General features: G+C 61.9%; 81 protein-coding genes, 2 pseudogenes and 1 riboswitch (2 of these 84 running past the window's edge). Of the genes and pseudogenes, 44 read left to right on the top strand and 39 right to left on the bottom strand.

Annotation, left to right across the window (positions count from 1 at the left end; all coding sequences use genetic code 11):
• Nucleotides 1–15 carry the 3' end of an SRPBCC family protein gene (locus tag GEV01_RS03140; protein ID WP_152801603.1) on the top strand. Its footprint begins 399 nt before the window's first position, so 15 of the gene's 414 nt are visible here — the last part of the coding sequence; its start codon lies beyond the left edge, outside the window; its stop codon occupies nucleotides 13–15.
• Nucleotides 16–67: 52 nt separating this feature from the next.
• Here the strand turns inward: GEV01_RS03140 and GEV01_RS03135 are convergent, their stop codons facing one another.
• Both GEV01_RS03135 and GEV01_RS03130 read right to left on the bottom strand, forming a co-directional pair.
• The gene (locus GEV01_RS03135) at nucleotides 68–559 is read right to left on the bottom strand and encodes a hypothetical protein (RefSeq protein WP_152801601.1); all 492 of its coding nucleotides are present in this window, start codon (nucleotides 557–559) and stop codon (nucleotides 68–70) included.
• Between the two features lie 33 nt (nucleotides 560–592).
• Complete coding sequence (locus GEV01_RS03130) at nucleotides 593–1,510, bottom strand: hypothetical protein (RefSeq protein WP_152801599.1); 918 nt, start codon at nucleotides 1,508–1,510, stop codon at nucleotides 593–595.
• A 329-nt stretch (nucleotides 1,511–1,839) separates the two neighbouring features.
• Between GEV01_RS03130 and GEV01_RS03125 the strand changes: the two genes are divergently transcribed.
• The 14 genes from GEV01_RS03125 to GEV01_RS03060 all read left to right on the top strand — a co-directional run bounded on the left by GEV01_RS03125 (nucleotide 1,840) and on the right by GEV01_RS03060 (nucleotide 26,261).
• Nucleotides 1,840–2,823, top strand: a complete 984-nt coding sequence (locus GEV01_RS03125; protein ID WP_152801597.1) for a porin — start codon at nucleotides 1,840–1,842, stop codon at nucleotides 2,821–2,823.
• Between the two features lie 15 nt (nucleotides 2,824–2,838).
• Nucleotides 2,839–3,612, top strand: coding sequence for a substrate-binding periplasmic protein (locus tag GEV01_RS03120; protein WP_235914174.1), 774 nt, complete (start codon nucleotides 2,839–2,841; stop codon nucleotides 3,610–3,612).
• Between the two features lie 84 nt (nucleotides 3,613–3,696).
• On the top strand, nucleotides 3,697–5,892 hold the full coding sequence (locus GEV01_RS03115; protein ID WP_152801595.1) for an OsmC domain/YcaO domain-containing protein: 2,196 nt from the start codon (nucleotides 3,697–3,699) through the stop codon (nucleotides 5,890–5,892).
• Nucleotides 5,893–6,100: 208 nt separating this feature from the next.
• Nucleotides 6,101–7,318, top strand: a complete 1,218-nt coding sequence (locus GEV01_RS03110; RefSeq protein WP_152801593.1) for a XylR family transcriptional regulator — start codon at nucleotides 6,101–6,103, stop codon at nucleotides 7,316–7,318.
• A complete protein-coding gene (locus GEV01_RS03105) occupies nucleotides 7,318–8,364 on the top strand; it encodes an aldose epimerase family protein (protein ID WP_152801591.1) in 1,047 nt (348 codons plus the stop codon). Before GEV01_RS03110 ends, GEV01_RS03105 begins: the two co-directional genes overlap by 1 nt.
• Before the next feature lie 120 nt (nucleotides 8,365–8,484).
• A complete protein-coding gene (locus GEV01_RS03100; RefSeq protein WP_152802308.1) occupies nucleotides 8,485–9,627 on the top strand; it encodes a fumarylacetoacetate hydrolase family protein in 1,143 nt (380 codons plus the stop codon).
• Nucleotides 9,624–10,412 carry an SDR family NAD(P)-dependent oxidoreductase gene (locus GEV01_RS03095; RefSeq protein WP_152801589.1) on the top strand — a complete coding sequence of 263 codons (789 nt, stop codon included), beginning with the start codon at nucleotides 9,624–9,626 and terminating at the stop codon, nucleotides 10,410–10,412. The genes GEV01_RS03100 and GEV01_RS03095 overlap by 4 nt, the downstream gene beginning before the upstream one ends.
• Nucleotides 10,409–12,193 carry an IlvD/Edd family dehydratase gene (locus GEV01_RS03090; RefSeq protein WP_152801588.1) on the top strand — a complete coding sequence of 595 codons (1,785 nt, stop codon included), beginning with the start codon at nucleotides 10,409–10,411 and terminating at the stop codon, nucleotides 12,191–12,193. Before GEV01_RS03095 ends, GEV01_RS03090 begins: the two co-directional genes overlap by 4 nt.
• A gap of 20 nt (nucleotides 12,194–12,213) precedes the next feature.
• Nucleotides 12,214–13,857 (top strand): alpha-L-fucosidase, encoded by a 1,644-nt coding sequence (locus tag GEV01_RS03085; RefSeq protein ID WP_152801585.1) that lies wholly within the window; start codon nucleotides 12,214–12,216, stop codon nucleotides 13,855–13,857.
• Nucleotides 13,858–13,871: 14 nt separating this feature from the next.
• Nucleotides 13,872–16,634 (top strand): GDSL-type esterase/lipase family protein, encoded by a 2,763-nt coding sequence (locus GEV01_RS03080; protein WP_152801583.1) that lies wholly within the window; start codon nucleotides 13,872–13,874, stop codon nucleotides 16,632–16,634.
• A complete protein-coding gene (locus GEV01_RS03075) occupies nucleotides 16,631–18,916 on the top strand; it encodes a WD40/YVTN/BNR-like repeat-containing protein (RefSeq protein WP_217428335.1) in 2,286 nt (761 codons plus the stop codon). The genes GEV01_RS03080 and GEV01_RS03075 overlap by 4 nt, the downstream gene beginning before the upstream one ends.
• A 217-nt stretch (nucleotides 18,917–19,133) precedes the next feature.
• Nucleotides 19,134–21,386, top strand: coding sequence for a glycoside hydrolase family 3 C-terminal domain-containing protein (locus GEV01_RS03070; RefSeq protein ID WP_152801579.1), 2,253 nt, complete (start codon nucleotides 19,134–19,136; stop codon nucleotides 21,384–21,386).
• A gap of 178 nt (nucleotides 21,387–21,564) precedes the next feature.
• The gene (locus GEV01_RS03065; RefSeq protein ID WP_152801577.1) at nucleotides 21,565–24,573 is read left to right on the top strand and encodes a TonB-dependent receptor; all 3,009 of its coding nucleotides are present in this window, start codon (nucleotides 21,565–21,567) and stop codon (nucleotides 24,571–24,573) included.
• Nucleotides 24,574–24,602: 29 nt separating this feature from the next.
• Nucleotides 24,603–26,261, top strand: a complete 1,659-nt coding sequence (locus GEV01_RS03060) for a GH35 family beta-galactosidase (protein WP_328595422.1) — start codon at nucleotides 24,603–24,605, stop codon at nucleotides 26,259–26,261.
• A gap of 12 nt (nucleotides 26,262–26,273) precedes the next feature.
• On the opposite strand, the gene GEV01_RS03055 is transcribed toward GEV01_RS03060, so the two are convergent.
• Both GEV01_RS03055 and GEV01_RS03050 read right to left on the bottom strand, forming a co-directional pair.
• Nucleotides 26,274–27,839 carry a family 43 glycosylhydrolase gene (locus GEV01_RS03055; RefSeq protein WP_328595421.1) on the bottom strand — a complete coding sequence of 522 codons (1,566 nt, stop codon included), beginning with the start codon at nucleotides 27,837–27,839 and terminating at the stop codon, nucleotides 26,274–26,276.
• Nucleotides 27,836–30,181, bottom strand: a complete 2,346-nt coding sequence (locus GEV01_RS03050; protein ID WP_152801571.1) for a glycoside hydrolase family 31 protein — start codon at nucleotides 30,179–30,181, stop codon at nucleotides 27,836–27,838. The genes GEV01_RS03055 and GEV01_RS03050 overlap by 4 nt, the downstream gene beginning before the upstream one ends.
• Nucleotides 30,182–30,361: 180 nt before the next feature.
• On the opposite strand from GEV01_RS03050, the gene GEV01_RS03045 reads away from it, so the two are divergent.
• The 3 genes from GEV01_RS03045 (at nucleotide 30,362) to GEV01_RS03035 (ending at nucleotide 34,649) form a co-directional block, all read left to right on the top strand.
• Nucleotides 30,362–31,933 carry a GH39 family glycosyl hydrolase gene (locus GEV01_RS03045; RefSeq protein WP_152801569.1) on the top strand — a complete coding sequence of 524 codons (1,572 nt, stop codon included), beginning with the start codon at nucleotides 30,362–30,364 and terminating at the stop codon, nucleotides 31,931–31,933.
• Nucleotides 31,934–32,003: 70 nt separating this feature from the next.
• On the top strand, nucleotides 32,004–33,239 hold the full coding sequence (locus GEV01_RS03040) for an AraC family transcriptional regulator (RefSeq protein ID WP_152801567.1): 1,236 nt from the start codon (nucleotides 32,004–32,006) through the stop codon (nucleotides 33,237–33,239).
• Between the two features lie 207 nt (nucleotides 33,240–33,446).
• Nucleotides 33,447–34,649, top strand: a complete 1,203-nt coding sequence (locus tag GEV01_RS03035) for a XylR family transcriptional regulator (RefSeq protein ID WP_152801565.1) — start codon at nucleotides 33,447–33,449, stop codon at nucleotides 34,647–34,649.
• Here GEV01_RS03035 and GEV01_RS30900 read toward each other — a convergent pair.
• The 3 genes from GEV01_RS30900 to GEV01_RS03025 are packed head-to-tail and all read right to left on the bottom strand — an operon-like array spanning nucleotide 34,646 to nucleotide 37,657.
• On the bottom strand, nucleotides 34,646–35,143 hold the full coding sequence (locus tag GEV01_RS30900) for a carboxylesterase family protein (protein WP_217428334.1): 498 nt from the start codon (nucleotides 35,141–35,143) through the stop codon (nucleotides 34,646–34,648). The genes GEV01_RS03035 and GEV01_RS30900 overlap by 4 nt on opposite strands.
• Nucleotides 35,140–35,967: a carboxylesterase family protein gene (locus tag GEV01_RS30895; RefSeq protein ID WP_217428333.1), complete on the bottom strand. Its 828-nt coding sequence runs from the start codon at nucleotides 35,965–35,967 to the stop codon at nucleotides 35,140–35,142. Before GEV01_RS30895 ends, GEV01_RS30900 begins: the two co-directional genes overlap by 4 nt.
• A 13-nt stretch (nucleotides 35,968–35,980) precedes the next feature.
• Nucleotides 35,981–37,657 (bottom strand): sodium:solute symporter family transporter, encoded by a 1,677-nt coding sequence (locus GEV01_RS03025; RefSeq protein WP_152801563.1) that lies wholly within the window; start codon nucleotides 37,655–37,657, stop codon nucleotides 35,981–35,983.
• Nucleotides 37,658–37,899: 242 nt separating this feature from the next.
• Between GEV01_RS03025 and GEV01_RS03020 the strand changes: the two genes are divergently transcribed.
• On the top strand, nucleotides 37,900–39,822 hold the full coding sequence (locus tag GEV01_RS03020; protein ID WP_217428332.1) for a glycoside hydrolase family 97 protein: 1,923 nt from the start codon (nucleotides 37,900–37,902) through the stop codon (nucleotides 39,820–39,822).
• Nucleotides 39,823–39,847: 25 nt separating this feature from the next.
• Here the strand turns inward: GEV01_RS03020 and GEV01_RS03015 are convergent, their stop codons facing one another.
• Nucleotides 39,848–40,747: an alpha/beta hydrolase gene (locus tag GEV01_RS03015; protein WP_152801561.1), complete on the bottom strand. Its 900-nt coding sequence runs from the start codon at nucleotides 40,745–40,747 to the stop codon at nucleotides 39,848–39,850.
• Nucleotides 40,748–40,952: 205 nt separating this feature from the next.
• Between GEV01_RS03015 and GEV01_RS03010 the strand changes: the two genes are divergently transcribed.
• The 5 genes from GEV01_RS03010 to GEV01_RS02990 all read left to right on the top strand — a co-directional run bounded on the left by GEV01_RS03010 (nucleotide 40,953) and on the right by GEV01_RS02990 (nucleotide 50,209).
• Nucleotides 40,953–42,341 (top strand): alpha-L-fucosidase, encoded by a 1,389-nt coding sequence (locus GEV01_RS03010; RefSeq protein ID WP_175022896.1) that lies wholly within the window; start codon nucleotides 40,953–40,955, stop codon nucleotides 42,339–42,341.
• Nucleotides 42,342–42,540: 199 nt separating this feature from the next.
• Nucleotides 42,541–43,809, top strand: a complete 1,269-nt coding sequence (locus tag GEV01_RS03005; protein ID WP_152801556.1) for a hypothetical protein — start codon at nucleotides 42,541–42,543, stop codon at nucleotides 43,807–43,809.
• A gap of 83 nt (nucleotides 43,810–43,892) precedes the next feature.
• Nucleotides 43,893–47,030, top strand: coding sequence for a TonB-dependent receptor (locus GEV01_RS03000; RefSeq protein WP_217428331.1), 3,138 nt, complete (start codon nucleotides 43,893–43,895; stop codon nucleotides 47,028–47,030).
• A gap of 54 nt (nucleotides 47,031–47,084) precedes the next feature.
• Nucleotides 47,085–49,595, top strand: coding sequence for a cellulose binding domain-containing protein (locus GEV01_RS02995; RefSeq protein WP_175022895.1), 2,511 nt, complete (start codon nucleotides 47,085–47,087; stop codon nucleotides 49,593–49,595).
• A 26-nt stretch (nucleotides 49,596–49,621) separates the two neighbouring features.
• Nucleotides 49,622–50,209 (top strand): hypothetical protein, encoded by a 588-nt coding sequence (locus GEV01_RS02990; protein WP_152801550.1) that lies wholly within the window; start codon nucleotides 49,622–49,624, stop codon nucleotides 50,207–50,209.
• Between the two features lie 60 nt (nucleotides 50,210–50,269).
• On the opposite strand, the gene GEV01_RS02985 is transcribed toward GEV01_RS02990, so the two are convergent.
• Nucleotides 50,270–52,390, bottom strand: a complete 2,121-nt coding sequence (locus GEV01_RS02985; RefSeq protein ID WP_152801548.1) for a beta-galactosidase — start codon at nucleotides 52,388–52,390, stop codon at nucleotides 50,270–50,272.
• Nucleotides 52,391–52,498: 108 nt separating this feature from the next.
• Nucleotides 52,499–53,689, bottom strand: coding sequence for a serine hydrolase domain-containing protein (locus GEV01_RS02980; protein WP_152801546.1), 1,191 nt, complete (start codon nucleotides 53,687–53,689; stop codon nucleotides 52,499–52,501).
• 71 nt (nucleotides 53,690–53,760) lie between these two features.
• Here GEV01_RS02980 and GEV01_RS02975 point away from each other — a divergent pair, with 71 nt between their 5' ends.
• Nucleotides 53,761–54,243 (top strand): MarR family winged helix-turn-helix transcriptional regulator, encoded by a 483-nt coding sequence (locus GEV01_RS02975; RefSeq protein ID WP_152801544.1) that lies wholly within the window; start codon nucleotides 53,761–53,763, stop codon nucleotides 54,241–54,243.
• 22 nt (nucleotides 54,244–54,265) lie between these two features.
• Here GEV01_RS02975 and GEV01_RS02970 read toward each other — a convergent pair whose 3' ends face one another.
• From GEV01_RS02970 to GEV01_RS02945, 6 genes are all read right to left on the bottom strand, one after another.
• A complete protein-coding gene (locus tag GEV01_RS02970) occupies nucleotides 54,266–55,744 on the bottom strand; it encodes a PepSY domain-containing protein (protein ID WP_175022893.1) in 1,479 nt (492 codons plus the stop codon).
• Nucleotides 55,744–57,846: a TonB-dependent receptor gene (locus GEV01_RS02965; protein WP_152801540.1), complete on the bottom strand. Its 2,103-nt coding sequence runs from the start codon at nucleotides 57,844–57,846 to the stop codon at nucleotides 55,744–55,746. Before GEV01_RS02965 ends, GEV01_RS02970 begins: the two co-directional genes overlap by 1 nt.
• Before the next feature lie 165 nt (nucleotides 57,847–58,011).
• Nucleotides 58,012–58,229: riboswitch (cobalamin riboswitch) on the bottom strand.
• A gap of 195 nt (nucleotides 58,230–58,424) precedes the next feature.
• Complete coding sequence (locus tag GEV01_RS02960; RefSeq protein WP_152801538.1) at nucleotides 58,425–62,681, bottom strand: metallophosphoesterase; 4,257 nt, start codon at nucleotides 62,679–62,681, stop codon at nucleotides 58,425–58,427.
• Nucleotides 62,682–62,683: 2 nt separating this feature from the next.
• Nucleotides 62,684–63,679, bottom strand: a complete 996-nt coding sequence (locus GEV01_RS02955; RefSeq protein ID WP_152801536.1) for an AAA family ATPase — start codon at nucleotides 63,677–63,679, stop codon at nucleotides 62,684–62,686.
• Nucleotides 63,676–65,634, bottom strand: a complete 1,959-nt coding sequence (locus tag GEV01_RS02950; RefSeq protein ID WP_175022891.1) for a VMAP-C domain-containing protein — start codon at nucleotides 65,632–65,634, stop codon at nucleotides 63,676–63,678. The genes GEV01_RS02955 and GEV01_RS02950 overlap by 4 nt, the downstream gene beginning before the upstream one ends.
• A 25-nt stretch (nucleotides 65,635–65,659) precedes the next feature.
• Entirely contained in the window at nucleotides 65,660–66,847 is a 1,188-nt protein-coding gene (locus GEV01_RS02945; RefSeq protein WP_152801532.1) for a lipase family protein, read from the bottom strand.
• Nucleotides 66,848–67,758: 911 nt separating this feature from the next.
• Here GEV01_RS02945 and GEV01_RS30690 point away from each other — a divergent pair.
• The 4 genes from GEV01_RS30690 to GEV01_RS02930 all read left to right on the top strand — a co-directional run bounded on the left by GEV01_RS30690 (nucleotide 67,759) and on the right by GEV01_RS02930 (nucleotide 72,224).
• A complete protein-coding gene (locus GEV01_RS30690; RefSeq protein WP_175022889.1) occupies nucleotides 67,759–67,917 on the top strand; it encodes a hypothetical protein in 159 nt (52 codons plus the stop codon).
• 114 nt (nucleotides 67,918–68,031) lie between these two features.
• Complete coding sequence (locus GEV01_RS02940) at nucleotides 68,032–69,936, top strand: ATP-dependent nuclease (protein ID WP_152801530.1); 1,905 nt, start codon at nucleotides 68,032–68,034, stop codon at nucleotides 69,934–69,936.
• A complete protein-coding gene (locus GEV01_RS02935; protein WP_152801528.1) occupies nucleotides 69,933–71,600 on the top strand; it encodes a UvrD-helicase domain-containing protein in 1,668 nt (555 codons plus the stop codon). Before GEV01_RS02940 ends, GEV01_RS02935 begins: the two co-directional genes overlap by 4 nt.
• A gap of 141 nt (nucleotides 71,601–71,741) precedes the next feature.
• Nucleotides 71,742–72,224: a DUF488 domain-containing protein gene (locus GEV01_RS02930; protein WP_152802304.1), complete on the top strand. Its 483-nt coding sequence runs from the start codon at nucleotides 71,742–71,744 to the stop codon at nucleotides 72,222–72,224.
• On the opposite strand, the gene GEV01_RS02925 is transcribed toward GEV01_RS02930, so the two are convergent.
• Complete coding sequence (locus tag GEV01_RS02925) at nucleotides 72,181–73,008, bottom strand: hypothetical protein (RefSeq protein ID WP_152801526.1); 828 nt, start codon at nucleotides 73,006–73,008, stop codon at nucleotides 72,181–72,183. The two genes, GEV01_RS02930 and GEV01_RS02925, sit on opposite strands and share 44 nt — an antisense overlap.
• Before the next feature lie 321 nt (nucleotides 73,009–73,329).
• Nucleotides 73,330–74,370 (bottom strand): DNA-binding protein, encoded by a 1,041-nt coding sequence (locus GEV01_RS02920; protein WP_152801524.1) that lies wholly within the window; start codon nucleotides 74,368–74,370, stop codon nucleotides 73,330–73,332.
• A gap of 214 nt (nucleotides 74,371–74,584) precedes the next feature.
• On the opposite strand from GEV01_RS02920, the gene GEV01_RS31390 reads away from it, so the two are divergent.
• The 3 genes and pseudogenes from GEV01_RS31390 to GEV01_RS02905 all read left to right on the top strand — a co-directional run.
• Nucleotides 74,585–75,352 (top strand): abortive infection family protein, encoded by a 768-nt coding sequence (locus tag GEV01_RS31390; RefSeq protein ID WP_152801523.1) that lies wholly within the window; start codon nucleotides 74,585–74,587, stop codon nucleotides 75,350–75,352.
• A gap of 5 nt (nucleotides 75,353–75,357) precedes the next feature.
• Nucleotides 75,358–76,311, top strand: a complete 954-nt coding sequence (locus GEV01_RS02910; protein ID WP_152801521.1) for a site-specific integrase — start codon at nucleotides 75,358–75,360, stop codon at nucleotides 76,309–76,311.
• A gap of 20 nt (nucleotides 76,312–76,331) precedes the next feature.
• A pseudogene (locus GEV01_RS02905) lies at nucleotides 76,332–76,583 on the top strand (transposase domain-containing protein); the annotation flags it as partial.
• Nucleotides 76,584–76,678: 95 nt separating this feature from the next.
• Here GEV01_RS02905 and GEV01_RS02900 read toward each other — a convergent pair.
• Both GEV01_RS02900 and GEV01_RS02895 read right to left on the bottom strand, forming a co-directional pair.
• On the bottom strand, nucleotides 76,679–77,047 hold the full coding sequence (locus GEV01_RS02900) for a YybH family protein (protein ID WP_328595420.1): 369 nt from the start codon (nucleotides 77,045–77,047) through the stop codon (nucleotides 76,679–76,681).
• Between the two features lie 20 nt (nucleotides 77,048–77,067).
• Nucleotides 77,068–77,964, bottom strand: a complete 897-nt coding sequence (locus GEV01_RS02895; RefSeq protein ID WP_175022887.1) for an AraC family transcriptional regulator — start codon at nucleotides 77,962–77,964, stop codon at nucleotides 77,068–77,070.
• A 135-nt stretch (nucleotides 77,965–78,099) separates the two neighbouring features.
• Between GEV01_RS02895 and GEV01_RS02890 the strand changes: the two genes are divergently transcribed.
• Nucleotides 78,100–78,843 (top strand): SDR family NAD(P)-dependent oxidoreductase, encoded by a 744-nt coding sequence (locus GEV01_RS02890; protein ID WP_152801519.1) that lies wholly within the window; start codon nucleotides 78,100–78,102, stop codon nucleotides 78,841–78,843.
• A gap of 28 nt (nucleotides 78,844–78,871) precedes the next feature.
• Nucleotides 78,872–79,225 (top strand): annotated as a pseudogene (locus GEV01_RS31480) (IS66 family transposase); the annotation flags it as partial.
• On the opposite strand, the gene GEV01_RS02880 reads toward GEV01_RS31480, so the two are convergent.
• From GEV01_RS02880 to GEV01_RS02870, 3 genes are all read right to left on the bottom strand, one after another.
• Entirely contained in the window at nucleotides 79,188–80,459 is a 1,272-nt protein-coding gene (locus GEV01_RS02880) for a hypothetical protein (RefSeq protein WP_152801514.1), read from the bottom strand. The pseudogene GEV01_RS31480 and the gene GEV01_RS02880 sit on opposite strands and share 38 nt — an antisense overlap.
• Nucleotides 80,460–80,530: 71 nt before the next feature.
• On the bottom strand, nucleotides 80,531–80,866 hold the full coding sequence (locus tag GEV01_RS02875; RefSeq protein WP_152801512.1) for a hypothetical protein: 336 nt from the start codon (nucleotides 80,864–80,866) through the stop codon (nucleotides 80,531–80,533).
• Nucleotides 80,866–81,063 carry a hypothetical protein gene (locus GEV01_RS02870; RefSeq protein ID WP_152801510.1) on the bottom strand — a complete coding sequence of 66 codons (198 nt, stop codon included), beginning with the start codon at nucleotides 81,061–81,063 and terminating at the stop codon, nucleotides 80,866–80,868. Before GEV01_RS02870 ends, GEV01_RS02875 begins: the two co-directional genes overlap by 1 nt.
• Before the next feature lie 579 nt (nucleotides 81,064–81,642).
• On the opposite strand from GEV01_RS02870, the gene GEV01_RS02865 reads away from it, so the two are divergent.
• The gene (locus tag GEV01_RS02865) at nucleotides 81,643–81,927 is read left to right on the top strand and encodes a hypothetical protein (protein WP_152801509.1); all 285 of its coding nucleotides are present in this window, start codon (nucleotides 81,643–81,645) and stop codon (nucleotides 81,925–81,927) included.
• Nucleotides 81,928–82,185: 258 nt separating this feature from the next.
• Here the strand turns inward: GEV01_RS02865 and GEV01_RS02860 are convergent, their stop codons facing one another.
• The 9 genes from GEV01_RS02860 to GEV01_RS02820 form a co-directional block, all read right to left on the bottom strand.
• On the bottom strand, nucleotides 82,186–82,371 hold the full coding sequence (locus tag GEV01_RS02860; protein ID WP_152801507.1) for a hypothetical protein: 186 nt from the start codon (nucleotides 82,369–82,371) through the stop codon (nucleotides 82,186–82,188).
• 137 nt (nucleotides 82,372–82,508) lie between these two features.
• The gene (locus GEV01_RS02855; RefSeq protein ID WP_152801505.1) at nucleotides 82,509–82,868 is read right to left on the bottom strand and encodes a hypothetical protein; all 360 of its coding nucleotides are present in this window, start codon (nucleotides 82,866–82,868) and stop codon (nucleotides 82,509–82,511) included.
• Nucleotides 82,865–86,026: an efflux RND transporter permease subunit gene (locus tag GEV01_RS02850; RefSeq protein ID WP_152801504.1), complete on the bottom strand. Its 3,162-nt coding sequence runs from the start codon at nucleotides 86,024–86,026 to the stop codon at nucleotides 82,865–82,867. The genes GEV01_RS02855 and GEV01_RS02850 overlap by 4 nt, the downstream gene beginning before the upstream one ends.
• Nucleotides 86,023–87,591 (bottom strand): efflux RND transporter periplasmic adaptor subunit, encoded by a 1,569-nt coding sequence (locus GEV01_RS02845; protein WP_152801501.1) that lies wholly within the window; start codon nucleotides 87,589–87,591, stop codon nucleotides 86,023–86,025. Before GEV01_RS02845 ends, GEV01_RS02850 begins: the two co-directional genes overlap by 4 nt.
• Nucleotides 87,588–88,919: a TolC family protein gene (locus GEV01_RS02840; RefSeq protein ID WP_152801499.1), complete on the bottom strand. Its 1,332-nt coding sequence runs from the start codon at nucleotides 88,917–88,919 to the stop codon at nucleotides 87,588–87,590. The genes GEV01_RS02845 and GEV01_RS02840 overlap by 4 nt, the downstream gene beginning before the upstream one ends.
• Before the next feature lie 75 nt (nucleotides 88,920–88,994).
• Nucleotides 88,995–89,390, bottom strand: coding sequence for a hypothetical protein (locus GEV01_RS02835; RefSeq protein WP_152801497.1), 396 nt, complete (start codon nucleotides 89,388–89,390; stop codon nucleotides 88,995–88,997).
• 100 nt (nucleotides 89,391–89,490) lie between these two features.
• On the bottom strand, nucleotides 89,491–89,904 hold the full coding sequence (locus GEV01_RS02830; RefSeq protein ID WP_152801495.1) for a hypothetical protein: 414 nt from the start codon (nucleotides 89,902–89,904) through the stop codon (nucleotides 89,491–89,493).
• Nucleotides 89,905–89,923: 19 nt separating this feature from the next.
• Nucleotides 89,924–90,775 carry a cation transporter gene (locus GEV01_RS02825; RefSeq protein ID WP_152801493.1) on the bottom strand — a complete coding sequence of 284 codons (852 nt, stop codon included), beginning with the start codon at nucleotides 90,773–90,775 and terminating at the stop codon, nucleotides 89,924–89,926.
• Between the two features lie 56 nt (nucleotides 90,776–90,831).
• Nucleotides 90,832–91,236 (bottom strand): MerR family transcriptional regulator, encoded by a 405-nt coding sequence (locus tag GEV01_RS02820; RefSeq protein WP_152801491.1) that lies wholly within the window; start codon nucleotides 91,234–91,236, stop codon nucleotides 90,832–90,834.
• Between GEV01_RS02820 and GEV01_RS02815 the strand changes: the two genes are divergently transcribed.
• From GEV01_RS02815 to GEV01_RS02795, 5 genes are all read left to right on the top strand, one after another.
• A complete protein-coding gene (locus tag GEV01_RS02815; protein ID WP_152801489.1) occupies nucleotides 91,235–91,720 on the top strand; it encodes a hypothetical protein in 486 nt (161 codons plus the stop codon). The two genes, GEV01_RS02820 and GEV01_RS02815, sit on opposite strands and share 2 nt — an antisense overlap.
• Nucleotides 91,721–91,791: 71 nt before the next feature.
• A complete protein-coding gene (locus tag GEV01_RS02810) occupies nucleotides 91,792–93,150 on the top strand; it encodes a TolC family protein (protein ID WP_152801486.1) in 1,359 nt (452 codons plus the stop codon).
• Nucleotides 93,147–94,382, top strand: a complete 1,236-nt coding sequence (locus GEV01_RS02805) for an efflux RND transporter periplasmic adaptor subunit (RefSeq protein ID WP_328595419.1) — start codon at nucleotides 93,147–93,149, stop codon at nucleotides 94,380–94,382. The genes GEV01_RS02810 and GEV01_RS02805 overlap by 4 nt, the downstream gene beginning before the upstream one ends.
• A 9-nt stretch (nucleotides 94,383–94,391) precedes the next feature.
• Nucleotides 94,392–97,589: an efflux RND transporter permease subunit gene (locus GEV01_RS02800; RefSeq protein WP_152801484.1), complete on the top strand. Its 3,198-nt coding sequence runs from the start codon at nucleotides 94,392–94,394 to the stop codon at nucleotides 97,587–97,589.
• Between the two features lie 28 nt (nucleotides 97,590–97,617).
• A complete protein-coding gene (locus GEV01_RS02795; RefSeq protein ID WP_152801482.1) occupies nucleotides 97,618–98,826 on the top strand; it encodes an MFS transporter in 1,209 nt (402 codons plus the stop codon).
• A gap of 926 nt (nucleotides 98,827–99,752) precedes the next feature.
• Here GEV01_RS02795 and GEV01_RS02790 read toward each other — a convergent pair.
• From GEV01_RS02790 to GEV01_RS02765, 6 genes are all read right to left on the bottom strand, one after another.
• Nucleotides 99,753–101,939: a hypothetical protein gene (locus GEV01_RS02790; protein WP_152801480.1), complete on the bottom strand. Its 2,187-nt coding sequence runs from the start codon at nucleotides 101,937–101,939 to the stop codon at nucleotides 99,753–99,755.
• Nucleotides 101,940–102,523: 584 nt separating this feature from the next.
• Nucleotides 102,524–103,540 (bottom strand): ATP-binding protein, encoded by a 1,017-nt coding sequence (locus GEV01_RS02785; protein WP_152801478.1) that lies wholly within the window; start codon nucleotides 103,538–103,540, stop codon nucleotides 102,524–102,526.
• A 12-nt stretch (nucleotides 103,541–103,552) separates the two neighbouring features.
• Entirely contained in the window at nucleotides 103,553–105,553 is a 2,001-nt protein-coding gene (locus tag GEV01_RS02780; RefSeq protein ID WP_152801475.1) for a hypothetical protein, read from the bottom strand.
• Nucleotides 105,554–105,560: 7 nt separating this feature from the next.
• Entirely contained in the window at nucleotides 105,561–106,268 is a 708-nt protein-coding gene (locus tag GEV01_RS02775; RefSeq protein WP_152801473.1) for a hypothetical protein, read from the bottom strand.
• Nucleotides 106,269–106,697: 429 nt separating this feature from the next.
• Nucleotides 106,698–107,045 (bottom strand): hypothetical protein, encoded by a 348-nt coding sequence (locus tag GEV01_RS02770; protein WP_152801471.1) that lies wholly within the window; start codon nucleotides 107,043–107,045, stop codon nucleotides 106,698–106,700.
• Nucleotides 107,046–107,057: 12 nt separating this feature from the next.
• On the bottom strand, nucleotides 107,058–107,804 hold the full coding sequence (locus tag GEV01_RS02765) for a fibronectin type III domain-containing protein (RefSeq protein WP_152801469.1): 747 nt from the start codon (nucleotides 107,802–107,804) through the stop codon (nucleotides 107,058–107,060).
• Nucleotides 107,805–108,169: 365 nt separating this feature from the next.
• Here GEV01_RS02765 and GEV01_RS02760 point away from each other — a divergent pair, with 365 nt between their 5' ends.
• Nucleotides 108,170–109,567, top strand: a complete 1,398-nt coding sequence (locus GEV01_RS02760) for a hypothetical protein (protein ID WP_152801467.1) — start codon at nucleotides 108,170–108,172, stop codon at nucleotides 109,565–109,567.
• Nucleotides 109,568–109,650: 83 nt separating this feature from the next.
• Nucleotides 109,651–111,030: a hypothetical protein gene (locus GEV01_RS02755; protein WP_152801465.1), complete on the top strand. Its 1,380-nt coding sequence runs from the start codon at nucleotides 109,651–109,653 to the stop codon at nucleotides 111,028–111,030.
• A gap of 28 nt (nucleotides 111,031–111,058) precedes the next feature.
• Here GEV01_RS02755 and GEV01_RS02750 read toward each other — a convergent pair whose 3' ends face one another.
• Nucleotides 111,059–111,988 carry a hypothetical protein gene (locus tag GEV01_RS02750; protein WP_152801464.1) on the bottom strand — a complete coding sequence of 310 codons (930 nt, stop codon included), beginning with the start codon at nucleotides 111,986–111,988 and terminating at the stop codon, nucleotides 111,059–111,061.
• Between the two features lie 334 nt (nucleotides 111,989–112,322).
• Between GEV01_RS02750 and GEV01_RS02745 the strand changes: the two genes are divergently transcribed.
• On the top strand, nucleotides 112,323–114,653 hold the full coding sequence (locus GEV01_RS02745; RefSeq protein WP_152801462.1) for a sigma-54-dependent transcriptional regulator: 2,331 nt from the start codon (nucleotides 112,323–112,325) through the stop codon (nucleotides 114,651–114,653).
• Nucleotides 114,643–115,343, top strand: the 5' portion of a protein-coding gene (locus GEV01_RS02740) for a DUF917 domain-containing protein (protein ID WP_152801460.1). 505 nt of this gene lie beyond the right edge of the window; only the first 701 of its 1,206 coding nucleotides appear in the window; the start codon lies at nucleotides 114,643–114,645; the stop codon falls past the right edge of the window. Before GEV01_RS02745 ends, GEV01_RS02740 begins: the two co-directional genes overlap by 11 nt.

Raw genomic sequence — 115,343 nt, 5'->3', positions numbered from 1 at the left:
AAAGAAGCCGCCTGATCTGGCGGCAGATGGAGCGCCGGCTGCGGCGCTCCATCGGACTTACGAGGGATTACTTGGAGTTTTCAATAAACTCCAGCAGCTTGTCATCGACCGCACCGATTTTCTGGCCATGCGCGAGCAGCTTGTTTTCCAGCGCGCTGTCCGCATCGACGGCGGCAGCTTGCACGACGGCAGACTTGCCGGCTTCCTTGGCGCCCGTCACCAGCGCCAGATGCACATTCGAACCATGCACCGCGAACGATTTGATGTCGGACGAGACGTCCGAATTGTTGGTGACGATAAAGCCCTGGTAGCCGAGTTTGGGTTCAGGCTGGTCGCTGTCGCTTGCGCTGACGCCTTTTTTCTTCGGCAGGTTTTTCGCCAGCGCCAGGATCTCCTTGATCTGGGCCGGATCGGTCACGACGAAAGTCGGGTTGGGGCGGCCGGAGAAGACCAGCAGTTCAACTTTCAGCGACTTCACGATTTCCCCCGCCTGCGCGCTCGTCAGAGCGCAAAATGTGCCGACCACCAGTAGCGCGTGCTTGATAAAAGATTGCTTCATATGGATATGTCCTGTCTGTGTGGAGAGATCGGATTAGCGGATGTCCGCTTTGCCTTGTCCTTGGACTGCGTCCGACGGCGTGAAGAAGTAGCCGACGAACTGGGTGTAGGCGCCGCGATTGGCCGTTTCGGGATTGGAAATCGTTACGCCGCTGTTGTCGACGTCGGTAGCGCGGGTCTGTCCCGGCTTGTGGGTCCAACGGCCATCGCTGTCTTGACGATACCAATGGTAGTCGTATCCAGGGGCGACCACCAGCGCGATTTTGGTCTTGCCATCCGGCGAAGTGCCGGTGGCGGTGGTTGGCACCAGGCCATCGGCAACGGCCGCGTTGTACACCGCCGATCCCGTCATCGGATAGCCGCTCACGCCGTGCGCGCGGCCTGGCTGGGCGAAGGTGTCGGTGCGTTTGTTGTTCGCGTAGTTGTAGCAGTTGTTATTGCGCTGGGCGGTGCCGTTGTCGTTCCAGTAGGTCGGCTGGTACGAAGGCGTGGAGTAGGTAGGAACAGGCTGGACCGAGGTATTGCTGGCCCACAGCACGGTGTTGTTGGCCGACTTGACCACCAGGTTGCCGCTGGAGAGCAAGTGCAGGTAGGAGCCGGGATTGTTCCAGGTGTTGGTGTGGAACAGGACCTCATTATTCGGACCGTAGACGACCAGATTGCCATCGCCCTGCATTACCGTGGTGGCGCCCGGATGGCCCCAGCTGTTGGCGTGCCACAGAGGCACGTTGTCCGATCGGCGATACAACACCAGATTGCCGTCTCCCTGCATGACCAGATAGACCAGGTTGTTATCGATAGGTTTGATGGATTCGTTGGCTTGCAGAGTCTCGCCGGCGACCAGCTTGTCGGTGTAGCTGTGTGCCGCCGAGGCTTGCAGCGCAACCGAGCACGCCAGGAGAGCCGCTGCAACGCGTAGCGGTTTGAAGCTTTGAGAAAGTGTTGATGCCATTATTTTTCCTATTTTTTTGTGGATTAATTTGCGAGATGTAAATCAGCATTTCACCAAAAATACGGCCATGGTCATTACGTTTCTGAATGCCGCCATCGCTGGCTTCCGGCTGCGATCGTCGGCACCGGAAAAGTATAGGGATTAAGTATTTTTTTGTAAACATTATGTTTGATGCAATATTACAACGAAAAATGACGGTTTATTGCGCTGTGGTGAACGTGTAACGCGGTATTGCAATAGTTGTTGATCGGCGTCATGGCAAAGAGTAAAACTGTGAGGTAGAAAAGCGAGCGCGTTGGCGGGCAAGTGTTCTTCACCGGGAGACTTTTATGAGATCAACGTTCATCGCCGCGGCGCTACTTCTATCGCTCTCGCAACAGGCTCAGGCCCAGGAGGCCATCAATGTGTACGGGGTGGTGGACCTGGCCGTCACGTCCGACAGCAATTCCGGCAAGACGATGGCGGCGGTCGACAGCGGGCAGCAGACCGCCTCGCGCTTTGGCATCAAAGGCAGTGAAAACCTGGGGGATGGCCTGGTCGCCAGATTCGTGCTCGAATCCCAGATCGAGGCGGACAGGGGCGTGCCGTCTTTTGCGGGAACGCTGTTCGGCAGCCAGGCCTGGGTCAGCCTGGCTGGTCCTCTGGGCAGCGTCACGATAGGCCGCATTTTCACGCCTTACTTCGGCGCGATAGCGACCAACGATCCCTTCGATGCCAAGGGGCCGGGCGAATCCACCCGCGTGTTTTACGACAGCGGCGTGCGCATGAATAACACGGTCAAGTATTCCTTGCCGCCGACCTTGCGTGGCTTTTATGGCGATGTGGCGTATGGCGCCGGCGAGGTCGCCGGCAATGCCCGCGCAAACCGGCAGCTGAGCATGGACCTCGGCTACGCGCGCGGGCCATTGAATGTCCAGCTGGCTTACCACAGCACCTACGATGCCTTCGGCAGCAATCCCGCGCGCAGCTATCTGGTCGGCGGCAACTATAATTTCGGGCCGGTGCGCGGCTGGGCCGTGGTCGCGCGCAGCCGCAACGACACCACGCTCGATACCGAGGACACCTTGTTCGGCATCAGCATGCCGCTGGGCCTGGATACCGTCGCAGCCGACTACGTCCACAAGAAAGACAAATTCTATTCCGACGCCGATGCCACCCAGCTGGCACTGGCTTATTACCATACCCTTTCCAAGCGCACCAATCTCTACCTGATCGGCTCGCGGCTGGCCAACGATGCCAACGCCGGCTACCAGGCGGCGCTGCCGGGCGGGACAAGGCGGATAGTCGCCGCCGGGATACGTCATCAATTTTAAGCAGTGGAGTTTACGATGCGCAGTAAGAATCTTGCGGTACGCATGATCAAGACCATGTTGGTGCTGTCATGCGCCTGGTGCAGCTGGGCCAGTGCGGGTGTGGTGATCATGGCGTTCGGCGAAAAGATTCCGCCGTTTTGTTTTCCTGAGAGTGACTCAGGCATCGAGCTGGAAGTGATGCGCGCGGCACTGGCATATCGTGGACACACATTGAAGCCGCGCTACTACTCGTTTGCCCGGATTCCGGTCGAGTTCAAGGCAGGGGAGGTGGACGCCGCCATGACGGACCTCGGCGAGGACATGACGGCCTGGGGCGGATACTACGGCGACCCCGCAGTGTTCTACGATAACGTGTTCATCAGTCTCAAGGAGCGCAACCTGGTCATCAAGAAACCGGAGGATTTGCGCGGGCTGAAGATCATCTCGTTCGTGGGCGCGGCCAAGCGCTATCCCGAATGGCTGGACGAGGTCAAGCGCCAAGGCCATTATTTCGAGCAGAACAATCAGGAATTGCAGGTGCTGACGCTGAATATCGGGCGCTACGACGTGGTGCTCAGCGACCGCAACATCTTCAAGTATTTCACCCTGCAACTCAAGCTCAACAAGGCTTTCCGTCCCAAGCCCATCGTCGAGCAGAGCTTCGTCAAATTCAATCCGATGGACTATCGGCCGGTGTTTCGCGACCCCAAGATCCGCGACGATTTCAACGCGGGCCTGAAGCAGTTGAAGGACAACGGCAAGTTCAACGCGATCTACCAAAAATACCTGGGCGAGAAGGACAAGAACTGACGGCGGTCATCAGCCTATGCTGCACAGCTAAAAGAACGGATAATAGCGGCTACGTCAATTTTGAGCGCTATTTGGGATTCTTTCATGGAAATTAAGGTCAACTTTCTCGACAAGCTTCGTCTCGAAGCCAAGTTCGATGACTTCACGGTGGTCGCCGACCAGCCGATCCGCTATAAAGGCGATGGCTCGGCGCCTGGCCCGTTCGATTACTTTCTCGCGTCATCGGCCTTGTGCGCAGCGTATTTCGTGAAGTTGTATTGCAATACCCGCAATATTCCAACCGAAAATATCCGCCTGTCGCAGAATAATATCGTTGATCCGGAAAACCGCTACAAGCAGATCTTCAAGATCCAGGTTGAACTGCCGGCGGATATCTCCGACAAGGATCGCCAGGGCATCTTGCGCTCCATCGACCGCTGCACCGTCAAAAAGGTGGTGCAAGAAGGCCCCGACTTCGTCATCGAAGAGGTGGAAAACCTGGATGCCGACGCCCAGGGCCTGCTGGTGCTGAATCCCGATTCGGCAGCGCGCACCTATATCCCGGGCAAGGATCTGCCGCTGGAACAAACCATCGCCAATATGTCGGGCTTGTTGGCAGGTTTAGGCATCAAGATTGAAATCGCGTCATGGCGCAACATCGTTCCCAACGTGTGGTCGCTGCATATCCGCGATGCGCACTCGCCGATGTGCTTCACTAACGGCAAGGGTTCGACCAAGGAAAGCGCGCTGGCCTCGGCGCTGGGCGAGTATATCGAGCGGTTGAACAACAACCATTTCTACGCCGGTGCGTTCTGGGGCGAAGACCTCGCCAACGCCGAATTTGTCCATTACCCGAACGAGCGCTGGTTCAAGCCTGGCCGCAAGGATGCGCTGCCCGCTGAAATTCTCGACGAGTACTGCCTCGAAATCTACAACCCGGATGGCGAGCTGCGCGGCTCTCATCTGTACGACACCAATTCGGGCAACGTGGAGCGTGGCATCTGCTCGCTGCCGTTCGTGCGGCAATCGGACGGCGAGGTCGTGTACTTCCCATCCAACCTGGTCGAAAACCTCTACGTCAGCAATGGCATGAGTGCGGGTAACACGCTGGTCGAAGCGCAGGTGCAGTGCCTGTCGGAGATTTTCGAAAGGGCGGTCAAGCGCGAAATCCTGGAAGGCGAGATCGCCTTGCCGGATGTGCCGCAAGAAGTGCTGGCGAAGTACCCGGGCATCCTGGCTGGGATTCAAGGCCTGGAAGAGCAGGGCTTCCCGGTGCTGGTGAAAGATGCGTCGCTGGGCGGGCAGTACCCGCTGATGTGCGTCACCTTGATGAACCCGCGTACCGGCGGCGTGTTTGCCTCGTTCGGCGCGCATCCAAGCTTTGAGGTCGCGCTGGAGCGCAGCCTGACCGAATTGCTGCAAGGCCGCAGCTTCGAAGGCCTGAACGATTTGCCGCGTCCTACCTTTGTCAGCAATGCCGTGACCGAGCCAAACAACTTCGTCGAACACTTTATCGATTCCAGCGGCGTGGTGTCGTGGCGCTTCTTCAGCGCCAAGGCCGACTACGAATTTGTCGAGTGGGATTTCTCCGGCCAGGGTGAAAACTCCAACGCCGAGGAAGCCGCGACCTTGTTCGGCATTCTTGAAACCATGGGCAAAGAGTCGTACATGGCGGTGTATGAGCATCTTGGCGCCGCAGCCTGCCGTATCCTGGTGCCGGGCTATTCGGAAGTCTATCCGGTGGAAGACCTGATCTGGGATAACACCAACAAAGCGCTGCTGTTCCGCGCCGATATCCTGAACTTGCATCACCTGGACGACAAGCAGCTGGAAGCGCTGCTCGACCGCCTGGAGAACAGCGAGCTGGATGAGTACGGCGATATCGCCACCCTGATCGGCATCGAGTTCGACGAGAACACGGTCTGGGGCCAGCTGACGGTGCTGGAGCTGAAGCTGTTGATTCAACTGGCCTTGCAGCAGTTCGAAGAGGCGCAAGAGCTGGTGGAAGCCTTCCTGCAGTACAACGACAACTCGGTTGAGCGCGGACTGTTCTACCAGGCCTTGAATGCGGTGCTGGAAGTGGAGCTGGATGACGACATGGAACTGGACGAGTACGAGTTCAATTTCCGCCGCATGTTCGGCAACGACCGGATGGACGCGGTCATCGGCTCGGTGGACGGCAGCGTGCGCTTCTACGGCCTGACGCCGACCAGCATGAAGCTGGAAGGACTCGACCGGCACGCGCGCCTGATCGACAGCTACAAAAAGCTGCACAAGGCACGCGCCTCGTTCTCGAAGTAAACGCACTGCCCGGTGAATCGCGCTCCCCGCGCGATGATCTTCACCATACGCCCGCCCCGAGCGGCGGGCGTTTCTCCTTACCCCGTCCTGGGGATAGCAAATAATCGGTATGCCATTTGATGATTTTCATAATTGAGTCGGCGGGCGCTCGCTTGCAGAATGGCTGGGCTAGACAAAAATAAGCCAAAAGGCAAAGGAGACCGCCACAATGTCGACGCCCAAGACGCATCGCGTCGCCCTGTTGTTCAACGCGAACAAGATATTTGACCGGGAAGTGATCACTGGCATCGCCGACTATCTGTCGAGTACCCGCAGCTCCTGGGATCTATTCCTGGAGGAAGACTTTCGCCTGCGCCTGTCGGGCATCGAGCGCTGGCAGGGAGACGGCATCATCGCCGATTTTGACGATCCGGCGGTGGCCGCCGCATTGGCGGACAGCCGCCTGCCGGTGGTCGCCGTGGGCGGTTCCTACGCCAACGAGGCGGACTACCCGGTCGGCCTGTCGTACGTGGCCACCGACAACTTCAAGCTCATCAAGCTTGCCTACGACCACCTGATCGAGGCCGGCCTGCGCCATTTTGCGCTGTTCTCCCTGCCCGAGGCCGAGGGCAACCGCTGGGCACAGGAGCGCGAAAAAGCGTTCAGCGCGCTGATGCGGCGCGAGCGCTTCGACGTGGAAATCTTCCGTGGCCTCGCCACCAGCGCCCAATCCTGGGACGAGGCGATGGAGCAGCAGATCCAATGGCTGCACAGCCTGCCCAAGCCGGTGGGCATCGTTGCCGTGACGGATGCGCGCGCCCGCCAGCTGATGCAAGCCTGCATCATCGCCGGGATCGCCGTGCCGGAACAGGTGGCGCTGATCGGCATCGACAACGATCCGCTGGCGCGCATGCTGACGCGTATTCCTCTCAGCTCGGTGATCCAGGGCGCGCAGGAGATGGGGCGCACGGCGGCCCATTTGCTGGACCAGCGCTTGCACGGCGTGCGCCTGCCCGGCACCTGCATCCTGGTGCCGCCGGCCGGGATCAACGTCATGGCCTCCAGCAAGCACGAAGCGACCAAGCATCCCTATGTGATGCGGGCGCGGCACTTCATCCGCCAGTACGCCTGCCAGGGCATCAAGACCGACCAGGTGGCCGACTATGTCGGTATCTCGCGCTCCTCGCTCGAAGCTTATTTCCGCCGCGAGCTAGGCTACAGCGTCCACGACGAAATCCTGCGCCTGCGGCTGGAGGCCGCCACCTCCATCCTTGCCGGCGGCGACTGCAACCTGATCGACGTCGCGATGAAATGCGGCTTCACTTCCAGCCAGTATATGCATCTGGTATTCAAGCGCGAGCTGGGCTGTACGCCACGGGCCTACCAGCATCGCGCCACGCAGGACCGGCACGCGCCGCCTGTACCACTCGAAGGAATCCAGCTGTGATGATAGCCCCATCTGCAGATGCCGGGAGTCCGATCTACCCGGAAGACCAACTGTTCACGCTGCGTAACGCCGACGGCATGCGGGTGACGATCAGCGAGCGCGGCGCCGCCCTGGTGTCGTGGTGGACGCCGGACCGCTACGGCCGCTATGCCGACGTCGTGCTCGGCTATGCCGACCCGGCCGACTATCGCGACAACCAGGTTTATCTGGGCGCGGTGGTCGGCCGCTGGGCCAACCGGATCGCCCGCGGCCGTTTCCTGCTGGATGGCGAGCCGGTGCAAACGGTGGTCAACGACCGTGGCAATCACCTGCACGGCGGCCCGCAAGGCTTCCATGCGCTGCGCTGGCGCGGCGAGGCGTGCGAGGATGAGGTGCTGCTGCGCCTGGTGTCGCCTGCGGGAGCGGCGGGATTTCCGGGCAAGGTCGAAGTGCAGGTGCGCTACCGCCTGGGCGACGACGGCACGCTGTCCATCGACTACGAAGCGGTGACGGATGCGCCGACGCCGATGAACCTGACGGCCCATCCGTATTTCAATCTGAACGGCGGCGGCGCCGACGTGGGCGACCACATGCTGCAGATCGAAGCCGATCACTATCTGGAAACCGACGCCACCGGCATTCCGCTGGGCGTGGCTTCGGTGAGCGGCACGCCGTTCGATTTCCGGCGGCCCGCCGCCATCGGTGCGCGGCTGTGCTGGCCCGACGAGCAGCTGCGCCAGGCCAATGGATTCGACCATTGCTACTGCATCCGCGGACGCGCCGCCGGCCGTGGCGGCGCGCTGAGCGCGGTGGCGCGCGTGGTCGATCCCGGTTCGGGGCGCTGCCTGCAGGTCTCCACCACCGAGGCCGGGCTGCAGTTTTACAGCGGTAACTACCTGGGTGGCGTGCGCGGACGCTCGGTCCGTCCCTATGCGCGCCACGACGGCTTTTGCCTGGAGGCAGGCGCCTTCCCCGATCAGCTCAACAGCGAGCACGCGGCAGCGGTCATCCTGCGCCCGGGCCAGGTGTACCGGCAGACCACGATCTATCGCATCACGCTAGCGTAGTGTGCGTAATCATGAGTCTTATTGGTGAGTTTCGTAATTGCGGATTCACAGTGCAACGGGCAACATTTCAATCGTCGTACATCCAACGTACATAGGGAGACTTTACAAGTGACGAATGCGATGCTGCCCGCCGACATAGAGCGGGCATTGCTGGTAGGCCGGGTCTGGCGCGATGGCGCAGGGCCGGCGGTGGTGGTGGTGCGACGGGGCGAGGTGTTCGACATCACGTCCCACGCATCCACCGTGTCCGCGCTGCTGGAGCGCGCCGACCTGCAACTGGTGGTCGCGCAAGCGCCCGGCGAGTCGCTCGGAAATGTGCGCGATTTGGTCAAAAACACAATCGGCGGCCTGCGCCTGCTGGCGCCGTGCGATCTGCAGGCGATCAAGGCTTGCGGCGTCACCTTCGCCGTCAGCCTGCTCGAACGCGTGATTGAAGAACGCGCCAAAGGCGATCCGGCACGTGCCGATCACTTGCGGGGCGAGATCCAGTCGCACATCGGCGCCGACCTGTCGACGATACGTCCCGGTTCCGAAGAGGCGATGCGGCTGAAGGATGACCTGATAGCGCGCGGCCTGTGGTCGCAGTACATGGAAGTGGGCATCGGGCCGGACGCGGAAGTGTTCACCAAGTCGCAGCCTATGTCGGCGGTCGGCCACGGCGACGCGGTAGGCCTGCATCCGGATTCGAAGTGGAACAATCCCGAGCCGGAGATCGTGCTGGCCGTGAACAGCACCGGCGTGGTGCTGGGCGCGACGCTGGGCAACGACGTCAACCTGCGCGACATCGAAGGCCGCAGCGCGCTCTTGCTGGGCAAGGCCAAGGACAACAACGCTTCGTGCGCCATCGGTCCTTTCATCCGCCTGTTCGACGAGCACTTCACCATCGACACCATCCGCAACGCGGAAGTCAGCCTGCTGATAGAAGGCGTCGACGACGGCTTCGAACTGGCCGGCACCAGCCGTATGCGCGAGATCAGCCGCGATCCGCTCGACCTGGCGACGCAGGCCTGCGGCCCGCACCACCAGTATCCGGATGGCTTCATGCTCTTCCTCGGCACCATGTTCTCGCCCACCAAGGACCGCGACGCTCCCGGCGCCGGCTTCACCCATCACCTGGGCGACCGCGTCAGCATCTCGACTCCCGCGTTGGGCACCCTGGTCAACGAGGTGCAGCGTAGCGACCAGATCGCGCCGTGGACCTTCGGCCTGCGCGCCTTGTTCGAAAACCTGGCCGCGCGCGGCCTGTGGAAAGGCGTGCGATGAACCAACCAGCAACCATGGCGCCTTACGCCAGCTATCGGGATCTGGCCGGCCGTTGTGTGGTCGTTACCGGCGGCGGCAGCGGCATCGGTGCGGAAATCGTCTCCGCCTTTGCCGGGCAGGGCGCGCGCGTGTACTTCCTCGATATCGCCGACACGGAATCGAAGCAGCTGGCGCAAACGCTGCGCGGCGCGGATCACGCACCGGTCTACATTCCCTGCAATATGGCGGACCTGGACGCGGTCGGCCGCGCATTTGCCCGCATCGAGCAGGAAGCCGGCGCGGTGGACATCCTGGTCAACAACTGCGCCAACGACGACCGCCATACCGTCGCCGATGTGACGCCGGTGTATTGGGAGCAGCGGATGGCTGTGAACCTGCGCCACCAGTTCTTCTGCGCCCAGGCGGCGGCACGCGGCATGCGTGCTTCGGGTGGCGGAGCTATCCTGAATCTCGGTTCGATTTCGTGGCATCTCGCGCTGCCCAATCTGAGCCTGTACATGACCGCCAAAGCCGCCATCGAGGGCATGACGCGCGGCCTGGCGCGCGATCTCGGCCCCGACGGCATCCGCGTCAACTGCATCATCCCCGGTGCGGTGCGCACGGCACGCCAGATCGCGCTGTGGCATACGCCGGAAGAGGAAGAGCGCATCCTGGCCGGGCAATGCCTGCCGCAGCGGGTCGAAGTGCAGGACGTGGCGGCGATGGCGTTGTTCCTGGCGTCGGACAGCGCGGCCCGCTGCACGGGACGTAACTACTTTGTCGACGCCGGATGGTACGGAGCATGAGCGCGACCAAGACCACCATGCGCCGCTTCCGGTCCCAGGACTGGTTCGACAACCCCGAGCGGGTCGACATGACGGCGCTGTACCTCGAACGCTTCATGAACTACGGTATCACCGCCGATGAGTTGCGTTCGGGCAGGCCCATCATCGGCATCGCGCAAAGCGGCAGCGACATCAATCCCTGCAACCGCATCCACCTGGAGCTGGCCAAGCGCGTACGCGAAGGCATACGCGACGCAGGCGGCATCCCGATGGAATTTCCGCTGCATCCGACCTTCGAGAATTGTCGCCGTCCGACCGCCGCCATCGACCGCAACCTGGCCTATCTGGGTCTGGTCGAGATCCTGCATGGCTATCCGCTCGATGCGGTGGTGCTGACGACCGGCTGCGACAAGAGCACTCCGGCCCAGTTGATGGCGGCCGCCACGCTGGACCTGCCGGCCATCGTGCTGTCGGGCGGTCCGATGCTGGACGGCTGGTTCGAAGGTGAACTGGTGGGCTCGGGCGCGGCCATCTGGAAGGGCCGCCGCATGCTGGCGGCGGGCCAGATCGATGAAGAGAAGTTCTTGCAGATCGCCTCCGCTTCCGCGCCTTCGGCCGGCCACTGCAACACCATGGGCACGGCATCGACCATGAATGCGATCGCAGAGGCGCTCGGCATGTCGCTGACCGGTTGCTCGGCGATTCCCGCTCCCTACCGCGAGCGCGGCCAGATTGCCTATGAAACCGGGCGGCGCATCGTGGCCATGGCGATCGAAGACCTGCGGCCATCGCAGATCATGACGCGCGACGCCTTCCTCGACGCCATTACGGTCAATGCCGCCATCGGCGGTTCGACCAACGCCCAGCCGCACATCATGGCGATGGCGCGTCACGCGGGCGTCGAGATCACGCCGGAAGACTGGATGCGCTACGGTTACGACGTGCCGCTGCTGCTCAACATGCAGCCGGCCGGGAAGTATCTCGGCGAGCGCTTCCACCGCGCGGGCGGCGTGCCGGCCGTGATGTGGGAGCTGCTGCAGGCGACCCGCCTGCGCGCCGACCGTCCTACGGTGACGGGCCGCAGCATGGCCGCCAACCTGGAGGGCCGCGCCACCGCCGACCGCGAGATGATATTCGCGTTCGAACAACCGCTGAAGCAGCAGGCGGGCTTCCTGGTCCTCAAGGGCAACCTGTTCGACTTCGCGATCATGAAGACCAGCGTGATTTCGGCGGACTTCCGCCAGCGCTACCTGTCCACGCCCGGCCGGGAAGGCGTGTTCGAATGCCGTGTCGTGGTGTTCGAGGGATCGGATGACTACCATGCGCGCATCAACGATCCGGGACTGGAGATCGATGTCCGCACCATGCTGGTGATACGCGGCACGGGTCCGATAGGCTGGCCAGGTTCGGCCGAAGTGGTCAACATGCAGCCGCCGGACGCCCTGATCAAGCAAGGCATCACGGCCTTGCCGACGCTGGGCGACGGCCGCCAGTCCGGCACTTCGGACAGCCCTTCGATCCTGAACGCTTCACCGGAAAGCGCGGCGGGCGGCAACCTGGCCTGGCTGCGTACCGGCGACACGGTACGGGTCGATCTGAACACCGGCAGCTGCAATGTGCTGATCAGCGATGAAGAGCTGGCCGAGCGCAAAAAAATAGCGCCGCCGCCAGTCCCGCCAAGCCAGACGCCGTGGCAGGAAATCTACCGCGCCACCGTCGGCCAGTTGCAGTCGGGCGCCTGCATGGAACTGGCGCTGGCCTACCGAGGCGTAGGCCAGGATCTGCCGAGACATAACCACTAACCGGCCCACTAAGGACGATAATGAGACGACGAGAGTTACTGAAGCACCTGGCTGCCGCCATTCCCGCGCTGGCTGCATCCCCCTATATTTTCGCGGCCGATGGGCAGAGCGAGTCCATGGCCCAGGGACCGTTCACGCCGAACTGGAAATCCCTGTCCAACTACCGCACGCCGGACTGGTTCCGCAACGCGAAGTTCGGCATCTGGGCGCATTGGGGCCCGCAGTGCGAGCCTGAATTCGGCGACTGGTACGCGCGCGCCATGTACGAGGAGGGCAGCGACGCCTACCGCCACCACCTGGAAAAATACGGCCATCCGTCCGAGTTCGGCTTCAAGGATGTGATCCAGGAATGGAAGGCGGACCAGTGGGATCCGGATGCGCTGGTGTCCTTGTACCAGAAAGCCGGCGCCAAGTACTTCGTCGCGCTGGCCAACCACCACGACAACTTCGACCTGTACGACAGCAAGCACCAGCCGGAATGGAACGCCACCAAGCTCGGTCCCAAGCGCGACCTGATCGGCGGTTGGAGCAAGGCCGCGCGCAAGCATGGCCTGCGCTTCGGCGTCAGCGTGCATGCGGCCCACGCGTGGAGCTGGTACGAAGTGGCGCAAGGCGCCGACAAGAGCGGCCCGAAGGCCGGCATACCCTACGACGGCAACCTGAACGCCGCCGACGGCAAGGGCAAGTGGTGGGACGGCCGCGATCCGCAGGCGCTGTACGCGCAAAAGCACCCCCTCAGCAGAAGCATTGCCGACGGCGCCAACTTCGACGAGCAATGGCACTGGCGCAGCGGCGCTTCGGTTCCCAGCAAGGCTTATGCCGACAAGCTGTACGACCGCACGGTCAACCTGATCGACGCCTACGATCCGGACCTGGTTTATTTCGACGACACCGTACTGCCGCTGTATCCCGTCAGCGATGTCGGCATGCGTCTGGCGGCGCATATGTACAACCGCAGCATCATGCGCAAGGGGCAGCTGGAGGCTGTCATCAACGGCAAGATCCTCGACCCGATACAGCGCCAGAGCATGGTGCTGGACATCGAACGCGGGCAGAGCAACCAGATCGAAGCGCTGCCATGGCAGACCTGTACCTGCATCGGCAGCTGGCACTATGACCGGCGCGTCTATGACAGCAAGAGCTACAAGAGCGCACAGACGGTGGTGCAGACGCTGATCGATGTGGTCAGCAAGAACGGCAACCTGCTGCTGAGCGTACCGGTGCGCGGCAACGGCACCATCGACGAACAAGAACGCGCCATCGTCGAAGAGATCGGGCGCTGGATCGCGGTGAACGGCGAGGGCATCTACGATACCCGTCCCTGGTTCGTGCTGGGCGAAGGTCCGGCCATGGAGTCCGCCGCGCCGACGACGGGGCAGGGCTTCAACGAAGGGAAGAACAAACCGTTCACCGCGCAGGATATTCGCTTCACCACCAAGGATGGCGCGGTGTATGCGTTCGCCATGGGATGGCCGGCTGACGGCAAGCTGACCATCAAGTCCATGCGCAGCGGCGGCGAGTACCTGAAAAAGCGCGTTGCCCGGGTTGAGCTGGTGGGACGCGGCAAGCCGCTGGCCTTCAAGCAGAGCGCGGAGGGCTTGCATGTGACGCTGCCGTCCGAAAAATCCGCGCTGCCTTACGCCATCGCGCTGAAGATCGCCTGAATCTATCGGACTCCATGAAAAAATTCAGCTATCTGATGGCGGCCGCCTGCCTGGCGGTCGCCATCCATCCCGCTCGCGCCGAAGCGCCGCGCGAATTGAATCTGTACCAGGGCAAAGCGCTTCCGTCCTGGCATGTCACGGTGGCTGGGTTCGAGGGGCCGGAGCAGGTGTTGGACGGTGCCGCCGTCACGATTCCCAAGCCTGCGGACTCCCGCGTGCCCAGCGGCGTCGTGGGTGCGCGCCAGGGCGAGGCCGCAGGCAGGCATGATGCGCTCACGCTGCATTGGAAGGACGCGTGGTATGCCAGCCTGCGGTTCGACGGTGGTTTGCCGCTGGACTTGCGGCCCTATACCGCCGCGGGCACGCTCGAATTCGACATCAACGTGATCGAACTGGCCCAAGGTGGCATCTACTTCACGATGCGCTGCGGCGCGGACTGCAATCGCAAGCTGCCCTACGTGTTGCCTGCCCGCGCACTTCAGGGCAAGGGATGGCAGCATCTGTCGTTCTCTCTGTCCTGCTTTGCGCGCAAGGAGGACGACTTCAGCAAAGTGGTGACGCCGTTTGCGATGGATGCCACCGGCGCGGGTGAAGTGGCGCTGGCCAACATCAAGCTGGTCAAGCAGGGCAAGGCCAACGCCAGCTGCCCGGACTACCGCACCGAATCGGTCACGCCGACGCCGCTGGCGCATTCCTGGTCGCTTGGTTCGTGGATACCGCGTCATGAGAAAAAGCTGGAGGAGAATCGCCGCCTGAAACAGGCCGGCAAGAATCCGCAGTTGCTGTTCATCGGCGACTCCATCACGGAGGGCTGGGAGAAGTCCGGCAAGCAGGTCTGGCAGCGCTATTACGAGAAGTACGATGCCGTGGCGCTGGGCTTCGGCGGCGATCACACCGAGAACGTGCTGTGGCGCTTGCAGCACGGCGAGGTCGATGGGCTGGCGCCCAAGGTAGCAGTGCTCATGATCGGCACCAACAACACCGGCGACCGCCAGGACGAGCCGTTTGCCACCGCCGCCGGCGTCCGGCGCATCGTCGAGGAGCTGCGCCAGCGCCTGCCGCAGACCAAGTTGCTGCTGCTGGCGATCTTCCCGCGAGACGCGCAGCCGACTTCCTTCCAGCGCCGCTTGAACGAGAAGGTGAACGAACGCATCGCCGCGCTGGCGGATGGACGCCATGTCTACTTCGCCGATATCAATGCCGCGCTGCTCAATCCGGACGGCACGCTGTCGCCAGACGTCATGCCCGACCTGCTCCATCCGGAGGAACGTGGTTACGAGATCTGGGCGCGCACCATGGAACCGACCTTGCAAAAGCTGATGTCGGACCAGCCTTCCTGCGCGCTCAGCGCCGCCCCTCGCTCCGTCGACTATCCCTGGATGTCCATGGCGCGCTGGCAGCAGATGCATGCCGACCAGGTGGCGCGTGCGGAGCAAGGCAATATCGATGTCATGTTCGTGGGCGACTCGATTACCGAGATGTGGCCGAAGCCCTTGTGGGAGGCGAACTTCCAGAAGTTCAAACCCGCCAACTTCGGTATCGGCGGCGACCATACCGGCAATGTGCTGTGGCGCTTGCAGAATCCCGCCATCGCTGGCCTCAAGCCCAAACTGGTGGTGCTGCTGATCGGCGTGAACAACATCAATCTGTGCGGCGAGGGACCGGAGGCGGTCTTCGGCGGCATCGAGGCCGTGGTGGCGAAACTGCGCAAGCAGTATCCGTCGGCGCGCATCCTGCTCAATGCGGTGCTGCCGGAAGGCGAACGTGCGGATTCCAGCGGCCGTCAAAGCGTGGTCGCGCTCAACAAGATGGTCGCGGGGCTGGGAGATGGCAAGACGGTTTTCTTCCGCGATTACGGCGCGCGCTTTGTCGGTGCGGACGGCACCTTGTCGGCCGAGCTACAGCCCGATTTCCTGCACTTTTCCGAGAAAGGCTACCGGGTACTGGCCGATGCAATGCGGCCCGATATCGAATCGCTGCTGACGGCCGATGACATGCGCGCCTTCCAGGCCGCACCTGCCGGCTTTGCGGACGTGCGAGCTAACGTCGCCCAGGGCAGGGTGGAGGAGTTCAGCTACGATTCAAACGTCACAGGAACCCGGCGCAAGGCCAGCGTCTATCTGCCTCCCGGCTACAGCAAGGATCGCCGCTACCCGGTGCTCTACCTGCTGCATGGAATCGGCGGCAACCAGGACGAATGGCGCGGCTACGTGCGCTCCAGCGCCATCCTCGACAACCTGATCGCCGACGGCAAGGCGGCGCCGATGATCGTCGTCATGCCCAACGGACGGGCGCTGGCGGACGACCGCCCGCCACCGGCCGAGCGCACGTTCTCGCCCGAGCATGTGGCAGGCTTCGCGGCCTTTGAGCGCGAGCTGCTGGAATCGCTGATACCGGCCATCGACAAACAGTACGCCACACTGGCCGGGCGCCAGCAGCGCGCCATTGCCGGCTTGTCGATGGGCGGCGGGCAGGCGCTGAATTTCGGCCTTGGCCATCTGGATACCTTCGGCTGGGTTGGCGGCTTCTCGTCGGCGCCCAACACCGGCGCGGCGGCCGCGCTGTTGCCTGATGCGGCCCGCGCGCGTGGTCAACTGCGGCTGCTTTATCTGTCGTGCGGCACGCAGGACAACTTGTTCGGCGTCTCGCAGGGCTTCCATCGCTACCTCAAGGCCAACGACATCCCGCACGTCTGGAACGTTGACGGCCATGGACATGACCGCGAGAGCTGGGCCGACAACCTGTATCACTTCGCTCAACTACTGTTCAAACCATGAAACGACCAATCCGATTGAGGGCGGCAGCCGTTGTATCGCTGTGCCTTGTGGCTTCCGGATTGCTGGCTGGCGCGGCTCCAATGCCGGCCTACAGCTGGCAAAACGTGCAGATGGTCGGCGGCGGCTATGTGGACGGCATCATCGCCCATCCCGCCCAGCGGGGCCTGTTCTACGCCAGGACCGACGTCGGCGGCGCCTATCGCTACGACGCGACCACCGGCACCTGGGCGCCCTTGAACGATTGGACGCCGTCGGCGAACAACAACTGGATGGGCATCGACAGCATCGCCATCGATCCGGGCAATCCCAAGATGCTCTACATGTCCGTCGGCGCTTATGACGGTTGGCCTGGCGTGCCGGCCGGGGCGATCCTGGTGTCGGCCAACCAGGGCGCTAGCTTCACCGCGCATCCCATGCCTTTCCCCATGGGCGCCAACAACACCGGCCGCGACGCCGGCGAGCGCTTGCAGGTCGATCCGAATAATGGTTCCGTGCTGTTCTACGGCACGCGCAACGACCAGCTGCCGTCACCCTACAACAACGGGATGAACGGCTTGTGGACCAGTACCGACAGCGGCAGCACATGGACTCAGGTGGCCGCCGTCAATGCGCCGCCGCTGTCCAGCGACGGCAGTGGCGCCGGCATCGCTTTCATCGCCTTCCTCAAGCCGTCGCTGGGGGCGGGGCGCAGCCAGACCATATTCGCAGGCCTGTCCGACAGCAAGGCGCCTTCCACCCTGTACGTCAGCAATGACGGCGGAGCACATTGGAGCCCCGTCAGCGGCGGTCCTGGCGCGACCAGCAGGGGCGGCATGTATCCGAATCATGGCCTGATCGGTACGGATGGAAGCCTCTACATCACCTACGGCAATGGGCCTGGTCCTTACGGCATGAGCACGGGGCAGGTATGGAAATACCACATCGCTTCAAGGACGTGGCAGAACATCACGCCGCTGGCACCCACCGGCAGCGACAGCTTTGGCTACGACGGCCTGGCGCTCGATCCGCAGAAACCGGGCACAGTGCTGGTCTCCACGGTCAACCGCTACGGCGAGGGCGACACCCTGTACCGTTCGACCAACGGCGGCGGCAGCTGGAGGGACTTGAAGGCCAGGGCGCAGTTCAACTGGGCGCAGTCGCCGTGGGCGCCTTGGGGACACGCCGACGGCTTCCAGAACTGGATGAATCCTGTGATTGACCCATTCGATTCCGACCGTGCCTTCTACGGCACTGGCGGCGGCGTCTTCGGCACCACCAACCTGACCAAGGCCGACAGCGGCCAGCCCACCACCTGGAGCGTGCACGCCAAGGGCATCGAGGAAATCGTGCCGCAGTCCATAGCGTCGCCCAGCACTGGGGCGCCGTTGATCGCCGCGATGGCCGACGTGTGCGGCTTCGTTTTCAATTCGCTGACGACGCCACCCGTATCGATGATATCCACCAGCCGTGGCGTGGGCGTGCCCGGCGCCTGCACTTTCGGCAGCAGCATCGACTGGGCCAAGGGCAAGCCGTCGGCGGTGGTACTGGTGGGGCAGAATCCCTATGCGCGGACGGTGCCGGTTGGCGTCATCTCCAACGATGGCGGCGGCAGCTGGAGCGCCTTCCCGACACTGCCGGCCGGCGTGACGCACGGCTCGGGATCGGCGGCCATAGGCTATGACGGTGCTTCCATCGTATGGGCGCCGGAGTCCCTCGACAACGTGGCGCCGGTCTATACCACCAATGGCGGCAGGAGCTGGAGCACCGCCGCCATCATGGGCAGCCCCTTGCCGGTTGGCGCCAGGCTGCTTTCGGATGGCGGCCAGAATACTTTCTATGCCTGGAAACCCGGCACGACCAGTTTCTATGTCGGCGCAGGCGCGGCCAGGTGGAGCCAGGCGGCTTCGCTGCCGGCAGTGCCAAGGCAGGTGGCGAGCGTGCCGGGACGGGCCGGCGATGTGTGGGCGGCTACCAGCAAGGGGCTGTATCACAGCACCAACGCCGGCACCTCGTGGAGTGCGCCGATTGGCGTTGGTTTGACTCTGACCACTGTCGGTTTCGGCAAAGCCGCCAGCGGCGCCGCCTATCCGGCCATCTACGCCGGCGGCCAGTTCGCCGATGGCAGCACCGGCTTGATGCGCTCCATCGATGGCGGCGCGAGCTGGGTAAAGATCAACGACAGCAATCACCAGTGGGGCGGCATCAGCCAGGTCGTCGGCGATATGCGGACCTTTGGCACGGTGTACCTGAGTGTCGCCGGCGGCATGGGCCGGGGCGTCATCTACGGAACTTCGGCGAACTGAGTCCGTGGCTGTGCGATTTCATATGACGCATTCGCAGATTTCGCAATTGCTGCCCGATAGCGCGGGTTCCACAATGCAGACAACTGAAAAGGAAACATCCGCATGAATTCTCATCACCCAATGCCGTACGCATAGTTGCTGTCTCCAGCTGCCTCCCCTCCGGCAGTTTTTTGGGGCAGCCTCTGGGCTGCCCTTTTTTTTACACGATAATCCTCCCATGAAAATCTCCCACAAAATCAGCCTGATTTCTGTCGCCGTTGCCCTGTGCTGCGGCTCCGTCCTGGCCACAGCGGCCGATACCAATCCCCAGCAGGCGCCGGACTCCAGCCGGCCATGGATGAACCGGAAGTTGAGCGCGCGTGCGCGGGCCGACCTGGTCCTGATGGAGTTGAGCCTGGACGAGAAGCTCAAGCTGGTGTTTGGCTACGTGGGCACCGAATGGAAAAAGAACACGCCGCCGGCGGAATCGCACCAGCAGTCCGCAGGCTTCATCTACGGCGTGCCGCGCCTGGGCATTCCCAGCTTGTGGCAAACCGACGCCGGCCTCGGTGTGGCCAGCCAGGCAGGCCCGAACGCGCGCCAGGGCACGGCGCTGCCATCGGGCCTGAACACCGCCGCCACCTGGGACCTGAACACCGCCTACGCCGGCGGCGCCATGATCGGCGCGGAGGCGCGTGCCTTCGGCTTCAATGTGATGCTGGCGGGCGGCGTCAACCTGATGCGCGATCCGCGCAACGGGCGCAACTTCGAATACGGCGGCGAAGATCCTCTGTTGGCCGGCAAGATCGTGGGCGCGCAGATCAAGGGCATCCAGTCCAACCATATCGTCTCGACCCTCAAGCACTTCGCGCTGAACGACCAGGAGACCGGCCGCACCACGCTCAACGTCAGGATCGATGACCGTTCGGCGCGCATGTCAGACCTACTGGCGCTGCAAATTGCCAAGGAAGAGGGCAATCCCGGCTCGGTGATGTGTGCCTACAACCGTATCAACGGCGTCTACTCCTGCGAGAACAGCTATCTGCTGAACGAAGTGCTGAAGCAGGACTGGGGCTTTCAGGGCTGGGTGATGTCCGACTGGGGCGCGACCCACAGCACCATTCCGGCGGCGAATGCGGGCCTGGACCAGCAGTCCGGCTTCCCGTTCGACCTGGCCGACTATTTCGGTGCGCCGCTGAAGGAGGCGGTGCTGAATGGCTGGGTGCCGCCGGCACGCCTGGATGACATGGTGCGCCGCATTCTGTCACCGCTGTTTGAGCACGGCGTGATCGATCATCCGGTGGCCCCCGCGCCGGCCGGCATCGACTTCAAGGCCCACGCCGCCGTGTCGGCCAAGGATGCGCAGGAAGGCATGGTCCTGCTGAAGAACAGCGGCGGACTGCTGCCGCTGAAATCCTCTTCGCAGCGCATCGCCGTGATCGGCGGCTACGCCGACAAGGGCGTGCTGGCTGGGGGCGGTTCCTCGCTGGTGTATCCGGCGGGCGGCAATGCGGTGCCGGGACTGGAACCCAAGACCTGGCCTGGCCCCGTGATGGTCTATCCATCCTCGCCGCTGAAGGCCCTGCAGCGACGCCTGCCCAAGGCGACTCTTAGCTTCAACGACGGCGCCGATCCGGCCGCCGCCGCGCGCCTGGCCAAGGACAGCGATGTTGTCGTGATGTTCGCCACCCAGTGGACGGGCGAGGGCATGGATGTGCCGAACCTGTCGCTGCCGAACAAGCAGGATGACTTGATCGCGGCGGTGACGGCGGCCAATCCGAACACCATCGTGGTGCTGGAAACGGGCGGCCCCGTGACCATGCCGTGGCTGTCGCAAGCGTCTGCCGTGCTGGAGGCCTGGTATCCCGGCACCAGCGGCGGCGAGGCGATCGCCGGCGTGCTGGTGGGCGAGGTCAATCCTTCCGGCCACTTGCCGGCCACCTTCCCGGCGTCCGAGTCGCAACTGCCTCGCCCCGCGCTGGACGGCTTCCCCGAAGTGGCCGACCGCCGCTTCGACGTCGACTACCACGAAGGCGCGGCTGTCGGCTACAAGTGGTTCGACCTGAAAGGACTCAAGCCGCTGTTCCCGTTCGGGCATGGCTTGTCGTACACCGAATTCGCGATGACGGACCTGGCGGCCGAAGTGAAGGGGAGCGCCCTGCGCGTTTCGTTCGCTGTCAAGAACACGGGACGCGTGGAGGGTAAGCAGGTGGCCCAGGTCTACGTGGCGCCGTTGCAGGCCAAATGGGAAGCGCCCAAGCGCTTGGCCGGTTTCCAGAAGGTCGATCTCAAACCTGGCGCCAGCACCAAAACCACCATCAGCGTCGACCCGCGCCTGCTGGCGGTGTTCGACTCCGCCAGCAAGACCTGGAAGGTGGCGGCCGGCGATTACCGCCTGATGCTCGCGGCCAGCGCGATGGACCCGCAAGCGAGCAGCGTGGTGGTGCACCTCGATGCCGCGGTCTACGACGTGAACGGAAAACCACACTAACAGCGATACCCGCATGCGGCCAGCCTTCGTGCGGAATTTCATTTTTTGAGTTGGTCATTTTCGCAATTGCGAGGAAAGGGAGCGGCAAGCAAACTTTATTGGTCGTCTTGTGCGAACGAGCGACGCAACAACAAGCCGAACGACCTGGAAACAATGAAGGACAGAGGAGACAATAATAATGAAACAACTAAAAAAGACTGCGATCGCCACAGGCGTCGCACAAGTTGTACTGCTGGCCAGTGGCGCAGTGTTTGCCCAAACCGATACCGCCAAACCACAGGTTGTGCAGGTGGTAGGCCAGCGCGCCGCACTGGAGTCCGCGCAGAAGATCAAGCAGAACGCGGATGAAGTGGTTGATTCCATCGTCGCCGACGACATCGGCAAGCTGCCCGACAAATCAGTCACCGAGGTACTGCAACGTATCGTCGGCATCACCATGGACCGCACCATGGCCAAGGGCGATCCGGAGCACTTCTCGGTCGAAGGCTCGGGCATATCGATCCGTGGCCTGAGCTATGTGCGGTCCGAGCTGAATGGCCGCGATTCGTTTTCGGCCAACGGCGGCCGCTCGCTGAACTTCGAGGACGTGCCGCCCGAGCTGATGGCCGGCCTGGACGTCTACAAAAACCCGTCCGCGGAACAGATCGAGGGCGCGATCGGCGGCCTGGTCAACCTGCGCACCGCGATGCCGTTCGATTACAAAGGCTTCAAGGCCTCGGTCTCCGGTATGGAGACCTATTCCGCGCTGAAGAAGGGCAAGTCCTCGCCGTCCGTCTCGGGCATGGTCTCCGACCGCTGGAAGACGCCGATCGGCGATGTTGGCGTGCTGCTGGACCTGGCATATTCGGAAAGCGGGGTCCGCACCGACGCCTTCCAGGTCGAACCCTATTATCCGCAGACTGACGCCAACGGCAAGACCATCTGGGTGCCGAAAGGCGCGCAGTGGCGCACGCTGGAGTTCAACCGCCGCCGCGAAGGCGCGTACGGTGCGCTGCAATGGAAGAACAATGACTGGTCCAGCTCGCTGACCTGGTTCAAGTCGCGCTACCAGATGAAGTGGGACGAGCAGGCCATCTTTGCCGGCTCCAACGGCTACAACATCAAGGTTGCCAACGGCACCTACAACGCGAACGGCGTGCTGCTGACCGGCACCCTGAGCGATCCGCAGGACGGCGGCATCAACTTCGGCAACGACGTCCGCACCTCGACCCGCAATTCCGACACCACCGACCTGTCCTGGAACGTGCGCTGGCGTGCCAACGACCGCCTGACCATCACCAGCGACCTGCAGCACATCCGCGCCAGCACCCGCAGTTTCGATTCCACCGTCGCCACCGGCCTGATGCTGCCCAAGGAACAGGTCGACCTGACCAGCACCATCCCCAGCCTGATCTTCGACGCCGGCGACCGGGCCTACCTGGCCAACCCGAACAACTACTACTGGGGCTTCACGATGGAGCACATGGACCGCAGCGTGGGCCATGAAACCGCCTGGCGCAGCGACGGCAAGTACGAGTTCGACCACCCGGTGCTGCACGACCTGCGCTTCGGCGTGCGCCTGACCAAGCGCGACGCGGTCACGATGAACTCCAACCCGGGCTACAACTGGGTGGCGATCTCGCAGCCATGGCAACTGGGCTGGGACATCAGCAAGCTGGCCTCGCTGGGCGATCCCCGTTTCTCGGGCAACACCAACCTGCACACCTTTAACAATTTCTTTGGCGGCGGCGTTTCGGTGCCGGCGGTGGTGTTCCCGGACGTCTCGCTGGCGCAGCAATATCCCGACAGCTATGCCAAGCTGCACACCTATCACGACATCCTGTGCGCGGAGGCGCACAACGGCTCCAGCGCCAGCTGCACGCCATGGACCCCGGGAACCTTCGGCACCGATCCGGCGGGCAGCAACAGCCAGGACGAAAAGACCAAGGCCGTGTACAGCCAGCTGCGCTTCGGCTTCGACAAGCTCCAGTATCCGATCGACGGCAACGTCGGCCTGCGCTACGTGCAGACCAATATGGCCGCGCATGGCTACACGGTGTTCAAGTCGAATGTGTCCATCCCTGCGGGGAACGTGACCGGTAAAAACATTCCGGACATCGCACCGTTCTCCCAGGCGCAGGACTTCGACAATACCTATCACAACATCCTGCCCAGCCTGAACCTGCGTCTCAAGGCCACCGACAAGCTGCAGTTCCGCCTGGCGTTCGCCGGTGCGCTGACGCGTCCGGACTTCAGCCAGTTGCAGGCCTACACCAACCTGGGGCAAAGCGCCGACATCACCACCACCGTCACCGGCACGCCGCCCAACGTGGTCAGCAACAGCGTCATCAACAGCCTTACGCAGGACGGCAAGGCCTCCGGCAACCCGAACCTGCGTCCGACCACGTCCAAGCAGCTGGACCTGACCACCGAGTGGTATTTCGCGCCCGCAGGTTCGTTCACCGTCGCGGTGTTCAACAAGCAGTTGAAGGACATCATCATCAACCAGCTGACCAACTTCCAGCTGCACGATACTTCCGGCAATCCGCAGAATTTCACCGTCACGGCGCCGATCAACGGCGCCAAGGGCCACGCGCGCGGCATCGAGCTGGCCTACCAGCAGTACTTCGACATGCTGCCGGGCGCCTGGTCGGGCCTGGGCCTGCAGGCCAACTACACCTACGTGGACAGCAAGCGTGAGCTGTACACGCCGGTCTACCAGAAGTACTGCGGTGGTGGCAACAGCGCGGCCAACCTGAACCTGAACCTGAACGGCTGCGACACCAACGGCCTCACCTTCGGCGACCTGCCGCTGGAAAACCTGTCGCGCCAGTCGTACAACCTGGCGCTGATGTATGACAAAGGCCCGTGGTCGGCCCGCCTGGCCTACAACTGGCGGGCGAAGAGCCTGCAAGGCGTCAACGCCAACGGCACCAGCGGCGGAGACGGCCTGGATAACAACCCGGCTAGCCCGACCTACGGCCAGCACAACGTCGCCTGGGCGCTGCCGACCTGGGCCGCCGCTTACGGCCAGCTGGATGCCTCGCTGTTCTACAAGATCAACGAGCAAATGACGATGGGCTTTGAAGTGACCAATCTGAACGACGCCAAGTTCCATCAGCTGATGCAGCAAAGCACCGGCATGAACGGCCGCGCGTGGTTCGCCACCGGTCGCCGCTACTCGGCCCAGCTGCGCTACTCGTTCTAATGAGCCCAACTCTTCAGGAAGACTATCGCGTGAAAAAATTATCCCGGCAGTTGTTGCCCGCCCTGAGCCTGCTGACCCTGTCGTGTAGCGTGGCGCTGGCCGCCACGTCATCCTTGCCCCACCTTGAGCAAAAGGATGGCCGTTACGCCTTGATGGTCGATGGCGCTCCGTTCGTCATGCTGGGCGTGCAGGCCCACAATTCCAGCAACTATCCCGGCGCGCTCAAGCAGGTGTGGTCGGCGGTCAAGGACGCCCACGCCAACACGCTGGAAATCCCGGTGGCCTGGGAGCAGATCGAAGCGGTGGAGGGCAAGTTCGATTTCAGCTATGTCGACACGCTGCTGGCCCAGGCACGCCAGAACAAGGTGCGCCTGGTGCTGCTGTGGTTTGGCACTTGGAAGAACACCAATCCGCAGTATGTGCCGGAATGGGTCAAGTTCAATAACCAGCGCTTTCCGCGCATGGTGGACAAGGACGGCAAGCTGACATATTGCCTGTCGCCGCTGGGCGCGGAAACGCTCAAGGCCGACCAGCGCGCCTTTGTGGCGCTGATGCGCCACCTGAAGGAGGTCGACCAGGCGCAGCGCAGCGTCATCATGGTGCAGGTGGAAAACGAAGTCGGCACCTACGGCCACGCTCGCGACTTCGGCGCGCAGGCGGAGGCCGAGTTCAACCAGCCGGTGCCGGCCGCGGTGCTGGCACGCCAGAAGGCGCCAGCCGGCGGCGCGGCCAGCGGCAGCTGGGCCGAAGTCTATGGCCCGTATGCCGACCAGTACTTCCACTCCTACGCGATCGCGCGCTACATCGAGGATATCGCCAAGGCGGGCAGGGCGGTCTACGACCTGCCCATGTACGTCAACAACGCGCTGCGCAATCCGCTGGAGGCGCTGGCGCCGTGGAAGAGCAACTTCGCCAGCGGCGGCCCGACCTATGACGTGATCGGCATCTACAAGGCGGCGGCGCCGCATATCGATGTGGTCGGTCCCGACCTGTATGCGCCGGATTCGCAGCAGGTCACGGCCAACCTGGAACGTTTTCAGCGCCCGGACAATGCGCTGTTCGTGCCGGAAATGGGCAATGCCACCGCTTATGCGCGCTACATCTACCAGATCCTGGGGCGTGGCGCGCTCGGCGTGGCGCCGTTCGGCATCGACTATGCGGACTACAGCAACTATCCGCTGGGCTCGCCGCTGACCGACAAGCGCATGGCCGAGCCGTTCGGTCAAGTCTTCGCAGCGTTCCGGCCGATGGAGCGTTTGTGGGCCAAGTGGGCCTACGAAGGCCGCACCCACGGCGTGGCCGAGGGCGACGACCGCGCCCCGCAACACCTCGCGCTGAAGAACTGGAAACTGACGGTGGCCTTCCGCATGGGCCAATTCGGCGACGAGGATTGGCTGGCCCAGCGCAAGGAAATGGCGCCAGGCACCGAGCAGCCGAATGGCGGCGTGGCGCTGGCGCAGACCTGCGACAATGAGTTCATCGTGGTCGGCCAGCGGGCCCGCCTGCGCTTCGAGGGAGACGGCGTCAATGCCGGCAAGCCCTCGATGTACGCGCGGATCGAGGAAGGACATTTCGACGCCGCCGGCAAATGGATCATGGAGCGCAACTGGAACGGCGACCAGGCCGACTACGGCATCAACCTGACCGCGCGGCCTGTGGTCCTGAGGGTGAAACTGGGCACGTACTGAGCCCAGTGAACCTTATGCGAGGGCGCGGTAGCGGAAGTTCCGCGCCCGCACCTCGCCTTTGCCCGTACTGAAGATCCCCGGCTTCAGGCTGAGGAAGCCGCCGAAGGTATTGTGATGGAATCCCGACACGTCCACCTGCCACGAGTGCTTGATCCAGCGCTCTCCATCGAGCGAATAGTGAAAGGTCACGACCTGGGAACGGTTGGTGACTCTGATATGCACGCGCTCCGCATTGATGTCCTCGCGCATCCAGCTCTGTTCCTCGCCGTACTGGTAGGTGAACATTTTCTTCCTGCTGAATCCCACGCCGCAGTAGCCGCGCTGGCTGTAGAACAGCGTCAGGCCGCCTTGCGCATCGTCCGACATTTCCAGCACCACGGAGGCCTCGTAATCGCGGTCGCCGGTGATGCAGGTCAGCGGCGATGAATCGCCCAGTGAATTGCCCTTGCCACGGATGACCAGGCTGTTGTCCTCGTAGCGCACGCGTCGCATCTCGTCCGGTTCAGGGGCGAAGAAGCTCCATTGCACGCCGAATCTGGTGCTGGAGAAATCGTCGGAAAGGGCCAACCCGGACGGACCAGCCGTGCCACCCCTGGGCTTGGGCAAAGCCTTGGCCAGCTTGCCGCCCTTGGCACGGAACCAGCCGTCGGCGGTCCACTCGATTGGCTCCAGCAGGGCTTGCCGGCCCAGCGTGCGGAAGCCGTTCTCGTAACCGTGATAGACCATCCACCAGTCGCCGCCCGGCCCTTCGACCACGCTGGCGTGGCCGCGCGACCACCACGGCTCGTCGGCGCTGGCGGTATGCACGATGGGGTTGTGCGGACAATTCTCCCACGGGCCATGGATGGAGCGTGAGCGGGCCGCGATCACCATGTGGCTGGTGGCCGGGCCGGAGGTGCCGCCCACCGCAAGCACCATGTAGAACCACGGTCCACGGCGGAAGACCTTAGGGCCTTCCGGCGCGAACATCTCCACCACCCAGTCGTCCGGGTAGCGCCAGGGCTGGTAGGCGTGCTCCAGCTTGCCGGCGATGGACAGCCCGTCGTCGCTCAGCGCAACGCGGCGCACGCCGTTAACGAACAGGTAGCGCTTGCCGTCTTCGCCCACCGCGTGGCCGGGGTCGATGCAGTCGGCCAGTTTGAGGTCGATCGGATCGCTCCACGGGCCGCGCATCTGTTCGGCGTGGATGACGTGGATCGTGCCGCCGGCGGGAATGTAGATGTAGTAGCGGCCCTGGTGCTTGACCAGGTCCATGGCCCAGACCGAGCCGATGGGCTTGCTGAGGGCGGCGGTCAGCGGCGTCCAGTTGACGAGGTCGCGCGAATGCCAGATCACGACGCCGGGGTAGGACATGAAGGACGAGAACGTCATGTAGTAATCGTCGCCGTCTTTCAGTACGGTCGGGTCGGCATGGTCGCCGCCGATGATGGGGTTGACGTAGGTGCCGTTGCCGAGGTCGGCCTTGCGCTGGCCTTCGATGCCGCGCCCGGCGCGGGCGATGGGCGCCGCCAGCGCGCCGTTCAGCTGTGTGCCGGCGGCGCCGGCCAGCGCCGCCTTGAACAGTTCGCGCCGCTTCACTTGGCCACCTTGAGCAGCTGCTGCGCGGTGCGCGCCAGGTCCTTGTCGGCGCCGCTGACGCTCAGGCTGTGCGTCGCATCGTTCCATTGCAGGCGAGTGAGGTTGCCTTTGCCCTGTTCGTAGTCGTAGGAAATGCCGTCGTCGTCGTACAGCGCAAACTGGCCGTCGCGGCCTGGGTAGACGCGGATCTCGGCAATGGATTGCTTGCTTGCGGTCGACTGGATTTCCGATCCCAGCGGCACGATGGAGCCTGCCTTGACGAACACCGGTATGCGGTCGATAGGCGCAGCGGCCTTGATCCAGCGGCCACCCGAGTGCTTCTCATTGGTCCAGAAGTCGTACCAGTCGCTGCCGGCCGGCAGGTAGATATCTTTCTCGGTCTGGCCCTGTGCGGTCACGGGCGCCACCAGGAAGGCCGGGCCGAACATGTACTGCGTGCCGATGTTGGCGACGTTCGGATCCTGCGGGAAGTCCATCCACAGCGGACGCATGAACGGAGCTCCGGTGTCGTAGGTCTGCTTGGCCTGGCTGTAGAGGTAGGGCAGCAGCTGGTAGCGCAGGCGGTCGAAGCGCGCCAGGATGGCCTCGGCGGGCTGGCCGAATTCCCACAGCTCGGTGTGCTTGCGGTCGCCATGTATGCGCAAGGTGGGCAGGAAGGTGCCGTACTGGAACCAGCGCGTGAACAGTTCGGGGTAGTCATGGTTCTGGCCGACCGTGTCGCGCGCGCCGGACGGATCGAGCAGCGGCGCCTGCGTGGCCTGGGTCGACTGGGGCAGCCACTGCCAGCCGCCGATGTCATTGCCCCAGTAGGCGATGCCGGAGGCGGTCATGTTCAGGCCGGTTGGGATCTGGCGGGCCAGCGCCTCCCAGCTTGGGTGGACGTCCGAGGACCAGAACAGCGCGCCGGTGCGCTGAGAGCCGAGGTAGGCCGCGCGCGACAGGATCAGGCGCCGTTTGTTGGGCTTCCAGGCGCGCATGCCGTCGGCAAAGCCTTCCACGTGCAGCAGCGGGAACAGGTTGTGGTAGCGGTCGCCGGAGCCTATCGAATAGACGTAGCCGTCCGGTACCAGGTCCGGTTCGGTCTCGTCCAGCCATGGGTAGTCGAAGCCGTGCGACAGGATGTTGTCGCGGGAGCGTTCCCAGAACCACTTGCGGGCGGCAGGGTTGGTGGCGTCGATCAGGCCGCCGGTGCGGTCGGAGCGGAAGGGCAGGCCGTCGACGGTCTTGCCGTCCTTGTCCTTCAGCAGATAGCCTTTGGAGTCCAGCTCGTTGAAGTAGCGGCTGCCCGTTTCAAAGCGCGGCCAGATCGAGACGATCGACTGCATGCCCATGTCGTGCAACTGGCGGTTCATGCCGTCGGGATCGGGGAATTGCGCCGGGTCGATATCGAGCTGGCCCATGCGGGTCCAGTAGAACCAGTCGACCACCATGATGTCCAGCGGGTAGCGTTTCTCGCGGTAGGTCTTGGCCACGCGCAGCACCTCCTGCTGGCTTTCGTAGCGGGCCTTGGACTGGATCAGGCCGAAGGCGGCCTTGGGCGGGATAGGAGTCTTGCCGGTGACGCGCGCATAGCCGGCGTAGATTTCGTCGGCGCTCTTGCCGGTGATGATGAAGAAGCTCAGGCGCTCGCCCACCTTGGATTGCAGGCTGGTGCGGCCATTGATGGCGGCCACCAGGCGGGTCGGCGAAGGATTGTCCCAGACGATGCCATAGCCTTTGGACGACACCATGAACGGCACGCAGACCGATTCGCCGGCCGGGGCGTCGTACCAGTGCTGGCAGTCGATCACGCGGCCGCGCAGGTCGAGCGGGCCGGTGGACTCCTGGTTCTGGCCCATGCCGTAGTAGTGCTCATCCGCAGGGGCGGCGAAGGAGGCGCCGACCTGGAAGGTTTTCTCGCCGTTGACGGTGGTGGGGGCCATGTCCCAGCCGGTCATGTTGAGGATGGTTTGTCCGAGCGCGTTCTTGACTTGCAGCGCGACCGGCGCCAGTTGGGGGGCGAAGTATTTCTCGCTCATCGAAGGAACGCGCGGCGCCGGTGCCGGATTGATGTTCAGGCTCAGCGCGGAGGAGGTGAAGCTGTCGCCATCCTTGCCGCCGCTGTGGCGGAAGGCGGCGTGGTCGGCGTTGCCGGCCAGGATGCCGTAGCCGGGGCCTTTGAGCGCCTCGGCCTTGTCGGCGGCGATGGTGACGTGCACCACGTTGGGGCCGTAGGCTTCTACCGTGACCCAGGCGCCGTCACGGTCGAGTGTTGCGAGCGGCGCGGCGGGCGCTCCGTATGCTGCGCTGGTCAGTGCTGTCATCGATGCGGCGAGCAGCCAACGCTGGTGGCGTAATACCATGTCTTCTCCAATTGGATGTATTGTTGTTGAGTGTGAGGTATTGTGCGCACGTGTTTCCGGCGGGGCAATTATGAAAATCACCAATCCGGTGCATGATTCGTAGCAAGTGGCGCCCGGACCCGTTTCAAACGGAAAAGGCGGTGATAGCATGCGGCGAAGACCAACCAGGAGACCTGTCGCATGAAGCATCTGCACCATACATTGCTGGCCACGCTGGCCGCGTTGTGCCTGACCCATCCCACCACCCGGGCCGCCGACGCGGTGCGCAACATCGTCGTCGACGCGGCGCGCGCGCAGCAGCCGGTGGACCGTTTCTTCGACCTGTCGGTCGGCTCGGACTACCCGGGCACGCTGATCCGCGACGACAGCATGGGGCAGCTCAAGACCGCCGTGGACGAACTCGGCTTCCGCTATCTGCGTTTCCACGCCATCTTCCATGACGTGCTGGGCACCGTGCGCGTCGAGAACGGCAAGACCGTCTACGACTGGACCAAGATCGACCAGCTGTACGACAATATGCTGGCCCGCCGCATCAAGCCCTTCGTGGAGCTGGGCTTCACGCCCAAGGCCATGGCCACCTCGAACAACAAGGTGTTCTACTGGGAGGGCAACACCTCGCATCCGGAGCCGGCCGCATGGCAGGCGCTGGTGGACGCCTTCATCCACCACATCATCGCCCGCTACGGACAGGAGGAAGTGCACAGCTGGTACTTCGAGGTATGGAACGAGCCCAATCTGGACGGCTTCTGGGAGCGCGCCGACCAGCCTGCCTATTTCGCCCTGTACGACCTGACGGCGCGCACCATCAAGGCCATCGACCCGGCGCTGCGCGTGGGTGGCCCGTCGACCGCGGGCGCGGCGTGGGTGCCGGAGTTCCTGGCGCACGTCAAGCAGAGCGGGGCCGCCGTCGATTTCGTGACCACCCATACCTATGGCGTCGAGAGCGGCTTCCTGGACGAGAAGGGCGTTGACGATACCAAGCTGTCGCCGTCGCCGGATGCCGTCATCGGCGACGTGCGCCGGGTCCGCGAGCAGATCGCGGCCTCGCCGTTCCCCAAGCTGCCGCTGTACTTCAGCGAGTGGAGCACCAGCTATACGCCGCGCGACCTGGTGCACGACTCTTATGTCAGCGCGCCCTACATCCTGAGCAAGCTGAAGGGCACGCAAGGCTTGGTGCAGGCCATGAGCTACTGGGTGTATAGCGACCTGTTCGAGGAACCGGGCCCGCCGGACACGCCATTCCACGGCGGCTTCGGCCTGCTGAACCGCGAGGGTATCCGCAAGCCGGCTTACTTCGCCTACAAATACCTGCATGCCTTGCAGGGCAAGGCGATACCGCTGGCGGACGACCTGGCGATGGCGGCCTCCGACGGCAATACGGTCAGCGCACTGGTGTGGGACTTCCAGCAGCCCAAGCAGACCTTGAGCAACCGTTCGTTCTACAGCCGGCTGGTGCCGGCCGGGCCGGCCGCACCGGTGGCTCTGCAACTACGCAATCTCAAGGCTGGCAAGTACCGGCTGCAGCTGCGCCGTACCGGCTACCAGGCCAATGATGCGTATTCGGCCTACATCGAGATGGGCGCACCGAAGGCGCTGACGCCGGAGCAACTGGCCCGCTTGCAGGGGCTGACGACTGATACGCCGGAAACCACGCGTGAGCTGAAGATCGGCGCACGCGGCACGGCCGAGGTCCGCGTGCCCATGCGCAGCAACGACATCACGCTCATGACCCTGCAGCGCATCGGCAAGTAGGCATGCGGGAATCGCCGGTAGGGGACTGAACTGTTATGATGCGCCGAGACAGTTCACCCCACGGTATGGTATGCAAGAGTTTTATAAGAAGGCGCTGCTAGCGCTCATTTTCCTGGTGCTTGCGGACGCGCTGCTGGCATGTGCTTTGGTATATCAGAGCTATCTGTCGCTTTCCCTGCTGCCGGCGAAAACCGATGGCGCCCGCTGGCACTACGGCACTTACTCGGACGTTGTTACCGGCGGCTCGTCGACTGTACGCCTGCCCGACGCTTCGCACGAACGCATGCGGATGGACTTCGTGCTGACGGACAAGGCGCGCTATCCCTTCCTGTCCAGCGAGCTGGCACTGGACGACGACAAGGGGCGGCCGGCCTTTGCGGACTGGTCGAAGTACAGCAGCGTGTCGTTGCTGGCCAAATGCTCGCCCGCCAATTCGATTTTTCTGGTCATTACCAACTTTGACCCGAGCTTCTCCAAGATCGGAAAATTCGAGACCTACCGTTCGCCGGGCAGCTACTTTTCCTGTAACGAGCAGGGCGTGCCGGTGTCGCTGGACCTGAACCGGCTTTCCCAGCCGGAGTGGTGGTTTGACGCCATGAAGCTCAACCTGTCGCAGCAGGCGTACAAGCTGGACCACGTGGCGAAGATCCTGTTTGGAACCAGTAGTAACAGCCCACGCAACGTGGCGTCCTACGTTGAGATCAGCGAGCTGACGCTGCATGGCCGCGATTATCGCTATCTCTACGCATTGGCCGTCGCCATAGCGGCCAGCCTGGCCATCTTCGGCATCTGGTTTTTCCGGGCCCATACGCGCGCGCTGATCGCGAGCCTCGAGTCGAAAATGAAGAAGGACCTGCCCTTGGTGGCTTACCGCCAATTGACGCTGGAGCCGTATAAGGATAAAGAAAAAGCATCGGTATTGCGTTTTATCGCCACTAATTACACCAATCCTGAATTGGATCTTGAATGCGTAGTCAATGGAACCGGCGCCAACCGCAATAAAGTCAATGAGGTTCTTAAAACAGAGCTGGACATGACATTCACCAGCTACCTGAATAAATTGCGGCTGACCGAGGCGGCCCGATTACTGGCCGAAAAAAACAGTGCGGCGGTCGCTGAAATAGCCTATTCTGTAGGTTATGCGAACGTGTCGTATTTTAATAAGCTCTTCAAGGAAGAATACGACTGTACGCCGAAAGCCTTCCGCTCAGTTGCAACTCAGCAACTCAGCAACTTTCAACATCCTCTCCGCCGACCGTCCCGGCAGACACCTCGACCTGACCACTTGCACTTTTTGCAGAAATGATCGCAATTTCTGCATTTTGCTAGAAATCTCTCCGTTGGCGTTAGCGTCTCCACGCCTGAACGTCATATGCTTTAGTTGTGGGTTAGTTTAAGCAATCAACGCCCCCGCAGTGTTAATGCCGTTATTCGCCACCAGAGCGAAAACGTAATAACAATACTAAAGGAGACAAGATCATGAAGTATTTCGCTGCCAAACGATGAGGTGGGAATGAATACCACCAAATCGCATCGTATTGCGCTGTTGTTTAACGCGAACAAGAGCTTTGACCGTGAAATCATCACCGGCATAGGCGCTTATCTGGGCAGCAGGCGTTCTGCCTGGGATTTATTCCTCGAAGAAGATTTCCGCTTGCGCCTGAATGGCATCGAACATTGGCAGGGCGATGGCATCATTGCCGATTTTGACGATCCGGCCGTGGCGCAAGCATTATCCCGTTGCCGCGTTCCGGTGGTGGCGGTGGGCGGCTCCTACGTGGACCAGGCCAACTATCCGCAAGGTGTGCCGTACGTGGCAACCGATAATTACAAACTCATCAAGCTTGCGCGCGACCATTTGATCGATGTCGGCCTGCAGCGCTTCGCCTTGTTCAGCCTGCCCAAGGCGCCGGAACAACGCTGGGCGCAGGAGCGCGAACATGCATTTCGCTCCCTGGCGCAGGAAGACCAGATGGAAGCCGAAATTTTCCGCGGCTGCGAAACCAGCGCCTCTTCGTGGGACGATGCGGTCCAGGGGCAGATCGCCTGGCTGCGCAGCCTGCCTAAACCGGTCGGCATCATCGCCGTGACCGACGCCCGTGCGCGCCAGTTGCTGCAAGCCTGCACCATCGCCGGCATCGCGGTGCCGGAGCAGGTGGCGCTGATCGGCATCGACAACGACCCCATGGTGCGCATGCTGACCCGCATTCCGCTCAGCTCTGTGATCCAGGGTGCGCAGGAAATGGGGCGCACGGCGGCCCACTTGCTGGACCAGATGCTGCACGGCGGGCGTCTGGCGGACACCCGCATCCACGTGCCGCCGGCCGGCATCAATGTGTTTGCGTCCAGCCAGCACCAGCCGCTCAAGCATCCCCATGTGATGCGGGCCCAGCACTTCATCCGCCAGTACGCCTGCCAGGGCATCAAGACCGACCAGGTGGCGGAATACGTGGGAGTCTCGCGCTCGTCGCTGGAAACCTACTTCCGCCAGGAGCTGGGCTGCAGCGTGCATGACGCCATCCTGCACTTCAAGCTGGAAGCCGCGAAAGCCGGCGTGGAAGACGGGGCGCGCAGCATTGCCGACGTGGCGCTGGATTGCGGCTTTACGTCGCCCCAGTACATGCATCTGGTGTTCAAGCGTGAACTGGGCTGCACTCCGCGTGCCTATCGCGAACGCGTATTGGGCACAAGCGAAGCGCAGCTGGCCTGCGCCTAGTCCGCGACCTGTGGAAACAGGGTGAAATCGGGCAGCGGATGTTGTTTCAGCTCCGCCTCGCTGCCTATGCGCAGCGTGGTCGCCGGCGTCCCGTCGAACACGGGCCAGGCCGGCAAGCCTTTTCCGGTCGGGGCACCGGTGCTGGCAAACTGGATCACGGTGTCGGCCAGGCGCGAGGCCAACTGCCGGTCGGCTGGCGCCCAAGCGCGGCCGTCGATGTCCAGATTGTCGAACAGGTATTGAATTTCCACGCCATGACCAGCGCCGCAACCCCAGTTGCACGGCGTCGCTGGCGCGGCCGGGCGGTGGGCGAAGTAGTAGACATACGGTTTGGCGCGGCCGTATTTCGCCTGCAGTGCGGCCCAGTGTTCCATGCGCCAACCCCACCAGTCGTTGGTCAGTTGGTGGATGGACGCGACAGCCTGTGCGTCGCTGCCGCCCGGGTAGGCCGCCAGCATGCGCTCGGACGGCGCGTGACCCAGCAGCGTAGTCACCAGGCCAGATGTTCCGCGCCGACGGACTTGGCAAGCGCCAGGCCTTTCGCTTCGGCTGCGGCGTTCTGGTCGAAGCGGTGACTGTCGTCAGGTCTGATCGGCAGGGCGTCGTTGCCGCTTTCGGCCACGGCGCGCTGGAACAGGCCTTGGGCCAGTGGTGTGGCGACCAGCAGCCCGACCGATTCGCCACCCGATGAATTGCCCATGATCGTGACGCGCTCAGGGTCGCCGCCGAAGGCCGCGATGTTGTTCTTCACCCAGTGCAATGCCGCGATCTGGTCCAGGATGCCCTGGTTGCCGGAGGTGTGCGAGGGCGATTCGGCGCTCAGTTCCGGGTGCGCGAAGAAGCCGAATATGCCGAGGCGATAATTGAGCGTGACGACAACCGCACCGCGCTTGGCCAGATTGGCGCCGTTCTGGACGGGTACGGCGGCGGTGCCTCCATACATGCCGCCGCCATGAATCCACACGATGACGGGCAGCTTGTTCGCCTTGTTGGGCGTCCAGAGGTTCAGGTACAGGCAATCCTCGCTTTTCGGATTCGTGATCCAGTCCGCAGTCTGGGCGCATGCCGGCGAGAAGCTGGTGGTCAACTTTAAGCCCGTCCATGGCACCACCGGTTGCGGCGCGCGCCAACGGAAATCGCCGACCGGCGGCGCGGCGAACGGGATGCCTAAGTAGGTCCTGTGGGTGTCGGCCTGCATGCCGACGATGGCGCCGCCGGTGACGTTGACCGGACTGGTTAGCGGAATGGCATGGGTCAGCGGGGTCGCCAGGGCCAGCAAGCCGAAGATGGCCAGGCTGAGCCCGCGTACAGACATCATACCTGGCCAGCCTTTACCACCAAACGCCGTAGATAGTCGTCAGCACCAGCCCGATGACCGCAGAGCCGAATACAAAAGCCCCGTCGACGCGGAACAGCGCGGTATCGATATGCAGGTGTTTGATCGTATCGTCGCGCTTGGCTTCGGCCAGTTTGCTGATCAGCACCATGCCGCCGACCACGAAGAAGAACACGATGAACATGCGGTCAAGGAAGGGGATCTCGGCCACGCCGGCGGAAGTCAGCTTGGCGAAGCCGATCGGCGCCAGGAAGGACAGGTCCATCATCTGCGGCAGGAACTTCAGGAAGATCGAGCCCAGCAGGCCGCCTATGGTGGCGAACATGGCCGCTCCGGAAGTGGTTTTCTTCCAGAAGAAGCCCATCAGGAACATGGCCAGGATGCCGGGCGATACGAAGCCCGTGTATTCCTGGATGTACTGGAAGCCGCCTTTCTTGTCGATGCCCAGCATCGGGGCAATGATCACCGCCAGCACCATGGCCACCACCACCGACACGCGGCCGATCCACACCATGCGTTTTTCATCGGCAGCCTTGTTGAAGGACTTCTTGTAGATGTCGAGCGTGAAGATGGTGGCGATGCTGTTGGCCTTGCCGGCCAGCGAGGCCACCACGGCGGCGGTCAGCGCGGCGAAGGCGATGCCTTTCAGGCCAGATGGCAGCAGGTTCAGCAGGATAGGGTAGGCGCGGTCCGGATTCAGCTCGCCGCCCTGGGTCATGGCGCCGCCCAGTGCGCCGGACTTGTCCAGCGCGAAGGCGGCGATGCCTGGCAGGACCACGATCACTGGCATCAGCAATTTCAGGAAGGCCGCGAACAGCAAGCCTTTGCGTGCGGTCGGCAGGTCGGCGCCGAGCGCGCGCTGGGTGATGTACTGGTTGCAGCCCCAGTAGTTCAGGTTGACGATCCACATGCCGCCCAGCAGTACCGACAGGCCCGGCAGGTCCATGTAGTTGGCGTTGTCGCGCTTGAGGATCATTTCGAAGTGGTCATGGGCGCGCGCATACAGCTCCGAGAAACCGGCCAATGCACCGTGTTGATTGGCCAGGTTGGCCACCATGTCCAGCGCCAGCCAGGTCGTTACCAGGCCGCCGATCACCAGGCAGGTCACTTGCACCACGTCGGTGTAGCCGATCACCTTCATGCCGCCCAGCGTGATGATCGCCGCGAAGACGGCCAGGAACAGCATGCACGGCAGCAGGCCGATGCCCGACAGGCTGCTGATGGCCAGCGCGCCCAGGTACAGGATGGAGGTCAGGTTGACCACGACGTACAGGCCCAGCCAGAACAGCGCCATGGTGGTGGCCACCGCCTTGCCGTAACGCTGTTCGAGGAATTGCGGCATGGTGTAGATGCGGTTCTTCAGGTAGACCGGCATGAAGAACACGGCCACGATCACCAGCGTGGCGGCCGCCATCAGCTCATAGACGGCGATGGCCATGCCGATGCGGTAGCCGGAGCCGCTCATGCCGATGAACTGCTCGGCCGAGATGTTGGAGGCGATCAGCGAGGCGCCGATGGCCCACCAGGTCAAGGAACCCTCGGCCAGGAAATAGTCGTGCGAGGCGGAACCGGAACCTGCTTGCTTGCGCCGGTAGACCCAGAGGCCGTAACCGGCCACCAGGACGAAATAACAGAGGAAGACGATCAGGTCGATGGTCGAAAATGTGCTCATTAAAGGCTCACGGTGAAAAGGTTGTCTCTGGATGGGCAACCGTGCGCTGCGCGCCGGGGCCCTGTTGTCAATTCAATGCGAAAACATTATTGCTCATTACTGCCCGCCGCATGGAAGCTTCCGTGCCGGTTCGAAATTTTCATTCGTCAGCTTGGTGATTTTTGTAATGAAGACGTTGCGCCTCAGGACACACAATTCGCCAGCACGCAGAAAATTCCGCACAACTGAGAAAAGGAAGCAGAATGAAACGATTTTTACCGACCGTTGCCGTCGCCTGCATGATGGCTCCGGTGGCGGCGACGGCCGCCCAGGGACCGGCCGTGCTGGCCTCGCCGGACGGCAGCGCGGCGATCCGCATCGCCCGTGACGCCAGCCAGTTTTCGATAGTCCGCCGTGGCGAAACCATCATCGCGGCGTCGCCCTTGGGGCTTGAACTGGACGGCGCCCCTGGCTTCGGCCCGCTGGTGCTGGAACGGCGCGAGGATGTCAAGGTCAACCGCGTGATCCCGCTGGTGGCCACCAAGGCCTCCAGCACACGCGACCGCTACAACGGCACGACGCTGGTGTTCCGCGAACAGGCACCGGCTGGTCGGCGCCTGCTGCTCGATGTGCGGGCCTATGACGATGGCATCGCCTTCCGCTACCGCATCGACGATGCCGCGCCGGTGCGCCTGCGCGGCGAACGCACCGCCTTCGTGCCGGCGGCGGACCCGGAGTGCCTGGTGTCGGTCGCCATCGGCTCGCACGAAAAGCCGTTCGAGCGCAGCAAGGTGTCGGCATTACGCGACGGCGTCGCCTACGATGTGCCGGTGGTCTGCACCACCGCATCGGGGCGCAGCTCCTACGCGATCACCCAGGCCAACCTGGCCGGCTACACCGGGGCTTCGCTGTGGCGCGAAGGCAGCGCGCTGCAGGTGCGGCTGTCGGCAACACCGGAGCGGCCCGCGCCCGCATATGTATCGCCGGCCGGACTGACCACCGCCTGGCGCGTGGTGATGATGGGCGACCGTGCCGGCGACATGATCGCCTCGCACCTGATCGGCAACCTGAATCCGCAGCCGACGCAGGACTTCCGTTGGGTCCAGCCGGGCAAGGCGGCGTGGGACTGGTGGTCGGGCCCCGTGTCGGGATTGAAGCCGGACATGGACAGCTATCGCCGCTTCATCGATTTCGCCGCGGCCTCCGGCTTGCGCTACTACCTGATCGACGCCGGCTGGGCCTGGGGCTCCGGTCCCGATTGCTGGATAGCGTTGCCCGGCACCGACATCACCCGCGCGGCCGACGGCATCGACATGCCGGAACTGGTGCGCTACGCCGCCGCGAAAGGCGTCGACCTGCTGCTGTGGGCCCATTGGGAGCACATCGCACCGCGCATGGACGAGGTGCTCGATACTTACGCGCGCTGGGGCATCAAGGGCGTCAAGGTCGACTTCATGAACCGCGACGACCAGGACATGGTGGCGTTCTACTACCGCATCGCCGCCGCCACCGCGGAGCGCAAGCTGCTGCTGGACCTGCACAGCGCCTATGTTCCGGCCGGCCTGCAGCGCACCTACCCGAACTTCATCACGCAGGAGGGCGTGCTGGGCGCCGAATGGAACAAGCTGGATAGCAGCGTGACGCCGCAGCACAACCTGATGCTGCCGTACACGCGCATGTTGACCGGTCCGATGGACTACACGCCGGGCGGCTTCCGCAACGGCACCACGGCCAGCTTCAAAGTGCGCGACGTGCTGCCGCTGACGCAGACCACGCGCGGCCAGGCGCTGGCCATGTATGTGGTCTACGACAGCCCGCTGCAAATGGTGTCCGATGCGCCGGAAGCCTATCGCGACGCGGCCGGTTTCGATTTCGTCCGGCGCGTGCCGGCAGCCTGGGACGAGACGCGCTTCCTGTCCGGCGAGCCGGGGCGCGATATCGTGCTGGCGCGGCGGCAGGGCCGCAGTTGGTACGTCGGCGCGATGCGGGCCGAGGAACCAGCCGGCGCCACGGAGCGCGTGCCGCTGCGTTTCCTGGCGCCTGGCAGGTACCGCGCCACTGTCTGGGAAGACGGCGCCACACCCAATGAGTTGCGCCGGGTGGAGCGCGAGGTCGGCCCCGCCGACGTGCTGGAGTTACGCCTGGCGCCAGGCGGCGGCGCGGCGGTGATTCTGGAACCGTTGTAAGCACCTGGTGCGGGCGCCGGTCCTCTTAGCGGGGGATCAACTGGCGTCCGCGCAGCCATTCCTCGGCACGGCGCGGCCAGTCCGACGCCGTGCCCTGGCCCAGGCGCATGGCCATGCCGTGACCACCGTGCTCGAACAGGTACATCTCGGCCGGCACGTGGGCGCGGGTCAGGGCCTGGTAAAACAGGATGCTGTTCTCGACCGGCACCAGACCGTCGTCCTGCGAATGGATCAGCAGCGTCGGCGGAGTATCGGCGTTGACCTGCCGCTCGACCGACATCAGCCGCATCTGATCGGGCGAGGGCGCAGCGCCCAGCAAAGCCTGGCGCGATCCGGCGTGCACCGCCGGTTCTTCCATCGTTATGACCGGATACATCAGCATCGCGAAATCGGGCCGGGCGCTGACCGCGTCCAGCGCCGCGCCGGTGCGGCCGGCCGGATGGTTGTACAGCGTGGCGGCGCTGGCGGCCAGGTGTCCGCCGGCCGAGCTGCCCATGACGCCGATGCGGTCCGGCGCGACGCCATATTCGGCCGCATGCGAACGCACCGTGCGGATCGCCCGCAGCACGTCCTGCAGCGGCGCGGGATGGCCGTAATCGGACAGCCGGTACTTCAGCACGAAGGCCGTCACGCCCAAGCTTGAAAGCCATTGCGCGTATTGCTGTCCTTCGCGGGTGTCGGACAGGAAGGAGTAACCGCCGCCGGGACAGATGACGACCGCGGTCCGGGCCTGCCGGTCGTAGGTGGCCGGGTACACCGTCAACGTGGGCTGGCTGACGTTGCTGACGCGCTCTCCGTCCAGCTGTTCCGGCCCGGGCGCGGTCCTGGCGTTGGGCACGCCCTCCGGCCAGAGCGTGAGTACTTTGGTTTGAGCCTGGGCTGTGGCAGCGGTGAGCAACAGCAGTGCCAGTATGGCTTTTCGCATGGTGTGGATTTCCTTGATAGGGAGTTAAACGCGTTGGCGTAGGCCAGCAGAAAAATGGTAAGCGAGGCGCGATTACTAATTTGATGAACGCGACGTTCGAAATTTCGCAAAACGGAAAGTTCGGGAAACTTGGCTTGCCTTTGAATTATTTTCTATCTATCTTGAGCCGGTTTTTATGCTGAACAAAATAGAAGAGGAAGAGACTTTGAAGACGACATTCAAAACCAACGTGCGCCGCATGAGCTCAATGCTGGCGGGCTTGCTGTGTGCAGCAGCCATGACGCCGAATCCTGTGATGGCGCAGGCGCCCGCCGATAGCGAACAGGCGGCACGCGTGCAGTGGTGGCGCGAGGCACGCTTCGGCATGTTCATCCACTGGGGCTTGTATTCGATACCCGGCCGCGGCGAATGGGTGCAGTGGAGCGAGCAGATCCCAGTCAACCAATACGCCAAGCTGGCCGACCAGTTCAAGCCCACCCATTTCGATCCCAAGGCCTGGGCTTCGCTGGCCAAGTCCGCCGGCATGAAGTACACCGTGCTGACGGCGCGGCATCACGACGGGTTCGCATTGTTCGACGACGGCGACAATCCTTACACCAGCGTGAAAAGCGGCGCGCACCGCGATTTCGTGGCCGAGTATGTGAAGGCGGTGCGCGAGGCGGGATTGGGCGTGGGGCTGTACTACTCGCCGCTGGACTGGCGCTTCCCCGGCTTCTTCTTCCCCGACCTGCAGCGCGAAAGCGCGGAGGCGATGCGGGCGCAGTATCACCGCCAAGTCGAGAAGCTGATGTCCAACTACGGCAAGATCGACGTGCTGTGGTTCGACGGCGGCGAGACCGACTGGCTTAACTTCAGCGGCGAGTGGGCCGGCGCCGAGGCCATCGCAGAATGGAAGAAGCGTGGCTACGGCAAGCACTATCAGGGTGGCTTCAGCTGGCAGCACGACCAGGTCCACACCACACTGCGCCGGCTGCAACCGCAAGTGCTCATCAACGGCCGCGCCGACATGCCGCCGGACTTCCGTTCGCGCGAGGGCGACGGCGCGCTGGGCGATTTCGACAACGAGCATCCGTGGGAACTGTGCACCACCATCGCCGGCGCGTGGGGCTACCAGCCCAACATGCAGCCCAAGCCGCTCAAGCACTACTTGCAGTTGCTGGCCAACGTGGCGGGACGCGACGGCAATCTGCTGCTGAACGTGGGCCCCGCTCCGGACGGCCAGATCGATGCATCGCAAGCGGCACGCCTGCGCGAGATCGGCGGCTGGCTGGGCCAGTACGGCAAGAGCATCTACGCCACGCGCGGCGGTCCTTTCCTGCCGGGCGAGTATGGTGCGTCAACCCATCGCGACCAGACCATCTACGTCCACGTGCTGAAATGGCCGCAGGGTCAGGACAAGCTGGCCTTGCCCGCGATTCCAGTCAGGATAGTCGGCGCGTCTGTGCTGACCGGCGGTACGGTGCGGTACACGCAGACGGGGCAGGGCATCGAACTGGCCGTGCCGTCTGCGGCGCGCAACGATATCGACACCATCATCGCCTTGCAGCTGGATTCGCCGGCGACCGCAATCAAGCCGCTGCCCGTGCCGAAGTAACAGCCATACCGGCGGCCGTCAATTGCGTGAATTTATATGTTGCATTGGACAATATCGCAATTGCCGGACGACATCGACGCACGCATGATGGCGAATGTCGCTACACAGAAAATAAATTGCCCCTTGCGGTTACTACAGCGAGGCAATAGGCAGTGAACAAAAAATGCATCAGAAAAGAGCAACCATGAGGAGACAAACGATGAAATTCCATATTTCGGCAATCGCGCTTGCCGGCACCGCATTACTGTTGAGCGCCTGCGGCGGCGGTGGCAGCGACGCCAATGGCGGCGGCGCGGTGCAGTCCATTTCCTTCCCGTTCGCAGGCGGGGCCACCGTCGCACTCCCTCCGGAGATTGCGACCACCAAGCTGAATGCGACGGCCAGTTCCGGCGGGCCGATCACCTACACCTCGAACACGCCGTCGGTGTGTACCGTCGACGGCGCCACGCTGTCGCTGTTGAAAGCGGGCGAATGCGCGGTGACCGCGGCCCAGGCGGGCTATGCCGGCTATGCCCCGGTCTCGGAGCGTCAGCTGTTCGTGGTTCCCAAACGGCCGCAGATCGTCATCTTCCGCAACCCCGGCGCGCAGCCGCTCGATACGCAGCCGGTGGCGCTGACGGCCCAGGCCAGCACCGGCTTGCCCGTCACCTTTGCCTCAGGCACGCCGTCGGTGTGCACCGTCAGCGGCACCACGCTGAACAAGCTCGCCAATGGCTTGTGCACCGTTACCGGCACCCAGGCCGGCGATGACTTCTTTGCCACCACGTCGGTGGTCAAGAATATCCCGATCGGCACCGAAAAGGCGCCTGTGCTGACTTACGCCAGCGGTTTCAAGGATGGCTCGACCACCAAGGAGGGCGGCACGGTCAACGGTTTCGCCGGTTCGAGCGAGAATAGCTGGTGGTGCAACAACTGGTGCGCTCAGACCGCGTCGGACGATGGCAGCAGTGTCAACTTCGCCTTCAATATCAAGCTGGACAAACCCGCCAGCGGGCTCGGCGCCTACTATGGCTTGCACCTGCTGGCCCCCGGCCTGAAGGAATTGTTCAAGGCTGGCACGACGCCGGTCGGTTTGCGGATCGATTCCCAGTCGACGGTGAAGTTCAAACTCGCGCAAAACGTGGAATGGGTCAACAGCGGCAATCACACGGTCACGGTTGAGCTGGTGCTCGGCCTGTTCAACCTCAAGCCGAACAACGGCAAACTGGACGCCTGCAATGTGAAGCTGGGCGCCAAGGTCACGCCGACCGCGACCACCGCCGAGTACAGCATCGCGCTGAAGGACGTCACGGTGACGGAAGCTTGCGGCCTGACGGGCCTGGACCCCTGGTTTGCGATGCAGGATTTCCCGATCTCCCAGATCTCGTTCGGCGCCGACAGCGCGAACATCTCGGTGTCGAGCACGGGCGCGGACAAACCGACCTATACGACCCAGCTCACGCTGACCGGCCCTATCACCTTCCAGTAACACCGGACTGATATTGCCTGTCGCCGCCCGGCGTGGCGGCGGGTATCCACACGAGGAAAAATATAATGAAGAATACTGAGACTATGCTCCACCGGAAGCCCCTCCAGATGACCGCGCTGGCGTTCGCCGCCGCGCAGGTCGCTCTCCTGTGCGGTGACGCGTATGCGCAGACGGCGCCGGCCGCCGGTGATACCGCGGCGGCCAATACCGTGGTCGTGACCGGCCAGCGCCGCCAGGCGGAAACCGCCGCGCGCATCAAGCGTGAGTCCGACCAGATCGTCGATTCGGTCGTGGCCGACGAGGCCGGCAAGCTGCCGGACAAATCGATCACCGAAGTGCTGCAGCGCGTGGTCGGCGTGACCATGGACCGCAACCGTTCCCGCACCGGCGCCAACCTGGCCGCCAATGGCCTGGGCTTCGACGTGGAAGGCTCGGGCATCCAGGTGCGCGGCCTGTCGTGGGGCTCGTCCACGCTGAACGGACGCGAATCGTTCTCGGCCGGATGGCCGGGGCGCGAATTGAGCTGGGGCGATGTGCCGCCGGAACTGATGTCGGGCGTGGACGTGTACAAGAACCCGTCCGCCGACCTGATCGAAGGCGGCATCAGCGGGCAGGTCAACCTGCGCACGCGCTTGCCGTTCGACTCCAAGGGAAAAAGCGGCGCGCTGTCCATGTCGGACAACTATACCGTGCTGGGCAAGAAAAATTCGCCGGCCGTCTCCGCGCTGTATTCCAACCGCTGGCAAACCGACATGGGCGAGTTCGGCGCGCTGGTCGATGTGTCCTACAACAAGAGCTCCAACCGTTACGATTCGATCGACCAATCCGTCTACTACCCGCGCACCAACGTGGTCCCCGGCAAGACGGTGTGGGTGCCGGTCGGCACCAACTGGGGCAGCAGCACCGGCGATACCGAACGCAAGGGCTTCTATGCCGCCTTGCAGTGGAAGAAGAACGACAAGGAAACCTCGCTGACCTACTTCGATTCCGGCTTCCATTCGTTCAATGCCGGCGCCGCCATGTACACCGGTGGCGAAGATCCCTACCTGACCCAATACAGCAGCGACTCCAGGTACGACGCCAACGGCGTGTTCCAGTCGGGCACGCTGACCTATCCGACCGGTGGCAAGGGGGCCAACCAGTTCGCCGACGGCGGCCTGCGCATGGGCACCACCCGCAGCTTCAGCGATGTGCACGGCCGCACGCAGGAACTGGCCTGGAACTTCAAGTGGAAGGCCAGTGAAAGCTGGTCGTTCCAGAACGACTTGCAATGGGTGCATGCGACCAATTCCGGCAATTTCGGCATGATCAACCTCGGCACCTACGGGCCGAGCATGGGCATCGACGTTTCCGGTTCGCGGCCGGTGTTCCAGTTCGACGAAAAGACCCGCAACTTCCTGGCCAACCCCGGCAACTACTACTGGGACATCTCGCAGCCCGACATCAACAAGGCCAAGGCCGACCTGGTGGCGTGGAAGGCCGACGGCAGATATGTCTTCGACAGCCCGGTGCTGCGCGACGTGCGCTTTGGCGTGCGCCTGACGGAACGCAAGTCGACCAAATACAAGAACGCCGGCACCGGCTGGAAATCCTACTCCGAGGACTGGGGCGTGGCGACCACCAAGGTGCCGGGGCAGTTGCCGAACGTGGCCGACCTGGGCTGGCAGCGCAGCAACTTCGGCTACCTGAGCGATCCGCGCTACGCGGCCCTGGGCAGCGTCGAGACCTTCTCCTTCCCTAACTTCTTCAATGGCCGCATGGCGGCGCCGCCATCGATCGTGTTGCCGACCCAGGCCCTGATCCAGGACATTCCGGGCGCGTACAAGAAACTGTTGACCGCGCTGCGCTACAACTGCGAAGACGCCAACCGTATCAAGGGCGGCACCACCGATTGCTCGACCATGGGCAATGACTGGCTGCCTCCTGGCTACAGCGATGAAGCCAAGTACATCAGCGAGCACAGCGAGGGAACCCAGGCCCTGTTCTCCACCCTGCGTTTCGGCTTCGACAACTGGAAATTCCCGCTGGAAGGCAATGCGGGTGTGCGCGTGGTCCGGACCAATACGGTGGCCCACGGCCACACGGTGTTCAAGCCGACCTACAGCGAGACCTCACCGCCCAGCGTGCCCCAGTTCGGCCAGATCGACGAGCCGATCGACATCAAGTCCAACCACATCGACGTGATCCCCAGCCTGAACCTGAAGGTCAACATCACGGACCAGCTGCAGTCGCGTATCGCGCTGTCGCAGGGCATTTCCCGTCCAGGTTTCGACCTGATGCAGGAGTACATCACGCTGAAACAGGATGTCAAGATGAACGCCGATGGCAAGAATGTCGACCTGGTGACCTACACCGGCAAGAACGACGGCAATGCGCATTTGAAGCCGCTCAAGTCGAACAATTTCGACGTGTCGCTGGAATGGTATCCGCAGAATGGCCAGTCGCTGACCGCCGTGCTGTTCTACAAGACGGTCAGGGACATCATCATGACCGAGACGTATACCCGGACGCTCAAGGACAAGGCCGGCAGTGAACAGGACTTCACCATCACCGGACCGGCCAACGCGGCCAAGCTGTGGCTGGGCGGCATAGAACTGGCCGGGTTCACCTATCTGGACAAGATTCCTGGTTGGTCCGAGCGCCTGCCGGCGTGGGCCAAGGGCTTGGGCGTCTCCGCGAACTTCACCTACATCAAGAGCGAGCAGCAGCTGTATCACCCGTACAAATTGCCGTATTGCCCGGCCGGCAGCCTGACCACGGGTGCCGACCTGTACGGCTGCGACACCAACGGCATTCCCTACAAGGATCTGCCGGTGCCATACATGTCGAAGCGCGCCTTCAACCTGGCGTTCATGTATGACAACGGGCCGCTGTCGACCCGCCTGGCCTACAGCTGGCGCGACCGCACCTTGCTGGCGACCGGCGTCTATGGCGCGTCGGGAAACAACGGCACCAGCGCCGATCCGGTGCGTATCGCCGCCAACGGCGGCGTCGCGCCGACCGACGTCGGCTGGGGCCTGCCGGTCTGGCAAGAGGCGGTGGGGCAGTGGGATGCGGGCGTCAACTACCGCTTCAGCGAAAACATATGGGGCAGCTTCAACGTCAGCAACCTGACCAATGTGGTGACCAAGCAGACCAACCAGCAAACCCCTGGCAACATGGGGCGCTCCTGGTACGACCCAGGCCGCAGCTTCCGCCTGTCGGTCGGTTACAGCTTCTGACAAGGACCGTTTGCCTGGTTGGCAATCCTGATAAATCCAATGAGGGGACGCTTTATGCGCTTGAAAAAAAACCTGGGCTGCTTGACGGCCGGGCTGCTGATGGCGTTCGGCGCCACGGCCGAAACGTATCACTGGGACGCCGTTGCCATGGGCAGCGGCGGCTTCGTCACCGGGGTCATCCCCAGCAAGAGCGAGCGCGGCGTGGTGTTCGCGCGTACCGACGTGGGCGGCGCCTACCGCTGGGAACCTCAGACCGGGCGCTGGACCGCGCTGTCCAATTGGCTGGGCGAGAGCGACACGGGCCTGATGGGCGCGGAATCGCTGGCGATCGACCCGCGCAACGCGGCCAATGTGTACATCCTGGCCGGCACCAGTTACTTCAGCAACGGCAAGACCGTGATCATGCGCTCGAACGACTATGGGCGCCACTTCACGCTGACCGACGTGACGGCCCAGTTCAAGGCCCACGGCAACGGCATGGGGCGCCAGAACGGCGAGAAGCTGCAGGTCGATCCGGGCTCGGGCAACGTGCTGTTCGTCGGCACCCGCCGCGACGGCTTGTTCAAGAGCACCGACTCGGGCGCGACCTGGACCCGCGTGAACGGCCTCAACGTGACCAGCACCCCGAACGACAACGGCATCAGCTTCGTGCTGCTGGATCCGGCCAGCGTCACCCAGGGCACGGCCAAGCGCATCTACGTCGGCGTATCGCGCTTCGGCACGGTCGGTCCCAATCTGTATTTCAGCAAGGACGGCGGCGTCAGCTTCGCGCCGGTGGCTGGCGCTCCATCCGGCCTGATGCCGCAACGCGCGGCGATCACCGCCAAGGGCCGCCTGTACCTGACCTACGCCAATGGCGCCGGGCCGCACCAGGGCACCGGCGAACCGATGACCACCGGCCAGATGTGGGAATACAACAGCGTCGGCGGCGCCTGGACCAATATTACGCCGGCCGGCTATAGCAACGCGTTCGGCGGCATCAGCGTCGACCCGGGCAATCCCAAGCACCTGGTGGCCTCGACCATCAACACGTGGTGGACCCAGCAGCAGCAACCGGCCACCTACGGCGACCGCATCTTCACTTCGCTGGACGCCGGCCGCAGCTGGACCGACGTGGTGGGGCGCGGTATGACGGTCGACCCGAACGGCATGGAGTGGAGCCGCAGCACGGCGATCCACTGGGCCGGCTCGATCGAATTCGACCCCTTCGATCCTAAGACCGTATGGGTGGTGTCGGGCCAGGGCTTGTTCAAGACCAGCGACATCGATGCGACCACCAGCAGCTGGAAGTTCGACACGGTCGGCATGGAAGAGACCGGCGTGTACGCGGCCGAAAGCATCCCGGGCGGGCCGCTGATGACGGTGACCGGCGACGTCGACGGCTTCCTGAACAGCGCGCCCGACCAGTACGGTCCGCGCCACACGCCCAACATCGGTACCAACACCGGCATGGCGGTGGCCGCGCAAGCGCCGCACGTGCTGGCACGGGTCGGCTGGTCGCAGCTGTACGTCTCGACCAACATGGGCGCCAGCTGGCAGCCGGCGCCGTCCGTGAAGGGCGGTGGCGGCAACCTGGCGCTGTCGGCCGATGGCTTTGTGCTGCTGCATAGCCCCGACAGTTCCAGCACCAGCTATCGCTCGACCGATTTCGGCGCCAACTGGACGGCGGTGGTCGGCCTGGCCGTGAACAATGCCAACCCGGTGGCCGACAAGGTCAACCCGGCCAAGTTCTATGTCTACGACAAGGACAGCGGCCAGCTGCTGGTAAGCTCCGATGGCGGGGCTTCGTTCAGTCCGAAAGCCCGGCTGGCCGCCGGCGGTTCGACCTGGGTGCGCACCACTCCAGGCCGTGACGGCGATCTGTGGGTGTGCCTGGACTCGAAAGGTTTGAGCCACTCGACCGATTCGGGCGCCACCTTCACCAGCGTGGCCGGGATCAATGCCTGCGCCGCCATGGGCCTGGGCAAGGAAGCGCCGGGCGCCGACTATCCGACCCTGTACATGTGGGGCGCGGTGGGCAGCGCGCGCGGCATGTTGCGCTCGACCGACCAGGGCGCGCACTGGGACCGCATCAACGACGATCAGCATCAGTACGGCGGTCCGTTGTCGGGCGCCTGGGTGACGGGCGATATGAACACCTATGGTACGGTCTACATGAGCACTAATGGCCGCGGCAGCGCCTACGGCAAGATCGACCCGGACGGCGACGTGCAAGTGGTGCCGCAAGTGCCGGCGGCGCCGGGCGGCGGCAGCGCCGAGTGCAAATACGTCGTCACCAATGGCTGGTGGGGCGGCCATATGGCCGAGGTGCGCATCACCAACCAGGGCGCATCCGTGATCCATGGCTGGACCGTGAACTGGCGCTACAGCGACAACTCGTCGGTATCGAGCGCCTGGAATGGCGTAGTGACGGGCACCGCGCCGAACTTCTCGGCCACCGACGGCCAGGGTTGGAACCACGATATCTATCCAGGGCAGACCGCCACGGTCGGCATGGTGGTGGGCGGCCAGGTCGGTCCCGACTTCACCGCGATCCCGGCGGTTACCGGCGACGTTTGCAAATGAGCCGCCACAAATTCAAAGGGCATGCCATGAAAAAATCTCTGTTTGCATTGCTCGCCGGCGCCAGCCTGATGCTGGCCGGCGCCGCCCGTGCCGACGTCGTCAATTTCGATGGGCTGGCCACGGCCGGCGACTTCGCCAGCCTGGGCGACATCAGCCCGTATGCCGGTCTGAACTGGAGCACCGATTGGTACGCGGGCGACAACAGCATCGCCGGCTACGCCAATGGCGCGCATTCCGGCGCCAACTTTGCCGTCAATGGCTTTGGCGGTGACGCGGCCGGCATCAGCAGCACCACGCCGTTCAGCTTTGCCGGCGCCTGGTTCGCCGCACCCCAGGGCGTGGATGACAAGGCCGGCTGGGTCAACATCACTGCCTACGACGCGGCCGATCATGTCATCGGCAGCACCGGCAATGTCGCCATCAGCGTCAACTACCTGTGGGTGGCCGGCGGCTTCAACAATGTTTCGCGCTTGAGCGTGACGCGCGACAGCGGCTGGTATGTGATGGATGACTTCGCCGCCGCCGCCGCGCCGGTGCCGGAGCCGGGCATGCCGTTGATGCTGGGGGCCGGCTTGCTGGTGCTGGGTCTGGCCGGGCGCCGTGCGCGGCGTTGACGGTCCGCTTGATGGAGTAGGGAGGAGGGCCGTGCCATGCACGGCCCTTTTTTGCCCGGCTTACTGGGCGTCTTCCTCGATGATGGCTAGATCCCATGGCCCCAGCGTGAGGTTTTCCGCTGAAGCGATATGCCGCTTGGTCAACAAATCAATGCCGGGCTTGTGCGGATAGTGAAAGCGCATTTCCGCGCCGGAGTAGTTGAAGTAGTAGTGGACGGTGCGGTTGGCGCGGTTGGTGCCGGTGCGGGTGCGTATGGCGGGCGGCAATTGCTGGTCGGCGCCGATCAGGCCAAGTTCCTGCAGCGTCGATTGCAGCACGGCTTTCTGCAACGGGTCCGACAGCAAGGTGCCTTCGTAGATGGCCTTGCCGCTGCCGTACTGGTTGCTCGTGACGGCGGGCCAGCGGCCGAAGAAGGAATGATCGTAGTAGGCCAGCGCTTTGGCGGTGTCCAGTTGCAGGAACTCGGCCCAGTGCTGCACCTTGTTGTGCTCCGCGCCGACGTGATAGGGATCGTCCTTCAACTTCAATGGCTGGGCCAGGTTGGAGAATTCCTGGTAGTGGAAACCCAGTACTTCACGCAGCGGCCCCGGCGCCATGGTCCAGCGCACGGCGGCGTTTTCGTTGGCGAAGCCGCTCTTGAAGCTCATCACCACGTGGCCGCCTTTGCGGACATAGTCCGCGATGCGCTGCAGCAGCGCATCATCGGCCACGTACAGCGGCGGCACGATCAGCAGTTTGTAGGATGAGAAATCCTGCGTGTCCGAAAAGACGAAGTCGGCGCCCACATTCAAATCGTAAAGCGCGCGGTGCATTTGCCGTACCACCGAGCCGTAGTCGGCCTTGGTGCCACTGCCGCCCCATTGAGAGTCCTTGGCAAACGGCATGTCATTGAGGGCGTTCAGAGAATCGCGGCTCCACAGGATCGCGACATCGTTGTGCAGCTTGAGGTTGACCAGCTTGGGGCCTATCGTTTGCAGCTCGCGGCCGGTGCGGCTCATCTCGGCGTAGGCGCGGTTGGGCTCCAGATCGTGCGACAGCACGCCTTTCCAGTAGGTCTCCTGGTTGGCGTGGATGGACGCCCAGTGCCAGTATTCGACCATGTTGGCGCCATTTGCCAGATGTGTGTAGACGTCTTCGCGGAACTGGCCGTCATAAGGCGGATACTGGAAGGACGAGCTCCAGTCGGTGCTCTGGGCGTTGGTCTCGGTGACGAGGAAGTTTTTCCGTTTGAGTGAGCGGGTAAAATCGGCCTGTAGCGTTTGTTCGGCGCCGTTGTAATACTCGCGCTGGCCCCAGTGATAGATGTTGACGGCCGGGACGTCCAGCGCGCGCGCCACGTCGACCTCGTTGACGTCGCTGTGCATGGAGCCGGCGAAATCATGCGTGACGAACTGGCGCGGCGATGCGCATTCGCGTATCAGCGCCGCTTGCCAACTCAGGAAATCGGTGACGCGCATCTGGCTCCAGCGCGACCATTCCAGCTTGTAGCCGGTGCTCTGCGCGCCGTCGGGACGCGGCAGGTCTACCCAGCTGTGCAGGTTCTGGCCCCAGTAGTTCAGGAACCATGCCTGGCTGAGCTTTTCCGGGGGGCCGAATTTCTTTTCCAGGTAGTGCTGGAAGCGGATGAACACATCATCGTTGGCGGCGCCGTAGCTGCCGGTCTCGTTGTCGACCTGCCAGCCGATGACGTTGGGACTGTCCTTGTAGCGCGCGGCGATCTTGCGGATCAGGCGCTCGGCATAGAAGCGGTAGGCGGCCGAGTCGGTGTTCATGTTCTGGCGCATGCCGTAGGTGTTCTGGACGCCGTTGAATTTGCGGGCCAGGATTTCCGGATTCTGTTTGGCCATCCAGGCTGGGATGGAATAGGTCGGCGTGCCCATGATGACCTTGATGCCGGCCTTGCCCATGGCGTCGATGACGCGGTCCATCCACGCGTACTCGAAGCGGCCGTCCTCCGGTTCCCACAAGCTCCAGGTCGATTCGCCCAGGCGCACAACGTTGAAGCCGGCCGCCTTCATCATGGCCACGTCTTTATCCAGCCGCTCGTAGGGCATGTATTCGTGGTAGTAGGCTGTGCCGTAGAGGACGGTCGGCAGTTCCGGCGGCGCGGCCGGCGCCTGCGCGGCGGCGGGCGCGCACGCGGCGGCCGCGATCAGATACAACAAGGATCGTTTGAGCATTCGATATCTCCCAGTCTCGTTTTGATAATGGGAGCTATTGTGGTGACAGCGCGCGCAGCCGCACAAGTGCAAAAATCACCGGCGCGGCCAATGATTTATGCGTGTCCCTCAGGAGGCCATCTGAAGCAGGCGGTCGGCGATATTCTTGACCGCAGTTCTATTTTCCGCCGATGCGCCGACGTTGGTGAATATCGCCACGCCGCTGCGCGTGGCCGGCGCCAGGTAGACGGCGCTAAAGACGCCCGGGTCGCCGCCCCAATGGTTGGGCCGCACCTGTCCGGCCAAGGGGGATTCCATCCAGCCCAGGCCCTGGCCGCTGAGCCATTCAGGCAGTCCGGGCGGCGTTTGCATGTCCAGCATTTGCGCCATCGCTGCCGTTCCCAGCAACTCGACGCCACCGGATCTGCCGCCGTTTGCAGATGCGGCAACGAACTTCATGAAATCGCTGATCGATGAACGCAACATGCCGGCCGGCCAATCCGGAAAGCCGACCGGTTTAACGGCGACCAGTGCTCCATCGACGAGGTCGTACGGCACGGCGCTGTGCAACGATGGGGTGTCTTTGATCGTCCAGCTCGTATGATCCATAGCCAGCGGCGCAAAAATGTCCCTGCGCGTTTGTTCGCGCATATTCATCCCGCCGATGCGTCCCGCAAGATGCCCCAGCAAGCCGAAGCCCACATTGCAGTAGTCCCAGGCCGTTCCGGGGCGCGCAGTGGAAAAACATTTCGCGCCCGAGTAGTTGGCTCCGTGGGGCGTGAGATATTGTTTGAGGAAGTCAGGGAGGGCGAGCTTGGCATCATGGCCGTGATCGCGGAAATCGATCTTGTAGTACCGCGCGTCGGAAATGCTTGATGTATGTGTCAGCAGCTGTCGGAAGGTGATTGCCGTATCGCGAAAGCGTGGATTCACAACGGGGAAGTCCAGATGACGTGAGATGGGCTCATCCAACGCCAGCTTGCCACGTTCCGCCAACCGCATGATCATGGTGGCGGTGACGGTCTTGGTGACGGAGGCAATGTGGAACATCGTATCGGCAGTCACAGCCCTGCGTTGGGCGATATCGGCCAGGCCGTAACCTTGGGCGTAACGCACAAGCCCATCGCGGGCGTAACCGACGGCCAGACCCGGGATGTTGGCCGTGCGCATTTCGTTTTGGATAAACGACGCCAGATCCGGGGAGGGCGAGGCAAGTTCGCCCGCCAGTGTGGCCTGCGGCAGCAGGAGCGCAGACAATCCCGCGCCAAGAAAGGCGCGCCGGGACAGCGGGAATACAGAGACGGGGGCATGGTTGGGCATGTTGTCGCTTTCTCTCTATGCTGATGTGCTAGTATGTGTAGGTGCCTACGTAAATGTCAACCAAAAATACCATGAGCAAGCAAGATTATTCGCGCGTTGCCGGCGGGGCGGCTATCGGCGCCAGACTGCGTCGTTTGTCGGAAAGCCTCGATGGCGACTCGGCGAGGGTGTACGCCGCCCTGGGAATCTCGTTCGAGCAGCGCTGGTTTGGGGTGCTGAATCAATTGGCCATCAACGGTGCTGCCACGGTGGGGGAACTGGCGGCGACGTTGAGAATCACGCATGCTTCCGTGAGCCAGACACGGCAATCGCTTGAGAAAGCCGGGATCGTGACATCGCAGACCGACCCCGGGGACGCCCGCAAGAAAAAGATCATGCTCACCGCCGCAGGCAAGAGACTGGTCGCAAAACTGCAGCCGATCTGGATGGCGTTTGATGCGGCAGCGCTTGAGTTGAACGCCGAGGCGGGCAATGTCGTGGCGTCGCTGAACAAGCTCGATGACGCGCTGGAACGGCAATCCATCTTCGACCGCATCATGAATCGGATAGGCTGATTCCAGGCGTAATCTTCATTTGCTATGAGATGCTGCTGCGGCGGACGGCGCCGCGCTTTTTCACTCGGCGCCAGCCCAGGACCAGCCCGGTCGCGCTCAATAACGCCCCCAGTGCGCAGAGCGACGCCACCATGACATCCCACACCGGGCGCACACGCACTGCTGCAGCAAAGTCCAATTGGTGCAAGCCGTTGAACAGCCAACGGTTCCATTTGCTGTTGCGGTCCGCGTGGCCGACCAATTTCCCCTGCGCCGGATCAGCGTAGAAAGTGGTCTGATCCGCCGACTGGAACTGCACGCGCAGCACCGGGAGTACCCGCTCCGCATGGTGGCTGTAGTAATAGCTGTCGTCGCTGGTGATCATTTCCGCGGCGAGCAGCGGCGTTTCCGGCCGGGTGGCGCGCACGGCATGCAGTAGCACCTGATGAGGAATCGCTGGCACCACGGCGCCGCTGTCGGCATCGAGCAGGCGGCGCTGGCGACGATCAAGTGCACTGAAATACAGCTTGCCATCGACTCGCCGCCACTCCAGTTCCAGCAAATCCGTGTGCTCGCTGGCGACGCGCGCGGGCGCCACGGACAGGTCATCGCGCGTCAGCGGGCCGCCGGCGAACGCCAGCCGGTCTTGCGTCGTCACGCCCGGCGAAGCGAGCCAGTCGAACGGCGTGACCGAAAGCCAGCCGCTGAATAACCATGTCAGCGTCAACGTTCCCGCGCCGAGGCCGAGCCAATGGTGCCAAGCCTGCCAGCCGCGATACGGTGAAAGTCGGCCGCCGGCATACGGCCTACGCACGCGCAAACGCTGGACGCCCAACACCATGCCCAGCATGACCAGCACCAAGGCCGCGCCGGAAGTCCACATCACTACTTGCCGCCACGGCTGGCCATGAGTGCGCAATGGCGTGAAATAGATCCAGTGGATCACCGAGCCAGCCCAGTTCCACGCCCGCTCACTGCGCGTCGTGTCGCGCACCAGTTCGCCGGTGCGGCCGGAGACATAGAGCACACTGCCCGCCGCGTCGTCAGCCTCGACCCGGTACAGGGGGCGATGCGCCTGGACGGCGCCAAAAGTCCATTGGTCCTGATCGACGGTGTCGACCGCCAGTGTCCTGGCGCCGGGCGCGGCGCTGGCGGCGGCCGACCTGGCGATGTCGTCCGTTACCTGCAGCGTTGCGCCGGTGTCGGCCCAGACCGAGCGCCAGCGACCGTCGGCCATGAAGTGGTAGGCCGGCCGGCCCGCCACCGTATTGAGCTTGACGGCGCTGGGCATGCCTGGCCGGCCGGCGGCCTGCCAGGCGTCCCACGCGTTGACCTGGACCTGGGCGACGTCGAGCGGCGCCAGCCATGCCATACGTTCCTGTTCGGTCAACGCAGGGTAGGGGACATACATCATGACGACGCCCGAACCGAACCACAGCAACACCAGCAAGCCGATGCCGATGCCGAGCCAGCGATGCAGCAGGTGCAACTGCCGCTTCCAGGAACCCAGGGCGCTTCCCATCAGTAGCGCCATTGCACCGTCAGTTCGCCGTGACGGCGATCACCCAGCAGGTATTGGCTATCGCTGTACGACGTGCTGGCGTACAGCCTGTTGCTCAGATTGCGCAGGTTCAGTTGCACCACTACGTTGCGGCTGACGCTCCAGCCCAGCGTGGCGTCCATGGTGGTATAGGCCGGCAATACCTGCGAGTTGGCGTTGTCGATGAAACGCTCGCCGACGTAGCGTGCGCCGAGTGCCGCGCGCCAGGCGCCGGCGCGGTGGTTGAGCCACAGATTGGCCGAGATCTTCGGCACGTCGGACGGACGGTTGCCGGCGCGCGAGACGTTGCCGCCTTCAATCAACTGATCGAACTGAGCATCAGTGTAGGCCGCGTTCGCTTCCAGGCGCCATGCCTGCGCCAGGCTGACGCTGGCGCTGAGCTCGGCACCACGCGACGATTGCGACCCGCCCTGGATCGACAGCGCGGGGTTGGATGGATCGCGGGTGACGATGTCGTCCTTGCGGATGCGGTACAGCGCCGCCGTCCACTCCGCTTTGCCATTGGCCAGCGACTGCTTGACGCCGGTTTCGACCTGGCGAGAGCTGGTCAGCTTGTAGCGGCTGTTGGCCAGGTTCAGCGACAACAGGCTGGTGACCGGATCGCTGCCGCTGCTGACCTGGCCGTACAGCGAAGTATCGGCGGCCAGCTTCCATGTCAGGCCCAGACGCGCCGCGTTCGCGTTCAGGCGCGACGTGAAGCCGGCTGCGCCCAGCAGGCTGATGCGCTCCACCTGATAGCGGTCGTGACGCACGCCAGCCAGCAACAGCCAGTTGTCGTTGATGCTGTAGGCATCCTCGGCATACAGTGCGCTGGTACGTGTATGGGTTCTGAAGTTTGGCCGCAGCGGGTCCGGGCTATCGAACACGCCCGGATTGAAGCCGGTGGGCGCCACCGCGGAGGAGCCGCGGTAAGGCGAGTTATTGTTATGCTGGAAGTTGATGCCTGCCGCTTCCCAGCCAGCCACGACGCGGTTGGCGCCGGCGTTCCAGCGCGCCTCCAGGCGGTTGCCGGTCTGCTCCTGAGCGTGCTGGATGGCGATGTAGTCGCTGCGCTCCACCAACTTGGCTTGCGCATCGTAGGAATAGGACTCGGCGTTGCGCCAGTTGCGGTGCGCCTTCATGTAGGCCAGTTCGTTACTGATCGTCAGCGCCGGCGTCACGCGCCAGCTCAGGCGCGCCACCGCCTTGTCGTCGGTGAAGGCGATGTCGGCGTCGGCAACGTCGTAGTTCTGGCCGCGCAGCTCGCCCGCGAGGCGGCCGTTCACCAGCGGTGTGCCGAAATAGCGCTGAGGTTTCTGTTCCAGGTGGTCGAGCGACAGGTCGATGTCGAGGTCGGGCGTCAGCGCATACGTGAAGCTGCTCAGGATCTTGCCGTGGCGGGAGTCGCCGCGGTCGATGAAACCATCGCTGCGATCGGCGTAGGCATCGACGCGAAAAGCGCCGTGCTCGCCGATGGCGCCGGTGCCGCCAACACCGCCGCGCAGCGCCTTGCCGTCGCCGACGCCGGCCATCGCTTCGAACGACGATATCCGTTGCGGCGCCTTGCGCACGGCATTGATGGTGGCGCCGGTGGTGCCGCTGCCATACACGATCGAGCCGGGACCGCGCAGCACTTCGATGTATTCATAGCCCCAGGGATCGGCCGGATAGGTAGCGGTGCCCGAGCCGACTTGCGGACGTTGGCCGTTTTCCAGCAGCGCGATGGCGCCGTTGCCGCTGAAGCCGCGCGCCGAATAGGCCACGCCGTTGCCGGGCGAGCTGATGTCGGTCAGGCCGGTGGTGCGAGTGACTGCATCCTTGACCAGTAGATCGCCGCGCGCTTGCATGGTGTCGGCGCTGAGCGCATCGAGGCTGGCGGGCAGTTCCATGGCGGTCAGGTTCAAGCGGCTGGCCGTGGCGTTCGGACGCGTCAGTCCCAGTCCCTCGTGCGACGCCGCCGCTTGCACGGTCACGGTCGGCATGGATACGGTCTGCTCGGCCAGCGCGGCGTTGGCGCACAGCAGTGCGACAGCGGTAACGATAGGGCGCAGGGAAGTGGAAAGGGCTGGGCTGGGTAGGAACATGGAAGCATCTCAGTGGTAAGTGATACGCTGAGCGCTCGCACATGGGCCGACGCGGCGCCGCGCGCGGAGTGCGAACGGAAACGCGCACAGTCCAGGTGTGCGATTGCTCAAGCGATAAAAGGAAAAACGACGAACATATCTCTGGCGCAGCCACACCCCGGGCTTTGCCATGCATCGTGACTGGCCGGTCTTCTGGCTCGCCGTCATCCTTCCCCGATCCTGCCTTCCCGTGCGCTGCACAGTGGCGGTTGATCAGGGTCGTCAGGCTCACAGCAGCGGGGGCTGCGCCGGACTGGCGCGAAATGAAAATCTCGCGCGTCACCGGCTTCCCGTTTCACCCTCCGGCCGATAGGCAGGAGGACACCATTCACGTATTGGCGCGCATTTTACATGCAAATTGGGGATTTGGTGTAATCATCATGCGGGAGCCAGTAAGCTGCTTCCGGGGGCGTTAGCGCTGGCCTCGTCGATCAGCCGGCAGCGCCCCTCTTTAACGAAGAAGAACTCATTCTAGCTGAACGATGCGAGGCAACGGGCCTTGTTGCGCCGGCGCGGGGCCGGCGACAAGTGGATGCCGATCACCCTGCCGAGCGCTCCACCGCCGATGGCAGGGCAGACATGCCGCCATCCAGCTCCAGCATCCGCCGTACTTGTTGCTGCCAGTCGTGTCCTGCCAGGTCAACGATGACAGGGGTAGCGGAGGTACCTTGCACTTCGCTCACACAGGCCAGTAGATTGCTCTGCGCGGACTGTGGCAAGGGGCAGCACACGTAGCAGACCGCTGGCGCCTTGAACCGCTCGTGCGTCACCTGGTTGCTGGTCACGACATGGATGGCGGGCCTGCCGTGCTTGTCGGAACGATAGCGCTGCCATTCCCGCTGGCCCGCCTTGGTGGCGGCGTTGACGACATATCCCTGGGTAGCGAGCTGTCCTTCGAGTTCGGCGCTGACACCTTTGGCGCAAGGAATGCTGGGTACGATCACCAGCACCAGCGCCTCCGACGGGTCACGGTGCCGCAGCAAGTCACGTAAAATAAAGCTTGCCAGCGTGCTCATCAGTATGTGGTCCAGATTGCCCCGCCGCAGAAACGCGACCGGCTCAGCGGGGCGTTCAAAGCGTATGTCGGGCCTGGAGCGAAGTTTTTTCGCCGTGTTGATCTGCTGGCCGAATTCTTTCAATGCCCCCAAAGGAGAAGCCGCAAACACAATCGACGTGCTGGTGGGGAACTTTTCCATCAAGCGGATCGACGGTGCGCGCATATTGTAATAGACCACAATACAGGTGGCCTCGCACACCTTCAGCAATTCCAGTTGTCGAGCTGTCGCGATCAGTACGCTTGAAGCGCTATCGCCGTTCAGCACGCGTTCCAGCTGCTTGACGGAATCCGCTGCAATGACCCGCGACAATGGACCACGCACCAACGTTTGCCGGAGCTTATCGGCGAGGCCAGCCTGGTCGATGACGACAATGTAGTGCGCCGACCTTAGCACCTGGTGACAGCGTTCCAGATACCCCCTCAAGATCGAGGCTGAGCCTGTGCCGGCGGTTTGCACCAGGATTCCCGCCTTGCGATTGCCACCATCCAGCGCCTTCCAGGTTGCGGAGAGCGCTGCCTCGATCAGCTCGTGCTGATCGCCACCCAGCGGCATCGGAGTTTCGCTGTCCGCTTCGGCGACCGTGCTGGCGGTTGCTCCGACCTGTGCTAACAGCCGCTTCGGCACACCGCCCGAGGCATCGATCAGCTCGTGCAGCGGGCCGGGCATGATGCGCCGATGCGGCGTCGCCGCGTGGAGTAATTCCACTGCATCGTGTTCTGACAGCGGCCCCAAAGCCAGGTGCTGGCGCACCGATGGCGGCGCTGGCAAGCGCGACAGCAATAGTACAGGCCAGGTTTCCAGTTCGTGCAGGAAGGCCTCGATGGCCGCTGCCTGCTCGGGGGTATTGATGTTATCGATGACCAGCAGGATGCGGCGCTCTTGCAGATCCTCACGCAAGTCCCGGTAGAACACATCTGGCGGATAGTATTTTCCCGTGGCGCGCATCAATTCCCGGCGCAAATCGCCGCCGGCGGCAGCGTCCAGCCACGCGATCGCCCGGTCCTGCCGATGGATGGCATACTCAAACACCATTGCCGTCTTGCCCATCCCTTCCTGACCGCTGATCCAGAAGGGCAGGCCCGCCTGCACTGCGGAGTCCAGCGCGCTCATTTCCGCCTGCCGTCCGACAAACGGCGCCTGCAATGGCGCTGGCTGCCGTGGCCCGCTGAGGGGATAGGGATGACCCTGTTCATCCCAATACGCGGCGGCCCGGGATTCCCAGCGCCCCTGCACGTCCGACCAGACGCGCTGCCAGCAGCGGCTGGGCAACGCCTGCGACGGCATGACCATGAAGTCCAGCAGCTGCAGGTCGCCGCCGACGCGCGAGCGGCTGGCGGTGCCGCTCACACGGCTGAACAACATGGATGAACCGTCCGCCATGGACCAGCCGCCCTCGTCGTTAGTGCGATCGTGGCTGTGCAGCACCAGGTGCACGCCGCTCTCCCGCAGCAGCCGTTCGATCCGTTCCCGCTGCGGCATAACGGACAGCGGCATGTGGCTGAGCACGATGCTGATGCAGGCGCGGCTGTCGCGACGGCCTTGCTCCAGCAACTCCCGCAGCTGCTCGATGGCGGCGTCTTGGCCGGCGCGATTCAACATGCGCCATGAGCTGCCCCATTCCAGCACCCGGACGGGCACGAAACCGTGGTCCGCCTGGACCGTGCAGTCCGCGTAGGGGGCGTTGGCGTCGTCATAGTGGCGGCCCAGGTAGCTGGCGGCCCAGCGGCGGTAGTTGCTGGTTTTCGCCAGCAGTTCCTTGCTATGGGCGCTGTACAGCGGGGTGAACTGCTGCACCGCCATGTCGTGGTTGCCGGGGATGGTGTACAGGCTGGCGCGCGTCAAGCCTAGCACCGACAGGGTGCGGTCGAGGAAGAGCGACAGCTGTTCGAAGTGTTCGGGCTCGCCATTCCACGTCAGGTCGCCCGAGATGCACACCATGTCAACGCCGCCATGGATTCTCAGCGTGCGCAGGTTCTCGTGCCATGCGGCGCCGAATTCCTTGCGCTCGTGCCAAGCCTGGCGCTGTTCCTCACCCGCGTGCAGGTCGGACAGGTGCAGGATGCGCAGGTTGCCGCTTGCCAGCGGCGCCGTCACAGCAGTGGTCGCGGACTGGACGCTGGCCTCGGCCGTCATCGACGCCGTGACCTGGATCGTCGCCTCCGCTGGTACGATGCGGCCCAGCGCGGGCAGTGACACCTGCGCGAACGGCAGACTCCATTCGCAGAGCATCGGGTGACCGTCCGGCGTGGGGAAGCTTGCCTCCAGCGTGGCGCCGCCGCCCTGCTGTGCGGCGATCAGCTTGCCAACCGTGCGCAGCTGGTCCTCGATCCGCTGGCCTTCGCTCAGCCGCAGGGCGCCGGCCAGTTCCTGCCGAAGGCCTGGGCGGAAGCGGTACTGGCGCTCGTCACGAGGCACGTCCGCCGGGCCACTGTGTTCCAGCAGGCCACCAACGAAAAATTCCGCCAGCACGTCGGTGCCGGTGGACGGGAGCATGGCGCGTTGCACCAGGCGCATGACCGGCACCGTCAGCGGATCGATGGCAGACAGGAACACGGCCAGGTCGTAGGCCTGTGCCGACACCATGTGCTGGAAGCTGGCGATGTGCCGCGCGGGATCGACGGCCGCCGGCGCCTCGGCGGCACTGGCGGCAGCGGCAGTCGTCTCGGTGTCGGGAGCCGGGAGCGGGGCGGGCAGCAGCCAGCCGGGTACGCGCGCGCCACCCTGCGCATGCATGGCGCGCGCCCAGTGCGCGGTGTCGGCCAGATCCAGGCTCAGCGCCGGCAGGCGCAGTGCGTTGGCCGCGCCCGCGTCGTCCAGCCACCACGGCACGTCGGCCGCCATGGCGGCATTCGGCTGGCCGGGCCAGCTGGCCTGCAGTTCGATGCCGGGAGCGCCCAGCGCCGTGTAGCGCCAGGCATGCCGGGGCAGCAGTTGCAAGATGCTCACCGGGCTGGCGGCCGCCAAACGGGTCAACAGGCCGTGCAGCCGGCCGTCGCGCCAGCGGACGCTGGTGCCGTCCGTGGCAAACACGATCAACTGACGCGCACCGCCCTGACGCAATACCGCCAGCGGGTGGCGCGTGCCCGATCCGATGGCTACCAGGTGTGGCGTCGAGCCGACCGCCAGGCGATACGCCGCCACGCTGCGCATGCCGCTATGGTTGTGGAAGTTTTGTGCGAGCTGCGCCAGCGCCTCGTGCCACAGGTCGACGGACGGCGAGTCTTCCACCAGCAGGGTGACGTTGAACCAGCGCTCCCGTGCGCTCCGGCGGACCGGTATCCAGACTCCCGTCTCCACCGCCTGCGTGGCGGTGGCTTCCTCGTCCAGCGCGCCCGCGCCCGGGGTGACCAGGCGGCGCATGAATGGATGCAGGGCGCGGCGGTAGCCGGTGGGCGCGGCTAGCGGCGCCACGCCGGGAACGCGCAGCGTATTGCCGCGCACGGTGCCAGTGGTGACGGCCGCGTGCAGGGCCGTCTGTGCCCCTTCCAGCGCCGCTGCAGCGGGCGTGGCCGGTGCCGCCGTGGCAGGCGTCTCAGCCCGGTCGGGCGCATGCTGCCGGGGCGCGGGTGTGCTTGCCGGCGCGGGGCGCTCCGGCACGGCCCTGGCATCATCGCCGGCCGGACCATCCTGCGCACGACACGCGTCCATGCGGCTGGCCAGAAGCACGATGTCCTGCAGCTCGCGCGAGGTGAAGGCGAGGCCGGCTTGGAGCAGGGCATCGAGCAGGGTAGCGATCATGCTCAGGGCTTTCTGCCCAAGCTGGCTGTGAGCTGGTCGGCCAGGGCCTGCCGGTCCCCCTCGCTCATGGCGTAGGCGCCCATGACCAGCTGCACCGCGTTGAGCAACTGGTCCGTGGCCAGCACCTCGCCGTCTTGCGCGCGCTGGATGAACTGCCCGATCATGCCGGACGCGTCGTTCGCCATCGCGTCGCCCAAGTGGGCCGCGACAATGGCGCGCAGCCGCTCGGGATTTTCGCAAGGGTCGGGCATGCGCAGTTGCAGGCAGCGGCGCAGAAATGGGGCGGGAAAGTCGCGCTCGCCATTGCTGGTCATGACCACCAGTGGATATTCATAGCATTCCACGTCGCCGCCGGTGATCGCGGCCGCTTCGCCATCCCGGGTCAGCACCTTGTAGGTCTTCTTGCCCAGCCGGCCGAGTTCCGGGATATGGAAGCGTCCTTCCTCCAGCACGTTGAGCAGGTCGTTGGGCAGGTCGATGTCCGCCTTGTCGATCTCGTCGATCAGCAGGGCGCGCGGTCGTTGGGCCGGCAGCAGGGCCGTGCCCAACGGCCCCAGCTTGATGAAGTGGCCGATGTCCAGCTGCTGGCCATCACGCGTTTCGGTCTCCCGGTGCTGGGCGCGACCGATGGCGTCGTAGCTGTACAGCGCGTCGTGCAAGGTGCTGCGCGAGGTGACCGACCAACGCAGCGGCTCTCCCAGGTCGAGCTCATGGGCGATGGCGTCCACCAGGGTGGACTTGCCGGTGCCCGGCGCACCGGTGATCAACAGCGGCCGGCGCAGGTGCAGGGCAGCGTTGACGATGCGGACGATTTCCTCACTGCTTTTGTAATGGCTCCCATGGTGGCTGGCCGCCTTCGACAGTGGCGGAACGGGGAGCGCGGCCGGCGCGGCGGCGCGGCGCGGGCGCCAGATCGGCGGTTCCGGTGGCTGCCATGCGGTGCGGACCTGGCCGTCGCCGTGGTAAATGCGCCAATCCTGTTCGTTGTCGATGCTCATGTCTGATTTCCTGAAAGGGGAGGTTGAAGTTGTCCGGCTTCCGGCAAGTGCGAGGGCAAGTCCCACACCAGCCGGGCGCCGGACAGAATGCTGTTCGTGGTGGACTTGGCCCACAGGTCGCGCAGCTGGTCCGGGGTGTGCGCCGCCGGTGCTGCGCCAAGTGAGCGCTCGAGTTCGTCCAGTTCGCCGCGCGCCGCACCAGCGTCGACGGCGTTGGCAGCGGACTGCCTGATCCACAGCAGACAGGGTATGCCTTGCTGCAGGCAGCCCAACACCAGTTCTTCCAGCCGCTTGGGCGCCGCCGGTCCGCCATCGATGCCGATGCAAGTAGGCCCCAGCTGATCCACGGTCAGTTCTCGTAGAGCCACCTCTTGCGGCTTGCGACAGCTGTGGTCCAGCCAGTGGATGCGCGTGCCGTAGCCCTGGCCCATGCGCTGTTCGATCATCTCCACCGCCAGTCCCCACGGCGACGAGCGCCCGACACCGACCCTTCCTGCACGCTCCCTCCAGTGCAGCAGCAGCGGGTAGCGTTCGTGCAGGGATTCGTTGCTGGCAATGCCGTCCAGCGTCACGCTGATGTCGACGTCTTCCAGGCCGGCTGCCAGTTGCGCGCTGGGCAAGATCAGGCCTACCCGCAACTCGCATTCCCAGCCCGTGCGGCGATGCGCTTCGCTGAGCACGGTGGCCAGCGCGGCCGCGAAACTGTCGCGCAGGCGCGTGGGCGACAGCGCCACCGCGACAGGCTGGGTGCGCAGATGGGGCTGAGCGCTGCTGAGCCACCAGCGCAATTGTCGGGCTGTCTCGTCCAGTTCGATGAACAAGGTGGCCTGTTCGGCGCCTTGCGCCAGTTGCTCGTTGCGCAGCTTGTGCTGCAGCTGGAGCAGCAGCTCCGGCTGGCAGGCGCCTTCCATCCATTGCGCCAGCAAGGCCGCTCCGGGCTCTCCGACTTCTCCGGCCAGGCGCATTGCGAATTCTACCAACGGCGGCGGATGGCGGGCATCCGCCAAGGGCACGTCGTGCAGATGCCGTAGCCAATCCTCCGCTCTCCCCTGCGGCACGGCGCGGCTGGGATTAGGCAGGCTGCGCAGATACAGCCGTTCGTAATGCGCCACCGTGATATTGGGAATATGGGCGCGCACCAGGGCCAGCAGGCCCGCGACCGGATCGTCTGCGCGGGCGCCCCGGCCATACACTTCTCCTTCGTTCGCGGTGTCGACTACCACCATGCGGGGGCGTTGCTCGCCGAGCTCGGGGTCCTTCAGCGTGCGCCGGAACGCGGCGGCGAATTCCTCGGGGCCGGGCCGCTCGGGGCCCTTCGCCAGCGCATTAAGCAGGAGGTGGGAGAACACACCGCGCCGGGCGACGCTGTCATTCTTGGCGTACAAGCCATCGGAGGCAGCAAGCAGGATGTGCTGCGTGATCGCCTGGTGCGCCAGCGAACCGATGGTGAAATTGGTGTCGTTGGGGGTCAGCTTGGTCTTGATGGCGTCCTTGGGCGTGGCGCAGGTATCGACGATGCACACCTGCCGCCGCAAATGGCTGAGCTCTGACCGTTTCAGCGCCGACAACAATTGCTGCAAATTGACGTAATACGTTTTGTCGGTAGTGGCGTCCGCCAGCACCAGGAAGCGATCGGCGCCCTGATCGTCGATCAGGCCGTGGCCGCCCCAGTAGACCAGCAGCGCCTCGCCGCCGTCCTTGGGCAGGTCGCTGTCCACGAAACACTTGATCTCCGCCTGGGTGGCGTAGCGGCGCCGTTTCATGTCCAGGCCGCACCGATCGGCCCACTGCCGCACCTCGGGCACTTGCCAGCTGGCCGGCGACAGGAATATGGTGATCTGGTCCGGCTCCACTCCTTGCGTCATCAGCCAGTCGGCCATGCGTCTGGCGTCCGCCTCGGGGCCGTCCAGACGCCAGTTTGGATGGTAGTCATAGTGGTCTATACCTACCAACACGGCCCGCAGTTGCTTGGGATCGGGATTAAACAAGTGCGAGCTTACTGCTGACCAGGTGCCAGAACGGTTGGTTGCGCAAGTAGGCGCTGTGCGCGGCCGGGAAGGGCAGGCCGCTTTGCACCTCATGGTCGCTGACCCGGCTGTCGAACAACCCGCCAGCCAGGTAGCTGAGCGGGTCGTTGAGGTCGTAGAAATTGCTCCATGGCGGGAACCGGTCCGGCAAGGACACGGGCAACTCCGCGCTCCGCCGCAGCCTGGACAGCGCGTCGATCTCGTACAGGAAGGGCGACTGTGATCCGAAGGTGATCAGTTTGGCCACATTGTCGGGCTGGTGCTGGATCAGGGTTTCGAACGATGCGATGCCGCCCAGGCTGTGCGCGAACAAAATTACCTGGTCGTCAGGAAACTCGGCGATCTTACGGAGCAGAAAATCTCGCAACGCATCGCCGTGCGACTGGTAGCACAGGATGTCACCCACGGCAGCATAGCCTTGGTCGGTCAGCCGTCCCCGGCGGGTGCGGCTGTACCAGGTTGCGCCCCAGGACGGCAGCGACATGAGCGCGGCGCCGACCGGGCCGCGCACGTCGTTGCCCAGCGCTTGCCCCAGCCGGGTCGCCAGGGCGTTACTGCCATGCGCGTCATACACGGGCAAGCCCTGTTCCAACGCCAGATATTGAAGGGTGGCGGCCACCGCGCGCGCCAGCGCGGCGCCGTGGCTGGGCGTTCCCGCAGCGCCGCACTGTTCGGCCGCCGCGTAGGCGGGTGATTCACTGATCAGGGACAGGATGGATGCGGACGTGTGTTCCGGCGCCAGGTCGGCGACTGCGCGCGCCAGGTCTGGATCGCGTGCAAGGCCGGCGAATCGCTGCCCAAGCTGCGCGCCCGGATGCGGCAGGTGGGGAGGATAAGCCGCCATCACGCCCCCGCTTGTGGCCAGCATACCCAGTTCCGTGGTGGGCTCCCGGCACAGCAGGTCCCAAAGGGCCAGGTCGGCATCCTCAGCGGTGTTGCCGATGCTGCGGGTGTTACCGTAGCCGGGCACGGAACGGCATTCGTCGGGCAGGGTGGCGCCGACGCTGCCACCCCAGAAGCATCCCTCCAGCTTCACGTTGCACCGATGCGCCAGCAGCTGATGCTCGATTAATTTCATGGAGGCGTCGTAACCGGCCTGACGCACGCCCGTGCCGTGCACAAATAATAGAATTTTGCTCATACGCGAATAATGTAAGAATTTTAGCTGTATGGCAAGGCTCTTATTGCACCAGCAGAAAGCTTGAGGAATTCTCACCAAAGATCACTCTGCCGACGGCGCACAAAAAACGTGCTATACGCTTAACGCGGCCGGGACATCGTCGCACGCTCAAGGTTGGCCGTTGGCGTGCATGGCGTCAACGGCGAGGTCTAGATTGAAAATCTACTTCCCGATTCGTATTAAAGTTCACTTCGGAGACCTAGGAGAGAAACTCGGTGCTACTTAGGCCGCCTTAGTCAAATTTCGCATAATTTATATTATGTAAAATCACTCTCCGGTCTGCTTCTCTCCTCAGGCAGTAACAGCGCTCTTACCGTCTAATCGTCTAATGAAAGTACGCCGACATCATTCCGGGGTGTTTTGCGACATCATCGTGGGGTGACTTTGAAATTGGTAGAAAAGTTACGACTAGATGTCGCGCCGATCATTCAATAAAGCCATTCCATCATATTCAGCCAAGAACAGGCGGACACAATCCACAGCAGCGCTCTTACCTATAGTTGCACACTGCACGCCGGTCGAATCGACGTCCGAGACCGCTGCACCACTTACGATGCCATCTGCCCTGCCCGCCCTGATCGCCAACGCGTTCGCCGAGGCGATGGCCCAAAGTCGCCGCGTGGGAGGGGCCGCCACGGCCCAGGCGGCCTTTATGCGAACCGTCTCCAAGAAACTGAGTTGGAACTGCGTACCGAGCAGGCCAACGCCGCGCAGTTGCAGGCAGCGCTGAGCCAGTCCTGGCAAACGGCTGTCGAACTGGAAGAGGAAGTTGAGAAATTACGTGGCATCGTGGCCGTGCAAAAAGAAGCGATCACCAAGCTGACTGCCGAGGTGGGCGACCCGAGGTGGGCGACCTCAGGAAGTTCGCGCTCGTGGCCATCGACGACGCCCGAAGCGAGACACGGACCTGGAAGGATCGGGCCGCCTATCTGGAAGGACAGCGTCAGCTCGACAGCCGGCTGCTGGAGACGTTCCGCCAGAAGGCGTATCGCAGCGGCGCCGATATTCCCGATGTCCTCAAAAAGACATGACAGGCCGTGTGTGTGACGAATGGAGAGAATTGAAGCATCACTTTTCCTCAATACTCTCTGTCTGACACGCAACACGACAAAAACAACTCCTCCAATCTAGTGAGCCTTCCAGCCATGAACCTGCACCACATTCGCCTGTCGAATTTCCAATCCTTCGGCCCAGCCCCCGTCAGCTTCACTGTCCCCGAGTTGTGCTACCTCATTGGCCCCAATGGCTCGGGAAAAACCGCCGCGCTGCAAGCGCTCTGCCGGCTCTTTGCGTTCGATCCGGCCCTACGCCGCATCAAGAAATCCGATTTTCATGTCCCGCACGACGAAGCCGAAGTACCGGCCGAGCGCAAACTCTGGATTGAGGTCGATTTCGTGTTCCCGGAATTGGAAGACGGTGACGAGACCAACGGCGTCGCGCCCAATTTCGGGCACATGCGTCTTGATGAGGCCGATGGCCTGGTGCGCGTGCGCTTCCGCCTCGAAGCGACTCTCTCTGACGCAGGTGAAATCGATGAGTCGCTGGTGTACGTCCTCGACGTGAAGGAGGATGGCACCATCGCAAGTACCGCCCAGGTACCCAAGGCCGAGCGTAACGAAATTCACGTCCACTATCTGCCGGCTCGCCGTGATCCGGCGGACCATATCGCTTACGGTGCAAACGCGCTGCTGGGCAGGATGCTGCGGGCTGTCAACTGGGACAACGAGCGGGCCGACATCAAGGAACTGACAGACCAAATTACCGAGCGCCTGTCGAGCAACCCATCCATCAGCGCTTTTAGCGAGTGTCTTTCCGACACGTGGACGTCGCTGCACAAGGGGAGTTATTTTGCCGATCCGAAGATCACTTTCGCGGCGTCCGAAGTGGAAGCCTTACTTCGCCATCTGTCGATCTCCTTCTCCCCTGCGCACGACGATCGCGTCGCTGATTTCTCGCGGCTGAGCGACGGCCAGAAGTCCATGCTGTACCTGTCCCTAGTGGTGTCATCCCACGCCATCGGTCGCAAGGTGCTGACAGGAGAAGACACCAGTTTCGATGTCGAGAAACTGCGTCCCCCGGTCTTTACCATCATCGCCATCGAAGAGCCTGAGAACAGCTTATCGCCGCATTTTCTCGGCCGTATCGTCAACACCTTATCGAAGATCACCAGCGACGGTGACGCCCAGGCGCTGATCGCGACCCATGCGCCTTCGATGTTGCGGCGCGTACCGCCGGAAAACATCCGGTATCTTCGCTTGAACGCGGGACGCACGACGCAAGTGCGATCCATACGCCTGCCAGAGGCCCAGGACGAGGCGCACAAATTTGTTCGGGAAGCTGTTCAGGCGTTCCCCGAGATCTATTTTTCGCGGCTGGTCGTGCTTGGTGAAGGCGACAGCGAGGAAATCGTCCTGCCGAAGTTACTGCGCGCAAAAGGGGCGCCCGTCGATGAATCGGGCGTGACGGTGGCACCACTCGGAGGGCGCCACGTCAATCACTTCTGGCGTCTGTTGTCCGAACTCCAGATCCCCTACCTCACGTTGCTGGATCTGGATCTGGCCAGGTTTCGCGGGGGCTGGGGCCGGATCAAGTATGTGAACGATCAACTCGGAAAGCATGAGCCGGCCAAGCAGTTACCCGCTAATTTCGTCATACCCGAGTGGAACGATGACACGCATAAAGTACTCACCTTTTTCAATTATTTCGAGCAGTTGGAACAACGTGGCGTTTTCTTCTCCTCCCCGATGGACCTGGACTTTGCGCTGCTTATGGCCTTCCCCGTTCACTACGGCGTAACGCTGGAAGACCCTGACGCCGATACCGTCAAGGCCGTGCTGGGCAAGAGTCACCACGGTGCACAGCAGTATGCGCAAGCGCAGCTACAGCTATTTGGCACTTACCACAGCTTGTTCAAAGTCGGTAGCAAACCTGCCGCGCACATCGAGGCACTGGCACAGATCACCGATGCAGCGATGCTGGCGGCAATGCCACCTTCGTTGGCGCGGCTTGCCGATGCAGTGATTGCACGCCTGGCGGAGCTGCCGGAATGATTGCGCCCGATGCATGGGCGCCGGCCGACGGACTGACACTGGAACCGAACGCGTTGCGCGCGGCAAGGGAGCGACAGGCGAACCTGGCGCTGACCGCGGGGCCCGGTGCAGGCAAAACGGAGATGCTGGCGCAACGGGCAGACTTCCTGCTGCGCACCGACACGTGCCGTTATCCCAAGCGCATCCTGGCCATATCGTTCAAGGTGGACGCCAGCACCAACCTCAAAGAGCGCGTCAAGCGACGCTGCGGCACCGCATTGGGGCGCCGGTTTGACAGTCATACCTTCCACGCCTTTGCCAAGCGCATTATCGACCGGTTTCGTCCGGTGCTCACCGGCGCCGACGCCCTCGATCCCGGCTATCAGATCGGGAACAATCGCGTCGGGCATTCGCAAATCACGTTCCAAGACCTCCTCCCCCTCGCCATTAAGATATTGCGGCAGTCCCAAAGTGCCCGCAATGCCATCCGCCAGACCTATACGGACGTGTTTCTCGATGAGTTCCAGGATTGCACGGGTGATCAGTACGAGCTGATCAAAGTGGCGTTCAAAGGGACGGCGATCCGCATGACTGCGGTCGGTGACGTCAAGCAGAAAATCATGGGCTGGGCGGGTGCATTGGAGGGGATTTTTCAACTCTACGCGCGTGACTTTGCGGCGGTGCCGCTGAACATGTACCGCAACTTCCGCTCGCAGCCCAAGCTCCTGCGCATGCAGAACGACATCATTCGGGTCTTGGACCCGGCATCCGTAATGCCTCCGGAGCAGCTGACCGGTGAAGGGGGCGAAGTATTTGCCTGGCGTTTTCCCGATAGCCGCCAAGAGGCCGAGTATCTGGCCAACCTGATCGCGGGCTGGACCCAAGGTGGCAAGCTCCCCTATTCCGAGGTTGCGGTATTGGTTTCCAAACTGCCAGATCAATATGCCTTCGACTTGATGGAGGCGCTCACGCGTTTGGGCATCCCGTATCGCAACGAAACGCAACTGCAGGACTTGTCGGTGGAACCGGCAGCCCGGTTGATTGTCGATTTCCTCGCCTGCTTGTACGGGCAGCGCGAGCCGAAGGCCTGGACACGGCTGTCAGAGCAGTTGCTGCCATATGACGATGACGACCTGCAGTCCGCCAAGCGACGCGCCTTTCATCAATTTGTGAAGAAGCAGAGGAAAGAAGTCGCGGTGGCGCAGTTGCTAGGTGCCCCTTACGATGGTTGGTGGGAGCACGCGAAGCAATTTCTCAGTGCGGTTGGCCTGGAGACGTTGGTGGCCCTGTCGCCGGACTATGAAACACACGCTCGGCTGAGAGAGGTCATTCAGCAGGTCAAGACGAAGATTGAGGAGTTGCTCCAACTGGAACCGGTGCTGCCATCGGCACTGAATCGTTTTGCTGACGATCAGGCTGTGCGTTTGCTGACGATCCACAAAAGCAAGGGCCTGGAATTTGATTCGGTGATCATGCTCGGGATCGAGGAGCAAGCGTTCTTTGGCAATCTGGCCGACGAGCGTTGTGTGTTCTTCGTCGGCGTCTCGCGGGCAAAGCGTCGGCTGGTGCTGACCTACGCCGATCAACGGCCCAAACCGCCGAACTACCAGAAGCGGTGGGATGTCGTCCGTCGCCCGCATAATGAGTTCCTGGGGTACGCGCTCCCCTTCCTGGCCCCTGCATAGTGCAGCAGAGCCGGCGTGGGCGCCAACCCGGGAGACTGGCGAACTGGCGCGGTGAACCGGCACACGCGCGGCGCTGAAGCGGCCGTTGGAGCGGTCCATCGCAAGAAATCGTGTAAACTGCGGCCTCACAAGGAATTCATTATGAGTATTTTTACAATCGGCTACGAAGGGTTGGATATCGACCAGTTCATCAAGCTGCTGAAACTGGGCAAGGTCGATACGGTGGTCGATATTCGCGAACTGCCGTTGTCGCGTAAGCGCGGTTTTTCAAAGAACGGGCTGCGGGAAATCTTACAGGCCAATGGCCTGGGCTATCGTCATATCGTCGCGCTGGGGTGCCCCAAACCGATCCGCAACCAGTATCGGGAAGACGGCGACTGGTCGCGCTACAAACGCGACTTCAAGCGCTACCTCACCAGTCAACGCGCCGTGGTGGCGGAATTATCCGAAATCGCACAGGAAAGTCATTGCGCGTTACTTTGCTTTGAGGCCGATTACCAGATGTGCCATCGATCTATGGTGGCCGACGCAGTCCACCAGGACTGCGGCCTGCAGATCAACCATCTGCAAGCGGCAGCCCTTAAAACAAACAACCCTGCGCAGCGTCACCTGGCGCTGGCTTAGGCGGATAGATCAGGCTGATAATGAGCCACTGGTGCTGAAACCGATGGATATTTCCCATCATGAACGTCAAATCGCGTGCAGCGAAATCCTGTTCCAGCTTTGCCCGGAAAGGCGTTTCCCAGGCGTCCCCATGCGACTTGCGGCAGTTTCGGAACAGCATGGCCACTTCCCAGTCTACGACCTTGTGACGGTAAGCGCGTTCGCCGTCCGGCGTGTCACATAGATAGTGGTAGTGAAAATCGAATGGCATCTTTTCCAGCTGCTTGAGTTGCTTGCGCTGTTCGTCTTCTGAAAACAAGTTGCCTTGGCTCTGCTCCTGCGACAGCTTGGTCAGTTCCTCATCAGTCCACTCTGGATTGTCGACCGCCGTGATCTCCAGTCTTTCAATGCGCTTTGGACGCAGTAATGCCAAGCTGATGTGCTGCGTTTGCCTGGCCTGTTCCAGTGCGTCAAAGCTGCCGAACGTGGGGATCTTCTCCCACCAAGGACGGCGAAACACCCACCCCTTATCCGGCGGTATCGTTTCGCCGATCTGGATCGTATCGACAAATACCTTGTGGCTTTCAGGACGATGATCGGCCGGCGATTTTTCAACGCGCAGCGTCACCCATTGCCACTTCTGAAATTGCTGGTTTTCAGCGATCATGCGAAACGGCACGGGGTAAAGGCGGCGCATCTGGCCATGCTCGTTGATGCCGGCGACGCACGAAGTCTCGGTATGTTTGGCGCTGGGCGACGGATAGGTTTTAGCCAAGATCAGGATACGCTCCAGTTTGCTCGCCATGCGCCCGCCTTCCCCGGATAGATATTTGGAAATTAGTGTTATTTTTCTTTTATCATATATCTTTTTTAACACCTTGTGCAGCGGGGCATGTCGTTCGTCAAGCAGTTTTGAGCGGCGCGGGGCAATAAAGTGTTAGTGCTCTCGCTTGTGGTTGATGCCTTGCGACTTCCAAGTTCGCGCTGATCCAATCTTCGGATACCGGCAAGACGTGGATCGCTTGTGCGTTAGGCAATCACGCATGACATTTCGGCCTGTTTCGTTATTTTGCGCACATGTCAGAACCGGCATGGGTTCGGTAAATATCCTGATTGACTGGCACCTTTACTTCCTTACCTCGGGTGCGGTCAACGTGGTGGCAATCTTGTCGAGATAGGTCCGCAACTGTTCTCCGATTTGTTCCTGTGCCTGCGCCTTTGCATTGGCCTGGGCCAGCAATAGCTCCAACTCACGGACCTGTGTCTTGATCGGCGCGATCTGGTCGTTGGCATTGTTTAGCTGCTCGGTCAGTAGTTCAGCTTCGGCGATTTTACTGACCAGTTGGCGCTCGGTATCCGCAGCGCGCACCTGTAGCGACTGCAACGCGTCGACTTTTTGCTCCAGCTTACGGACCTGTGTCAGCTGCTCGTACAGGTCCTGCTTGGTGTGCGACAACTCCGACACCAATTTCGCTCCTTCCTGGTTCAGGCGGGTCATCTCGTCTTGTTTGACGGCGACCGCCTGCTGAGCCAGGCGCAGCTCAGCCTGCGCTTGCTGTACTTGTAGTTCGTGGCGCCGGATATCGGCTTCGCGCTGCTCTTTTACCGACTGGCGATAGTGTTCTAGGGCCTGGCGCGCGTGCTGGTGTTTCTCTTCCAGAGATTGCCGATGTGTTTCATTCTCGGCAAGTCGCTGCTGCAGGTCAGCCACTTGCTGTTGGGCGACCTGGCGCGCGGTCGATTCCCTTTGATGATTGCTACGGCTGGCCGCCAACGCCGCCGCCTGCTCTTGGAGGGTCGTTTCCAACTCCAGCACGCGGACCCGCTGCAACGCATTGTCGTTCTGGGCCGCCTGCAACAGCGCCACCTGTTCGGCCGCCGTCGCATCCGATATGGCACGGGCCGCCGCTATCCGTTCCTGTGCGTCATCCTCCAGCCGCGCGGCCAACCGCGAGACCAGGTCCTGTAACGCCTCGCTGATCGAGCTGCGCTTGTCGCCGGCGCCGCCATCCTCCTCCAATTCCTTGAGGTATTTGTGGATAGTGGTTTTGGAGCCAGTATTCCCCAGTGCCACGCGAACGGCGTCTACCGACGGATTTATACCCTGCGCAATGAGGGCGTCACGCGCCTTTTGTACGTCCGATTTGTAAAGCCCGCTGCGTGCCATAGGGTCTCCGAGGATGAAATAAGATAATATATTACATACCACGTAATTACATACCACTTCTCACCAAATTCCAAGAGAAATTGCGTTTAAATCTTATATCGGATAAAGTAGGTTTATCCGGCGTGACGATAGAAACCGTACGATTTTTCGCATTTTTCCCTGTAATTTCGCCGTTGGCCAGCTACATTGATGCTTTGCCGTGGAGGTAGCGATAGTGACGCTCGACGATTACACCACTGACCCGAAAAAACGAGGCTCGTTGATCCTCGCCTTGCGGCGGACCATCGTGAGTGAATTCACCGCTGAGGACTGGAAAGAATTCGGCTATTTGTCCGGCCATACTGAATATATCCAAGGACACAAACGTCTCATTCGCAGCCTGAGCTGGGGAGATGAGGACTATGGCCAGTGCGTCCTGCAGACGCTGGAGCATCTCTTCCGTGAGGATATGGTGGCCGTAGAACAGCTCATCAACCATGCCAAGCTGACCAGCCTTCTGCTAAGGGATAGCGCTGAGCTGTCAATTTTCGTGCTCAGCGGGCTTGAAAGCGTCAAGAGCGAGGCGCCAACCGGTCTGTCCAGCGGAGACGTGGTGCTGCGCGCGCTCAATGACGCCGAGCATCTCATGCAAGTCAGCGGCCCGGTCAGCGCCGTAGACCGCCTGCACACGGTACTGCATGGCTATTTCCGCAGTCTGTGCATTGAGGAAGGGATCGCCGTTGCCGACGATGCTTCGCTGACCGCGCTATTCAAAATCTTGCGCCAGGAGCATTCCGTTCTGCAGTCCTTGGGCTCGTATGACAAGGATCTGGTGCGCGTGCTGCAGGGCTTTGCACAGGCCATCTACGCCCTGAATTCGCTGCGCAATAATGGCAGCGTCGCGCATCCTTCCGAGGATTTGCTGGGCGAAGCGGAAGCCCATCTGGCCGTCAACGCCAGCCGCACCATTTTCAACTACATCAGCGCCAAGGTCGGACATTAATCCTTATGTCGAAATTAGACCAGTACATCGAGGCGGCCACCCGCCAAAGCACGCGCCAGAGCTATCGGGGCGCCATTGAACACTTCGAGGTTGAGTGGCAGGGAGTGCTGCCTGCGACGGCCGATAGCGTTGCCCGCTATCTGGCCGAATATGCCGGCACGCTCGCCATCAGCACGCTGCGTCAGCGCCTGGCGGCACTCGCGAAGTGGCACACGGAGCAGGGATTTCCTGATCCGACCAAGGCACCGATTGTGTGCCAAGCATTGCGCGGCATCCGAGCGCTACATCCCGCCCAGGAAAAGCAGGCCAAGCCGCTTTTGCTGGCCGAGCTGGAAAGCGTGGTGGCCTCGCTCGATTCCGCGATCGCTGCTGCTCGCAGCGCCGCCGACCGCGGCGCGGAGCTGCGCAACCTACGCGATAAGTCACTGCTTCTGCTTGGATTCTGGCGTGGATTTCGCAGCGATGAACTCAGTCGCATACGGATAGAGGACGTTCAGGCCAAGGCTGGCGAAGGCATCAGCTGCTACCTGGGCAGCACCAAAGGAGACCGGCAGAATTTGGGCACGACCTTCAAGGCGCCGGCGCTTTCGCGGCTTTGCCCGGTCGATGCGTACCTGGATTGGATTGCTTCCGCACAGATGGACAGCGGACCAGTGTACCGCCGGGTCGACCGCTGGGGACACGTCGGCGAGAGCGAGCTGCACATCGACAGTATCGCTCCACTGCTGCGCACGATCCTGGGCAACGGTGGCCTGAGCTCAGCGGGTCTGTACAGCGGGCATTCGCTTCGCCGGGGCTTTGCAAATTGGGCCGCAGGCAATGGCTGGGATGTAAAGAGCTTGATGGAATATGTCGGCTGGCGGGATATGAAATCTGCCCTGAGATATGTTGATGCGGCGGCGCCGTTCATGAAAGATCGCATCGAGCGTACACTCTCGATCAGCAGTGCGGCCCAATAAAAGTAAGCGTCGTCCTAGCCGACTGCGCCGTCGAGATCGGTAACTCGGCTACCGAGCGCACCTTGCATGGCGTTGCCATCGATAGCCGCAACTACCTCTTCGCTGGCGCCGGCTGCGGTGGCGAACGCGCCGCCGCGATCTACTGGTTGATCGGCACAGCCAAGCTGAACGGCGTCGCCTCCGAAGCCTGGTTGCATCACGTGCTGACGCATATCGGCGATCATCCGGTCAGTCAGATTGAAGATTTCCTGCCCTGCAACTGTGCCGCGTAGCTCCCGTCGGCTCAACAACACGCCGCTTCCCAGTGGTGTGTGCCATCATCATCTAATAATTCGACGACACCCTCAAGACGGGGCTGGCGTTAGGCCTACAAACCAACGCCGTCTTCGAGACTGGCCTCGATGCGGACGATGGTGCCTGCTGCATCGACAAACATGTCCAGCAAACCGATTTCGTGTCCAAAATCGCCGGTGAAATCGACCCGTACTCGCGCTAGGCCGGCGCCAAGGTCCTGCAGCGAGAGGAAGCGCGTCACCGTGTGGTACCCAACGAAAAACTGCTCGATATAAGCGCGAATGCCAGTATGGCCATCGAAGCAATGGCCGGTCGATGGGTCGTCGATCACTGCATCAGGTGAGAATAGCTTCAGTACAGTGTCAACGTCCCCGGAATTGGAGGCGGCGATAAAAGCATCGGCGATCTTGCGATGGCTTGTCGTAGTTTGGTCAAGATTCACTTATAGCTCCGTTTGATTGATCAAATATTGCGCATGTGGGCCAGCATCCGCGCAGCGTCGCGCAGCGGCGCCATCCCAAATAGGCGCGCATATTCGCGGCTGAACTGCGTCGCACTCTCGTATCCCACATCGTAAGCGGCGGCCGCTACGCTGCTGCCCTTGGCCACCATCAGCGTGCGTGCATGCATCAGGCGAATCCGCTTCTGGTACTGAACCGGACTCAATGACGTCGTCGCCTTGAAGTGGCGGTGAAATGCCGAGACGCTCATCGCAGCCCTGTCCGCTAACGCCTCAACGCGCAGGGGCAGATTGAAATCGCGTCGGATCCATGCGATGGCTGCCGCCAAGCGCGCCATGGCGCTGTCGGGCGCCGCGATTGCACGCAGCATGCTGCCATGAGGCCCTTGCAGCACGCGATACAGAATTTCGCGTTCGTATGCGGGCGCCAGCGCAGCGATATCCTCCGGATGGGCCATGAGGCCCAGCATGCGCGTCCAGGCGTCGAGCAGTTCCGGCGTCACGGCGGCGACCGAAAAGGCGTTGCCACCGTTTTGGGCGCAGCCGGGCGGCAGGCCTGCGATCAGTTCTGCCAAGATGGATGGCACCAGTGTCAGGGCCACTGCCATGTACGGCGCACCGGCCGCATCGGACCGGATCACGCCTACCGCCGGCAGTTCGACCGACATAACGAAATAGGTGGCCGGATCGTAGTCGAAGGTCTGCTCGCCCACCGTCATCGATTTGCCGCCCTGCAGGATTAGGTTAATCATTGGCTCGTACACAGTCGCCAGTTCGTGCTCGGGAATGGTGCCTCGCACCATCGCCACGCGCGGAATTCCGGTCTCCAGGCGCCCATTCCGGCCCGGGGCTGCCAGGGTACGCAGCCGGGCCATCTGCTCATCGATTTGTTTTTCCATGATGCATTGGACCTGAACGTATGGCATAGCGCAAGGCAAAAGCAGGATTAGGCAGGTTTTAGGCAGGATCGTATGTGCCCGACCATGCTATCGCCGCTACAGTGAACGCCTCACTTTCAATCACAGGAGCCTTACATGAATGTCATCGTCATAACCGGTGGAAGCCGCGGCATCGGGGCCGCAGCCGCCATCGAAGCTGCCAAACGCGGCATGGGCGTCATCCTCACTTACAACACAAATGTAGCCGCCGCAGACAAGGTAGTCGCCATCGTCGAAGGGTTTGGCGGGAAAGCCGTGGCGCTGCCGCTCGATGTCGGGGACGCCGACAGCTTTGACGCCTTCAAGGAGGCCGTCATCCAGGCGCTGGCGACCAAATGGTCCACCACGGCCCTGCACGGCCTGGTCAACAACGCCGGCTATGGCCTGTTCAATCGGATCGAAAATGTTACGGCGGCGCAGTTCGACGGCCTGATGGACGTGCATTTGAAGGGACCGTTCTTCCTGACCCAGGCGCTGCTGCCGCTGATGGCGTCCGGTGCCGCCATCGTCAATCTGACCAGTGCGACAACCCGCGTGGCCACTTCCGGTGTAGCACCGTATGCGGCCTTCAAAGGTGGCCTGGAAGTCCTCACGCGCTACATGGCAAAGGAGTTTGGCGCACGCGGCATCCGCGTCAACGCGGTCTCGCCAGGTGCAATTCGCACCGAACTCGGTGGCGGTCTGAATGATGAATTCGAAACCATGCTGGCCGGGCAAACAGCGCTTGGGCGCGTCGGCGAACCGGAGGATGTAGGACGTGTCATTGTCACCTTGCTCTCGTCTGAAACTGGTTGGGTAAACGCACAAACCGTCGAAGTGGGCGGCGGATACATCATTTAGGCGAACAAAGGAGCAGCGCAGCCTGCACGCCACGTTATCGCGCAAATCCGACGTGGCGGCAATCATGTACCAGCTCAAGCTGTGGCCGACTCTGACCCTCTACGCCGCCGACGGCCGCATCGAAATCGACAACTCCGCTGCCGAGCGGACGCTACGTGGCGTCGCACGTGGCTGCAGCAACGTCTTGTTTCCGGCATCGACAGCGGTGGCGAACGCGCCGCCGTGTACGGGTTGATTGGAACGGGCAGGCTGTACGGGATCGCCTTCGAACCTGTTGCGCCATGTCCGCCCGCATCGAAACCGCCCCTCCGTCGCTCTGATGGCCGGCACAGCTTTCCGAGCGGTCATGACGAACCAGGTTGTCCGGGCATTGGATACTTGACGCCAAAATCTCCTAAGCTTAAGACGCTCAACTTGTGGTTCAGATAATCGACCAGCAGGAATATCGGAGTACCTGACAAAGAAAATGACGCCGACTCTGTAAGCGTCACGGCGGTGAGTACACCGCCGTAGAGTTGGATGGCGAACACAATTGCAACGGCGCCGCCTGGCAACGGACCCGCAGTAAGCATGCAGAGGTGATGCCTTGGAGGCGTGGCGGAGAGGATTCGTGCAATCATATCTTGACCATCCAAGTGCTGCGGATGATGATCTCTACACGCAATTGGCTTGGCGCCGGTCAAGATGCTCAACTTGATTTCGTCAAAGCATTCTTGGCGCACAAAAGATCCGCCGAAGACATGGGCGCAGAGATTAAGCCCAATTTTCGCCAGTACACGTTCACGATCAATGAAGCTCGCGCTCATCTGCACCATGATCGGCGCCCCAGTAATGGATGTTCCGGGGCCTGCATTGTTTGCTGCCCCTGTCACCTGCTGACAGTTCCGTCTTAAGATAGTGAGAAATTGACTGTCCGTGCCTTTGTCGCCGGTGCGCAAAACGATCTGGCCGCCTGAGCGACGAAAAATCCGATGCGGACGATCCGGCACGTCGTCATTCGGGCGTTGGTCCTTCCAGATGCATAGCTCTGGAGGCTTGGATGAGACCGACCTTCCGGCCTCTTGATAGCAAATACCATCCCATTGATAAGTCAAGGTATCGTAGTGCACGCCATCTTCGCAGGCAGTTTTCGTGACGAGCAAGAGGCTGTCCTCCCTGAAGATCGTCTGAAGGCCGGTGGCAAATTGCTTCAGTTCGGACGCTTCGCTACCTTGGCCCTTCACCTGGTTTTCTCGGAGCGAGAACTGCGGCAACAGGGCCACTTGTCCACCCGCGCGAATTTCCGCTTCCGCGTCGCCTCCTTCAGGGAGGAAGATAGTGATGGATTCGGGTTGAAACTTAGGCCCGCCATTGGATTTTTTGCGCTTGCGACCTTGTGGTTGTGAATGAATCCTGGCGAACGCCTCGGGCGAGTTCCTCATCAACCCGGCTTCCATACGCGAAAACGTCTCGCTGTTGCATGTCTCACAAACGAGACCACGCAACATGAAGGCCCGATCGTCGCCGCCAAGGCCGGCGGGGAAAACATGCTCATCATTGAAGGGGCGCTGAAGGCCGCAGTAAATGCAACCGAGCTCGCACGCCTTGTCGCTGCCGGCGAAATTTCCGTCGTTCATAATCTTTGCTCCTGCCTGTCGGCAAAACGTAACGGTGGGGGCGACACCTACACACCTGTCGCCCCACCAGTTTAATCGCTCGGCAGTGGCAGGTGGCGCAGAATGAATTCGTGGTGTCCACCATGCGCCGCATACACGTACCGCATGGCCTGCGATACGGTGTGAAGGTTGAGTTGCTTGGCCAGCGCCGAAACCGGGCGTCCGACCAGATGTTGGCCAGTACGCTGCTCGTTGAAGGAAAAAAACACCTTGCGAGGACTCAGGGGCAGCGCCAACAAGAAGCTGCTGGCCATCGTGCCCATGTAGATCAGCGGCCTGTCGCCAATACACAGATCGACGGTGGACTGGGTGAAATCCTGGGTCATCCAGATCGCATCGCGGATCGCATTGGTCAGATTGGGCGACATCACGAGATCTGGCAGGATACGCGGCGCGATATCGTGAAAATCTCGGGCCGGTTGTTTTCCACGAAGTCAAGCAAGGTCTTGGCGGGATCGTTGCCCCTTGCGGCCAGGTACTCGTCCGGACGTTCGGCTAGCGTCTGGCGCAGCACATCGCCGCCGCGCGCACGCGCCAGGGCCATCATGTCAGGACCACGCACCATTAGCGAAACCAGGAAGCGAGTCCAGGCATCGACCTGCTACGGTGACAGTTTATCGACGCCCAGATTCATAATGGCGTGGTAGGCGCCGGCGCCAGGATCATCCACGTGCGGCCCCAGGAAGTCGCGCTCGATCCAGTTTGCGTCCGGAACGCTTTTCAGGCTATAGAGATGAAATAGCTTGGCCACGCCCTTGGGCGAATGCCGACCGTGGCGTAAATTCTTGTGATAGTCCCAGTGGAAGGTGGACAGTAGCCCGTCCGGGCCGGAGCGGCACGCTTCAAGCAGGAAACGCGGAACGAAGTGGTGTTAGTCATAAGCTGCCATGCCCCAGTATGGCTGCCACGGCTTGGCGTGGGGGCGTAGCCCGGTCTGGCCGCTAGTGTCCCTCAGACTCTCTGACCGATCGCTACATTGAACGCAATGAACACGCGATGACGGCCATCACCAAGTCGGTCGCGGAGATCTAAAACCTGTTGTCGCCGAACGGGACGGAGTTGGAGTAGTATGTGAATGCTGATCGGATGATTAGCGCCTGGGCCGTAAGGAGTTGCGGTCAATTTTTTTTGCATGGAGTTGCAAATGAGCCAAATCACAGGAACCATCACATCTCTCGCCACCCTCGGCGAAATTTTTCAAAAAGCCCCCGAAATCAACCGCCTGATCTTGAAGAAAGTTGATCAAGTAACTTGGAAAATCACCAAATCTGACGGCGAACGGCCAACTAATCTGCGGGAAGTTGCTGCACTCTCGGCGGGGAGGTTTGCCTATGAGCGGAACAACAAGCGAGGCTTCGAAGCACTGACCGGATATGCCATCGATAGCGATGAGCAAATCAAAGTCGTGTATCGGCTAACCGGCGAATGAACTGCTACCTACCGGGATAGATGGCGGCCGGTCACGCAAATAGGTGGCGGCATCTAAACGCGAACAGGTCATTTCTGCCACTTCTGCGCGGCAGGAGAATTTTAGTCGAACGCACTTCGGCGCTGCGTGGCCAGCGCATCTGACGCGGTGGCGGCGCGGGCCTGGTTCGAGAGAGCCGTCCCACCATTTCCAACGTTGGAAATGGTGGGCAAGCCGCGTCCTCGGCCGGAGGACTCCATTTTTGACGGCTAGGACCTTTTAGGCGCCAGGTTTGGTCTGCTGTTCTAGATACAACAGGCGCTGCTGATTCAGCCAGGGCGTCGCTTGCGCTCGCGGGCCGTGGTCCAAAGGGAGGACGGTACGTTTCGGCAGGTCCGTACTGGCGCAGGCCGTCAGCGCCGTGCCGACGCCGATGGTGATTAAGGTAGTAAAGAACTTGTTCATGATGCATTCCTTCGTAATAAATCAGTGCTCGGTGCCGCCTCTGGGCACCCATTGCAAATGTGGATCGATGTGCTGAACCAACCGCCAACAACAAACGCGATGGCAGGAGGAGTTCATTGCAGGAATGTGACGTCGATCTAGTTTCGCCAGCAACAGTGCAACACACGTAGCGCCACAGTCGACGGTGCTATGTGTCGCGACGTTGCGGCGGCAGTGAGGTCGTTGACCTCACGTTGCCAGGCGTCAGACACGCACAGCGCGTTCGAGCGTTCCGGAGTGCCAAACGCGCGTACCGGGACTGGCGGCGCAATACAGCAAAATGCAAAGGACATGCAGTCAGCTGTCGGCACATCGGGCGACAACATTACCGTTGCCCCCCCGGCCCGCATTTCCATCTGCAACGGCAAGTTCTGGGCAGTGCTGGGCAGCGGCAGGCTGCCCAGCAGAAGCATCCATTTGAGCCACAGCACCATGTGCCTTGTGACGATGTGTTTCATGGACGATCGGTCCCGGATGTCGAGACAGCCGCTGCGCGGATGGATCTACGGCGTATCAGCAGGTAGACTGCCGGCACGACGAACATCGACAGCAGCGGCGCGGTGATCATGCCGCCGACCATTGGCGCTGCGATACGCTGCATGACCTCAGAACCCGTGCCCGATCCGACCATGACCGGCACCAGCCCGGCGATGATCACGGCGACCGTCATCGCCTTCGGCCTGACACGCAGCACGGCGCCCTCGCGTATCGCGTCTAGGAGGTCGACCTCGCCTGCAGTGCCTTTTACCAGACGGGCTTCCCATGCGTGCTTCAGGTACAGCAGCATGATCACTCCGAATTCGGCCGACACGCCCGCCAGCGCGATGAAGCCAACACCGCTCGCGACCGACAGGTTGTGCCCCAATGCCCACAGCAGCCAGATGCCTCCCGCCAGAGCGAACGGCAGCGTCGCCATGATCAGCGCCGCCTCGTCGATGCGCTTGAAGGTCAGATACAGCAGCACGAAGATGATCAACAACGTCATGGGCACGACGACCTTGAGCTTGGCAGTCGCTCGCTCTAGGTATTCGAATTGCCCGGACCAGGACACCGAGTAGCCGGCCGGAAGAATGACTTCCTTGGCGACCAACTGCTGCATTTCATGCACCGCGGAGCTGAGGTCTCGGCTCCGGATATCGACATACACCCAGCCCGACAGGCGTGCGTTCTCGCTCTTGAGCATGGGTGGGCCGTCGTCGATCCGGATCGTGGCCACGTCGCCGAGCCGGATCTGCGCGCCACGCTCGGTCAGCACCGGCAGTTCGCGCAATTTCTCGACCGAGTCACGCACCTCGCGCGGGTAGCGCACATTGATCGGAAAGCGTTGCAGGCCCTCAACCGTTTCGCCGACATTGTCGCCGCCGATGGCGCTAGCCACGATGCTTTGCACGTCGGCGATATTCAAGCCATAGCGCGCCGCCGCGTCGCGGTCGATATGGATATCGACGTAGCGCCCGCCGTTGAGCCGTTCTGCGAGGGCCGACGATACGCCAGGTACGCGCTTGACGACCCGCTCGATTTCCCCGGTGATGCGATCGATCTCCTGCAGGCTCGCACCGGCCACCTTAACGCCGACCGGGCTCTTGATACCGGTGGCCAGCATGTCGATGCGGTTGCGGATCGGCGGCACCCAGATATTGGACAGTCCTGGCACTTTGACGATGCGGTCCAGTTCTTCCACTAGCTTATCGGTGGTCATGCCAGGCCGCCACTGGTCGCGCGGCTTGAATTGAATCGTCGTCTCGAACATCTCTAGCGGCGCCGGATCGGTGGCGGATTCGGCCCGGCCGGCCTTGCCGAACACGGTTTGGACTTCAGGCACGGTCTTGATCAAGCGGTCGGTCTGCTGCAGCAACTGCGCGACTTTGCCGGCGCCGATGCCTGGCAGTGCTGACGGCATGTACAACAGGTCGCCCTCATCCAGCGGCGGCATGAACTCACCGCCAAGGCGCGACATTGGCCAGATCGTCAGTAGCGCAATCACGCCGGCCGCTACCAGCGTGGCTTTGGGCCGCCGCAGTACAACCTCCAGCAGCGGGCGATAGAGCGCGATCAGCCATCGGTTCAGCGGGTTTTTTTGTTCATCCGGGATGCGTCCACGAATCAGGTAGCCCATCAACACCGGGATCAGCGTCACCGCCAAGCCGGCCGCCGCAGCCATCGCGTACGTTTTAGTGAAGGCCAGCGGTGCGAATAATCGGCCCTCCTGCGCTTCCAGCGTGAACACCGGAATGAAGGACAGCACGATGATCAACAGCGAGAAGAACAGCGCCGGCCCGACCTCAGCTGCAGCGTCGCCAATCACCGTCCACTGCGAGTCCTCCGTTAGCTTCTGGCCCGGGTGAGCGTGATTCCATGCTTCGATATGTTTGTGGGCGTTTTCGATCATCACGACCGCCGCATCAACCATGGCACCGATGGCGATGGCGATGCCGCCCAACGACATGATGTTGGCGTTCACCCCTTGGTAGGACATCACGATGTAGGCAATCAATATTCCCAGCGGCAGCGATACGATCGCCACCAGCGCCGAGCGGATATGAAACAGGAAGATCGCGCAGACCACCGCGACGACGATGAATTCCTCGATCAGCTTGTGCTCCAGATTGTCGACCGCGCGTTTGATCAAGTTGGAGCGGTCGTACACAGGAACGATGTCAACGCCGGCCGGCAGGCTCGATTTCAGCTTCGCGAGCTTGGCCTTGACGGCTTCGATGGTCTCCAGCGCGTTCTTCCCGGAACGCATGACAACCACGCCGCCGGCGACTTCGCCTTCACCGTTCAGATCTGCGATCCCGCGACGCATCTCTGGCCCCAGCTCCACGCGCGCCACATCGCCCATGCGCACCGACACGCCCGCATTCGTGGTCGTCAAAGGAATTTTTCGGAAATCGTCCAGCGACTGCAGATAGCCGGAGGCGCGCACCATGTACTCCGCTTCACCCAACTCCATCACGGAGCCACCGCTCTCCTGATTGGCGCGCTGCACGGCCTCGATCACCTTGCTGTGTGGGATGGAATAGGCGCGCAGCTTGTCGGGATCGAGCACGATCTGGTATTGACGCACCATGCCACCTACGCTGGCCACCTCGGAGACGTTCGGCACCGCCTTCAGCTCGAACTTCAGGAACCAGTCCTGGAAGGCGCGCAGCTGCGAGAGGTCAAGCTTGCCGCTGCGGTCGACCAGCGCGTACTCATAGATCCAGCCAACGCCGGTCGCGTCCGGCCCGAGCGCGGTCTTTGCCTGGGCCGGCAGGCGTGATTGCACCTGGTTCAGGTATTCCAGCACGCGCGATCTGGCCCAGTAGGAATCGGTGCCGTCTTCGAACAGGATATAGACGAAGGAATCGCCGAAGAAGGAATAGCCGCGGACGGTTTTCGCGCCCGGCACCGACAGCATGGTGGTGGTCAGCGGATAAGTCACCTGGTTCTCGACGATCTGCGGCGCCTGGCCCGGGTAGGTCGTGCGAATGATGACCTGCACATCGGACAAGTCCGGGATCGCATCGAGCGGTGTACGCGTCAGAGACCATACTCCCCACCCGGCGATGAACACCGTGGCCAGCAGGACCAGGAAACGGTTGCTGATCGACCAGCGGATCAGTTTCGCTATCATTTCTTCGCTCCCTTCGATACGGCAGGCATCTTCATGCCGTCCATGCCCTTGTCGTTGGTGTCGGGCGCATCCGCGACTGGCGAAATAGCGACGATCTCGAAGGTGCCGTCCCGGCGCGGCTTGATGTCGAACGCCACGCGGTCGCCCACGCTGACATTGCGCGGTAGCCCCGCCGCCGGTGCCTTGAACCCCATGGTCATCGCTCCCCACTGCAGGGTGGTGATGGGACCGTGGGAAATTGTGACCTCGTCCTTATCGATACGCTCGACCTTGCCTTGACCGTGGTGGAACGTTGCCTCCGTGGCCGATCCGGAGGGCTGGGCATCGCCCATGCGCGTCGTCGTTCCCTTCAGACTGGCCTCGGAATCGAGCAGGAACTGGCCCGACAGGACAATTTTCTGCCCGGCAGTCAGGCCCTTGCGGATCTCGGTCTTGCCATTGCCCTCGCCACCGAGTTCGACATCGACTGGCTGGAACTTTCCGCCGTCCTGTGCCAGGATGACAACGCTGCGCGTACCGGTCTGGATCACCGCCTCGGACGGCACCAACAGCACGTCGGCGTCGCGACTGGACGCGAAGGTGATCGTGGCGAACATGCCGGGAACCAGCTGCCCTCCCCTGTTCGCCAGCTCAATCCTTGCTTTGAGCGTGCGCGTGGCGGCGCTCACCTCCGGCAGCACCGCGCCGACCTTGCCCTTGAAGACGCCTCCCGGCAGCGCCGGCGAGCGCGCCTCGACGGCGTCGCCTGGCCGAACTTTGGCAGCCATGTTTTCAGGCACCTCTGCATTCACCCAAACCGTGGAAAGACCGTTGATGCGGAACAGTTGTGCGCCCGACGTCACGGTCATGCCTTCGCGGGCGCCCAGCTCCGCGACGACTCCGCTGACGGGGGCTGAGATAGTGATGCGCGGATGCACCTTGCCGCTCGATTCGACCAGCCGGATCTGCCCATCGGTCATGCCGGCCAGGCGCATGCGCTGGCGGGCGCCGTCGACTAGCGATGCGGTGTCGCTGCCTTGCATGTGGCGGGCCGTCAGGAATTCCTCCTGCGCTGCGATCCAGTCGGGCACATACAACTCGGCCAGCGGCTGTCCCTGCTTGACGGGGTCGAGCGCGGCGCGGACGTACAGGCGCTCAATGAACCCGTTGCTGCGGGCTTGTACCAGCGCGACGTCGCGGTCGTTGTACGCGACGCTGCCAACCGCCACGACACCGGACGACAGCCTGCCGGTATTGACTATGGCCGTGCGGACGCCCAGGTTCTGCTGGACGCGCGGGCTGACGGTGACGGACCCGTCGTCGCCGTCGGCGCCGGCGTAGACCGGCACGAGCTGCATGTCCATGAACGGTGATTTACCGGGCTTATCGAACTTTTGGCCGGGCACCATAGGGTCATGCCAGTAGAGCGGCTTCTTGCCGGTGTCGCCGGCGACTGTCACAGCTTCGCCTGTTGCTGGCGTGGCCTGCATGCCCTGGTGTACGCCAATCCGGTAGGCACCGTAACCGCCGGCCGCGATGGCAATGGCAATGGCGGTGATCGTCGCGAGAATATTCTTGTTCTTCATTTGGCTTCCTGGTGGTTGTTGGCGGCGGAATGCTGGGCGGCTCCGCCCTCGGGAAAGAGGAAATTCAGTTGTGCCCACAGGCGCGCGGTGTCCAGCTCCACCTCCAGCGCTTGCAGGCGGAGCTCGACTTCGCCGCGCCGCGTGGCCAGTACATCGGCCAGGGTCACTTTCCCGCCGCGATAGGCCGCCAGCACTGCCCGGCTGCGCTCGGAGGCCAGCGGCAACGATTCGTGGGTGTAGCGGGCAATCCGCTCCCGGCCGCTCTGCCAGGCGATGATCAGGCTGCGGGTCTCGGCGACATGCTCGCGCAGCATCTCATCGCGCTCGGCCTTCGTCTGCTCGACTACGGCAAGCTTGGCCGCCAGTTCACGGTCTTGCCGGTTCTTGCGGTCCCACTGCAGCGGCACCGAAATGCCGACCGACACCATGTTCGAATAGGCAGATCCACGCTGCTGGAACGCGACTTCGACGCTCCAGTCGGTGTGCTGATTCGCCCGTGCCAAATTGACGTCGGCTTGCGCGATGTCCTCCTGCTTGTTCAGGACTGCGATCTCTGGGTGGTGGGCGAGATCGGTGTCGAGCGAGGTTGGGTCCAGCCGAATACGCTCGATATTCGGCGCACCGGCCACCAGGGTATCTTCACCAGTCCAGCGGGCGAGCATGTTGTGGGCCGCACGCTGGCGGCGCTGGACCTCGCTGACGCGGTCATCGAGCGCGAGCAATGCGGAGCGGGCCGCGAGGATATCGGCCGAGCTGCCGCGCCCACCCCGGTAGGAAGCCTCTGCGGCTTCAATTTCCTGGCGCGACACGGCCGCGTGGGCGGAGACTGCGCTGGCCATTTGCTCCGTGTAGAAGACCTCCAGCCAGGCGATGGCAGTGTTGCGCTGGATGGCGGCCAGCGCCACGTCCTTTTGCGCCAGGGCCTTATCTCCTTCGATCTGATAGTGTGCGGAGCGCCAGTGCAGCTTGTCGGCGCGCGTCAACTCCTGCGACACACCGATCCGGCGCATGGTCATGAAGTCACTGCCAAGGCTAAGGCGATCAGAGCCGCTGACGGGCAGATTGTCGATGCCCACCTTCAGCACCGGATCGGGGCGCTGGCCGGCGGCGACTGCCATTTCATTAGCGGCAGTGATGGCTTGGTCTTGGGCGCCTAGCTGGCGCGAGCGGGCGACGGCCCGCTGCTGGGCCTCACCGATTGTCAGCGGCTGCGGCGCCGCCAGTGCGCCATGAATGGCGACGAGGAACGAGAGCGCAAGCGCGGCCTTCGGTACGCTCCGAGGACGGGAAACTCGCGCATTGGGATGTGCGGAAAATGGGGATGACATGATATCTCCAGAATGCGATGGACAACACCGCGCGCCGGGCTGGCGATGCGGTGACGAACTAGGCGCTCTGGAGGATTAAATGCGGAAACAGCAATGCTGAATGACCAAGGGCGGAGCCGTGGCGCGCGTCAGCGGGACAGATTCGAGTGAGGAAGTAAGCGAGAGATAGGCGCGCTCGATGCGCGGAAGCACGACTTCCAAGCTGCAGGCCATAAATGGCTGGACGGCCGGCGTGTCGGCAGTGTCTGCCGACTGGTGGCCCGTGTCGCAGTGTGCGCTGCACAGCGCTGGACTGCTCTTGTCCATGCTCATGTCGGTACAGCCGGGCATACCCGCCATGCTAACCATTTCTACCGTTTGCACCTTATCCGGCACTGGGCAGGCATACGCGGAAACAACCAGCTGAGCAAACAGCAAGCTGAACAGCATAATGATGGCCGCGATCGCGCGTGTAGGTTGTGACAGTTTCATGGTCCGCAAATGTTAGCACAACTCGCCGGCCACCGCCGAAGCAGTCAAAAATGAGCGCCTGCATGCGCGATGCTTCCGGTGCCGGCGTCTCGGCCGTCCGTCACTGTCCTTGGGTACTCAGTTTCCGGGTAATGCGCGCGATATTCCCGGCTGCGCAGTCGGCAGGCCACAACTCAACGATGTCGCCATCCTTTACATCGAGCGTTGGCGGCATTGGCGCGACCGCCGACAACATCAGGCGCCCGTGGTGATACCGGACCTGCACAAATCGCTGTGCGGCATATTGATCGAGCGGCAAGTTGGCCAGGCACTTCGGCAGCTGTGCTGGCGGCAGGTCGGCGGCATAAGTACTGACCACATGGCCGCGTCTCGCGCCATGCTGCCAGTCGACGGCGTCCAATGGAGCCGTCACGCATCCAGCGAGAACAAGTGAAACAACGGCCGTGGCGGTGACCGCGTTCAAACGGCGCATCCTGTTTTCGCTGCGATTCCAGGCACCTTTTGATGTTGACATGGAACGAGTGGCCTCTCTATTACTGCAAACGTAAAATGCGGCGTGCGCCGATGAGGACGATCACGCTGATAACAAAGCCCACCACCAGGTCCGGATAGGGGGAGCCTGTCCACGTCACCAGCGCGCCGGCGATGACCACGCCCAGGTTGGCAATCACGTCGTTCGCCGAGAAGATATAGCTCGCCTTCATGTGGGCGCCGTGATGGCGTTTTTTTGCGATGAGCATCAGACAAATCACGTTAGCGGCCAGCGCGACAGCGCCAATTCCCATCATGGCGACCGATTCGGGCTCGCTGCCGGTCACGCCACGGTGCACCACCTCGCCGAGTGCCCCCAGCGCGAGAATCACCTGCAACCATCCAGCCAAGTGCGCGGCGCGGCGTTTCAATGCCACGGAGCGGCCCACAGCATACAGGGCCAGGATGTAGACTGCAGCATCGGCGAACATGTCGAGCGAGTCGGCGATCAGGCCCGTCGATTCGGCCAGAAGACCCCATACCATCTCGACCAGGAACATGAGGCCGTTGATCGCCAGCAGCCAGCGCAGCGTCCGCGCCTCGCCAGCGTCATCGACCGGTTCAATTTCCGGCCATGCGCCGTCGGCAATGGGTTCGGAGGTGATCAACTGGGCGCCCAGGCCAAGCGGCGCGAGGCAGGAAAGGATTGCTTGGGCCTCGCCCTGGTGTGTCACGCTCAGCGTATGGGCGGCAAGGTCAAAATTGAGCGAGCCGATTCCAGCCACGCCTGCAAGCGCCATCCGGATCAGGTTTTCCTCTGATGGGCAGTCCATTTTGGGCAACAGTAAGACGCTCTCGCTGCGGGGTATGGCGGCGGCGAACGGTTCTTGGTCAAAGCCGGTATCTGTATTCATCCAACAAGGGTAAACCTTGAAGCCGCTCTAACGTCAAGCTGAATACACCCTTGAGTTCATTGCCTTGGTTGCAAGGTGTCGATGATGCGGCAGTTGGCCACCGTCCCGCCCTGGCACGACGCCAACATACTGGCCAGTTGCTCCTTGAGCACCACCAGATCGGCAATCTTCTGCTCAACCGCGTGTAAATGCTCGGACGTCATGGCCATCACTTTGCAGCAGTCTGCATCGCGCTGATCGGAGAACGCCAGCAGGCTGCGCACCTGGTCGATCGTAAATCCGGTTCCCCTGGCCCGCCGCACGAAGGCGAGCCGGTCCAAGTCCTCTTGGCTGTATTGCCGGTAGTTGCTGCCGGTGCGCGACGGCGTGGAAAGAAGTCCGATTTTCTCGTAATACCGGATGGTCGCCGAGGGCGTTTGCGCGGCGCTGGCCAGCTGGCCGATCGAAAAGGATATCGTCATGATGCTTGACCTTAAAGTGACTACAAGGTTTATAAACGTTGCATATCAACCCGTCAAGCGTCCGATTATGTACCTTCGAATACGTCATACCCTCATCAGAGGGCTCCTCATAGCCAGCCTACCGCTGACCTATGTTAGTCTGTGCACTATGTTGAAATTCTTTCGGGCCGCAAGCTATTTTGTTTTGCTCACCTTCGTCTTGAACCTGGGTGACTGGCCGTTTCTGGATGAAGTTTTGGAAGAACAGTCACAGGTTCAACATGAATCGGTTGTCGCGCCCCAGACCAATCCGGTGGCCAAGCCCGAGAGGACCCAAGTCAGTCATGCGGCCGGTCTTTACGCGTCACTGTCAAATTTGGCAGATATGCCCGTGCACGATTATTTTGTTGGCGCCGCCGAGCCTGACATTCATCTGGCGATAGTTGTCTCAGATTTTACATCCGCAAGCCCCATCCCTCTGGATCGTCCTCCCATATGTTCCTGAACTAAACCATTTCTTGATCCGGCGCGCTTGCGCCTGTTTTATCACGTCATCAGGTTTTACAGGAATCATTCATGGCTCATGTTTATACAAGGGTCGTTCGGATATTGCGCTTGCCGCAAACAGTCCGCGCGACCGTCATTTTTATCGTCTGCTTGTCAGGTGGCTACGCGCCCGCATCGTACGCGTGGAGCGCCGGTATCGGCTCGGAACTCAGCAGCATTCCCGCGCCATTGCCCGACGGGGAATTCGCTCCGACCTTGTCGCTCGATGCAGCCATCCAGTTGGCCACACGGCGTAACAGCGATATTCGCGCCGCAGCTAGCGAGATCGCGGCCACGGAGGCGGCACTGGTGCAGTCGGGAGCACGCCCCAATCCGGAACTCGCGTATTCGCTGGAGGATCTCAAAAAGGGGACCAGAACCACGACGGTGCAGCTCAACCAGATAGTCGAACTGGGAGGAAAGCGGAATGCGCGAATCGCCGCCGGCGAGCGCGCGCGGGACGCCGCTGCTGCCGACCGTGTTGTCAAGGTGGCCGATATCCGCGCCAACGTGATCGCCGCATTTTTCGATGTGCTCGTCGCCCAGGAAAGACTCGTGCTCGCGGATGCCGCGGTGGTCCTGGCGCAGCGAGGGAGCGAGATCGCCGGCAAGCGTGTTACTGCTGGCAAGATTTCTCCTGTCGAAGAAACCAAGGCGCGGGTCGCCCAGGCGAACGCCATGCTGGAACGGTCCCAGGCGAACACAGATGTAGTCGCCGCTCGCGGCCGCTTATGCGCGATGTGGAATGGAGATGTGCAGTGTTTTGGCGTTGCCAATGGGGTACTTGGCGATATGCCGGATGTTCCCAAGTTTGGGGACATCGCAACGTTGATCGCCGCGTCGCCGTCGGTGCGCCGCGCTGCCCTGGAGGTAGATCGCCGGAGCGCGCTGGCCGAGGTCGAGAAGACTCGGCGGACCATGGACGTGACAGTTAGCGTCGGCGTCAAGCGGGCCGAGGACATCGGACGCAATCAAGCGCTCATCGGCTTATCCGTGCCGCTGCCGCTGTTCGACCGGAACCATGGCAATGTATTGGAGGCACTACGCCGAACCGACAAGGCGAGCGATGAGTTGAGCGCCACCGAAAGCCGTGTGCGCGCCGACCTGTTGCAGTTCCATCAGCAATGGACCGCTGCGCGTGACGCTGTCTTGCTCTTGCGTAACGACATCCTGCCCGGCGCTCAGAGCGCCTACGACGCGGCGGTAAAGGGCTTCGAGTTCGGGAAATTCACCTTCCTCGACGTGCTCGACGCTCAACGCACCCTGCTGCAGGCAAAAACGCAGTATCTGAACGCGGTCGCATCCTTGCATCGCGCGCATGCCGAGATAGATCGCCTGACCGGCGCACCTATTGCCACCAATTCGCTCAATGGAAAGACCTCCCCGTGAACAAGCCCACCGGAAAACAATTGCGCTACATATCCGCCATGCTCGCCGTTGGCGTGCTGATCGGCGGTCTCATTCTGGGGATCGAACGCGGCGGTCAACGCGACGATGACGACAAGCCTGCCAGCGGCCCATCGGCGAGCACGGTCGCGGCCCCTGTATCCGCCGTCGCCGGCACGGCGGCGGAATCGGATCGTACTGGCGGCGACAGCGTCGTTACCCTGTCCGATGCGCAGGCCCGCCAGGCGGGTGTCACGATCGAGATGTCACAGGCGGACACCATCCGTACGATGCTGACCTTGTCGGGTGAAATCCGGGCAAACGGCGACAAAACCGCCATCGTGGTCCCACGGGTGGCCGGCATCATCGAATCCGTTACCGGAACACTGGGGCAACATGTCAAGCGTGGCGACGTGCTGGCGACCATCGCCAGCGCCACGATCTCCGACCTACGCAGCGAGTTGAACGTCGCCCAGCATCGACTGGCGCTGGCCAAAACCTCCTATGAGCGGGAACGTGTGCTCTGGAAGGAGCGTATCTCGGCCGAGCAGGATTTTCTGCTGGCTGAGCAGGCTTTCACCGAAGCGACGGTCGTGAAAGAAAATGTCCAGCAAAAACTGGCGGCGCTAGGCGCGGCTGGAACGAATGGGACGGCTTTGAACCGATATGAGGTACGCGCCCCGTTCGATGGCATGCTGACGGAGAAGCATCTGGTGGTAGGAAACGCCGTCAAGGAAGACACGCCCCTGTTTCAGGTCTCCGACCTGACCACGGTGTGGGCGGACATCAACGTCCCTGCGAATAATCTTGGCGCCGTGCGCGTGGGCGATAGCGTCACGGTACGGGTCCGGCAACAGGATACTTCCGCTATCGGGAAGATTACCTACGTGAGTGCGCTGGTCGGCGACCAGTCTCGCAGCGCGCTCGCGCGCGTCGTCCTACCCAATCCGAACACACAATGGCGCCCCGGACTGTTCGCGGACTTCGACGTCGCCGACGGGGAAGTCAAGGTTCCGGTCGCCGTGCGCGCCGACGCGCTACAGGACCTGGCGGGCAAACCAACCATATTCGTGCGTACGAAGAATGGTTTTCGTACTCAGGTTGTGACGGTCGGTCGCTCAGATGGCCGGCATAGCGAAATTGTCAACGGGCTGAAAACGGGCGTGCCATACGCCGCCAACAGCTTCATCTTGAAGGCCGAACTCGGCAAGAGCAGCGCCAAAGATAACGACTAGGACACCATCATGTTTGAACGCATCATACGCATCGCCGTCGAGCTGCGCTGGCTGGTCCTGCTCGCGGTCCTGGGCACGGCGGGACTAGGCATCTACAGCTATCAAAAATTGCCGATCGACGCCGTTCCCGACATCACCAATGTTCAGGTGCAGGTCAACACCGCGGTGCCGGGTTACTCGCCCCTGGAGACCGAGCAGCGCATTACCTACCCGATAGAGACAGCCATGGCCGGGCTGCCGCAGCTGGAGCAGACGCGCTCGATGTCGCGCTATGGATTGTCCCAGGTCACCATCATCTTCAAGGAGGGGACCGACATCTACTTTGCACGGCAACTCGTCAACCAGCGCATCCAGGAGGCAAAAGACAGCCTGCCACCCAATGTCAGCCCGACGCTGGGACCGATCTCTACCGGTTTGGGAGAGATTTATCTATGGACGGTCAAGGCCGATGCCAAGGCCAGGAAGGTCGACGGCACCGCTTACTCGTCGATGGACTTGAGGGAGATCCAGGACTGGGTCATTAAGCCGCAATTGCGCAATGTGACGGGGGTGACGGAGGTCAATTCGATCGGCGGCTATACCAAGGAGTATGAGGTGGCACCGTCGCCCGAGAAGCTGGCCGCCTATGGTTTGAGCTTGCAGGATGTGGTCAGCGCGCTGGAGCGCAACAACGGCAACATGGGTGCCGGATATATCGAGAAGCTGGGCGAGCAGCTTTTACTCCGGCTGCCCGGACAGGTGTTGTCGCTGTCGGACATCGGCAACATCGCGCTGACCAATATTCAAGGCGTAACGGTTCGCATGCGCGATGTTGGCAGCGTCAGCCTCGGCCGCGAGCTCCGTAACGGGGCAGCGACGGAAAACGGCGAGGAAGTGGTGCTTGGCACCGTGTTCATGCTCATCGGTGAAAACAGCCGCGCTGTGTCCCAGGCCGTCGATGCTAAGCTGGCGCAGATCAACCGCACGTTGCCTCGGGGCGTGCGCGCCGAGCCTGTGTATGACCGCACCGTGCTGGTCGACAAGGCGATTCACACGGTCAAGCAGAACCTGTTGGAAGGCGCGGTGCTGGTGATTGCAGTCTTGTTCCTGTTTCTGGGCAATCTGCGCGCGGCGTTGATCACGGCGCTCGTGATTCCGTTGGCGATGCTGTTCACCTTCACCGGCATGGTCACTTACAAGATCAGTGCCAATCTGCTCAGCCTTGGTGCGCTCGACTTCGGCATCATCATCGACGGCGCTGTCGTCATCGTGGAAAATTGCGTTCGGCGCCTAGCCCATGCCCAAGCGGTGAAGGGCCGGCCATTGAGTCGAAGCGAGCGACTACATGAAGTGTTCCGCGCATCGAATGAGGCGAAGCGGCCTCTGCTGTTCGGGCAAATGATCATCATCGTCGTGTATTTTCCCATCTTCGCACTTACCGGCGTGGAGGGAAAAATGTTTCATCCGATGGCGTTCACGGTGGTCATCGCTCTCGTGGCGGCGATGGTCCTGTCGATCACCTTCATTCCCGCAGCGGTTGCGTTGTTTATCGGCAGCAAAGTCAGCGAGTCCGAAAACCGCTTGATGGGCGTAGCGCGGCGTGCCTACGTCCCCCTGCTGGGCAAGAGCATGCGCAACAAGCCGGTCGTGCTCACAGGCGTGGCAATCGTCGTCGTGCTATGCGGTCTGCTTTCTACGCGGCTGGGTAGCGAATTCATTCCGAGTCTGAACGAAGGCGACTTCGCGATCCTGGCCCTACGCATCCCCGGAACAAGCCTGACACAGGCGGTGCTGATGCAGCAGCAGGTCGAGCACACCCTAAAACAGGGCTTCCCTGAAATTGAACGTGTGTTTACCCGCCTGGGAACAGCGGAAGTTGCAACTGACGCCCAAGGCCCGAATATCTCTGACGGTTACATCATGCTCAAGCCAGAGGCTCAATGGCCGACTCCGCGACGCTCCAGACCGGAGTTGCTGGCGGCGATGCAGTCCGCTGTTGAGAAAATCCCCGGCAGCAACTACGAGTTCTCTCAACCGATCCAGTTGCGTTTCAACGAATTGATCTCCGGTGTGCGCAGCGACGTGGCCGTCAAGGTCTTCGGCGATGACATGACGGTCCTGAACGATGTCGCGGCCAAGGTGGCGGCCATTCTTGAGAAGACGGCTGGCGCAGCTGACGTGAAGGTCGAACAAACGGCCGGGCTTCCCATGCTGACCATCGACATTGACCGAGACAAGATCGCCGGCTACGGCATCAGCCTCGCCGATGTCCAGGAAACCGTCGCCACCGCCGTCAACGGCAAGTCGGCTGGTATTGTCTTCCAGGGAGACCGACGGTTCAATCTGGTGGTCAGGTTGCCCGAACAGGTTCGCAGCGACCTGGATGCGCTGCGCCGCCTGCCGGTGGCGTTGCCAAAAACTGCAGCACCGGATGGAAAAAATAGCTTTGTGCCACTCGCGGCGGTGGCGACACTGAACCTCACGCCGGGTCCGAATCAGATCAGCCGCGAGGACGGCAAGCGGCTGGTGGTGGTCAGCGCCAACGTGCGGGGCCGTGATATCGGCTCGTTTGTGTCCGAATCGCAGCAGGCCATCGATCGGCAGGTGGCGCTACCCGCCGGCTACTGGCTGCGCTGGGGTGGACAATTTGAGCAATTGCAGTCAGCTCTCGGCACGATCAAAATCATCGTGCCGGTCGCTTTGCTGCTGGTGTTGGCGCTGCTCTATCTGATGTTCGGCAACCTGACCGACGGCCTGCTGGTGTTTAGCGGAATTCCGTTTGCCTTGACCGGCGGCGTCATCGCCTTGTGGGCGCGCGGCATCCCGATCTCAATTTCGGCAGCGGTTGGTTTCATCGCCTTATCCGGTGTCGCGGTGCTGAACGGGCTGGTCATGGTCGCGTTCATCCGATCGCTACGTGAAGGTGGCACCGACCTCGACACCGCCGTCGAGGAAGGCGCCATCGCACGGCTGCGTCCCGTCCTGATGACAGCGCTGGTCGCTTCCCTTGGTTTTATCCCGATGGCGATCGCGACGGGTACCGGGGCCGAAGTGCAGCGGCCGCTGGCCACCGTGGTCATTGGCGGTATCCTGTCGTCGACGGCGTTGACGTTGCTCGTGCTACCGTTGCTGTATCGTCTGTTCCACGGCGCAAATGAGGACGAATTCGATTCCGTGTCGACCGCGCAGAGGTCGGTCGTCGATTCCGACGGTCCTGCAAGCGCATGACCCCGCACAATCATCAATAGGAAGCGCGATGGGCATAAAAGCAACCGGCGGAATATTGAACCAGATCCCGGCCGGCGTCTGGGTGCTGGGCTTTGTCAGCATGCTGATGGATATTTCCTCCGAAATGGTCCATAGCTTGCTGCCGATGTTCATGGTGGGAACGCTGGGGACCAGCGTCCTCACTGTGGGCGTCATTGAAGGCATGGCGGAATCCACCGCGCTGATCGTCAAGGTGTTTTCAGGCACGTTGAGCGACTATCTCGGCAGGCGTAAAGGGCTGGCGGTGCTTGGTTACGCTCTGGGGGCGCTGACCAAGCCGCTGTTTTCCATCGCCAGCACGAGCGGCATGGTGCTATCCGCCAGGCTGCTCGATCGGGTTGGCAAAGGCATCAGGGGAGCGCCGCGCGACGCGCTGGTCGCTGATATCGCTCCGCCACACTTACGGGGCGCCGCCTTTGGCCTGCGCCAGTCCCTCGACACAGTCGGCGCGTTCCTCGGCCCACTGCTTGCGGTCGGACTGATGCTGCTATGGGCCAACGATTTCAGGAAAGTGTTTTGGGTGGCGGTCGTTCCTGGCATGCTGGCAGTGGCTTTGCTTTTCTTGGGGGTACGCGAGCCAGAGCGGCACCATACGGCCAAACGTACCAACCCCATTCGCAGGGAAAACCTGAAACGCCTCGGCAGTGCATACTGGTGGGTGGTCGCAATCGGCGCGGTGTTCACGATGGCCCGCTTCAGCGAAGCGTTTCTGGTCCTACGTGCCCAGCAAGGCGGCGTGCCTGTCGCGCTGGTGCCGCTGGTCATGGTGGCGATGAACGTGGTCTATTCCGTCTCCGCATATCCGTTTGGAAAACTCTCAGGCCGCATGAGTCATACCTTCCTGCTGGCGATCGGGCTGATCGTGCTGATCGCCGCCGATCTGGTGCTGGCCCTGACCGATCATTGGGCGGTCGTGCTTCCGGGCGTCGCGCTTTGGGGTATTCACATGGGTATTACGCAGGGACTGCTGGCGACGATGGTTGCGGACACGGCACCTGCAGATCTGCGTGGCACGGCCTATGGCTTTTTCAACTTGGTGAGCGGTATCGCAATGCTGATCGCCAGTATCGTGGCAGGACTGCTATGGGATAGCGTTGGGGCTGCCTGGACGTTCCGTGCCGGCGCCGGCTTTTGTGTCGTAGCGCTGATCGGGCTGTCGGTGTATCCACATCGGTCAAAGTCGAAGCAAGTCAAGTAACGAGCATCCACCATTGCGAGCCGGCGTGAATTTTTGACGTCGGCTAACTTGCCTCGCCTCGACCGTCATCGTCATTTTTTTGACCTACCGAGGGTCAGACATAACCTTCGATGGGTCAAATTTGAACTGTATTCGTATCATCTGTTCTGGCATGATCATGTGGCTGCGTTTGCCAGACGGTGGAAGATGGGTCAAACCGAGTGGGTCATTTCTGCGAGCAAACGAACAATGCAGAGGGAAGAGTTCCCGATCGATGAGGAGGTTTTGGCCTGCTTGGCGCCGTATCGGGCGGAGCACATCAACTGGTACGGTGACTATACATTGGACCTGGAAAGAAAGGTGCCACCAATGATTTATAAGACTAGAATTCTTCAGTAAATCAAATGGTTACGACGAGATTTGAGTTTTTTTACACGAATCCCGGCCGACCCACTATAACCCTTTCAATCTAAAGCTTTCCTTCAGCAAGCAGGGTCGCAGCCTTTTCTATTGTCTCGCGTGGCGCGGGTGAAAGCCCTGCTTCAATAAGCAGCTCGCGGCGCCTTTCTTGGCTGAGTAACCCGACATATGGAGGGGACTGCCTCAGGCGATTCGATTTTTGCTCGAGGTCGGTCATGGCGTTAGTTACTGCTTGATCTGAGCCCGATTTCATGAGCGCTCGCCATTCGTCATGGGCAGTACACCATACGTCGTTCGAATTCCACCGGTCTAGGTTGGCAAGACTGTGCGCCCGGATAGTTCGAAGGCCAAATTTGGCTAGAATTTCAGTGGCCACAAGCAGCTTGAATTTATCTAGCTTATCGTGCTCATTGGGCAATGGTCCTCTCCTTCCGTAGTCTGTGAAAGAATACCTCAAAAATCATTTCGCAAGTCCCCTCAGCGCGCCTCGAAATTTCCAACGTTGGAAATTTCCGCCCAACATTGCTCTATGCTCTTGTCATCCTGCCGATGGGGTCGCGGTCCAGAGCTTTCAGCACCGCAGCCATCACTCCCTCAACCTCCGCCGGTTTCAGGTTAAGCCTATCCGGCAAATAATCCAGAAGCGAACGTGGGCAAAGTTTACATGTTCCCAACGTAAGCCAAAAATCGCAACCCGTTTTTCCGTTTATCTCCCCCTGCTTCTCTAAGGCATTGGTGAGCCACGATAGAGTTGCATGCGCTAAGCGTTGTGCGGCTATTGCATCCCCGGAGCTTGCTGCACGTTCAGCTGCCTTGTTAAAAACGGGTTTCATCCAGTTCGACAGTGCAATGCCCGAAGGTGGCGTAGCCAGATCTGTACGTCTTGGACATGGTGGCGGGTCAAAGATATCCGTCAGGTGTACATCGGGATTAGCCTGCATTACCCGCTCGAATTCCCGTATGTTCGCCGGTACGATTTTATTTAACAGTATAGTAATCTGGGGCAGGAGGAAAACTCTTCGACGCTGCGCATTGCGTGTCGGGATATCAATGCTCCACGTATCAATGCCAAGTCGGGTGGACGGTACCCGCTTCAGATCTTGTAGCCTTATTGCGCCAATTTCCGTGGGGCTCAAAGCCGCGTAGTACGCAAGCGCCAGAAGCAGGCGATGAGCCAAGTTTTCCATTTGTGTCCCTACAGCGTCGGTCAAGTAGCCCCATTCGTCTAAGGTGATCAATGTGTTTCGCTTTGCCGGCGGCGGAACCCCGGCAGTACGCTCCTGAACCTTTTGGATAGCCCGCTTGCTGCTTGTCCATGGATTGCTCAAGATGAAACCGTTACTGTGCCAGTGTTGGAACAAGTTCGACAGCACGCGGAAGGTTAGGTCTTGTGTGCTGCTTGACGGGGCCTTGCGAAATGGGCTCCAGCGCTGCGGGGCACCATTCGTATGCAATGGCAGCCAGACATCACGAGGCGTGGGATTGGCCAAGAAATCGGTGAACGAATTCACATCGTCGACCGACATCTCTGACAGAGCAATCCCGCGCTGCGCCACACACCATATCAGCGCCTTCTCAACTTGTTGGGCATACGCTGTGCGTGTAGCGGGCCTATCGCAGGCATCGAGCCAGAGAAAAATCGCCTCCAGATCATTTTGTGCGACTAACCAGCAATGTCGCTTGTCCCGCTCGGCTTTCCATATTGAACCATCCAAAGCCGGCGGTAGCTGCATCCGATTCATCGGTACAAAATAGGCCAGATTTACGTGGCTAATATCGCTTGGCAAAAAGACTTCGGCTGCGGAGCTTGGCAGCGTGGGTATTGAAGGCTTGTGTTCCGCGCACGTGCCACCTGCTACGCTGGCGCTTTTGCATTCGCACCACAGACCTCTCTCATTCCTTTCAGGCGCCATCATGAACATATCGGCCGGGCAAACAACTAGAATTCGCGGGTGCATCTGCGCATCGGTGTAGGTCAGATTGCTCACCGCTGGAAATGTGGCTAGTATCGAGGGCGTTAGCAGCGGCGCAAACTGCGTATGGAGCGCGCGCGCATTGTCACGGTCCTTGCCATGAATGTCTGCATCGCACAAGGTTCTCGCCTGTCTGCGCCATGCATCAAAGGCGGCAACTGCGGCGTAAGAGCTTGCGAGACAATAGGCAGCCCAGCCCGCATCATCGATTATCGCGCCTGAGGGCCACTGCAGGACCGAAGGGCGTAGTACCAGCCTGTGCGGATCGTGTTGCACAGCCTCAAAATGGAACCGCCAGAGTAAAAAAGCCTGAAATCTAGGGCAGTCATCGGCAGATAAGTACATCGTCTCATTGCCCTGCGAAACTCCAATCTCATCCGGCAGATGCGGTATTGTTACACGTGCGCAGCCACGCAAATGGCGAGCAATATGCCGGCGCACGGATTTATACACCGCGACACGCCCGTAGTCCTGATCCTGCGCCAGTACATCGCGCCGTAGCATGGAGAACTCAGGCAGTTTTTTCAACGCGCCGGAATAAACTAGCGGGGCTTGGCGATGCCTGCACAGCACCTGAACCTCCTGCGGCGCGGGGAAAGCTTTCAGCAGCACGTCGAGCGATGTAATACGGCGCAGTTCCTCGCTACAATGCCAGCGTAATGGAAAGTGCCAGTCGTCCCAGCCCGCCCATTTGAGCGTCGAACGGGAAAGCTGCATTAGCCAATTGGCGATGGGATTCAAGTGAGTGTAGACGGCATGCCTGAAAGCCGGATCACACCACCTAGCTGGGTTAAAGGTCCCAGCGAGTGGCGCCATGCAACTCGGACAATGGAAGGCTGCCGCAAATCCGGCTTCGGTCACCGCGTATCTCACGCCGTGCGCGCCGCACTGTGAACACGCCGTTTTCAAGGGCTCGCAGTGGATCGGGCACGAAAGCATGCCCTGGATCTGGTACAAGGCACTTTGGTACCCGTGTGCAAGGCAGCTTGGGCAGTACCGGAACAGGCTATCAGCCGCGATATAGCGCGTCCACCTCCCTGCCCTGCTAACCAACGCACCTTGCACAGCCTTATCTCGCAAGTACGGAATACCACGGTTGTCCCCGGCCGCCCAGCCGACGTCGAGCATAGATCGGCCGTGGCGGCCAACATTGTCCGAATTGAGCAGTTTTCGTCCGAATATCGTGCTACACAACTGACTGCCATCGAGACCGTTTGCCCATGCGAACTTAGACAACAAAGTGAACCCGCCCTCGAACGGAAGCTCCCAGTCGGTAAGCCAGGCGACTCCCTCAACCGGAGCCATGGCAGATGGCGGGCACATGGTCATGAATGATAGGTAACGCCAAGAGAGTCCCTGAATCCTGACAGCGCCACCGCATTGGTCCAGCTGGAGATTGAGCCGGTTAAGTCAGGACGGTCAAATTCGATCTGTTCAAGGAAGAACTGCCGAATACTGTCGGCTACCCACAGCATTCCGACTTGATTGAGTCCGCCACTCGCTTGGGCGGCTTGGCGGAACTGATCCCACAGTCGGGCCGCTTCGTACTCCAGACGCCAGCCGCTGGCGTATGCTTGAGGTAACAGGTATTGGCTATAGCACTTACCGCTCGCTTCCGGGTATTCAGACACTTCGGCATTGTCGTAATAGGCCATGGTCGTCGCCAGCTCATGCAGGCTAGTAATGCCTCTAAAATCGTAGAGCTGTATCATGAAGCGGCCGATCAGATCTGTTCTCCCTGTCTGGATGAGGCTGGTACGCAGCGCTGCCAGCTCCGGCGCCCCAAACAAGGCTGCTATGAGTTTGACGCCGTGGTGCAAGGCTAGGTCGTTTGCAATGTCCCGCAGCATGGTGAGCTGTGGCTCATGCCAGTTCTGGGCCTCATCGATAAACATAAAGATACGGTCGCTTCCACGCGCTTTTGCCTGACTCCAGAGAAAATTTAGCAGGCGTGTACGGCGTGCTTCGAATTTGCCAGCCGCCGACATTACGTGGGAGCAGCCCGCCAGCAATTCGCCCATGTAGACCAGTTCAGAGAAGCGTGGATGCCATACCGCACTGATGGAATACATTGGCATTTCGGGAAATGTGTAAGACAACTGCTGCATCAGTACTTCGATGGCAGAAGTTTTTCCAAAGCGTGGATGGGCATGAAAGCAGCAGCCCGGAGCCCTCTGCAGCGCAGTGTTGGCCAGGACATCAAAGGCCATCCGGATGGCGGGCGTGGGCAATCGAATCTGGCTACGCACCACCGGATGGTAGCGAACATCATCAACGTCTACTTCCATCATTGGCACTTCGGGAACAGGTGTTGCTTCTGCAGGCTCATCACTCTTCAACATAAATCCTCCAAGTTATCGGATCACGGTTTTCCATTGAGGGGGCTTGACCAGTGTGGAAAGGGTACTGGTCCCCGGTGATGATGCAACTATGGGTACGACAGTGAGAATCGGCGGTGTTGCAGAGGTCTGGGCAGCATCACTAGCAGCCTGGGGCACAACCGGCAGGCCGGAGGCCTCGGCGGCGTGCGCCAGTTTGGTAGCATTGCGCGAGATCTTCATTGGCTTCTTCTCGGCGTCCTTGTGCGCCTGGGAACCGAGGTATTGGAGAAGAGCGACGATAGGGTTGTCTTGATAACCTACCACTAGATCACCGCTGTCCCGTAAAGCATTGATGTGTTTGCGCATTTCCCTGGTGTGTATCGTTTGCCCCCAAGCGCCCTGTGCATGCAGAATCCCTAACATTTCCCCCGATTCGTGATAGGCGGTCACGCTACACATATTCGATTCCCGGATGTGCACCCGTAATTTCTTGCCGAGCAGGCCGAAGCAGTTGGACAATATAGAGCTGGTATAGCGCACCCGGTCAATCTCGATATAGGGCCGCCTACCCTCCTGCAGTTTCCCACGTACGATTTTCGTCTCGATTGTGATGCCCAGTTCGGCTACGGTAGCAACTGGTGGCGGCAAGCGCCGTGGCAGAAACTCCAGCGAACCGGCCTCAACATAATCATGCAGTAAGCTAAGCGGCGACCGGTTGCCCAGGGCCTCATTGGGCGTAGTATTGTAGTTGGCGATGACTACATCGATCACATCGAGTAGGACTTCCCAATCGATACCCAGCCCTACTGCCTTGCGCACGGGATCATCCTTTGCGGGGTCTAGGGGGCCTGAGCCCATCGTCGACGGTAGACGCTGAAAGCCATAGGCTTCAAGAGTGCGCATTACCCGCTCCAGTGCCGCACGGTGCTCCCAATGACCTACTGGGCCATAGTTGACTGCACAGCCGAGACGGCGCCTCGCCCGCTCCGCAATCGCACGCGAATAATGCACGGCAGCATTGTCGACCATCATTGCTGCCCATGCGCGGCCTATGAGCTTTGGGAAACGCCCTGACGGCAAGCCGGCACCCGGAGCGTAGACCATCTTCGGGACCTTTAAGGTGCGCGGCTGCCATGCCGACATTGCCGAGATAATGCATTGCTCGATTGTGCCGGCCGAGCATTCTGTGCGAATGCCGACGCTATAACCGAGGATGGCGCGCGAGTGGTCGTCCACAGCTGGCACAATCCACAGCCGTTCAATGGCTACGCGCTGTGGTCCCTTGGGGCCGGCAATACGCACCGACCCAATGCAGTCGATTTTATGTGGATCGATACCGACCACGTCATAGGGTGCAGAGGCCATCTGGCTGGATTGCCGACCGCTACCGACATTGAGATGCGATCGCGCGACGGCGCCAAAGCGCGCGCGGCAAGCCTCCTCGGATTCGCTTTGAAGAACGGCTGATGCATATCGCTCAACTGACCGGCGCGCGCGTGTTTTGCTATTTAACGGATACTGCCGTCCGGTGATGCCAGCCTGCTCGCAATTGGCAATAAACGCCGCGTGAATGTTTTTCAACGTGATGCGCGCTTCATGCACTACTCCTCTGGCAGTTCGCTTGAGAATGAGATTATCAATTTTCTGCTTGATCTCCGGGTGAGCAAGCAGAAACGCCAAGAACGCACCTGCCCGCGCGCCACCGGTTTCATGACGCCCAACTGGCAGATCCGCTTTGCGCTCGTAACTGCCTATCCTTTGGCCGGTTATCAACGCTGCCCAGCCATAAGGTTTGCCATCCCTGGCCAAAGTGACACAGCGGTTCATTTGTCGAATGATGCAGTTCCTTGGTAGGCCAAGCTCCATCGAAACGGCCGCGAGTTTTCCGGTCCGAAGGTAAGCCTCAATGGCAGCTCGATACTTCAGGAAGCGCATCCTGTCAGTCTCACCGAGCGCGTCATCATCGACTGCGCGCCATTGCGAGGTGTCAGCCAGCTCTGGCGGCAGCGTTTTCGCTGTCCATTCCCTGTTCATAGATGCCTCACCGCAACTGGATGACGGTATGCAGCGACAGCGGCATTTCGTCGAGGTTGGAGACGTAGACACCGCGCTGGAGCTCGCCAAATGCTGCAGCGGCGTACAACCCGAACGAAGCCTCACCGAACATGGACTCGATTTGCCCCAGCCTCAGCGAACTTTCGGATCGTAGAGCCTGTCGAAGTTCGTCCTGATAAGCAGCCAGGGAACGGTCCCGGGCTGCGGCCATCCAGGCAATTGCTCTGCGCCAGTTGGCGAGCCGGATGGCATTGCGGCGAATGGATTCCTCTGTCCACAATCTATAAGCTACGCCCGCAAACTTCGCTGCGGCGATGCGTTCGTTCAACTGGTGCATTGCAGGAGATTGCTCATCACTTTCGCCGCGGCCGAAACGTACCCGGCGCCATTCCACGCTGCCGTCACTGTAAGTAATGATCGCGTCCACGGGGATATCAATCATCTTCCCGTCTAGAGAGAGGTTCTGCTTGGCGGGCTCATAGCTGCAGGAAACTATGGTGGGGTCCGACTCAACCAGTACGAAGTGGTCCCATTCGAGATCACTTCGAAGCACCCAGTCAGTCTGGCTGCGTGGGCTGTAGACGTACCAGAGACTGTTGGGGCCAACACCACGCTGCCCGTATGCCGCAGCGAGTTTGCCGCGAAATTGCGTACCGAGCCGTGGCCCACGTGAGTTCCTCAATGTCGTCGCCATAACCTTGCCATAATGAATTGGCGCGGCATAAGTCGACGCGCAGTCTAAGCCTCAGCATAGACAAGGATAATGTTATTGCAAGGGTGAGCCGGTGGTATTTTTGCTTGTTTTCCCGTGAAGTTAACTAATGATGTCGCAAGCCTGAAAAGGCGCAAAATCATGTCGCAGTCGAACGACATTAACACGGTGCGAATTTGAACACACTAGAGAGAACGGTGGATGCGAGAGGGACCCTTAAGTTATGTCGGCGTACTGCTTGGCGGGTGTTGAGGTCGAGTTTGAGGATCAGGCGACTATTGAGCGCCATCAGGCCACAAACGCCGAGGGCGACGGCTTGGGCCGCGATATAGATTGCGGCCGTGGACACCGCCAACGCGTCCCGGGCGCTTTCGGACAAAAAGGTTCTCATCGGATAGCCGTATCGCAAAGTCAGGTAGATGCCGCCAGGAATCCGGTGATCGACCGCTCGCGATCCTGATGGAACTCCCACGCGCGAGTGAATAAATGCTGGTTCATATGGCTGAACATGCGCTCGATAGCCGCCTGCAGACCTCGCAGCGCATCAAGGTGTTCGTTGGGATTGAGCACATAGGCCCGCTGCACTTCGGCCAGCGCCGACTCGAACCCGTTGATGCGCTGATGGCGCCAAAGCAACGTGCGCAAAGGCGCCGAGTCGGCGACCTCCTGGCATCCCAAAAGATACTCGAACACCTCGTTCGCCAGCCAGCCGCCCCAGTTGCGGCTGAAACCGGCGCCCGTCAGGATGTAGTGCGCCATGGGGTCGCCGCCTTATGGAGTCTTGCGCGACTGGGATGTCACCGAGCCGGCGAGCTGCTTGGTCGTGCCGCTGGCGTTGGGATTCTTGAGCGCGCTCGAGTTGAGCCTTGTCGCCGCCGCACGCTCATTCTGGGCGCGCACATCGTCGCGAGTGGCAGGCGTCACGCACACGGTATCGCCGGGGAACGCCTCGCGCCAGACGTATCCCTGGATGCAGGTATTCGGACCATATGGGCCTCCGCCGGACTGTCGTCTGGCCCCGGCCACCGCATTTTCAGCCGCGACCCGGTCCCTGATGCCAGGATACACGCATACATGGTCGCCAGGTTTGGCTTCCCGCCAAACAAAGCCTTGCCTGCAGGTGTCGGGGCCGTAGGCGCCTACGGTGGTGAGCGATTCCGAGACCCAGGGTGTGCATTGTGAAGGCGCCAGGGTCCGGGAATTGCACCCCTGGACCGAGATCGTATAGACACGATTCGGCAGCACATTATTGATGGTGAAAATACCCGAGCGGTTTTCCACCTGCCGCTCGCCACCGCCCTTCTCCCGATAGCGAACGTTATAAAAATCCCACCCCGTGATGCCATTGAATTCGAAGATTACTTTATCGCCCTGCTGGTAAGTCCCATTGAAACACGGCCGGTCGTCGGGACAGTTTGCCCAGGTTGCTCCGCTCAACACGGCAAGCATGAGGATAGGAACGAGCGCTGGCTTGGGTTTGCAAGCGCCGCTCAGTGCGCGGAGACGATACTGGTCCATGATCCGGCCTCCCAATTGTAAGAGTTAAAGTACGACGACATGCGTAACTTCGACCTGGCGTCCCGTCTTTGATTCATCGGCAATCCGGCCCAATTGACGGGTGTTTGAGGCCGCGCAAGCATAGGTCAATATTTGATAGCTTCGCACCGTGACAAAGTGCGTATGTTTGGCAGTTTTGGCCGACTATATTGTTCAGACCACCACGTCATTTCGCTGATCGTCTGCGCCGCCTCAGTTGGAACCAACCCTTATTCCAGCTGGTCCAATTCGAAATGACCCCAGGCCGTTGCCTTCGCCGCCATCAGGCAACGCGAACGCGCGCGGACACGGCTAGTCTTGTTGTTGCATCTAAAAGGAGCGTTAACATGACACAGGCAGAAGTCTCAAAACTCATCCAGGGAATCTTCGACAATATCTTCAATTCCGTCACGCAGGCCGAGCCTGGTGGCAAGCCTGTTCTTCAAGCATCGAGCACCGTGCTTTCGATGATGAAACCCGGTCTGGCGATCAATTCCGCCGACTTCCGCAATCCCTGGACCCCCGGCAACAGCGGCGGCAGCCAGGATGCCGCGATCAACACCACCGAGCTGGTGGATGTCGCGCCGAAGATGTCCACCATCTACACCGACAGCACCCGCAAGATCAGCGGCATGTACAAGCAGATGCTCGATGGCGTGCACATTCCGGCCCAGCCGCCCAACCCCGCCATTGAAAAGCAACTGCAGGATGCCGAGAACTATCTGTTCCGCATGGTCTCCGTGACCGATCCGGATACCGGCGACGTCACCCAGAAGAAAATCGAATCGCAGGTCTATCGCGACTACCTGGACAACCAGGCGGCCTACAACAACGCCCGCATCGCCTACATCGGCGCCTTCCTGGAAGCGCAGAAAACCGCCACCGGCAAAAACACCTGGCCGATGGTCGCGTCCACGCTGCAGATTCCGGTGAAGACGTCCTACGATCGCTGGCGTGCCGAGGATGCCAGCAAGGTCGAGCAGAACCTGGCGATCAAGACGACCTCGGTGCAGAACGCGCTGCAGCTGGCATGGAAGCATGCGCAGGATTTGTTCGAAGGCTATGGCGTGGTGCTCAACGATACCGGCACCGGCCTGTCGCCCAAGGTCTACCGCGTTTCGCTGCTGCCGTCTGACTGGTACAGCAGTTCCAGCAAATCCAGCGGCTGGACCACCTTCGATTCGGCCTCCAGCAGCGTGGCGAACAGTTCCTCGTCGGACTACACGTCCTATGGCGGCTCCGCCGGCTTCAGCCTGGGCTTGTTCAGCATAGGCGGCTCGGCCGGCCATGCGGATTCGCACCAGCATGCCAGCTCCGAAACCAACGGCCTGCGCATCAGCTTCGAGTACACGCTGGTGACGATACGGCGTCCGTGGTTCGAAGCGAGCCTGCTGTCCACCAAGGGCTGGGATCTCGGCAACCTGTACAAGAAAGGTGTGCTGTCCAACGGCACCAAGGCCCACCAGGACGGCGAGCTGATGCCGTTGATTCCCACCTCCTTTGTGGTGGTGCGCAAGTTGAAGATTTCGGCCAACTGGGCCAAGGCGGATTGGGACTTGATGACGTCCAAGACCAGCGGTGGCGGCGGCTTCGGCATCGGGCCGTTCTCCATCTCCGGCAGCTACGCGCATTCGAGTACCAACCAGACGTTCACGTCGGCCATGGCGGCGGGAACCATCACGGTGCCGGGCGTGCAGATCATCGGCTTTATCAGCCAAGTGGTGCCCTACTCGCCACCTGCCTGACCGCGCGCACAAACTGAAACCAGCAGCGGCGGCTTCCCTGCGGGGCCGCCAACCAAACACGATGCGTTGAGCAAGGAGGCCCCATGTCCAATACCGGCGACTTCATCGGAGCGGTGTATGACGAACTGTCCAAACTGCTCAACATCACCGACGCTAATCCCTCCATCGCCATGCAGATGGCGTGGCCGGGGTTCTCCCTGTCTCCGCAAGACTTCAAGCCGGCCAATGCGCCTAACGGGCCTTACGATCCGCAAGTGGCCAAGGAGACTTTCTCGCATCTCGCCAACATCGCGCCGACGCTCACCAAGGCCTACTTCCAGAACTCCGGCCTGGAGGTGGACGATCTGTACGAGATTCTTGTCACCGGCGCCATCCCGAGCGGAGCCGGTCCGGCCGACGTCGGCACCAATCCGATGTTCAAGCTGTTCGGCGATTCGCAATACGAATTCCTGCAGGCGCGGATGGGGAGTTCGAGCGATCCCAACGCGTTCTACTACCCTTGCGTCGCCACGCCCTCCAACTGGTATGACGAAGCCGCAGCGCAGTTCTGGCCGACCTTCAATATGCAATCGGGCGCGGTCAAGCCTGCCGCGCCCGATTCGCGTTTCGTCAGGGCCGGCGGCCCATCGCTGGTGAACCGGGGCGTATGGAAGCTGCGCCCCAACGACACCGTCAAAGCGGATTCAGTCAAGTCGGGAGTGAAGCTGATGGTGGCGAAGGTGCAGCAGATCTCGCTGGTCAAGCCGGCGGCGCCATTAAGCGTGATCCACAAGCCGCTGAACCTGCAAGCCGCCGCTGCGATCAAGGCAACGCCGGCCGTGGCGCACCTCGCGGGCGGCCTGCATGCCAGCGCTGCGTTGATCAATACGCCGGTGTTTGCCGCCAACCTGGTCAACGTGAAGGCGCAGACCTTGTTCGACCATAAAGTCGTGCCGGAGAGTTCTTACAACCGATACAAGCTCGTCAACCAGGTCCAGGCGCTGGACCTCACCAGGAAGGATCTCAACCTCGGCAAGATCGACCTGGCCAACCGCTATCATCTGACGAACCTGATCAACGAGGAGTTGCCCACGAAGCCAGCCGGTACCAGCGACAACTTCAGCATTTCGTTCAAGTACTGCCGCGTCAACATCGACCGCAGCTGGTTCAAGCTTGCCCTGCTGAAGATGAAGAACTGGTATATGTACGGCACCAAGCTGGGCGAATATTCGAACGGCTCCGCCACCGATAACCCCGGCATGTTCCCCTTGCTGCCGACATCGTTCATCGTGATCCGCGATCTCAAGATCACCGCCAACTGGTCGAACGAAGACCGGCAGAACCTGGGCCAGGCAACCGCGCTGGGCTACTTCGATATCCGCGATTCGACGCTGAACCAGAACACCCTGGAGGTGAAAGGCCTGCAGGTGCTCTGCTGGCTTTCCACCGTGATGCCGCAGCTGCCGCCGATGTCGCCTCCATGACATTGCCAGGACGCGTTTCCGGATTAGTTCATTTCTCGCTTTTCTTGACGGCTTGGATTTGATCCAAGACTTCCGCTAGTACACCAATGCCATACAACGGATCTGGCGTTCCGTCCGTCTTGACCGAAACGCCGCATTCTGAGTGCATTGTTATTCCACCTTTGTAGGGAAAGTGAACCGATTGGATGAAGTTTGGATCAGCAACTTTTAAATTCTTGCTAAAAACTTTTCCTTGTGGGTATATTTTTCCTTTTGGATATGTAACTTTAACTGTTACTGCTCTGCACGCTGAATAGTAGTACGCGCTAGTTTTTTCGTCGAAAGGATGTGTATCTGATTTTCTAGCATCCAGTGGGATTGGCGCGAATTCAATTTCGACGCAAGCGCTCTGGTTATCATCTTTTTTGAACTTAAATGTAACCGGCTTGCTCCAGGCCTGGTTGCTGGCGTCACCAGAACCAATTTCCTTCAGTACAGCACTCAAATCGAGCGTAACCGGCTCAGAAAGCTCCTTGGTACAGGATTGCGAAGCACCGCCGTCTGGTTGGAGCGCTGCAAACGCGGCTATTTTAGCCACGATGCCGCCTACTGCTTTAACCATTTCACGGGCATTTTCCTTGGTCTCAGTGCCGATAGTCCCAACACGCTCTGTATTGTCCGGTTTGGTGATGTTTATGTTTGTAGTGCTAAGCCAGTTGTTAGTTGCTTCAATACCTATTTTAAATTCCGGATACTCCTGCGGCGCGGACGATATTGTGTAAGTTACGGCGGGATCTTTTTTTGGGTCTTTACTTTCTACTGGCGTGATGACAATAACAGACGCATTGAGATAGTAAGAATCGGAAACTTTTTTTAGCGTCTCGGCTGGCGTCTGGGCGGTGATTTTTCGGTAGGTAACACTTGGTGTGCTAGCGCAGCCAGCCAGGAATGCAAAGAGCAAAATGGAAAAGATTCGCATAACGTTTCCCTAAATTTTGAATGTTATTATTTTATGGATATGCTTATAAATTAATAAACATAATAAATGGTTTTGCATCATCATTTTCTATCAGCAACATCCGTGGAATGCTCTCGAATTGTCACCATGTTGTTAATATGACACACCCCGTGGATGGCGCTTGCGGCTACTCAATCGCAAGCTTGATTGAATCGATATCTACATCGAAAATCCTTGATTATTGTCATTTATTTATTTCCCAAAAAACATTTATTTTGAGCTAATATTCAAAGGATCGATATGCGTTTTTTTAGCTTCCAGACGCCTCAACCAACAATTTCATCATGCAACCATCATGACTGCGTACCTAGGGCATGGGCGTTCGCCCGCAGTACTCCATGCCGAACCTCCCCTGCGTGCCGTTGGCCATTCCCCCGCGTTTCAAAAGATCCTGCGGCTGGTGGCCCGCATCGCGCCGACTGACCACACACTGCTCATCACCGGTCCCACCGGCGCCGGCAAGGAAATCGTTGCGCAGCTGGTACATCAACAAGGAAGTCGCGATGCCGATGGCCGCTTTATCGACATCAATTGCGGCGCCATTCCCGAGCAGCTGGTCGAGTCCGAATTATTCGGCCACACCCGGGGCGCTTTCACCGGCGCCGCCGCCGAGCGGCAGGGATATTTCGAGATGGCGGCGCAGGGCACGCTGTTTCTCGATGAGATAGGCGAGTTCCCGCTGTCGCTCCAGGCCAAGCTGCTGCGCGTGCTGGAGACACGGACCTTCCGCCCCGTCGGCGGCCAGGAGCAGCGCCCGTTCACCGGCCGCATCGTGGCGGCCACCCACCGCAACCTGGAAGACCTGGTCCGTAGCGGCCGCTTCCGCGAGGACTTGTACTACCGCCTGGCCGTGTTCTCCATCGACGTGCCCGGCCTGGACCAGCGCCGCGACGACATCCCTGCCCTGGTCCACCACTTCGCCGCGCGCGAGAGCACGCCGCCGCGCTTCAGCGCCGAGGCGCTGGAGCGGCTCAAGGCCCAGCCCTGGCCCGGCAATGTGCGCGAGCTGCGCAGCCTGGTCAGCCGCATCGCCGTACTCAGCGATGAAACCGAGATCAGCCTCGGCATCCTGGAATCTTTCCTTACTCCCTCGGCCGAGCAGGCATTGCCGTCCGACGCGCTGATCGACGCCGTGCTGCGCCTGGACGAGCCGGACAAGATGGCGCTGGTCGAACGCCTGCTGATCGACCGCGCGCTGAGCCTGAACGGCGGCAGCAAGACCGCCGCCGCCGCCATGCTCGGCGTGAACCGCAAGGTGGTCGAGCGGCGCCTGCTGGCGCGCGAGAAGAGCCGTACCGCCGTCGACGAATGCATGATCGCCGGCCGGCGCATGCTGGAACGGGGCGAGTTCCGCGAATCGGCGGCGACCCTGCGCCGCGCCCTCACCTTGCTCGACGGCGGCAACGAGCACCTGCCCACCCGCAAGCTGCGCTTCGAGCTGCACCGCATGCTGGCCGTGTGCTATCGCGGCATCTACGGCTGGCACAGTCCGCAGGCCCAGGCCGAGCACGAGGCGGCGCTGCGGGCCGGCCAGGGCGTGGTCGATTCGATCGAACTGAACTCGCTGATGTTCGGCATCTGGAGCGTGCAGCTGATGATGATGCAGCTGTTCTCGGCCCGCGCCACCGCGCAGGACATGCTCAAGCTGGCGCACACGACGGCGCATCCGGCAATCCACGCCGAAGCCCAGTTCGCGCTGGCCAACACCCTGTTCTGGCTGGGCGACAGCGAGGAAGCGCTGGCCTGCCTGGCGCTCAGCAAGCTGCTCGACGCCGAACCGGCCGAACGCCACAGCGCCCAGGGCATCGACCTGGTGGCGCTGGCCCAGACCTTCGCCGGCCTGGCCTCGTTCCAGACCGGCGCGCTGGCGCGGGCGCAGCGGATGCGGGAGCTGCTGGCGCAGCGCTGCACCGACCCGGAAGCCAGCATGTTCGACCGCGCCATCGCCTTGCAGGGCGCGGCCTGGCTGGCCTGCCTGTTCGAGGACACGCAGGCGCTGGGGCCGATGGCAAGCGAACTGGCGCAGCTGGCCCGCGACCACGAGTTCGGCTTCTACCGTGGCGTCGGCGAGATCTTCTGCGGCTGCCACATGGCGGCGCTGGGCGATCCGGAGCCGGGCGAGCAGCGCATGCGTGTAGCCTATGCGGCCTATTTCGTCGAACAGGGCGGCGCGCTGTTCCACTCCTTCCAGGCCTGGAAGCGCGCCGAAGCGCTGCTGGCCGCAGGCCGCGCCGCCGACAGCGCCGCGCTGATCGAGCAGGCGCTGGAGATCGCGCAATCCCACCACGAGCGCGCCTACCTGAGCGAGCTGATGTGCGTGGGCGGCCTGGCGAAACAAATGCTGGGCGACCTGGACGGCGCCGAGGATGGACTGCGCAGCGCGCTGTCGACCGCGCAGGCGCTGGGCTCGGTGCCCGGCCGCATCCGCGCCGCCACCCACCTGGCCGAACTGCTGTACCAGGACGGCCGCCGGCGCCAGGCCGTCTCTCTGCTCGAAAAAAGTATCCAGGATGTAGAACGTGTCGTTCCGTACCCGGCCTTGACGCGCGCATTGCAGCTGATGGAGCAACTCAAGCCCCGGGATCTCAGTGTTCCAACTGTAGGGGAGGTCCAGCATGGCATTTGAACTGAAACAATCCGATCTGGAGGCGTTGCTGCAAGGTGGCTGCTTCTTCGGCAGCGGCGGCGGCGGCACCATCACGTCGGCGCGGCACCTGGCGCAAAACTTCATCGCGGGCGACTACTATCCGGCGGCGAGCGTGCGCGTCATCGATGTGGCGGATGCGAGCAAGGGCGATGCCGTCATGGTGGCCTATCTGGGCGCGCCGGTCGCCATCAACCAGGTCAGGTATCCGGACGGCCCCGTCAAGGCGGTCGCCATGATCAAGGAGCATCTGGAAAAACAAGGCCGCACACTCGCGTATATCGTGCCGCCTGAAAGCGGAGCGTTGGGCTTCGTCGTCGCCTGCCTGGTGGCGGCGCACTTCGGACTGGAAGTGATCGACGCCGACGGCGCAGGCCGCGCCGTGCCCTCGCTGCCCATGCTGACCTTCGCGGCCGAAGGCATCAATCCGCGGCCGACCATGCTGGTCAGCCAGGAAGGCTTGCAGGTGGAACTGAACGTCACGCCGCGCGGCGAAGTCAACGGCTGCAGCCAGCATCAACAGGACGTCGCGGCCATCATCGAACAGATGGTGCGACCCATCGTCGCCGAACAGGAGTTCGGGCAGTTTGGCGGCCTGTCCATGTGGGTCATGGACAGCGGCGAACTGGCGCGCGCCCTGCCGATACGCGGCACCCTGGGCCGCGCGCTGCG

Origin of the sequence: Rugamonas rivuli (assembly GCF_009380165.1) — a bacterium.
Taxonomy (GTDB): Bacteria; Pseudomonadota; Gammaproteobacteria; order Burkholderiales; family Burkholderiaceae_D; genus Rugamonas; species Rugamonas rivuli.
Note: the sequence above shows the minus strand (reverse complement) of the source record. Positions and strands in the feature narration are given on the sequence as shown.

Bases quoted from the DNA above. Each gene is read 5' to 3' on its own strand.
- GEV01_RS03135 (WP_152801601.1), bottom strand. From the start codon at position 559: ATGAAGCAATCTTTTATCAAGCACGCGCTACTGGTGGTCGGCACATTT.
- GEV01_RS03130 (WP_152801599.1), bottom strand. From the start codon at position 1,510: ATGGCATCAACACTTTCTCAAAGCTTCAAACCGCTACGCGTTGCAGCG.
- GEV01_RS03125 (WP_152801597.1), top strand. From the start codon at position 1,840: ATGAGATCAACGTTCATCGCCGCGGCGCTACTTCTATCGCTCTCGCAA.
- GEV01_RS03120 (WP_235914174.1), top strand. From the start codon at position 2,839: ATGCGCAGTAAGAATCTTGCGGTACGCATGATCAAGACCATGTTGGTG.
- GEV01_RS03115 (WP_152801595.1), top strand. From the start codon at position 3,697: ATGGAAATTAAGGTCAACTTTCTCGACAAGCTTCGTCTCGAAGCCAAG.
- GEV01_RS03110 (WP_152801593.1), top strand. From the start codon at position 6,101: ATGTCGACGCCCAAGACGCATCGCGTCGCCCTGTTGTTCAACGCGAAC.
- GEV01_RS03105 (WP_152801591.1), top strand. From the start codon at position 7,318: ATGATAGCCCCATCTGCAGATGCCGGGAGTCCGATCTACCCGGAAGAC.
- GEV01_RS03100 (WP_152802308.1), top strand. From the start codon at position 8,485: ATGCTGCCCGCCGACATAGAGCGGGCATTGCTGGTAGGCCGGGTCTGG.
- GEV01_RS03095 (WP_152801589.1), top strand. From the start codon at position 9,624: ATGAACCAACCAGCAACCATGGCGCCTTACGCCAGCTATCGGGATCTG.
- GEV01_RS03090 (WP_152801588.1), top strand. From the start codon at position 10,409: ATGAGCGCGACCAAGACCACCATGCGCCGCTTCCGGTCCCAGGACTGG.
- GEV01_RS03085 (WP_152801585.1), top strand. From the start codon at position 12,214: ATGAGACGACGAGAGTTACTGAAGCACCTGGCTGCCGCCATTCCCGCG.
- GEV01_RS03080 (WP_152801583.1), top strand. From the start codon at position 13,872: ATGAAAAAATTCAGCTATCTGATGGCGGCCGCCTGCCTGGCGGTCGCC.
- GEV01_RS03075 (WP_217428335.1), top strand. From the start codon at position 16,631: ATGAAACGACCAATCCGATTGAGGGCGGCAGCCGTTGTATCGCTGTGC.
- GEV01_RS03070 (WP_152801579.1), top strand. From the start codon at position 19,134: ATGAAAATCTCCCACAAAATCAGCCTGATTTCTGTCGCCGTTGCCCTG.
- GEV01_RS03065 (WP_152801577.1), top strand. From the start codon at position 21,565: ATGAAACAACTAAAAAAGACTGCGATCGCCACAGGCGTCGCACAAGTT.
- GEV01_RS03050 (WP_152801571.1), bottom strand. From the start codon at position 30,181: ATGGTATTACGCCACCAGCGTTGGCTGCTCGCCGCATCGATGACAGCA.
- GEV01_RS03045 (WP_152801569.1), top strand. From the start codon at position 30,362: ATGAAGCATCTGCACCATACATTGCTGGCCACGCTGGCCGCGTTGTGC.
- GEV01_RS03040 (WP_152801567.1), top strand. From the start codon at position 32,004: ATGCAAGAGTTTTATAAGAAGGCGCTGCTAGCGCTCATTTTCCTGGTG.
- GEV01_RS03035 (WP_152801565.1), top strand. From the start codon at position 33,447: ATGAATACCACCAAATCGCATCGTATTGCGCTGTTGTTTAACGCGAAC.
- GEV01_RS30895 (WP_217428333.1), bottom strand. From the start codon at position 35,967: ATGATGTCTGTACGCGGGCTCAGCCTGGCCATCTTCGGCTTGCTGGCC.
- GEV01_RS03025 (WP_152801563.1), bottom strand. From the start codon at position 37,657: ATGAGCACATTTTCGACCATCGACCTGATCGTCTTCCTCTGTTATTTC.
- GEV01_RS03020 (WP_217428332.1), top strand. From the start codon at position 37,900: ATGAAACGATTTTTACCGACCGTTGCCGTCGCCTGCATGATGGCTCCG.
- GEV01_RS03015 (WP_152801561.1), bottom strand. From the start codon at position 40,747: ATGCGAAAAGCCATACTGGCACTGCTGTTGCTCACCGCTGCCACAGCC.
- GEV01_RS03005 (WP_152801556.1), top strand. From the start codon at position 42,541: ATGAAATTCCATATTTCGGCAATCGCGCTTGCCGGCACCGCATTACTG.
- GEV01_RS03000 (WP_217428331.1), top strand. From the start codon at position 43,893: ATGCTCCACCGGAAGCCCCTCCAGATGACCGCGCTGGCGTTCGCCGCC.
- GEV01_RS02995 (WP_175022895.1), top strand. From the start codon at position 47,085: ATGCGCTTGAAAAAAAACCTGGGCTGCTTGACGGCCGGGCTGCTGATG.
- GEV01_RS02990 (WP_152801550.1), top strand. From the start codon at position 49,622: ATGAAAAAATCTCTGTTTGCATTGCTCGCCGGCGCCAGCCTGATGCTG.
- GEV01_RS02985 (WP_152801548.1), bottom strand. From the start codon at position 52,390: ATGCTCAAACGATCCTTGTTGTATCTGATCGCGGCCGCCGCGTGCGCG.
- GEV01_RS02980 (WP_152801546.1), bottom strand. From the start codon at position 53,689: ATGCCCAACCATGCCCCCGTCTCTGTATTCCCGCTGTCCCGGCGCGCC.
- GEV01_RS02975 (WP_152801544.1), top strand. From the start codon at position 53,761: ATGAGCAAGCAAGATTATTCGCGCGTTGCCGGCGGGGCGGCTATCGGC.
- GEV01_RS02970 (WP_175022893.1), bottom strand. From the start codon at position 55,744: ATGGGAAGCGCCCTGGGTTCCTGGAAGCGGCAGTTGCACCTGCTGCAT.
- GEV01_RS02965 (WP_152801540.1), bottom strand. From the start codon at position 57,846: ATGTTCCTACCCAGCCCAGCCCTTTCCACTTCCCTGCGCCCTATCGTT.
- GEV01_RS02960 (WP_152801538.1), bottom strand. From the start codon at position 62,681: ATGATCGCTACCCTGCTCGATGCCCTGCTCCAAGCCGGCCTCGCCTTC.
- GEV01_RS02955 (WP_152801536.1), bottom strand. From the start codon at position 63,679: ATGAGCATCGACAACGAACAGGATTGGCGCATTTACCACGGCGACGGC.
- GEV01_RS02945 (WP_152801532.1), bottom strand. From the start codon at position 66,847: ATGAGCAAAATTCTATTATTTGTGCACGGCACGGGCGTGCGTCAGGCC.
- GEV01_RS02940 (WP_152801530.1), top strand. From the start codon at position 68,032: ATGAACCTGCACCACATTCGCCTGTCGAATTTCCAATCCTTCGGCCCA.
- GEV01_RS02935 (WP_152801528.1), top strand. From the start codon at position 69,933: ATGATTGCGCCCGATGCATGGGCGCCGGCCGACGGACTGACACTGGAA.
- GEV01_RS02930 (WP_152802304.1), top strand. From the start codon at position 71,742: ATGAGTATTTTTACAATCGGCTACGAAGGGTTGGATATCGACCAGTTC.
- GEV01_RS02925 (WP_152801526.1), bottom strand. From the start codon at position 73,008: ATGGCGAGCAAACTGGAGCGTATCCTGATCTTGGCTAAAACCTATCCG.
- GEV01_RS02920 (WP_152801524.1), bottom strand. From the start codon at position 74,370: ATGGCACGCAGCGGGCTTTACAAATCGGACGTACAAAAGGCGCGTGAC.
- GEV01_RS02910 (WP_152801521.1), top strand. From the start codon at position 75,358: ATGTCGAAATTAGACCAGTACATCGAGGCGGCCACCCGCCAAAGCACG.
- GEV01_RS02895 (WP_175022887.1), bottom strand. From the start codon at position 77,964: ATGGAAAAACAAATCGATGAGCAGATGGCCCGGCTGCGTACCCTGGCA.
- GEV01_RS02890 (WP_152801519.1), top strand. From the start codon at position 78,100: ATGAATGTCATCGTCATAACCGGTGGAAGCCGCGGCATCGGGGCCGCA.
- GEV01_RS02880 (WP_152801514.1), bottom strand. From the start codon at position 80,459: ATGAACGACGGAAATTTCGCCGGCAGCGACAAGGCGTGCGAGCTCGGT.
- GEV01_RS02875 (WP_152801512.1), bottom strand. From the start codon at position 80,866: ATGTCGCCCAATCTGACCAATGCGATCCGCGATGCGATCTGGATGACC.
- GEV01_RS02870 (WP_152801510.1), bottom strand. From the start codon at position 81,063: ATGGTGCGTGGTCCTGACATGATGGCCCTGGCGCGTGCGCGCGGCGGC.
- GEV01_RS02865 (WP_152801509.1), top strand. From the start codon at position 81,643: ATGAGCCAAATCACAGGAACCATCACATCTCTCGCCACCCTCGGCGAA.
- GEV01_RS02860 (WP_152801507.1), bottom strand. From the start codon at position 82,371: ATGAACAAGTTCTTTACTACCTTAATCACCATCGGCGTCGGCACGGCG.
- GEV01_RS02855 (WP_152801505.1), bottom strand. From the start codon at position 82,868: ATGAAACACATCGTCACAAGGCACATGGTGCTGTGGCTCAAATGGATG.
- GEV01_RS02850 (WP_152801504.1), bottom strand. From the start codon at position 86,026: ATGATAGCGAAACTGATCCGCTGGTCGATCAGCAACCGTTTCCTGGTC.
- GEV01_RS02845 (WP_152801501.1), bottom strand. From the start codon at position 87,591: ATGAAGAACAAGAATATTCTCGCGACGATCACCGCCATTGCCATTGCC.
- GEV01_RS02840 (WP_152801499.1), bottom strand. From the start codon at position 88,919: ATGTCATCCCCATTTTCCGCACATCCCAATGCGCGAGTTTCCCGTCCT.
- GEV01_RS02835 (WP_152801497.1), bottom strand. From the start codon at position 89,390: ATGAAACTGTCACAACCTACACGCGCGATCGCGGCCATCATTATGCTG.
- GEV01_RS02830 (WP_152801495.1), bottom strand. From the start codon at position 89,904: ATGTCAACATCAAAAGGTGCCTGGAATCGCAGCGAAAACAGGATGCGC.
- GEV01_RS02825 (WP_152801493.1), bottom strand. From the start codon at position 90,775: ATGAATACAGATACCGGCTTTGACCAAGAACCGTTCGCCGCCGCCATA.
- GEV01_RS02815 (WP_152801489.1), top strand. From the start codon at position 91,235: ATGATGCTTGACCTTAAAGTGACTACAAGGTTTATAAACGTTGCATAT.
- GEV01_RS02820 (WP_152801491.1), bottom strand. From the start codon at position 91,236: ATGACGATATCCTTTTCGATCGGCCAGCTGGCCAGCGCCGCGCAAACG.
- GEV01_RS02810 (WP_152801486.1), top strand. From the start codon at position 91,792: ATGGCTCATGTTTATACAAGGGTCGTTCGGATATTGCGCTTGCCGCAA.
- GEV01_RS02800 (WP_152801484.1), top strand. From the start codon at position 94,392: ATGTTTGAACGCATCATACGCATCGCCGTCGAGCTGCGCTGGCTGGTC.
- GEV01_RS02795 (WP_152801482.1), top strand. From the start codon at position 97,618: ATGGGCATAAAAGCAACCGGCGGAATATTGAACCAGATCCCGGCCGGC.
- GEV01_RS02785 (WP_152801478.1), bottom strand. From the start codon at position 103,540: ATGTTGAAGAGTGATGAGCCTGCAGAAGCAACACCTGTTCCCGAAGTG.
- GEV01_RS02780 (WP_152801475.1), bottom strand. From the start codon at position 105,553: ATGAACAGGGAATGGACAGCGAAAACGCTGCCGCCAGAGCTGGCTGAC.
- GEV01_RS02775 (WP_152801473.1), bottom strand. From the start codon at position 106,268: ATGGCGACGACATTGAGGAACTCACGTGGGCCACGGCTCGGTACGCAA.
- GEV01_RS02770 (WP_152801471.1), bottom strand. From the start codon at position 107,045: ATGGCGCACTACATCCTGACGGGCGCCGGTTTCAGCCGCAACTGGGGC.
- GEV01_RS02765 (WP_152801469.1), bottom strand. From the start codon at position 107,804: ATGGACCAGTATCGTCTCCGCGCACTGAGCGGCGCTTGCAAACCCAAG.
- GEV01_RS02760 (WP_152801467.1), top strand. From the start codon at position 108,170: ATGACACAGGCAGAAGTCTCAAAACTCATCCAGGGAATCTTCGACAAT.
- GEV01_RS02755 (WP_152801465.1), top strand. From the start codon at position 109,651: ATGTCCAATACCGGCGACTTCATCGGAGCGGTGTATGACGAACTGTCC.
- GEV01_RS02750 (WP_152801464.1), bottom strand. From the start codon at position 111,988: ATGCGAATCTTTTCCATTTTGCTCTTTGCATTCCTGGCTGGCTGCGCT.
- GEV01_RS02745 (WP_152801462.1), top strand. From the start codon at position 112,323: ATGACTGCGTACCTAGGGCATGGGCGTTCGCCCGCAGTACTCCATGCC.